The organism is Photorhabdus machadonis, assembly GCF_052657765.1.
Window position 1 is genome coordinate 3,460,292 of the sequence record NZ_CP199761.1, and the last position, 115,343, is coordinate 3,575,634.

Genomic DNA, 115,343 nt, shown 5'->3' on the forward strand with positions numbered 1-115,343 from the left:
ACCAAGCGCCGGATGTGAAGTGGCCGGAAGTGCCTAAATAAAGTGTTGACATATGTTTTTAAATATGGTTAACATTGATTTACTGCTGCACAAGTAGCTTAGAAATGCTGATTGTTAAAGAGCATGTACACTGCCGCACAGGCAGAACGAAGCCGGTTAATCCGGCTTCACAATCTCCCTCTCACCTCAGAACTTCCCGCCTAAAACCAATCGCTGCCTTCATAATTGAGTACCCTTTTTGTTTGTACATTTGTTTGTACATATTTTATTTTGTTGTGATTTTTATTTGTTTAATTTTTTGTTTTTATTGAATATTTTTATTTTTAGATTATTTGCTGCCGGGATATGCAGGAATGGCTCCTCCAATTGGTGGAACTCTTGAATGCAGGGTATAATACAACCGAGCAGCGCAATGTGGTGTTACGCTATATTTTACTGAATGGGCATACGCTGGATCTCTCACACTTTGTCCATCAACTGATTGAACAATCTCCGGAGCATGAAACGATGTTGATGACTATTGCAGAACAGCTTGAACAAAAAGGGCTTGAGCGAGGTATCAAGCAAGGTAGAGAGGAAGGTATTGAGCAAGGTATTGAGCAAGGCCGAGCGGAAGGTAAACTGGAAACGGCTCGTGCCTTATTACGGCATGGCGTCAGCCTGGATATTATTGTCACCAGTACCGGACTGAGTCGGGATAAAATTGAAGCGTTAAAGCATTAAATTAATCTTCTCTTTATACAGCAAAATACCGATATTCAAAATCGGCATTTTTGTTCTTATTTATAGGGAGCAAAATGACACCTTAAGAGCATGGGGAATGCGATTAGGTGAGTTGTTTACGGAAACAAAATGACTTGTTCTGTTTCGTCAAAACCTCAATGTTCATGCGCCTGATGTAACCGTTTATTATTGATTTGGGCATCCGAATAGAGTTCATATACCCTATGGATTTCAAGATGCATCACGACGGCAATTTTGAAATCCATAAGGTATATTCATAAAAAAGAAAATCATAGGCTCAACACGATCTTTTCCACTCACTCTTGTGATCATCAATTAATCAATGAAATAGAAAATAGTTATCCCTTCATAATTTTCCTATCCCTAAAACCAAATAAAACCGTGTCAATACCTAAAATGGTTAACCTCCACAATACCAATTAATAATTATCACGCACTACTAATTAATATTCCCTCAAAAGATTCATTACTTATAATCAAGCCTCTTTATTAAATGCGAAATAAATAATCGCGAAATAAATTTTTTCAGCATAAATAATAACCGTCACAAGACAGGTTGCTGCGGTAGCTATAGCCATAGCTCAGAGCTAATCAAAACCTCAGTGTTAATCAAAACAAGGCTATAACGCTTTGTTTATCTTTTAAACGTAAATAACCAATCAAGGAAAAATCATGTCTACAACTCCAGAACAAATCGCTGTTGAATATCCGATCCCTACTTATCGGTTTGTTGTCTCAATTGGTGATGAGAAAGTCCCTTTTAACAGTGTTTCCGGGCTCGATATTTCTCATGACGTCATCGAATATAAAGACGGCACCGGTAATTATTACAAAATGCCCGGCCAACGTCAGGCGATCAATATTACGCTGCGCAAAGGTGTCTTCTCCGGTGATACGAAACTGTTCGACTGGCTTAATTCCATTCAACTTAATCAGGTCGAGAAAAAAGATATTTCAATTAGTTTAACCAACGAAGCCGGTACTGAAATTTTAATGACCTGGAGCGTGGCAAATGCCTTCCCTACTTCATTAACCGCTCCTGCTTTTGATGCCACCAGCAATGAAGTTGCGGTTCAGGAAATTAGCCTGACAGCGGATCGAATCACCATTCAAGCTGCTTAACACTGTCTACTCAGAATATTGCACAATAATTGGAGGCAACATGCCAACAGAACCAACCTATCCCGGCGTTTATATTGAAGAGGACGCTTCACCCGCACTCTCCGTTCGTTCCAGTGCAACAGCAGTGCCGGTCTTTGCTGTTGCAAACAACAGTTCATTAATATCAGATCATATACAGGCTCTTAAGCAGTAACTGTATATTTTAGATAGAAAAAAGGCTTCATTTATGATCTGATAATCGTCGCCAAACTAATACCAAAACCACGGATGAAGCCTGTGACGATTATCGCTATAAAACACCAATTAATGCAATTCTTCAGTGACGTTTCTTTGCAAAAAATGGCGCTTCGCTGCGGGTTTATTCAGCGCGTGAGAAATATCGAGCCTCATACGCTTATTCTCAGTCTTATCACAGCGCTCAGTTCGGGGAAAGTGACGTCTATAGCTCAGCTACACCAAAAATTTAATGGCCTGTGCCCCGATGAAAAACAACACGTTAGCTACCGTCCTTTTTATAATCAGCTACGGAAAGCGGCTTTTGTTGAATTTGTCAAAATATTGGTCAGGTTTGCCATGGCACAATGGGCTGAAAAGCACCTCGTCCTGCCCAAAAAACTCGCCAAATTTCAAAATGTTATTTTACAGGATGGCAGTTCATTTAAAGTCCATTCGGCACTGGCTGATGTTTTTCCTTGTCGATTTCAGGCAACCGCAGCGGCAGTGGAATGTCACATGACCTTGTCATTATTAACCCAGTCTCCCGTGAAAATGGCTGTTACTGCAGATACCGCCTCTGAGCGGACTCACCTGCCTATTCCGGCAACATTGCATGACCAATTATTATTAGCGGATGCCGGTTATGTCGATTTTGAGTATTTTGAACAACTCTCACGCTCAGGCGGTTCGTTTATTGTGCGGGGCGGTAAATCGCTTAATCCCCAAATAATCAGGGCACGCAATGGTCAGGGAAAAATCTTATCGAAGCTGTCCGATAAGCCCCTGAAATCCGTGACACGCAGAACGAATCGTTCTGAGGTGTTGGAGCTGATTTGTCGGCGTAATGGCTATGAGTTTCGCCTGATCCGCCGTTGGTTTGCTGAAGAAAAACGTTTCTGTCTCTGGCTGACTAACTTATCAGTCGAGGAATTTACAGCCAATGACATCATGGATATTTATCGTTGCCGCTGGCAAATAGAACTGTTGTTTAAAGAACTCAAATCACACACGAACTGGCACCGGTTTACGACACGAAAAGAAACGTTGGTCACGGGGCTTATCTGGCTGAGCTTATTAGCGTTGTTGCTCAGACGCTCGCTGGCAAGGCGATTATTCCCAGCGGTTTCACTGCTTAAAGCGGCCCAAAATACGGAGATCTGGTTAAAACCCATAATAGAAAATCTCCTCCAAAGGGCATGGTCGGAAACGTGTTTTTGGCTGGAAAAAGCCAAAGCCTATTTATCCCAGAATGCATTCAAAACACCGCAAAGAAAGTCGTCTAAAAACAAAACATTGGATGCGTGTTTTGAACGACTTAATTCTTAAGATCCTGTATATGAAACAACGGGGAGAAACAGTATACGGTGCTCAATGGCCTTTTAAAGCCGATACTGTCAGTCAACAAGCCCATCAAAACATAGAAGCTAATTTAATAGAAAAGCTCAATAATGATTCTCAAATCCATTACGATAAAGGCAATAATAAAGATAAAAACTATGCCAAGGAGCTGACAATTCTGGATTACCTATTAGGCTATTTTGGTACTCATCGCGCAGCCAGGCCGTTAACACTAAACACACTAGATTTTCTGAACACCCAACGCGGCTATCTAGCTCAACAACCGGAACTGACCTATCAACGTAATAATATTCGGATTGATAAAGTGTCGGCGCTACAAAAAAGAATTGCCGCCCGCTTGGGTTTAGGCGGGGAATGTTTCAGTAAAACACCTAATCTGGATGGCCTGCCTTTTTATTTAATTGAACATCGTCAACTTTTGCCGATAAAACCCGACACGAAATTCGACAATAAACAAAAACCAGACGATCTAAAAATAATTGAAGAGAACTCAGGCTCTAAAAATCATCAACTCATCATCACACAGCAAGGTATTGCAGGTCGGTTATTACAAGGTCAGGTAATTAATCTAATTATTATTGAAGGTGATAGAGAGTTTATATTACGGAGCCAAATGATCACCGAAGTGACAGGAGATACCTTTTCCCTTAGTACCCGTAACAGCAGCGATTTGGAACGCAATCTGGACAGAATAAGACAAAAATTTAATGATGGTAATCTGCGCTGGCAAAATAGCCCAGTATGGCTGGAAGATATGGATTATCAATTGGTTTATGCCGATGAGACATATAAAAATGCTACCGAAGATCAACGTTGGATTACTTCCAGTGCTCAAAGCCCCTTCCCTGCTATGATTGAAGAAAATGATGAAATCACCCTGAAATATGTGATTACTCCCTCTGATCCAGACCTAAAAATATCACCTCTTACAGTTCTCGCTGAACCACCAGAATATGAACTCAAAGCACGGGTGGTTAAATTTGATCGTATTCAAGGTAAGATATTAATTAAACGCAACCAAAACTCACCGAATAAAAACTTTCCAAAAGAGGCCGAAGCATGGCGTTATCGCTGGTATTTCTCCAGCGAAAAATATGCCTTAGCCGATCGCTTTTCATTTGTGGTTAGCGTGGTAGTGAATCGTCAGTTAATTGAGAATGACAAAGTTGATCCTTATAAGTTGGAATCTTGGGTGAAAACAGAAATATTAGCTGAATTCCCCGCACATATTTCAATGATTATTCACTGGTTATCACCGGAACATTTTAAAGATTTTGCCAGCACCTATAAACGCTGGCAAAACAATGACGCCCCTTTAGGAGACGAGGCATACCATATTTTAGAAACCTTAACCTTGGGACGCCTACCTTCTGATGCAACCGGTATTGGTAATATGCGAATTGCTACTAAACAGCAACGTACCGAGGTCATTGGTGAGTCTGGCGATCAATGGAATGCAGCAGTCATAACAAGTAATCAATTATTATATGTGCCTTCTCCTAGGGAGCGAACTAAACCAAATTAAATTATTAATAAAAATAATGGCAAAAATACAAACCAATTTATCCAATATAAAAACAAATTAATATAGCATCACAAAAGACCTATTTTAAGATTAAATATCTTTTTATGCTTAATTATACATAAATATCTATAAGATATTTAAATCATAATAATTTAACCATCACATAGGATGATAAAAATGGAAAAAAAATCCAATCTACCTAATGCAAAATCCAATATGGAAAATATCAAATCAAATGGCCCATCAGCAGATGATTTAAAAAGGCGCTTTAAAGAAGGCAGTATTCCATTACAGACCGATTATGCCGATCTGATTAATATTGCTGATATAGGTCGTCGAGCGGTTAGTAAAGCGCCCGGTCAAACGGATAACCCAAATTCAGCCCTGAAACTGAATAATGACGGTGCACTAGCGGTAAAAATTAACGACAACGGTGGTTTAAAGGCAGATGAGAATGGATTAAGTGTAAAAATCAAGAATAAAAGCCTGTTAGCTGATAATAGCGGATTAGCAGTCAATACCGGCAGAGGATTGAGAATTAACAACGATAAGCTTGAAGTCGATAATCATCACGGTATTGAAATAGTTAATGAAGGGGTAAAAGTTAAAGCTGGTGAAGGTATTAAAGTAGACAGTAACGGTGTCAGTTTAAAAATGGGAAAACCTATCAATGTAGCCTATTCTCCATTAATATTAGAACCCAAAAATGATGTTTTATCTGTACAACTTGGTAATGGCCTGATTGATAGAGACAATGGAATATCAATTTGCCATGGTAATGGTATTGATGCAGGTTACGATTATGTGGCTGTCAAAGCAGGTAACGGTATCACCGTTAATTCAAACGGTGTCAGTATTGATCCCAATAAAGTACTCCCCAGAGGAATGATTGTGATGTTTTCTGGTGATAGCGCTCCTACAGGTTGGGCTTTTTGTGATGGTAGCAATGGAACCCCAGACTTAAGAAGTCGTTTTGTGATGTGTGGAAATAACTTTTATGATAAAGGAAACAGCTATAAAGCCAATGGTAATGGTAATGGAAAATACTTTTACAAAGATACAACATCAACTCAAGTTTCTGTCACTGTTAATGTGCAAAATACAGCATTAACAGAATCACAAATACCTAGCCATAAACATATTGGAGGTATGGGTTATTGGACTAGTAATGGAATGAAAAATGATGGCAGCTATTACAGCAATTATATTGATCATATACGTAATGATCTAAATAGCGTAATGGAATCAGCCAATGGCGCGTATTACGCATACACATCAGGCACAGGCGAAGGACAAGGACATAATCACCAGGCAACAGCATCATCCCCTTCACATCATCATAGCGTTGATGTAATTCCGCCTTATTACTTATTAGCCTTTATTATGAAACTTTAATTCTACTCTACAAATACAGACTTAAATTACCTATTATTTACGCATTACCAAGGAAATATTAATATGACTTCGGAGCCAAATCTGTTAAATCGGATTACCATTACTATTGCAGCTAATAATCAACAGGTAGCTAAGAAAATATTGCATGGCTCCGTGCTTAATCAGACCAATATAAATCAATTACTCAACTCATACTTTGATGAATATAAGATTCATAAGAACATCTCTTTAGAGATATTAACCCTAAATCTTGGTGAAATAAGTTTCAATGACTTTAATTCATTATTCCCTGCTCGCCTCAAGGTGGAGCTGAATAAAACACTTAGCCAATATCAGATAAATAACCATCATGAAGAAACTCTACTGAATAATCCAACATCTAATAAATTCACCGATAACTCTTCCGCATTTTGCGATAATAACTTAATTGATACGGAGGATTTTATTCACTCTTTATATCAACAAGATGCCCAACCCAATACACTGGAGACAATAACACATAATAAAAACATTAATAAACTTATTCACCAATTAACACAAATAGAGAGCAGATGGATATTGCTACTGGCAAAAAGCTGCCTGTCTGAACATGGTCTACAACGACTTTTAGCTATCAAACAACCCACTTTATTAATTGCCATTAACCGCAAATTAGCCGAAAAAACAAACAAACCACAACATCAGGAGGAGCTTGTCTCCTCCGGGCAACTAATACTCAATGCACTGGAATATCTACAGCGGCATAATATTCAGGAGATACCTAAACCCGATGCGAAAATCATTTCACGTATTACCACTGAACTTAATAACGGCGTACTTAATGCCACATCTTTTATTAAATTATTTCGCCAAGCTATGAACCACAATACGCCATTAAATAGTTGGCTAAAGCAACTCTGGCAAACCGTTTATGTTTCACGGCTTTGCCAAAAACATCTGTCGATTGAGGAATACCAATATCTATTGGCATGCTTTATGCCAAATCATATAGATAAAAATATACCCGATAAACAATCAGCCATAAATAACGTTAATTTTTCAGATGTTCAGCAACATCAACCTCTGGTAAATCAGAAAGTTATTACCGAAGATCAGAAAATACTATCAGCATCAAACTCTCCATGCCAAGTCAATAATGCCGGGATATTAATTCTCTGGCCGATGCTACCCGCATTGTTTAATCAACTTGGCCTACTTGAGGGGAAAAAATTTATCCATCGTCAAGCCCAATACCATGCTGTTAATTTCCTTGACTATCTAATTTGGGGAACAGAAGAAACACCGGCAGAATGTAAGAGGCTCAATAACGTCCTGTGCGGACTCATGATCAATGAAAATACCGAATCAATCTCTGTTGAACCAGAGAAGCAATTGATAACAGAGCAATGGCTGGATACCGTTATTACTCAACTTCCCGGTTGGAAAAAATTAAGCCGCAATGACGTCCGCCAATTGTTCTTACAACGACCGGGTGAATTATTGGCAAATGAGCAAGAAATCAAAATCACCATCCAGCCACAGCCATTTGATGCATTGCTGACTGAATGGCTGTGGCCATTAAATATCGCCAAACTTCCTTGGTTGGATCGCTCTTTATTAATCGACTGGAAAAATATTTAACAGGTTTATATGAACGCTTTACTTAAAAATAACCATGATATGGTGACAGAATTACACTGGATTTACCCCCATCTGGAACGTATTGATCTGCAATTACAACATTACTATTACCAAAATAGAGAAAAATATGATTATTTACCGGAGAGTTTTCTGCTTACCGAAGATGAATTAAACCAGCGGCTGGAAAAACCACAAGGCATTCCGCATTGGGTCACCAAACAGGATGATATTATTAATTTCCCTGAAATCGAAGAAACCCCCAATGCATTATCACAATTAGTTTCACGTTTTGATCTCACTGAATTTGAACGGGATGTTTTATTATTAGGTTTATTACCGCATTTCGATAACCGTTATCACGCGTTATTTGCTGCTCTGCACGGTAATAGTCAAAAACAGTGGCCTGATTTTGCCTTAGCCATTGAATTATTTAGCCAACGTCAAAGTGATCGGCAATTACGACAAAACAGCCTTCTACCGCAAACACCATTAATCAGTCATCAACTATTACGGCTTAATAACCACGAAGAATCTATTTGGTTACAAACCCAATTTCTAACTCACAGCGCTGTCTGGCATTTCTTATCAGGCCAACGGGTTATTTTACCTCCCTTGACAACTTGTGCTTATTGGCATGCTTCTGCCACACGCGGTTGGTATCCACAATCTCTTTACCGTTCACTTGAAAAGATATTATTAAATAAAACCGATGAAGTTCGCCCGCTGGTAATACTCAGAGGAAAACAAGATAGCGCTAGAGAATTAGCGGTAAGCAATATGATGGCGTTTCATGATATCAGTAGCTTAACGCTGGATTTAGCCCAACTGCCGGAGGAAAATAACCCTAATTTACTGATAGATGCAGTACGGGAAGTCCGGTTACATGATGCTTGCTTATTAATTCGCAATTTTTCTTTGCTTAAATATGAAAAGAAAATATTACACAAGGAATTCTCCACGTTATTGAACCAAGCAAAATTACGCGTGGTTTGTCTGGCAGAACCACAAGATTCATTAATGTGGATTAAACATTTACCAATAGTGCAAATTAATATGCCAGCCCTCACGCTGGCAGATAAAAAAACCATGCTGGAAGCCAGTTTACCAGATAAGATAATTCAGAAAATAAATATCCCTCAATTATGTCAACGTTTTTCATTTACCGCAGAAACATTACCGATAATTCTTAAAGAAGCACATCAATACCAAATACTCCGACAATCGGAAGGTCAATTGGAAGAAACCGATCTGCGTACAGCATTAAGTTTCCGCGCTCAACAGAATTTCGGTAAATTAGCGCAACGAATAACCCCCAAACGCAGCCTTAATGATTTGGTTATTTCAGACGCATTAGCGCAACAATTAAGAGAAATTATTGCCGCCATTCATTACCGTGACCAGATTCTGAGTACTGGCTTTCAGGAAAAAATCGGTTATGGTACCGGTATTAGTGCGCTATTTTATGGCGAATCCGGTACCGGCAAAACCATGGCCGCCGAAGTGATTGCTGATCATCTTGGCGTTGATCTGATTAAAGTCGATCTCTCTACCGTGGTGAATAAATATATTGGCGAAACGGAAAAAAATATCTCCCGTATTTTCGATCTGGCCGAAGCAGATTCCGGTGTACTGTTTTTCGATGAAGCGGATGCGCTATTTGGCAAGCGTAGTGAAACCAAAGATGCTCAAGACAGACATGCTAATATTGAAGTTTCTTACTTATTACAGCGATTAGAAAATTATCCGGGATTAGTGATTTTAGCCACCAATAATCGTAGCCATTTAGACAGCGCCTTTAATCGCCGTTTTACCTTTATTACCCGTTTTGCTTATCCCGACGAAATGTTACGTAAAAAAATGTGGCAAGTCATTTGGCCAGAACAAATTAAATTATCCGATACCATTGATTTTACCCATCTGGCTAAACGCGCTGATTTAACCGGGGCTAATATCAGAAATATTGCACTATTAGCCTCAATGTTAGCGAAAAATGACCATTGTGAACAAATCGAAAATAAACATATCAATCGAGCGGTTACACTCGAATTAAATAAAACTGGCCGATTGGTTTTTTAAATACTCAATAGGATAAACATAAATATGACAACCCTAATTGCTTCTAACAACGCGATTATTGAAGTAAATAATGCATTAAATACTGTTTTATCCCAGTATTTAAATACCAATGGCAATAAAATTGATATCCGTTTCGATCTGCCCGAAATTAATTCCATTCAAGCGGAACCGACGGTCAGTGTATTTCTTTATGACATCAATGAAGATTTACAATTACGTTCCGCCGAACCAAGACGTTATAACCCGGCAACCAGCACATTATTACCGGGATGGGTCAATATCAATTGTCACTATTTAATTACTTATTGGGACGCTAATAAACCCTCGAGTGATAGCTCCAGCCCGGATAGCCGCCCCAATAATCAAGCGGCACAAGTGATGACACGGATTTTAAATGCATTAATTAACAACCGTCAATTAACCGGCATTCCCGGTGCCTATACTCGAATTATTCCCCAACAGGAGAATTTAAATAGCTTGGGTAATTTCTGGCAAGCTCTCGGTAATCGCCCTCGCCTCTCTCTAATGTATTCAATTACCGTACCCATGAAACTGCAAAATATTAAAGACAATATTACCCCAATTCACCAAATTTCCGCGTCTGTAGATCAGAAACCCAACCTAAATAATTCACAAATCAATCAAGCTCTGGTAGATAAATTATGTGCCGATTTAGGTGGTACAGAAGATGCTCGTCTTGCTTTGGCTAAAGTTAATCTGGTAACAGAACCCGACACAGAAAATAACCAAAATCAAGAAAATAACAGCATTATTGTTGAAGTTTCCGGTATTACCAACACAGCTTATTTAACACAAATAAAAGATACACTTAAAAAATGGAAAAACAGTCAAGAGATTATCATTAAGATAAATGGTTTTGATATTATTGTTTCTAAAGAAAATTCTGACAGGTTAATTGGGGTTCAAAATAAAACCTATATTAATACAACAAATAATCACTCACCTAATAAATAATTATTTATTTTATTTTTCCACGTTAATAATCCATATATTATTTGTGATTCAAAATTCAAAGATAAATTCACATATATACAGGTGGTAATATCATGCCAATAAATAGCCTTATAAAAAAGTTCGAACTTAATACCCAAAAAGATCAAGCTATTGTTTCTCCTGCAAGATCAAACAGTAATAAACAAACTGAGCATCTTGAATTAAATACACCTAAAAATAGAGGAGATAGAAAAGACTTAAATGCACAAACCACCCCAAATCAACAGTACACCAGAAAGCCGGAAACTGAACTAAAGAATGATGATAATAAAAAGAAATTACAGGAACATACACCAGATTTGGAGGTAAAAAAAGAAAGTTCAGTAACACCGAATACCCGTAATAATCTAAATGAAAAAGTCAAAGCTGAAGATATTTTCAACCGATTTAAAAGTAAATTTGATCCTTATGACAGAGAATTACCCTTCGACATAATGAATAAAATAACCAATAATGAAATAAAATTTTCTTCTGAAAAAACGAAAGATGATTATTTAGCTAAAGTAAAAGACAAGAAATTCACACTGAGACATTATACTTCCGGAAATGGGCAAGAAAAACCTACATTTGATGAGATTAGCTCAAACTTTAATTTGGTAAATAAGGGAATAAAAACATTAAATCGTACTCAAGGAAGTAACACCAATGAAGATGATTGGAACCGTTTAGGAAATACGGCGTTTACTTTCTACTTGCTAGCAATAGATGGAGAAGTATCCAATAGAAAGTTCTTATCTAATACAACTCATTTTGCAGAAATTAATATAGAAGATTCAGAAGAACTTAAAGAACTTGGCTTAGATCAAGCTGAATTCTTTGCTTCTCCTGATTTACTGCACGAAAAAAATCTTTCACAAGCCCCTGCTGTAAAAGGAAAACTGTCTGATTTGAAATCATTATTATTAAAACGATCTGGCATAAGTTCAGTTCAATTAGGGCGTTTAGATGCGAAAGCAATTTTAAAAAGCATAGACAATGAATTTGGCAATAGTCTCGAAATCAAAATCCCAGGGAATGTTAAAGTGAACAAATGGAATAAAATTTAAAAGTAAATATATAATCACTAACATTGATATTACATTAATATTTTTATTATCAGAGGTGATAATATTCCGACAAATAAATACAGTAAAAATAAAAATCCAGAGGAAACCAAACAAATTGTAGGTCTTAATCCAAGTGATCCGGGGAAAAAACCATTCCAGAAGATTTCTTACAAATAATTAACAGGTAATAAAATAATATGCCAAACAACAAATACTGTGAAAAAGTTAATCACTCAGGAAATAGAGCAGAAGAATGCTCAATACATTCTAACCAATATAATACGATGAATAGCTGCACATTGGGATTAGGATTGGATTTACAGTTAAAGAAAAAACTAAGAACAGGGAATGAACGAAATATAAAAGGTGCACAATCTTTTATTCCATCCCCCTCGAAACAAAAACAATATAGCGCCAGTTCCATAGCAATGTCTGATATATTAAGTGAAAACGCACTGACTTCACAACCGATTATTACCGATTTAATTAATCCGCAAAAAATAGAAATGTCAGATGGAGTAAAAAAGATTTTGAATAACAAAGAAGGAGGCGGAGATTTGGTATTCAAGGCACTACAAATTAAACCATCGGATAAAACTCTGCCATTCAACGCATTAAAAGTTGTCGATACCTATCAAGAAGAAATGCCGGATAAAGACATGTCTATTTCAGCTTATTGGGCCCCACAAGGAGGATATGTTGATATCCCGGCCCAACCCGATCTCAGTCGCCATCGACAATATGTACTTACCCCAGGCTTCAGTGGATGTTCATTTGTGGTCGACAAAATGAATGAAGACACTCTCCGGGTTCGGCACGTACAAGGTGGTCAAGAAGACGTTGAATATAATAACCAGAATATTGATCACGGAATGGGTATGATTACGGCAATGGAATTCCGCGATTATGGATATCACGAGGCTGATGGCAAAGTTATAGAAAATATCTATGGTTTTGCATTCTTAAAATTTAACCAAGAGGAAAAACAGTGGCAACTTCACTATCAAAAAATAGCAGCAGCCCCTAATATCATAAATATAAAACCTAATCGATGGTTATTCAGTAGGCCTTCAATTGAAGCCGACACCTTTACCTCTAAAGATATGAAAGTTTCTGGGTATACTAAGAAAAACATCTAATAAAATGAGTCTTTCTGGATTTTCTTCTAAAATAAAGAGAGAAAAATTAATCTTGCTGCTCACAATCAGAGCCGGTACATAAACTTGTATCATCACCTGTTTTTGATATACCCGTTATCTTTCAAGTTGCCTCTTTGTTGGCTGCACTCGCTCACCCCGGTCACATAGTTCGCTATGCTCCCGGGGATTCACTCCCTTACCGTCGCGATGCATCTTGAAATCTACTGGGTATATATTTGATTTATCAACTAAAACAGGTGAAATGATGGACTAAAAATAGTTACAGTCTCTGGTTACCGAGCTGGCTAAAACCCTTAACGACCTCAATCAACTCACCAGGTTCCTTAAAAAACTGACCGCTTAAATCGCTACCTTTAAATAAAAAGACAATTACACAAATCGTAAACAGGATCCACAATCATTTCATCCTACCAAATCAGGGAAAATATCTTAGCCGTAGCAATGCTGAACCCTATTTTCCCATTCCCAATAATAATTTATCTTTGAAATCCACCTATTTTATTATTTTTCTGATTAGTCAGATTGTTATTGTGACAAAATGTTTACTAAAAAAATAAGACATATCTGAAAATGCATTTTAATTAAAATATCCAGTTTGTAATTCACCCATTAAATACAGGCAGTTAAATAAAAAAATGAAAATATACAGCATTGTGCTGTAGGGTAAGACTATTGAATTAAATATAGACTATTAATATAATTATTTACTCACAAATATCATTCTTGCTCAAAACAAATAGGTGACAATATGGAAAATGAATCTAACAAAGATGAAAAGCAAAAAGAAAGCTCATCACAAACTGATAATTTGGCTCCTACTAACCGTACATTGACAATAAGTGAACGTATAAAAGCATTGAATGCACAAGGATTATCCGACACCAAAAAATCGACTTCCCAATTTGCGATGCCCTCTTCATCAAGCAGCGCTTCTATAAATACTAATAAACCCGAACCAAAACCAAAACCAAAATCATTACAGGGAAAAAAACTTCCCGTTATTACAACTGCGGAAAGTTCAACATCAGCAACTAATCAATCAACGTCTTCCACTATAGATTCTGAGACATTATTAACATCAAGTTTTAATGACATAACATCTTCAACTTTATCCGTTGGCAAACATGAGTTAGAACTGACAGATCAAAAAGATGTCATTATTTTTAGAGGAGATAATCGGGATCCTGAAAAAATCGTAGCAGCAGGTGGATTTTATCCATGGTCAAAAAAGCATGTTACCGAGGTTAAGAATGCATTGACGGATGCATTTATTAGTGATGGACCATCAGCGCATATGGTAGGACATGTCAGGAGTCCAAATCAGAACTATGTATCCACAGGAATAAATACAGATTGTGGTGGATATGGCGGACACACTGCCTACCTATACAAGATGGAAATTCCCAGGCTAAGACCGCAGGAGATGAATCAAGAAACTATTGGCCAGAAAATTAGACAAGATAAAAGAGGAATTAATTATCCCGAATTTCTGATGAGCCACCAGACTCTTCAACAATCAGAATTCGTAGCAATGATACCCGCGTGTACAGAAGAACTGACATTTATTACCCCGATTCCCCTGAATTATATTACTTCATACAAAAAGAAAGGCACAAACACCTGGCATAAAATGCCTGGTGCAAAGGAATAAAACAGATTAATCCGTCTTGATATGTCGTATTTCGTATAATGTTTTTTTCGTATCAATAACACCTAACCAATGGGTGACCAATAACTAATACAACATCAAGCCAGACCAAATAATTTTTGCGCCACCTGTGGCGCACTCTCTTTTATTTTCTCTATCCATGTATATACCCAATAGTGAAGTACTAGGAAAAACAAAATAATAGACGTTTTTCTTCTATTTCAAATGTAAATAATAAAGGAAAAAACCATGGCTACAACTCCAGCACAAATCGTTGTTGACTATCCCATTCCTACTTATCGGTTTGTTGTCTCGGTTGGTGACGAACAAATCCCCTTTAACAACGTTTCCGGGCTAGATATTTCTCATGAAGTCATCGAATATAAAGATGGCACCGGTAATTACTACAAAATGCCGGGCCAACGTCAATCGATCAATCTTACCCTACGTAAAGGGGTCTTCTCTGGCAATACTAAGCTTTTTGACTGGATTAATTCTATTCAACTTAATCAAGTTGAGAAAAAAGATATTGCCATTAGCCTGACCAACGAAGCCGGTACCGAAATTCTGATGACCTAGAATGTAACAAATGCTTTCCCAACGTCATTCACCTCCCCCTCTTTTGATGCCGCCAGCAATGATATTGCCGTTCAAGAAATCGCACTGGTCGCAGATCGGGTTACCATTCAAGCACCTTAATAGATCCACAATAACAATCTATCCCGATGTTTATATTGCAGAAGATAATCATCTGACATAGCCAATTATCCATGTGCTAACACATGATGATCAATATTGGCATGGCTCATCACGGCCGAATTCATCATCCTACTGTTTGCGCAAAATATCGCACAATAATGGGAGGCAGCATGCCGACAACACCGACCTATCCCGGCGTCTATATTGAAGAAAATGCGTCATTATCGCTCTCTATCAGCCACGGGAACACCGCAATACCTGTTTTTATTGGCCGCTTCCAGCCTAAAAAAACCAGCTCACCCCTAAAAGCGATACGCGTTAGTAGCTGGCTGGATTTTACGAATCTGTTTAATGTCGGTTGTATTACGTCAATCGCCATCACATCGACTAAACCCACTCCGCCGCCGCCTCCCTCTCCTCCTTCCGCGAACGTTGAAAGTGATACAGCGACTGTTGCTACAACCGATATCGCTCTTAACGCGGGTGATACAGGCTCCGGTTACACTTACGCTGTGACTGTCGGTACCTACACAATAAGTAGTGATGCGGTAAAACTGTATTTTCAAAATGGCGGTGGACCTTGTTATATCCTGCCGGTTGCTAAACCATTCCTGCCAGCGCAGTGATGGCAGGCGTGTATTGTGCTACTGACGCCAGCCGTGGCATCTGGGAAGCCCCGGCGAATGTCGTACTAAGCGGAATTAGTGATGTCACTGAACGGCTCAATGACGATGAACAAGGCGCTATGAATCAACAGGGCATCAATGCCATCCGCTACTTCAACCATCGGGGATTTGTGGTGTGGGGCGCACGCACTCTGAAAAATGATGACAACTGGCGCTACATTCCGGTACGGCGTCTCTTTAATAGCGCAGAGCGAGATATCAAACAAACGATGCAATCCGTTGTCTTTGAACCCAATAACGCCATCACCTGGATGAAGTTTAAAGGCCAGACCTATAACTGGTTGCGCCAATTATGGTTAAACGGCGGGCTACGAGGCACCCAAGAAGATCAGGCGTTCAAAGTGTTATTGGGTGTGGGTGAATCAATGAGTGAAGCCGATATCCGGGCCGGAAAAATGATCATCAGAATCAGCCTCGCGGTCTTAATTCCCGCCGAATTTATTGAGCTAAACCTGACATTTGATACCCGTACCGGTACCCCCGCTAAGTTAAACAGAGGCAACATATGAGCAACCTCTACACCCCGGCAGTGTCACACCGTTTTATCGCCAGTTTTCTGTTTAACAACATTCCCAGTCCACTGGATATCGCCTTTCAACGGATATCGGGCCTGAGCCGTGAGTTACAAACGATCCAACACAGCCAAGGCGGGGAAAATGCCAGAAATACCTGGCTGGCCGAAAAAATCCAACATGGCAGTCTGATGTTGGAGCGTGGCGTGATGACGATGACACCACTCACGCTGGTGTTTGATCGTGTCCTGCGTGGCGAAAAAGCGGTCTATGCCGATGTCGTGATTATGTTACTGAATGAAAATTCGTTACCCGTGGCAAGTTGGACATTAAGCAACGCGCTACCGGTACGCTGGTCCACCGGCGACTTTGACGCCAATAGCAATACCGTTTTGGTGAACTCACTGGAGTTGCGTTATCAAGATATGCGCTGGTTAGGAGTAAAAGTATGACCATCGAAATTAAGGAGCTGATTATTCGAGCTAAAGTGACTGATGCCGAGAGTCATCCCATTACACCACAGACATTAGCCCAAGAGACGCTGGATAACGCCCGTCTGATCGAGATAGTCAAACGGGAAGTGTTAGAGGCGTTGCGTGAAACAGGAGGCTATTATGAGCTTAATTGAACGCAGCCTGTCCAAACTCACCCTGACCGCCTTTAAAGACCGGGAAGGAAAGATCTCGGTAGGCAGCTTACAGGCGATGTATAACCCCGATGGGATTCAGCTCAATTATCAAACCCACTACCAACAGGATGAAAGCGTTAATAGTGCCAGCCAAAGCAGCCGCTATGTGCTATCACAACCCGCCGGTTTGACATTAGTCCTGCTATTTGACGCGACTATGCCGGGCAACAACATCCCGGTAGAAACCCAACTAGCAACCTTGAAAGCTTTGTGTACGGTGGATGCCAGCACCAACGTGCCCCACTTCCTCAAAATCAAATGGGGCAAAATGCGTTGGGAAAACAAAGGTTATTTCGCCTGCCGGGCTAGTGATCTCACCATCAATTACACCCTATTTGACCGGGACGCTACGCCACTGCGAGCCCGCGCCACTTTATCGCTGATCGCGGACGAAAGCTTTGTTATTCAAGCCACTGAACAGCAGTTAAAATCACCGCCGATCACCGCAGTCAGCGTGACCGATATGCTCTCTCTGCCGTTAATCGCCTTAGGTGCCGGGGCTTCTCTGGCAGGCGGCATTGATTACCTCACCCTCGCTTGGCAAAACAATCTGGATAATCTTGATGATTTCACCCCGGGGCAAACACTACAGGCACGGGGGGATGCATGAAGATACCGGAGATAGACGTTAACATAGCGGGAAAAACCCTCAGCCAGTTTTCTGTGATGAGTCTGACCGTAAACCACCAAATCAACGGTATCCCCACAGCCAATATCACGCTTAGCGTAGCCGGTGACGCCAACGCGATTTTTGCCGCCAAAGCGCAAGCTGAACTCACAAGCTGTCGGCCCAATCAAGAACTGATCGTGAGACTGCAAAAAAAGGGGATCATTGTTCGGCAAGCGCTTAAGTTCAAAGGTCAGGACAGTCTGGTTACTCTAACGGCGAAACATCCACTGCAAAAACTCACTGACAATTTCCATTCACAGTTATTCAGTCAACAAAGTGATGAAACCATTATCAGAAAACTATTCAGTCAAGCAGGGATACCTGTCACGATAAAACAGGCGCCTCAGCTTAAAACTGAACATGAGCAGATGGTGCAGTTTCGCTGTCATGACTGGAAATTCTTAAAAAACCGGCTTGCCGCCACCAATATCTGGTTATTACCCGGTAACGAGACGGTCAAGCTGGCGACGCCAGAATCACTTAATCAATCAACCGTGCACACAATTAAACAACGAGCCAACGATCAAGACATTGTGCTGTTTGAGGCGGATCTGCAATGGGATAACCGGCACAATCCCAAAACGGTGAGCGTACAATCCTGGGATATCGCGCAACAAAAACTGTCTCAGGCCACTCAGGCAAAAAACAGTCGGCTTGGCAGTGGTCAACTCGCGCCCGACAGTTTGGCAACCTTATCCGATCAAACATGGCAATGGGTTTTTAGCTATCCGCAAGATAATAAACAAGCCAAATACCTTGCGCAAGGCATCCTGAATAACCTGCGAAGTGATAACGTCTCCGGCAATGTTGAAGTTGCGGGTGATAGCCGCTATCAACCAGGTGATCTGCTGGCACTAAACGGCTTTGGTCAAGGAATGGATGGCAAAGGCATTATCACCGGAGTCAATCAGATAATCCGTCAGCGACAAGGCTGGCGTACTCGGCTAACACTCGGCCTGTTGCCTGAAACGGAACAGGCTGTACCGCCAGTAAGAGAGCTACACATCGGCGTTGTGGAAAAATACCAACAGGATAAGCAGTCACTGGACCGCATTCCGGTCAAGATACCGGCGTTAAATTTAACCAACAGCGTACTTTTTGCCCGCTTGGTTAAACCTTATGCCAGTCATGAAAGCGGATTCTGTTTCTACCCGGAACCGGGGGATGAGGTGATTATCGGTTTCTTTGAATGCGATCCCCGCTTCCCGGTGATATTAGGCGCTATGCACAACCCAAAAAATAAAACACCAATAGAACCCAGTGAAAAAAATCCAATAAAAACCCTGATCATTAAGCAAGGGGATAATCAGCAAGCATTAGTGCTCAATCATCAAGATAAAATCGCCGCTCTTAATAGCGGAAAGCATTCGTTATCACTGCAACAGGATAAAGATATCACGCTAGATTCAGCGAAGAATCTCATCACCAAAGCTCAGGAAATTAACCTACAGGCTGAAAAATCCCTGTCAGCCGCTGGAAAATCCAGCGTCGATATTAAAGGTGCGAAAATTAACTTAACACAATAATAGGACCGCGAGATGACAGACAACATATTAGCCAATATTTATGGTCGGGGTTGGGCCTTTCCGCCACAGTTTTTTATCAAAGATAATACGCATCCAGAAATACCCCCCGGTGTCCAAATGGCAGCAGGGGCAGAGAATGTTCGCCAAAGCATGAAAATTCTTTTTCTCACTGAACCCGGCGAAAGAATTATGCGTGAAGATTACGGCTGTGGCCTGAATGATTATCTATTTGCCAATATCACTGATGCACTGATAGCAAAAATTCAAACTCGCATTGAAGAACGGGTATTGCGCTATGAACCACGCGCGGAAATTACCGAGATTCAGGTCAATCAGAGAGCGGACTTGCCCAATACCCTGCATGTTCAAGTGGCTTACTCCCTGAGAGGCAGCGAAATCAACCAACAAATTGATGGCATCCTTGAGGTCAGCGAAGGCCAGATATGGGTAAACCTATGAATAAACAGTTAGTGGTGGATGGTGACAATCTGCTATTTGAACCGTTATTCGGCAACCGGCAAGTCACGCCTCTGGGGCCAGCAACCATTAGAGGCAGCGGACACGCCCAGATCCAAGGCAAAAAGATCGCCATTGTGGGTGACGAAAAAAAGGTCCTATTTCAGGCGCAATATATTACCCCCAGCCAGCAGGTAAACTATAGATTCAAATAATAGGTGGTGTAAATATGGGACAGGCCGAGTTAGATAATAAACTCTCAGCTATCGTGCCAAATACTGCATTTAAACTTGATGAAAGAAGTACGCTGGATATTTTAAACTGGCTTAAAAAATACGCCGCAATTATTCCTTTCGATCAAGATAAAAAACAGTTCTGGGACAGTTTTTACTTTATTCAGAAAAATAATCCTCAACAATTAGCTGATATTTACCAAAATGTTAATCAAGCCAATGGCCTTTTACCGCCACATCAGGCGTTTATATTGGCTTTTTTAAAACTATTAGAAACCACCAAACGCTTATTAAACACCTTCCCGGCCCGACACCGTGATCTTTATTACCGGGAATTACTGGGACTGAACCCCAGAAACGCCCAAGTAGATAGTGTCGCCGTCAGCGTTACCCTGAATACAGATAACGCGGAATTTCTGGTAACACAAGGCACGCTGTTTGATGCCGGGCAAGATAGCGCCGGTAATTCGTTACAGTATGCGTCAGACGCGGATTTATTGGCGAATCAAGGGGCGCTGACCGACCTGCGTTGGTACCGCAAAGATAAGGATGGCTGGCAATCAGCGATACCCCTTAGCCTTTCGGATAACATGGCATTGCCTGAAAAGGGTATTCAACTTTTTAGCCCAACCGCTAATGATGTGTCGGTTCTATCCGGTTATCTGATTACCTCATCTCTATTTGCGATGTCCGCCGGAGAGCGCCATATCACATTGACGCTGGAAAACGATTGGGAAGGTCAAGCTGAACATCTCACCGCCAAAATTAGTGCAGAATATCACTGGTTATCGTTGTCGGTAAAACTTATCGACAAAAAGAACATTGAACTTGGATTATCATCCACGGCTGATCCTATCAACCCGCCAGATAACCTTGATGGCATGACATTCGACGTACCGGTCTTAAAATTAGGCACCACTCAGAAACCCATACTGCCTAAAATTACCGGTATTGAAATCAATATCAACGGCAACCGTAGTGTGCGCTATGCCTCCGATGGCGGAACTGAACAAACAGATAAAACCAGTTTCCCCTTTGGCCAATTTCCCTCGTTGGGTTCCGGCTTTAATCTGGTTGCCCCTGAATGGTATGGTTCTGAAAACGCGACGCTTACCCTGGCGCCGCAATGGGTTGGCTTGCCCACCAAGAGTTTTAAAGCGTGGTATAAAGGGTACACCCCTGAACCTGATAATAGCGCGTTTAAAGTTCAGGGCTATTTAGTCACGCCTCAGGAAAGAAAGCAGCTCACTGGCATCCCATCGTTATTTGGCGGAACCGATGCACCTCAAGGACAAAGCCTGAGTTTTACCTTACCTGCAATGGACTACGCTGTGACTGATAGTCCATCACCTAATGACTGGCCTGCATCAGTGCGTTGCAAATCACATTCCGCGCTAAAGTCAACACTGAGCGATACACCGTTTATCCCCTGACGCCCAAACCCAAACGCAGAACTCCCTTCATTCGCCAATGACGCACTCTATTTGGGTTTCACCAACGTATTACCGGGACAAACCTTATCCCTATACTGGCAACTGGTCGGTACTCAAGAACTTACGCTATCTTGGTCTTATTTGAATCAGCAAAACACCTGGCGGCCATTAAATCAACGGGTTCACGATCAAACTCACAATCTGTTTGACCGGGGGATATGGAGTACGTTATTGCCACAAGATGCGTCAAATCAAGCAGCCTTGATGCCGGCAGGACGATACTGGCTGAAAGCGGAGATAACTCGACAGACCGCCCCCAAGATTACCCAAGAATGCAAGGCCTACTGTATAACGCCACCACGGCCACGTTAATCAACTCAGAAGCCATTGAAAATGATCACTTTATCAATGGTTTGGTCGCCGATAGTATTAAACAGACCGCCAGCACATCCGCCGCCATTAGCCGTGTAACGCAACCTTGGGCGTCTTGGAATGGTTGGCCGAAAGAAACAGAATCCGCTTTTCTCACACGAATTCCACCCCGGTTGTCCCATCGTAGCCGTGCGTTAAGTTGGGATAACATTGTCACTTTATTAAAAGAACAATTTGTCAGCATATTTGATGTCAAATACCCTTCCGCCAATGAATTAACCAAAATCCCAGCCCCAGAAACGCAACAACTGATTGTCATCCCTGACAGCCGTTACAAAGATAACGATGATGCGCTGCGCCCGATCCTGAACCCGGCCCGACTGGCGGAAATGGCCGACTAGATAAGCCAACTCAGTAGCCCTTGGACCACCCTCAAAATCGACAATCCGACCTACGTTGACGTGCTGATCAGCTATCAACTGGTGTTTGTCGCAGGGATTAATCCCGACTACGGCCGTCATCAGTTACAGCAGGAGCTCAGTCGAAAATATATGCCTTGGGCGGAAGATAGCGCTATCGGCGTCACAACCGGCAACCGTATTGATTACTACCCGTTATTAGCCACCATTCAACAGTCACCTTTGGTTGAACGGGTCACCAGCTTAACGTTGAAAAAATCGTCCCAACCCGCAGGTGCAGTCGGTGACAGCATAGAAGCCGCTGATAATGAAGTACTGATTTTAGTTTGGTCAGAAAAGCGTTCCGCTAATAAAGGAGCAGACAGTGAATAATCAAGATGCCCTGTTTCCCATCGTTAAAGACGATATCGCCTTTGAGGCTTTACTCACTCAAGCCAAGACGGTAGCTGAGCAACAGTCTGGGCAACGCTGGAGCAATACAGAAGAAAACGATCCCGGTATTACCTTATTAGAAGCTTGTTGTTACGGTGCATCTTATCTGGTCTATCGTCATTCACTGCCACTCAGGGATCTGCTTACCCCGGAAAAACAAGAACAGACACCGGACGATGGCATTTTTCCACAGGAATTCGACCCACAACAAATGCTGACCTGTGGCCCAATTGCCGCGGAAGATTATCGCCGCGCCTTACTGGATTTGCATAGCAGCGATAACATTAACGACAAAAGCACGGGTTATTTCTTCTTTAACGATGTACAGCTAGTTCGTGAATCTGAAAGTGAACGTTATCAGTACTGGTATAACAAACAGAAACGTGAATACAGTTTCATTCAGACGCCAGACAGCCAACAGTTAACGCTGAGAGGCAATTACTGGCTTTATCTACTCCCTAGCCGGGAAACTGAGGCCGATAAGGTACTGGCACAGCAAAGTCTGGCGACTTTCTTAAAAAACAACCGTAATCTAGGGGAATCCGTCAGTAAAATTATCTGGCTACAACCCACGGATTTCCTATTACAGCTTAATATTGAGCTGGATGACGATGTGAAAGATATTACTGACATCTTTGCCAAAGTCTATATGACAACCGCACAGACGGTACTGGCAACACCGTTACGTTATACCACTCAAGCCATGAAAGAATTAGGCTACAGCAATGAAGAAATATTCGTATTGATAAAGTGTCAGCGCTGCAAAAACATTAGTTAATAGTGATTCTTCCGCCGACTATGAACTTAAAGCACAGGTAGTGAAGTTCGATCGTATTCAAGGCCGAATATTACTTAAAAAATATCAGGTCAACAATATGATTTCCCGAAATTAGAAGACGCATGGCGCTATCGTTGGTATTTTTCCAATGCAAAATACGCGTTGGCTGACCGTTTTTCATTTATAGTCAGTGTAGTGATTAATCGTCAGCTTATTGAGAATGATAAGGTCGATCCTTATAAACTGGAGGAGTGGGTAAAAACGGAGATCTTAGCCGAATTTCCCGCCCATCTTTCCATGATTTTCCACTGGCTATCACCAGAAAATTTCAAGAATTTTGCCAGTACTTATAAGCGTTGGCAGAACAATGGCGCTCCCTTGGGTGACGAAGCCTATAATATTTTAGAAACCTTAACGTTAGGGCGTTTACCTTCAACGGCAACCGGTACAGGTAATATGCGCATTGCCACCGAACAACAACGCAAAGAGGTTATTGGCGACTCTGGAACCGGATGGAACGAAAAGGTAATAGAAGATAATCAGTTATTATATGTACTAAAAATTTAAGTTAAACAATATCGATTTCAGAGTTAAATAAAATATTCTCTCTGATTGCCATTTCATTATACGGCAACATTGACAGAATATTTAAAACAAAATAATTCAATATTATATACAAGGTCATTAAAATGGAAAAAAAACATAATCTGTCTACTTTGCAATCCAATACAGAAAATACCAATCCTAAATCAATTACATCAGCACTTTCAGACCTAATTATCCCACCAGGAACAATTGTGCCATTTTATAGTAATGCTAGGCTGTGTCCCGCAATTCATTTGGACTGGCTGAAGGTGAAGAGAAAACGTCAATCTCGTTCATTTTTTGAACCATTAATCTGCATTTTTGCTATCAATCACCGAGAAAACTGCATGGTTTTCCACTGTGCAGACAATTGAGGGACACAGCCTAGTGACAGCTCCAACCCAGACAGCCAACCCAATAATAAATCTGCACAAGTAATGACACGAATTTTAAATGCATTAATCAATAATCGCCAATTAACCGGTATTCCCGGCGCTTATACCCGGGTTATTCCTCAACAGGAAAATTTAAATATCTTAGGTAATTTTTGGCAAGCCTTGGGTAATCGCCCTCGCCTCTCTTTACTCTATTCCATTTCTGCACCGATGAAACTGCAAGATATTAAAGACAATATGATACCAATTAGCCAAATATCCACTTCTGTGGTTCAAAAACCCAGTATGGATAATTCACAAATAAACCAAGCTCTGACAGATAAATTATGTTCGGAATTAGGCGGCACAGAAGATGTACGTCTTGCTCTGGCTAAAGTCAATCTGATAGCCGAACCCACAACAGATAATAATTATAATCAGGAAAATGAAAGTGTTATCCTTGAAGTCTCTGGCATTACTCGCTCAACCTATTTAGCTAAAATAGAAGATATTATTTCCATATGGGTAAATAGCCAAAAATCTGTGGTTAAAGTAAATGGAGTAGGTATTATTATCGCTAAAGAAAATTCCGACAGTTTAATATCAATATAAAATCATTAATAAAGATAAAATTATACAGATAATAGATCAAACTAATGACCAAGGATTTATAAATATGCCAAGATATTCTAATTCTCAGAGAATACCCACACAGAATAGTAAAAATAGCCGTAGAACATCTCCATCATCAATCCCCTCAGATGGACATCTTTCGCTGTCAGTTTTCGGGCAGCAGGTGAACCAACACTCAGAGCCTTAGGCAAAGGTGCCGCGGCCAAGGGGCATGACATTCTGGAGAAAACCATTAAACCCGGTTCAATTAACAAAGCTTATCCCAAAGACGAAGCTTCAGATGTCATAAAGAAAGTGCAGGAGGCGGATATTGAAGGCTATGTAGGTCACTGGAATAAAAAAACGGGACGTCTCGAAGGTATTTATATGAGCAGCGGTCACGGTTTATCAGATGAACAGGTCAATGGAAAAATTTATCCCATAGATTTAAACAATCTCGAAGCAAGTCTGGCTCCTTTAAAAGAGAAAAAGAACTGGGCCGCACTGCCTTTCACCGGTGATTATGATATGCATGACATGATTAGTTTCACCACTCAACCGCATTCAATACCATCTAATTCATCAGCAGAAAAGAAAATCATCGATCGCATTAACGAATATATCGCTAAATCTGATTCAAACCGACTATTTGAAGATACAGAGCATAATGTTATCAGGCATGGTCCTCAAGTAAGCTATCCTGCTTTTGCAATGGATAAAGAACAAGAAGAGATAAAGAAACACGGGGGAATTGTCAAAGCAGTTGCTGAACCCGGAGAATTTCCGGTTGCTATCGTCAGTAAAGGAAAATGGACAATTGCCAATAATATCGATGAACTGAATCAGTTTTATAATAGTATTGGCGCAAAAATGAAAGCAAGCTGGAAACCCGGCGCAGGAAATCCCGGATTCGTTTCCAATCCACAAAAGCCGGGCATGGCCAGATTTAGTCGGAAATCTCATTAATAATAATATCGGCAAGAAAGAAGTGACTAATCCGTATTAGCTCAGACTTATTAACACCGCAGAATGGTGTTCTTTCTATATCTTTAAGAAGCTCGTTAAGTAAATTAACGAGCTTCTTATCATTTTATTGTCAGTAAAGAGGCAACTTGAAAGATAACGGATATATTAATTTATCAGCAAAACGATAAACATAGAAATAAAACTAATCCATTTATCCTAATCAATAAAAATAACACTGTTAATTATCCCCGCCTTGTCATACTTAAAATTGAATAACCAGAGACATAAACATCAATTAACAATCTCTGTTATTAATTGATGTTGCTTCTAAAAATTTCATCGCTAATAATTATTCCGCCTCACTAAAATTGATCAAATAATCACCAAGCAAACCTTTAAATTTAAATAATAAACAAAAGGAAAAATCATGAATATAACTTGTTATCTATAAGAAAATAGAAATAAATATAGCACCACAAGAAACACCAACTTAATTATTACAAAACACCTATCTTATTGCCATTTAATTACCCAGCAATAGTTATAGGATATTTAGAACTTGTATACAAGGTGGATAAAAATGGAAAGAAAATATAACAGCTCTACTTTAGAATCCAACACCGAGAATATCAATATTGAATTAACAGGACCTGCTGAAAATGAATTAAAAGATCATTTTAAAGAAGACAATAGCCACATACCAACTGATTATACCAATTTAATTGATGTTGCTAATATGGATTACCATACAGTTGGTAAATCATATGAGCTAAAACCAGGTGATGATTATACACTGGCAACGAAGATTAATCCCAACGGCGGCTTAAAAGTAGATAACGATGGGTTAAGTTTAAAAATCAAAGCGGGTAACGGTATCAAGACAGACGATAGCGGAATCAGTATTGATCCCGATAATGTATTCCCAAAAGGAATGATTGTGATGTTCTCCGGTAAGGATGCTCCTACCGGCTGGGCTTTTTGTAACGGTAATAATGGAACCCCTGATTTAAGAAGCCGTTTTGTCATGTGCGGTGAAACTCTTTCTGAAACAGGAAAAAGCAATAGTAAAGCCAGTGGTAGTGGCACCGGAAAAAGCTTTTTCAAAAATACAACATCAACGACAGTTTCGGTAAATGTTACTGTGGGAAATACAACATTAACAGAAGCACAAATACCTAGTCATAAACATATTGGGGGTATGGCTTATTTTTCTAGTGATGGAATGAAATATGGTCATAATTACCCTGGCGGCACCGATATAAAACAAATACGTAATCATATAGATACAATAATGGCTACTATCAATACACCTCGTTACGCATATACATCAAACACAGGAGGTGGACAAGGACATAATCACCCGGCAGCAGCAGCATCCCCTGCACATAATCATAGTGTTGATATTATTCCACCTTATTATTTACTGGCTTTTATTATGAAACTTTAATTCCATTGCTCAAGGCGATTTAAATCATCTCTTATTTTCTAACTACAAAGGATAACAATGAATATATCTAGTTATTTCTTCCTGAATGAAGAAAACATTAAATTTAACAATCAATGTTTAAATGCATACATAGGTTACCCTCACCCCATCAGTAAAGATTGGCCTAACCTGCCTGCCGAGTTCCAAAGACATATTGACGATATTATTAATTTAAATGGTTTTTTATACTTTTTTAAAGGTTCACAATACCTTAAATTTGATATCGCAAAAGCAGAGGTCGTTGATGGGCCGAAGTTTATTGTCGATGGGTGGCCTAGCTTAAAAGGAACAGAATTTGAAAATGGAATAGATGCCGCTATAGAATTGACCACCAACACCGTTTGTTTTTTCAAAGGTAGATATTGTGTAGATTACACCATCGATTCACACACAATTAAGATGAATACTATTTCAGACCGGTGGGAAATGACAGAGGAATATAAAAAATTTAGTACCAACCTTGATGCTGCTATTTTATGGCCAACTATTGATGGAAATTTTATTTATTTTTTCAAAGATGATTCTTTTATTCGGTTCGACCAAAAATTGAATGTACTTGATGCTGGGCCTATCATCATCTCAAGTAATCATGCGGGTTGGAGAGGATTAGCCTTCAAAAATGTTCAATCAGCAGTATCGGTCGATACTGATTTATTAGGCAGCAACCGAGACAATAGTGGCGTCTGTAGTGGAACATATGGCACTAATGACACGGGTAAATATTGTTGCCAGTTACCTCAAAGTATTCGATTCGGCCTGATAGGCTACGCTAATACAAATATTTCACAAACTGTAAAAGTATATATTGACGATCTTCTGGTAGATACATTTACCGGTAAAGGGCAAAATAATCTAATGGCGACTCATATACAGGATCTTAAGAATTAAGTCGTTCAAAACACGCATCCAATGTTTTGTTTTTAGACGACTTTCTTTGCGGTGTTTTGAATGCATTCTGGGATAAATAGGCTTTGGCTTTTTCCAGCCAAAAACACGTTTCCGACCATGCCCTTTGGAGGAGATTTTCTATTATGGGTTTTAACCAGATCTCCGTATTTTGGGCCGCTTTAAGCAGTGAAACCGCTGGGAATAATCGCCTTGCCAGCGAGCGTCTGAGCAACAACGCTAATAAGCTCAGCCAGATAAGCCCCGTGACCAACGTTTCTTTTCGTGTCGTAAACCGGTGCCAGTTCGTGTGTGATTTGAGTTCTTTAAACAACAGTTCTATTTGCCAGCGGCAACGATAAATATCCATGATGTCATTGGCTGTAAATTCCTCGACTGATAAGTTAGTCAGCCAGAGACAGAAACGTTTTTCTTCAGCAAACCAACGGCGGATCAGGCGAAACTCATAGCCATTACGCCGACAAATCAGCTCCAACACCTCAGAACGATTCGTTCTGCGTGTCACGGATTTCAGGGGCTTATCGGACAGCTTCGATAAGATTTTTCCCTGACCATTGCGTGCCCTGATTATTTGGGGATTAAGCGATTTACCGCCCCGCACAATAAACGAACCGCCTGAGCGTGAGAGTTGTTCAAAATACTCAAAATCGACATAACCGGCATCCGCTAATAATAATTGGTCATGCAATGTTGCCGGAATAGGCAGGTGAGTCCGCTCAGAGGCGGTATCTGCAGTAACAGCCATTTTCACGGGAGACTGGGTTAATAATGACAAGGTCATGTGACATTCCACTGCCGCTGCGGTTGCCTGAAATCGACAAGGAAAAACATCAGCCAGTGCCGAATGGACTTTAAATGAACTGCCATCCTGTAAAATAACATTTTGAAATTTGGCGAGTTTTTTGGGCAGGACGAGGTGCTTTTCAGCCCATTGTGCCATGGCAAACCTGACCAATATTTTGACAAATTCAACAAAAGCCGCTTTCCGTAGCTGATTATAAAAAGGACGGTAGCTAACGTGTTGTTTTTCATCGGGGCACAGGCCATTAAATTTTTGGTGTAGCTGAGCTATAGACGTCACTTTCCCCGAACTGAGCGCTGTGATAAGACTGAGAATAAGCGTATGAGGCTCGATATTTCTCACGCGCTGAATAAACCCGCAGCGAAGCGCCATTTTTTGCAAAGAAACGTCACTGAAGAATTGCATTAATTGGTGTTTTATAGCGATAATCGTCACAGGCTTCATCCGTGGTTTTGGTATTAGTTTGGCGACGATTATCAGATCATAAATGAAGCCTTTTTTCTATCTAAAATATACAGTTACTGCTTAAGAGCCTGTATATGAATGGCGACTAAAGCCTACACATCAGGTACAGGCAAAATCTGTATTAAAATTGAGGGGGATGGCAAACCATGCAAGCTTCGTTATTTCGATAATATGTTTGATGGAAAACCGGGAACAGCTATTATCAGCGCTGAAAATGGTACCAATAGTCATTACAATGATAGCGTGGTGTTTTTAAATTGGCCTCTGACATAAACTAAAAACACTCGGTTTCGAATAATAATTGCGCCATTCTTGGCGCTTTTTCTTTATTAAAGCGTTTATTTATCTGACTCTCTTTCCTGCAAACTCCCACTACTTACCTGCTCTAATGATTTAAGTCAATGTTTCGCATTAGCGGATGAACGCAGTAAATAAGCAGTTTCTTCAAGGCTTGCATATTCTGCACTTGAAATGATAACGCAATCACCACCGTTTTGTCTGGTAATCAATATTGGTGCACAATCCTGAACAGCTTGATCCATGATTGAAGCAAGATTAGCTCTTGCCGCACCATATGTTGTATTACGCATAATATGCCCTTTTCACTGCAGTATAAATATCACACAAATATTGTACAAAAAAGTGGTACAACATCAAGCTAAACATCTCTATGTGCTATCCGTGGCGCAATCTCTTTATTCACACGATCTCTATCCGCCCATATGTAAAAGTTGATAGCTTTATCTGATTGCAAATCACCTTTGATTTGCACTATGGTACTTGACCAATTTTTGTTTAAAGAATAAATTAATGGTCAAGAAATAGGGGAATTTATGAACACTACAACCAAGCAACGTAATTTGAATGAGCTACAGGTGTTACTGCAAAAACGCTTTGACATAATATTCGGCTCGTTGATGCCTGAGTTTGCTGAAAAGGCGAAGGCCAGCGATGCTCTTGTTCTTCCGGACAGCGAACTTTTTGGGCTGCTGTACTCAACCATGCTTGAAAAGAGTGCCAGGACTCCCGATCGCGAACTCCGCAAACTAAAGCGTCGCGCAGAGAACCTGTCCAATTTTTATAAGGAAATTGAGCGCATGGGTGGCGTGATTAAAGCAGTGGATGTTGCTGATATTCTCGGTATCACACGTCAGGCCGTTAATTTGCGAGTGAAGGGAAATAAGCTGCTCGCTTTCAAGAAGAACAGCGATCATGTCTTCCCGCTCTTTCAATTCAAAGAGGGAGGACTGTTACCTCACTTTGAAAACGTCATGAAAGCAATGAGCAATGATATCGGGCCTGTTTCCAGAATATCGTTTTTGACTACACCCTTGAGCGACAAGAACGGTAAAGGGAAAACCCCTATCGAGATCATGAAAGAAGATAGCAGCATTGATGATGTTTCAAAAATGCTTCGTGCAGCGAAACAGATGAGTGAACAGATCGCCAGTTAAAAGCGTGTCCTTTCGAAAAGGACACGCTTGGTACAAACTTAAAGCGGGACAATCTTGAATCGAAGCACGTCTTCGAGCAGTTCTTCAGCCGTGATGCTGGAGTATTTCCAGTTCGATGGCATGTATTCTGAATCGTGGTATTCCGCGAGACTCTTCATTCCTACATCTTCAAACCTTTCTTCATCCGATTCCCAGACTGCATAGCAAAAATCAGTGGAAGGAAAATGCCTCGATAAGTAACAAACACCGTCAAACTTATCTCTGGCGAGCTTGTAGAGACACGCAATTACTCTCTGTGCCACGGTGTAATCGTCTCCGACTAAGACGTCTAACGTAATGTGCAGCATTCCCAGAAGTTTCCCCACATCGACAAAAACTAGTGGCCGGAGTGGGCGAATCAGACACATTCGTGAGTTTTTAATAACAGACTCCTCAACGAATTTCCGCCCATCTTTATGTATCAGGCGCCCAAAACTTTCAGCAAGCGCTGAAACAGCCTTGTCTGCCATGTAACAAACACCAAAAGTATCATCCGGAGCATTATATCGACCGTCACCAGTGGAGAAATTTATAGCCGATGGCCATTCTTTCCTCTGCCAGCGTTTTAAGTCCCCATTACCAGGTGAATGCGTCGGTAATGAATCATCTTCAAAGATTGCCGTAATTTCCTGCTCTAAATTTGGATAGTCAAACTTTGAAAGGGAAGTCTCCTTTGTTTGCATTGTGAGGTATCCCCATAAATAAGTTTCGCCATAGGCTTCTCCTTAAATGTTTTTTTGAAATGGTGCCGTGTGCTTGCCCACTGACACCGCTATACCGTGATTGGCATCACATTTATACGACGATCAAGGTGGTTTTAAATTGATTGATTTTTTGGGGTTTATTGCATTAAAACTTGATCACAATGCTAGTCACACATAATTGCGCATAAGGGTTGTAAAACGAAATTTCCGGCTTACAACCCCATTCAGGTGACTAAAATTAGTATGCCACTACACCTAGACGAAGTACGCCTAGTGAATAACTCGTATTTCTATTTGCAAAAGTGCCGTCAATTCAATCAAACACCGCTTGTAACACATTGTTTGGCCAATAAACATTATTTATGAGAGTAATATCTCGTTCAGATGAACAGGTATCTGCGGTCAATGGGGTAGTCTCAGAAAATGTCAATAGCCTTGGTCTTAGCTTAGAGGGAGTAGAAAAATCACAATATAGTGCCAATGCGAGTACTCCATATAATCTATTTCTATTTATAGAATTAACTATATCGTCAAAATAGCCCGCATTTGAACCTGCATTATTCGACATTTCATATGCATAACTGCTTAGGCTTGACCACCGGTTGGTTAATCTGACCAAACCTCCTCCTATCTGCACATTATTATCATAGTTGCTAGTTATAAACGAAGATATTCGGCTAAATCTAGCTGATTCAGCCACAGAGGTAATCAATGTCATAAGAGCTCTTGCTGCTAGAGGTTCTACTGTTCCTGAACCATTTTGCCTCCATAAAGTCGTAATGGCGTTATTGATGGTTTCATTGCTCACAATTGTTTCTTCTCTTGTACGGTTAGCCCGTCTAAATAAATCAATATAACTTGAAGAAATATTTAAATCTAAAAGATTTGTCTCCGGAACTGTTATGTTGGAAAATTCAGTATCATTGAATCTGTAGAATATCCCAGCAGAGACAAATCCCACCATATACAAATTAGTATTTGATAATATAAGATCAATAACATCCCCATTATTACTTATGAGGTGAACCGATGTATATGGTTCAGTGGGATTAAGGACAAGTAATCCGGGAACATTAGGTAGGGGACTCCCTACCATAGATCTAAGATTCTTAATGGATTTAATATAGTTTTGAGCATCTGAATAATCAAAATTGACGCTCTTAGAATATACTACGTTACTAAATAAAAAGAAAAATAAAATCAAGTACCTGTAAAAATTTTTCATTCCGCTCTCTTCTATGATTAAAACTTAACATTTCAATTAGTCTTAAAGTGTCAATTAAATGAAGAGCCCCGCCGCAAGCAGCGGGGGTATCTTAAAACATTGAAACAGTACTACCCATCCCATTTACATTAAATGGAAAAACTTCTGCGGAAAGGATTCCCCTAAGCCGCTGTTTACAACAATGCCCTTTATTCTGGTATAACTTATTCACGGTAAAGTGTAACAGCATATAAAGGTTTGTACTCACTACCATCACCTTCGATGGTTATGTCTACTTTTGTACCAATAATTTGAGCTGTCCTTAACAAATGCATCATCTCCTGATTGCAGTCATCTAAATAGAAGCCCTGTCCATATCCAATTGAATTTAAATATCCCCAGCAGTGTTTATCTGAATTAGCTTTAAGCCACTGAACATAGCCAGATATCGTGTACTGCCCCGAGAATGATGGTGCCGAAAATAAAGACAAGGCAATGAAAATAGCACTGATTTTTTTATTCATAAATATTCCATTAAAATAAAACTACTATAAGGTTAGTGAAAGGATATCGATTTACCCATCAGTCCAAAATTCTTCGCCCCAGAGTGTCCTTTTCATCTGAGGACAACGTTTGAATATTTCTCTTGCTGTCAAAATTTTTATCAGTGCGACAACCTTTGCCACGCTGTATATTGATATTATTATGGCTTCTATAAGATTTGGATAAAAATCATCCATCCGCTCTATTTCAATCCTTTTTAATGGCGTAATTTGTTATTCTATCGTCTATATACCCGTCATCTTTCAAGTTGCCTCTTTGTTGGCTGCACTCACTCACCCCGGTCACATCGTTATCTATGCTCCCGGGGATTCGCTCCCTTGCCGCCGCGATGCATCTTGAAATCCATAGGGTATATAAAATGGCAAATCCAGAACAAAGGCAATCCGTGCTTTCTGAACAGCATTATCATGAATTTCCACTTTTATATCATCCTTAGTTAGGATGTAGTTATACTGGCCTACTACAATTCCCACCTCTTTCACTTTAACAAACTTCCCGTTAATAGATTCGCAGTCACTACATCTGTTTGCTCAAGATTTATTTGCCAACAAGGAAAAGCAAATTAGACTAAAAAAAGAAAGTTTCGGAAGAGTCTTCATACAAAACCTCATCTCTGCTACATTTAATTTTAAAAAAAGAGTTTCGAAAGAAAATTATATAACACCTGTTTATGATATATTGAATATTAAAATTCAATATGTATATTTAACTACATTTTTCCTCGGTGTTTCTCTCATTGTACACTCAGGGCAAGATCGCGAATATTTTTAATCAAAAATAAATCCGAGTGTAGTGGTCAACTAATACCGAATCTAATAAGCGAAAAATAACGGTACAATCTCAGAATAAATATCTATTGCGCCATCCGTGGCGCACTCTCTTTATTTTCCCTACTTACAATTACCGTAAAGCATCCATTTGACTAAGCAGTAACATCTGAAATTAATTGAGTTGCCGGTGCATCCTGTCCAAATCCTCGCAGCCCAACTACATGAACATGTTCGTGGTTTTTAAACACCTTACGCACCAATTTATAAGTGGTCCCTTTTTCAGGACTGATATTTTCCGGGGCAGCGATAATCAACTGCATTTGCAAGCGTTCGCATAGCTCAAACAGCGTGGCAATGGATTTGGCATCCAGACGCGCCGCTTCATCAAGGAATAACAATCGACAAGGGGAAATATCTTTACCACGCAAACGGCGGGATTCTTCTTCCCAACTCTGTACCACCATCACCAGAATGGACATACCGGTACCAATCGCTTCACCGGTAGACAATGCCCCACTCTCGGCTTTTAACCAACCATCAGATCCACGGTTAACTTCAACGTCCAGTTCCAGGTAGTTACGATAATCCAGCAATTCTTCACCGACGGTTTGCGGCAAACGTTGCCCGATATCCACTTGCGGATTCAGGCGCTGATAAAGTTTTGCCATTGCTTCCGAGAAGGTTAATCGCTGGCTGTTAAACAGATCCTGATGCTGCTCTTGCTGTTCAGAAAGTACATCCAGCAATATTGCATGGCTTTCACGCACATTCACATTCAGCCGCACACCACGCACCTGACCAAAAGAGACCGCTTGTAATCCCTGATTCAGCATACGAATACGGTTCTGCTCACGCTGAATGGTTTTGCGGATAATATTCGCCACACTCTTCGAACTGATAGCAAGTTTTTGCTCGCGAGCAGTCAACTCTTCCGTCAGCCGGGCCAGCTCAATTTCCATCTGTTCAATCGCGTCAACCGGATCGTCAGTACGGATAATATCCTGACGAATACGCTCACGCAGATGCTGATAAACCGCAATAAAGAACTGTACCTTACGTTCAGGCCGTTTAGGATCTTCCGACAAACGCAGAGCATCACGCAGATGTTCGTTATCAACCACCGCCAGACGCAATGCCCCCAATGCTTTATCCGACATGGAACGTAACGCGCCACTGTCCATATACGCCAGTTCACGGCGATGCAAACGGCGTTCAACGCCATTGTCTTTCACCATGCGCATTACTGCGCACCAACCCGATTTAGCCGCAACTACCTGCTCACGGGTTTGATGGTAATCGCGTTCCAGTTTCCGCAGTTTTTTCTGCACGCTTTCCATCTCCGCTTCACAGAAGGCGATCTGCTTCTCAAGCTGATTGACTCTGGAACGGTTAACGCTGAGTGCTTCATGGAGTCGATCACGACGCTCGCGGGCACGAATTTCAGCATTCGCATCCGCCTGCACACCGATATCTTTCATCTCCTGTAGCAGCTCTTTCAGCATATCCTGTTTGGTTTCATAGGAACTTTTCAGGGATGCCAGCACCTGGTTAAACTGGGAATACTGCGCTTGCTGTTGACGCAGTTGTTCACGGGCGCGGCTGCGATCCGATTCCGCATGTTCCAGACGCTGACGCAGTTTGTCATTCAGATCCGCATTTTCACTGAGCATACCGGCAGAATCACTGTAGCTGAAATGCGCACGGCGCTGTACGATTTCCACCAGCGCAAAAGCCTGTTGTTTAGCCTGATGCTGACTGTGTTTGGCGGTTTCATAATCCTGCTGCAACTGTTCATGTTGTTGTGGATCACTTTGCAAAACTGCAACCATAGGTTCCAGTTTTGTCAGCGCTGAACCATGTTGTTGTAGGAAACGCGCCGCTTCCTGCGCTTCGTCCATCTCTTCGCGCACTTCTTCTACGCGATCAATTAAAGTTTCATCCAGTATCAGATTCACTTGAGGGATCAGGCGGTTTAATGTCGTCAGGCTTTCTTTCGCCTGTGCATATTGCTGGCGCTGCTGTTGAGTCTGCTCTTCAAACCGGGACACTTCACGTTCTAGTTCCGTATGGCGTTGTCTCAGTTCACGGATTTCGGCTTCCGGATCAGTATCAAATGCCACAGACAGGTGTTTACCGACAAACTGACTGAACGACTGATGAGCACGCTGAATTTTCTGTACATCAAAAGAGAGCGTGGCATAACGCTCCGCCAGAGTATCGCGCTCCAAATTCAAAACTTCTAAACGATTTTCTCTGGCAGCACGGCCAAACAGCGGCAATTCAGGGTAACGGGAATAACGCCATTGACGGTCGGAAGATTTAACCAGCACTGCATTAGTCTGCTCTTCGGCATTAAATACGCTGTCATCAAAGGATTGTGGATCCCCTTCAATTAAGTAGAGATCTTCCGGACAATCTTCCAGCGTTTCAAGATGTGAGCGCACCAGCGAAAGATCCGGCACCACAATGCCGTGGCGCGCTGGCCCATACAGGGCCGAGAAATACGGCGCGTCATCAATGGTGATATCATCATAAATTTCTGACAGCAAAACCCCACCGAAACGTTCTGCCAATGCAATCATCCGGCTGTCTTCCGCACCGCTTGGCTGACTGAGGCGCTCGATTTGCTTTTCCAGCTCACGTTTCTGGGCAGCAATTTCATCACGCTCTACCGTGGCTTCACGCTCACCCTCAAGCAATTGCTGCATATATTCAGTCACGTCATTACTGTCAACCAGTGTCTCACCATTCTGTTCACACAGTTGGTTCAGGGTATCCTGCGCAGCCAGCCAGACCGGGGCGCGAGCAGTCAGTGACTGAATTTTCTGTTTCAGTTGTTCAAGTTCCTGGCGCATCTCCATGCGGCGTTCACCGCTTTCATTGACGCTTAAGCTTAACGCTTCCTGCCGAGCTTCAAGTTCATTTTGTAATCCTTCCAGATCTTCAGCCTGATATTGCTGTCCCTGACGTTTACAAAATTCGCTTAATAAACGTTCCGCATTTTGTTGGTTGTTCAAACGCTGCTCCAGTTCAGCCAACTGCATACGTAACGGCTGAACGCGATCGGCCAGATGTCGCTGTGATGACCAATCACGCAACAATTCACGAGCACTCTGCCAGGCTTCACTACGACCGATTTCACCAACCATGCTTTTAACCAGTTGATACGCCTGTTCGAACTGATTATGCGCCGCGTCCGCAACACTTAATTTCTGTTCCAGTGCCAACAGGGCTTCTGTCGCCTGCTGCTCTTTAGCCTGAAAGGTTTCCAGCCACTCCTCTGCGTTATCAACGGAAAGATCCGGTAACCGGCAAAGCTCACGGGTGCGTTCCAGCGCTTGTAATGCCTGTTGATACTGAATAGCCCGGGTTTGCTGAACATCCAGTGCCTGTTGGTAATCCGCCAACTGGCTTTTCAGTTCATCCACTTCCTGTTCCGTCGCTTCCGCTCTGGCTTCATATTCAGCCTGAAGTTCTCCTGCTGCTTCGACAACTTCTGTCTGTTCCTCCAGACGGTAAGACAGCTCTTCCAGATCCACCTGATAACGGTCGATTTTTTCCTGCTGGCGCATGGCGGTCTGCACCAGATTCAAGTGGTCACTGGCAGCCTGATGATCAGTTTCTAAATCAGAAGAGGCACCGCTCTGTTCAGCCAGTTCACGGGCCATTTCGACATGACGATACTGCTCAGTTGCCAGTTGTTTATGGCTGCCAAACAGTTCACCACGCAATGCTAACGCTTCATCCAGATGAGTGCGGCGCTCATTGGCATGACGCATATAGTCAGCAGAAACGTAGGAAGTTGCTTCGGTGATCAAATGCTTGAACAGATCGCGATCAGATTGAGTGACCCGAATGGCTTCCAGCGTTATGCGATTTTCGCGCAATGCGGCTTCCATATCCTGAAACGCTTTCCGAACACCGCTGTTTTCCGGCAACAGGTAATCGCGCAAGGAGCGGGTAATCGCACTGGAGATACCACCGTACAGGGAAGCTTCGATCAGACGATAAAACTTGCTGCGATCACTGGCTGAACGCAGGCGTTTGGGGATCACGCCCAAATCAAACATCTGCGCATGATAATCCGTGATGGAGTTAAATTGTTTGAACTGCACGCCTTCCATTTCATCAAGGCGATCTTTTAGTTCATTTAACGGCAATACACGCGCCTGTCTTTCACCCACATTTTCAGTCAGTAACTGAGTGGGTTGGATAGCTGTCGGCAAGCCCTGAATCATAAAGGATTTGATATCAACTTTTCGGTCACGGCCCGCCACCTGTTGCAGTCTCACCCCAACCACCACCCGCTGATGGCGAGAGTTAATCACATCCAGGGTTGAGTAACAGACTCCCGCGCGTAACTTACCGTGTAACCCTTTATCACGGGAACCGGAAGTGGCGCCAGCTTCGGTGGTGTTACGGAAATGGAGCAGCGTCAAATCCGGGATCAGCGCGGTGACAAATGCCGCCATAGTGGTGGATTTACCCGCGCCATTACCGCCTGATAAGGTGGTCACCAGTTCATCAAGATCAAAAGTTCTGGCAAAAAAACCATTCCAGTTAACCAGCGTCAGCGAACGAAATTTACCGCGTTCAATCATGGTTGTTCATCTCCCGCACCCTCTGCTGAGTTATCCGGTGTTTCATCATTTTCACTGTCATCAAGCGACAAGCTGCTTTCAACCGGCATTGCCTCACCATCACGGATCATCCTCAGTTGTACTTCACGAAGATCGTCGCCACTGCGTACATCAGCACCAAAGCGGAATACCGCCTCAGTGATGGTAAATTTGCTGTTGTCATTCGGCAGGAAATAGACCATGCCCAAGCGACGCAGACGGTTGAGTGTCGTGCGCACTTTTTCCTGTAATTTCTGTTTATCCAGATCCGAACCGGAAGAACGCTGGTTGACAAACTTCATCAGTTTGCTCTCATCAACCAGTGAGATCAGCTCTTCATACAGTTCCTGAGACGTAAAAATCCCCTGATTAGCCAGGCGTTCCGGGCTGAGATAGAGATAACAGAGGATTTTGCCTACCATCATATCCAGCTCTGATAGTACCGAACGAGGGATCAACGTGGTCGAACGGGGCCGCAGATAGAAGAAGCCTTCCGGTGCACGGATCAACTCCACATTATAGCGGGCGTAAAATTCTTCCAATTGCTCCTGAAAATCCATCAGAAAAGCGTGATTATCAAGATCATCTATCCCGATATGACGACCCGCGCGAAGCTGGCTGTCCAGTTCCGGGAAAAGTGAATTGGCTAACGCCTGTGCCAGTTTAACCGGCATAAATTGTTCAATATGTGTCGATGACATGTGCCTGTACCTTGGCTCCGTAATCATTAATCGCTAACCATTCCGCTGGCAACCCAGAGAAATCCGCTCCTGCAACCCCCAACCGCACAGCCTGATCCACCAAAATACGCGCCACATCAAAGTGACGGGGAAGCGGATGTTGAGCAAGGTAGTCTCTTAACACCGCCCCCAGATCCAGCGGGCGTTGCTCCTGCTGATATACCAACAGGGCTTTTTCAATCATTGCCGCCAGTTGATCGTTTATTTCACTGAATTCTTCATATTCCAGTGCTAACGGCAGTTCGCCGGTCACTTCTTCATTACGTAATGCCAGTTCTTCATCACGCATATCCAGTAAACGCTCTGCGTTGGCAACGGTGAGTGTCCACGGGTTATCAAAATAGTGCTGCACGGATTGACGTAAGCGCTGGGAGAAAATACGGTTTTTATCCATATCAATCGCGGTACGGATAAATTTGTGAACGTGGCGGTCGTAGCCTATCCATAAGTCAATCGCCTGCTGCCCCCAACTGATAATACGGTCCAGTTTGCTTTGCAGATCAAATACCAGTTTATCAACCCGCTCTGATCCGCCACTGCCCATATTCGCATCCTGAATACGCAGCAAATTGGCCTGTAGTTTATCTCCGGCCGCTTCCAGTGTGTCTTGCAGCTCCCGCAATGTCCCTGATGTTTCTGATAACAACTGTTCACAGTTGGCAATCGCGGCTTGCCAATCTTGATTCAGCAACGCCGCGATATCTTCTTTAACGAAGTTTTGCTGTTCGTCCATCAGGCGTTGGGACATATCAATACTATCGAAGATTTCCGCAACAGAATATTTCAGCGGCGCAAAGACGTTGCGATGCCAATGAAATTCATCTCCCCCTTCTTCCGCCGCCTCTGCCGCCCGGTGCAGCTCATTCGCCACAATCGAAAGCTGCATAGAGAGGCGTAAGGTAGAAAATTCCCGCTGGCGAATGTAATAGTCACTGATACTGATACCAAGCGGTGTTAAGCGATAGATTGCGTTGCCATCGGCCAGTTCACTAGTGAAACGGTTAAGCAGTTTCTGACGCACCATGTCATTAATGGCATTGTTAGCCCGTACCGCAACGGATTCCGCTGTTTGCTCGAATCCCTTGCAAACTTCGCGAAAAGCATCAATCAGCTCCCCTTCGCTCATCTCACCATCAAGACGCTCGCTGTTTAATACCGCGATTGCCATCAGAAAAGCCAGCCTTTCCACTGGCAAGGAGATGGAAAAATCATTTTTCCGGGCCCAAGACACCAGTTCCGGGATAGTCTGGGAATATTCACTCATAATTCATCCTTTAACGCTGGCTTGCGTGCCATTACATGAATGTAACGCCCCAAACTGATATAAGGCTCCTGTCGGCAATAACGCTGCTCTAATTCCAATAACGCCGGAAAGTTTTCGCTCTGTAATTGGCGACTTTGCAAATAGTCGTGAAAAACACGCACACCGGTTTTACCGGTAATCACCACATTTAATTCATCAAGCCATTGATATACCTGTTCAGGTACCAACGGATTCTGAGGCGACAGTGAACGTTTTCTGCGACGCGGCATATTGGGTGTCGCCAAATGAAAATTGCCTAAAATAGCATTACGCATGACCAAACCATTGGCATTGTAAAACATTAAAGACAGAGCGCCGCCAGGATTAATGATATTCGTTAACACTTCTATTGCATATTTCTGATCGGTAATCCATTCCAGTACTGCATGAAACAATACCAGATCTACCGGCTGTTCTATATATTGGTTAATTTCCTGTACCGGGCTTTGTATAAATTGCATATTTTGGCTGACACCTTTTTCTTCAGCGGTCAGCTTTGCCCGTTGGATCATTTCTTCTGATAAATCGCAAAGTATCACCTGATGACCCAGTTCAGCTAATTGACATGCCATATTCCCTTCACCGCCACCCGCATCTAAAATACGCAGTGGACGTCGTGGTAATTGAGCCAGTAATTCGCTGATATCCTGCCAGATAACGGCTTGCCTGATTTTACCTTTGGTTGTGCCGTAAATATTACGAGAGAATTTGTCTGCAATATCATCGAAATTGCGATCCCGCATGAAAAACTGCCTCACTAATGGAATAGATCTGATTTATCTGTTGAGATTTCATTATGCCAACTGCTATTTTGGCACAGCATTCATTGACATAACCACTTTTGACTACAAATCGTGGGCCACATGGCTATAATTTAATCAAATTAAGGCAAGTAAATGCTATTTTTATTTAAAAAGTACCTTGGTGCGATGGTAATGCCTCTGCCATTAATATTACTGATTTCACTTGTTGCCTTATTCCTGTTGTGGTTTACCCGTTGGCAAAAAACAGGGAAAACAGTTCTGACGTTCAGTTGGCTTGCACTGCTTCTGCTCAGTCTGCAACCCGTTGCCGATAAGCTGCTGTTACCATTGGAATCGATTTACGCTAAAGCCTACCAACCTGATCCCAGTAATATCAATCCACCGGTTGATTATATCGTCGTTCTTGGTGGTGGCTTTACTTATAACCCAAATTGGGCACCCAGTTCAAACCTGTTCAACAACAGTTTGCCGCGGGTAACAGAAGGCATCCGTTTATATCGCCTGAACCCCGGCGCTAAAATGGTCTTTACCGGTGGTCAGGGAGAGAATGCTAAAAGCAACGCGGAAGTCGCCGCTATAGTAGCACAATCCCTAGGCGTACCCGCAGAAGATACTGTCGTACTGACAAAACCCGTGGATACTGAGCAAGAAGCGAATGAGATTGAAAAATTGATTGGCAAGCATTCTTTTATTTTGGTCACCTCCGCCAATCATATGCCGCGGGCGATAACTTTCTTTAAACAACGTGGATTGAACCCCATTCCTGGCCCGGCAAATCAATTAGCAATCACGTCCTCTTTACATCCTTGGGAAAAATACCTGCCCTCTGCTTATTTCCTGTCTCATTCAGAGCGGGTATGGTATGAAACTTTAGGTACTCTCTGGCAACGTATTAAACCGTCGAGAAGTTCAGAACCCCCACAAACATCAGAGCATGCCCAACCGGTAAATGATCCGCAAACCACGCCTTAAAATAATATGGAGAAACGAAAGCGCAAATAGTAATAACGCGCTTTCGTTAACCTAAGCCTTTATTAACCCAAGAATGAGTTCAAACAAATCATCAGATTTCAGCAAAAATTTCTCTGACTGTGGCTAAATCTTCTGGTGTATCAACCCCCGCTCCCGGCGCTTTCAGTGCAATACCGACATGGATCTTCTCGCCGTACCAAAGTACCCGCAATTGTTCCAGCATTTCAATTTGCTCTAACGGGCTTGGCTCCCATTGCACATAACGACGGATAAAACCCGCGCGGTAGGCATAAATACCAATATGACGCAGGAAATTATCACCAATCATTTCCCGTGATTGCATAAAACGGTCACGTTCCCAGGGGATCGTTGCTCTGGAGAAATAGAGTGCATAACCCTGTTTATCCATAATCACTTTCACCGCATTGGGGTTAAAGGCTTCTTCCGCGTCACGAATTTTCACCGCCAAAGTTGCCATTCCAGCTTTGCAAGCCGCCAGATTCTCTGCGACTTGTTTAATAATCTCTTCAGGAATTAATGGTTCATCACCCTGAACATTGACAATAATTTCATCATCGGAGAATTGATATTTCTCAATCACTTCCGCTAACCGCTCTGTACCAGAATGATGATTCTCGTTAGTCAGACAAGCCTCACCACCCGCAGCCACAACCGCATCAGCAACGTCGTGATTATCAGTTGCCACAATAATCCGTTCAGCACCAGAACGCATGGCGCGCTCCATAACCCGCACAATCATTGGCTTACCATGAATATCAGCTAATGGTTTACCAGGTAAACGTGTAGAAGCAAAGCGGGCAGGAATAATAACGGTGAACATGCCTTATTTTTCCTCATCCAGAGGTAATTCACGGGCTTCGTAGTCTAACAGAACGGGAATGCCATCACGTACAGGAAATGCAAGTCGATCCAACTGACAGATGAGTTCAAAATTCTCTTTATCGTAACTGAGCTTGCCGTTACACACAGGGCAAGCAATAATTTCGAGTAAACGGTGATCCATATACATCCTCCAGTTATGGAGCTTTCATTCGATGCAGCTCAGAATAACATAAGCCTGGTGTCACCGTTAACTCTTGTTATTTGATCTTTCGATCCTTTTCCCAATATCATTCACAAAAATCCAGATAGAGGAAATGAAGTCTTAAAATGCAATTACATCTGTTGCAGTTAAACTATAACCGTTGCGAGTAATTGAAAATTCTACATTTTGCCCTTCTGTGAGTGATTTGCTTTTTGTATTAGCAATCGCTTTTCTTCTGACCAATATGTCTTGCCCACCATCTTGTGGAGAAATAAAACCATATCCTTTACTCTCATCAAACCATTTCACTCGGCCCATCTTTAATCGTAATGTCATAATAATTCCCCCACTTGCTCATCTCACAATAATTCAATTTATTGTTTTTGATGTTTTTTTACCCTTGATTAAGCTTTCGAATAGAACCTCGTCTCAGTTTCAATACGTTAAAATACACTTAATTCGAGTAGCACATTTGTTTAAGTAATGGATACAAACAACAAGTATCCTGCCAACATTGCCGATGACTGAACCAAGTACAGACAACGGTTGTTCATCCACAATGCATCGTTTTAATATCATTTAACAATGATAAAAAATCAAATAGATCTGGAATAATTACTGAAATTTTATGAATTGGTAAGAAGAGAACGGCTTGATAAGGAAGCGGATAGAACAGCCTCCTTACCCACCATCAGCTCACATTGGGTTGTTTTAGTTCAACTGTGAAATTTACTTAAACTTTTTATTTTCTTCCAATAATGAAGCTATTCCATTCAACATTGCCTGCCCTTTTTCCTGTGGTAATTGGGCATCTACCGGTATATACCACCAGTTTGGCCGGGCAAATTTAAAGCACTTAACGGCATCTTTTTCCGTCATAAGTAAATTCTGGTTTGTATCAGCCAGATGACTCAACTGCTCTTCTGTGTACATTTGATGATCGGCAAATGCATACTCTTTTTGCAAGTCAGCCCCCAGCTGTTGCAAGGTAGCAAAGAACCGGGGTGGATGCCCGATGCCTGCCATAGCAATAGCATGAGGTATGAGGTTCACTGCTCGCTTTTCACCGCTAACCATATTCACCGCCAGCCTGCCAGCTAATGTCATTGATAATTCGCCTGATTGAGGAGTACCGCCGTTAGTAATCACGGCATTAACCCTATTCAACCGCCCGGATAACTCACGCATCGGCCCAGCAGGAAGCCACCAGCCATTACCAAAACGGCGTACGCCATCAATGACCACGATTTCAAAATCCCGTTGTAAAGCATAATGCTGTAGACCATCGTCAGTAACGATAATATCCAATGGCGTATCTGCTAGTAACGCTTTTACTGCTTCAACCCGCTTTGGCGCAACCGCCACAGGTGCACCAGTACGACGATGGATCAGTACAGGTTCATCACCTGCCTGAGCCGTCGTGATCTTGTCAGTCACCAACAAAGGATAATTTTCGGCTTTACCGCCATAGCCACGGGACACAACACCAACCCGGTAACCTTTTTTCTGCAACTGTTCCACCAGCCAGATAACAACCGGAGTCTTACCATTACCGCCAGCAGTCAGATTACCCACCACCACAATAGGTACAGGCGCTTTCCAGGATTGACTCAACCCCGCTTTATAACTCAATCGTCGTAAGCCACTTATCAGCCCGTAAAGGGCTGAAAAAGGTAATAACAGCAAATAAAACCATGAACGGCCTGACCATATGCGTTCAATCATTGCCCAAATTGCATCCGATGTAGTTGTGAGTAAACCCCATTGTTCTCCAACAGAGAGAGATGGTTACCTCGTTCAACAATATGTCCGTCTTCGATAACCAGAATTTCATCCGCTTTTTCAATGGTTGAAAGACGATGTGCGATAACCAGTGAAGTTCTGTTTTTCTGCAATTCATCCAATGCCGCCTGAATTGCCCGTTCAGATTCAGTATCCAATGCTGAAGTTGCCTCATCAAGAATCAGAATCGGAGAATCACGCAACAAGGCGCGCGCGATGGCAATACGCTGACGCTGCCCCCCCGAAAGCAGAACACCATTTTCACCGATCATGGTATCCAGACCGTTATCCAACTTCCTGATAAAGTCCATTGCATAAGCCATCTCAGCCGCCTTCTCAATCTCTTCGCGGCTGTATTGGTTTTCACTGGCATAAGCAATATTGTTCGCTACGGTGTCGTTAAATAAATGGACATTTTGCGACACCAGAGCCACCTGGCTACGCAAAGAAGAAAGCGTATATTCCCGTAAATCATGGCTATCAAGCAAAATATTACCTGCGCTGATATCATAAAAACGGGTCATCAAATTGGCTATTGTGGATTTACCAGAACCTGATCGCCCTACCAGCGCGATAGTTTTACCCGCCGGGATATGCATGGAAATATTTTGTAACGCCGGCAGTTCTTTGGTCGGGTAGCAGAAAGTGACGTTACGGAACTCAATATCCCCTTTCGCTTTTTTAAGTTCCAATTTGCCGTCGTCTTTTTCCTGTTCCGTATCCAGAATAGCAAACAGAGTCTGACAGGCAGCCATACCACGCTGGAATTGTGCGTTAACATTAGTCAAAGATTTCAATGGACGCATCAGCGCAATCATTGATGAAAATACGACGGTAATTTTACCGGCGGTCAGTGTGTCCATAATATCCGGAAAGCTTGCCGCGTATAGGACGAAAGCCAAAGCAAACGAAGCAATAAGCTGAATAATCGGATCAGAAATTGATGAAGCGGAAACCATCTTCATGCCTTGCTGACGCATACGGTTACTGACTGTATTAAAGCGTTCAGCTTCTACTTTCTGTCCGCCGAAAATCAGCACTTCTTTGTGCCCTTTCAGCATCTGCTCCGCACTGGCGGTGACTTGCCCCATGCTGTTCTGCATATTTTTACTGATACTGCGAAACCGACCCGATACGACACGAATAACTAATGACACTATCGGCGCAATCACAATCAGGATCATAGATAGCTGCCAGCTATAGTAGAACATCAAGATAAACAGGCCGATGATTGATGCCCCTTCCCTGACCACGGTAATCAGTGCACTGGAAGAGGAGGAGGCCACCTGTTCAGAATCATAAGTAATGCGGGAAAGCAGAGTCCCGGTAGATTGTTGATCAAAGAATGACACCGGCATCCCCATCATATGGCCGAACAGACGACGGCGCATCTGCATAACCACTTTACCGGAGACCCAGGAGATACAGTAACTTGATACAAACCCGGATAGCCCACGCATAATCATCAAAGCAATCACAACCAGTGGCATCCATTTCAGTACATCACTGCTTGCTTTGCCGAAGCCTTCATCAAGTAAAGGCTTAAGCAATGAAAGCATTAACGTATCACCGGCAGCATTAAGGATCAGTGCAACCGCAGCAACTATCAGCCCAATCTTAAAAGGAAAAATGATTGGCCATAGTCGGCGAAAGGTCTGCCAGGTAGAAAGGTCTTTATCATTCATTATTGAGTTACCAACACCAAAAGAAATAGCGGGTTATTCTACTCATGATCACCACGAATACCAAACCACTGATGATACCAGCGTGACATAATTTGTTGCCTGTAGCCCACAATTTCAACGTAATCGCCATAAAAACAACCCGTTATCTGCCCAGACACCGCAGTAGTACGCCATTCTGCGCCGGCCTTACGATAACGCCGCTGCACCTTGACTGAAGGGAGCCGCCACGGGCTATAGCGTGCAACAGAAGCCAATGCATATTGCGGTGCCACGGTATGAATAAACGCTGCCGTAGATGATGTGTTACTACCATGATGTGGAACTTGCAATATCGTCGATCTTAAATTCTCTTTTTCTATTCCCAGCAGCTTATATTCCCCCTGCTTTTCCAGATCCCCAGTTAAAAGCAGGCTGTGTTTGCCATCATCTACACGAATGACACAGGATTCATTGTTACCTGCGTGTAATGATCTTGCCGGCGGCCATAATACACGGAAGCTCAACCCCTGCCAGCGCCACTGTTCACCGCGTATACATGGAAGATGTTTACTGTTAATTAAAGGGCTTCTGACAGAAATATCAGGATATTTCCGTTGTAAGAATTCCAGCCCGCCCGTATGGTCAAGGTGATCATGACTGATAATAATCTGTTCTGGTGTTAATCTGTGCCAACGCAAATAAGGGATTATCACCCTCTCCGCCATACTGCCGGTTTCCCAACGATTACCGGTATCAAAAATCAGCGCCTTGCCCTCTTTTTCAATGATAACAGCCAGCCCATGCCCAACATCCAGCATAGAAAACCGCCATAGATATTCTTCGGTGCGCCTCAGATAACAGAGCATGACCCCTAAGGAAATGCCAATCAGCCATTTGTATGATTGCCACCAAGCGAATCGCCAGATAATGACAATAAACCAGGCAATAAATGTGATTAATAGAGGAAAACGGCCAGTTTCACGCCATGACTGTTGCAAAACTGGCAAAGGGATCAAAGAGAAGGTCACCGAGTAATCGACTAATTGCCATAATAAAGCGTGAATAATCGGACAAAAAGTGCTGATTAATGCCAGCATAATCAACGGAACAGTAATAAAAGAGATGATTGGCACTGCCCAGAAATTAGCAAATAAAGCGGCAAAATTAACACCATGAAATAATAACAGCTGGAGGGGAACAAGCATCAGCATCATGCCCATTTGCATATATAACCCACGCAGCCATAACCACTTCCAGCCATAACGAAATGGCTCAGTCAACGGTGCCCAATAGAACCAGAACATCAGAGCCATCACAGCAAAGAAGGAGAGCCAGAAGCTATCAGAAAGCACGGTCAGGGGATCAAATAAGAGAATAATGGTGGCTGTCCACAATGCCCACTGCCAAGGAAAACACAGAATATTTCTGTAGCGCAAATAGAGCCAAAGAGTTAAACCAAGTAATGCGCGAATAGCCGGAATTCCCCAACCAGATAACCAGACATAATTCATTGCCACTATCCAGCCGGTAATCAGTGGGAATTTATGCCCTATCCAGCGTACAGGAAAGAAGATCTGTAATAACCTTGCCATTCCCCAGCCAAACATGCTGGCAACGGTAATATGCAACCCAGAAATTGCCATAAGGTGGGCTGTACCTGTCTGTTGTAATAATAAATTATCCTCCTTACTTAACCATTGACGCTCACCGAATGCTAATGCCATTGCAATGCCACTGTGTTTTAACTCACGCATAGCCGGAGCAATATGACTGACCAGTTGCTGGCGTAAGCTACATTTCCCGTCAATTAATTCAGCGTGAATGACTTTTCCAGTTAGAGGTTGGCGGATAGCCAATGCTCTGCGCTGGCTATCATAACCGGCTTGATTTAGCTGACTATGCACTGGCCGTAATTTCATTTTTAATTGCCATTTCTGACCAGCACACAGAGATTCAAGCGAAATATTCCAATAAACAGAGATATACAGTGGTGGGAAAATAATTTTATTTTCATCTGCAATAATACGCAGAAAAACCCTGTTTTTTCCTTCATTGACTTCATCACCTAATGACAAACTCTCAACAATTCCCTGAGATAAGTGCTCTTTCTCACTAAGATAGATTATTTGTTCGAGCAGATGATTTCCCTGCCAGCATCCGATAAGAAATGCCAGCAACGAAATTGATCCCATCCGGCAAAGATAGGATGGCAAAAACAAACAGAATAAAGCCAATAATATCAATGCAATAACCTGCTTTTTTTGCGGTAATTCAGGCAGAAAAAGCAAGGGTATAATACCGGCAATAATAGCTACCGCAGCCTGATTCACACTGATTACCGGAACAGGCTGTTTCCAGTTTGTCGTTATCCTGTTTATCAAGACTAAAAGCCACATCCTTGTTTACCTTATCCTTACCCCTTTATTTTACTCAACAAAGTATTTCTTATTATTTAAAAGGCAGCCAGAGGTATCAGAAGAATTATCAAACACCTTCGCAGATTAGTTTTAGGCTAAGAATAATTTCATATAAAAATGTGAGCAGCTTCGCAAACAGTCAGGATCTGGTATATTATTTTTGATTTTTTCTCTTTATATTCAGCACAGGCATCGAATAAAACACACCGCGAGTTCATGCTTGTACTACAGACACAAACGCGCAATCTAAGCTACCAAGAAGTTATATTATCTACTTATAATTACCATTAAATTTGTTGTTTTTGAAATCATTAGTAAAAGCTGTAAAACAATAAGATAATAATATGTATACCCTATGGATTTCAAGATGCATCGCGACGGCAAGGGAGCGAATCCCCGGGAGCATAGATAACGATGTGACCGGGGTGAGCGAGTGCAACCAACAAAGAGGCAACTTGAAAGATGACGGGTATAAAATAAAAAATCATTACCATCAGGTATTATCTCTATTATTGAATACTAATTTGGCAAAATTACATAAATCACTATCTGATTTTTGTGATTAATATCGCATTGATTAAATATGAATAAGATTAGATTACTATTTCCACTCTATTTTTATGTGAAAAATCATCAGAAATCATGTTAAATACAAACAAGGTGGTTTTTATGAAAAATGAAATAATTCTATCTGATTCTTTACAAGAGAATGATCTCACTAGACTATTTAATGATGACGCGTTAGCAATTCATGTAAAAAAATATGTCAATAGTCATATTTCAGATAAGCTCTCAGATTTTTTCCTCACTCATGAGAATCTAGAACTTCACGCTCATGATTTAAAAAAAGGAGACAAAACTATTTTTGTGGATTATGGCGTTGATAGAGTTGGTATATCCTACAACACGACCTTTGGGAAACCCAAAGATAGCGATAGTTATAAAAAATATTTTGAGGACGCGTTATCCGCAATAAGAAATGTCAGAAATTTCTGTGCCCCAATGTTGGCGCCTTTCGATAAATTGCGTTTAGAGTTGGATGAGGTCTGGTCCGCAGGCGCCAGTATTGCAAATTTTGAAGGTAAAAAGATGCATGTAGGCATCGCCAGGGTTATGAAAAGGCCCGAACTCTCTTTCATGGTTGAAAAACAACCTCATTTTGATGGACTTCAACAGCAATCTGTCAATTTGTTAGGGCAATTCTCGGTAAATATATATATAAAAATGCCGGTAAATGGAGGGGAGCTAGAACTGTGGGATGTCCCTGCAATTCCTATCACCGAGTTAATCGAAGATAATGCAGAAAATAATTGGCGAGGCACTCTTCCGCCTTCCATCCTTATTAAACCAGAACAAGGAGATTTGATCATCATAAATACCAGGAAACCCCATGCCATTCGTAGTTTCTCCGATGGGTGTAGAATATCATTACAAAGCTTCATTGGATTATCACTAAATAAACATCTTATGCTATGGAATTAATTATATGGTTGATGTAATCAGTACATTAGGAACGTTTTTTCTTTTAGGATTGGGAGCTGCGGCTCCCGTTGGCCCTATAAATATAGAAATTATGCGCAGACACTTGAATATTAGTTGTCTTCACGCCGTGGTTTTCGGTTTAGGTGCTTGCTTTGCCGATATAATTTATTTATTACTTTTAGGTGCAGGAGTATTACAATTATTCTCTAATACTGTTTTTATGCCTATTCTGGGTTTTTTAGGTGCATTAATCGTCATTTGGTTTGGTATTACCAGTTTTCTAAATAAGAAAAACGAAGAAAATAGAAATATCATACGAAAGCCCTATCACCGGCAATTTTTTGATGGTGTATTGTTAACACTCTTAAATCCGTACAATGTTATTTTCTGGTTGTCTGTAAGTGCTCAACTGAACAATATTACATCAGATAAAGATAGTTTATTTATTGGTGCATTAGGGACAATTATTGGTGTTATATTTTGGGTAGCATTGATTAATGCTGTTATATTTTTCTCCAGGAAAATGCTCAGTCATCGTGTTATTAAATTTATTAATTATACCAGTGGCGTCATTCTGATTATGCTTGGAATCTATTTCTTTTCATATTCAATAACATTATTCAATCTGCATTTTTCTTAAGCAGGAAACACGGCGACTGAGGAATGAATAAAATTCTTGACCAAACTAAATTGCAGATAATAGCCTTTTACCATCCTATTGACTTCTCCATTGGTTTACAGTACGAAGAGTGGGTCTAACTAAAATCGTCATCATATTCTTACCACTTATAGGTTGATTGATGATCAATAGTGCAACGAATTTCACTTAAAAATATATAGGAGTACTCTGAAAATTTTAGAAATGAGGTTGATTGATGCTGGTACTTCCTCATGTTTCGTAACAAGTTAGACACAATTTTTCATCAAAGTTGGGTATCGCGAATGAATTCAAAATCAATGGCAACATCGGTTTTATGTACCAAATGATTTTTTGGGAAAGTCATGCCAGATTGACAAGATTATGGAGGCAGGTTTTCTTAACATAATAATCAGCTCTTTTTATATGAGCCTTTATTAGATCAAAAGTGCTGACCAAAAGGTCAGCACTTTGTTATTAATGTAAAACAGCACCCAAAGATGCTGTTTAGAATAAGCAATAACTTGTTATCTTCAAACTTATTCGTAGATATTCACGCGATCACGTAACTCTTTGCCAGGTTTAAAGTGGGGAACATATTTACCTTCCAGTTCCACTTTATCACCCGTTTTAGGGTTACGACCTACACGCGCGGCACGGTAGTGAAGAGAAAAACTGCCGAATCCGCGCACTTCTATACGCTCACCATCTGCCAATGTTATTGCCATATGGTCAAGCATTTCTTTCACTGCATCTTCAACGGTTTTGGCCGAAATATGAGATTGCTGGCCAGCAAGTCTTTCGATTAATTCAGACTTGGTCATTAGTACCTCCCTAAACTACCGTACTTGGATAACACTCATGTGATGTGTTATCCACCGTTATTCACTTTAATTACTCGCCTTTAGCTGCTTTGAAAGCTTCAGCCATCGCGTTGTTAGCAAAGTTTGTGTCTTCTTGTTTATTCACAGAAGCAATAGCGTCTTTTTCATCAGCTTCGTCTTTAGCGCGAACAGACAGATTGATTACACGGTTTTTGCGATCAACACCAGTATACTTAGCTTCAACTGCATCACCAACGTTCAGAACCAGAGTTGCATCTTCAACACGGTCACGAGAAGCTTCTGATGCACGCAGGTAACCTTCAACGCCGTCAGCCAGTTCTACTGTAGCGCCTTTAGCATCAACTGCGGTGACTTTACCAGTAACAATAACACCTTTCTTGTTTACAGACAGGTAGTTATTGAATGGATCTTCTGCCAGTTGCTTGATGCCCAAGGAGATACGCTCACGCTCTGCGTCAACTTGCAGCACAACAGCGGCAATTTCGTCGCCTTTTTTGTATTCACGAACTGCTTCTTCACCGGTAACGTTCCAGGAGATGTCAGACAGGTGAACCAGGCCGTCGATGCCGCCATCCAGACCAATGAAGATACCGAAGTCAGTGATAGACTTGATTTTACCTTCAACACGGTCATTTTTGTTGTGAGTTTCAGCAAACAGCTGCCATGGGTTAGCTTTACACTGTTTCAGACCCAAGGAGATACGACGGCGTTCTTCGTCGATATCCAGAACCATAACTTCCACAACGTCACCAACATTAACAACTTTGGATGGGTGGATGTTTTTGTTAGTCCAGTCCATTTCTGAAACGTGTACCAGACCTTCAACGCCTTCTTCGATTTCTACGAAGCAGCCGTAATCAGTCAGGTTAGTCACGCGACCCGTCAGTTTAGTCCCTTCTGGGTAACGTTTAGCAATTGCCACCCATGGATCTTCGCCCAGTTGTTTCAGGCCCAGAGATACACGAGTACGTTCACGGTCGAATTTCAGTACTTTAACTGCGATTTCATCGCCCACATTGACGATTTCACTTGGATGTTTAACACGTTTCCAAGCCATATCAGTAATGTGCAGCAAGCCATCAACGCCGCCCAGATCAACAAAGGCACCGTAGTCAGTCAGGTTCTTAACGATACCTTTAACTTCCATACCTTCTTGCAGGTTTTCCAACAGTTGATCACGTTCTGCGCTGTTTTCAGATTCGATAACAGCACGACGAGAAACAACTACGTTGTTGCGTTTCTGATCCAGCTTGATGACTTTAAACTCAAGCTCTTTGCCTTCCAGGTGAGTCGTGTCACGAACTGGGCGAACATCAACCAGAGAACCAGGCAGGAATGCACGAATACCGTTCAGTTCGACAGTAAAGCCGCCCTTCACTTTGCCGTTGATGATGCCAGTAACAGTTTCTGCTTCTTCGTAAGCTTTTTCCAGCATCAGCCATGCTTCATGGCGTTTTGCTTTCTCACGGGACAGAACAGTTTCACCGAAACCATCTTCAACAGCGTCTAGCGCAACATCAATTTCATCACCGACCTGGATTTCCAGCTCACCCTGAGCATTTTTGAACTGTTCTACAGGAATAGCAGATTCTGATTTCAGACCTGCATCAACTAATACAACGTCTTTATCGATAGCAACAACGATGCCGCGAACGATAGCACCTGGACGAGTTTCAATAGATAGCAGGGATTCTTCAAAGAGTTGAGCAAAAGATTCTGTCATGTTAATGATCTTCAAGATTTCAATTTAACGTCCATTTAGCTTCCCGCCGAATGGGGTTGTTTTACATGCCCTGTCACTATTCCCTGTGACAAGGTTGTTTGGTTTGTGGGAAAACTTTATTAACCCACGTACCTAATTTTCAGTACATCACCATCAATTATAAGCTAAAAACTTAAAATTGCTTAGGTAATGAAAGCGTTTTTTTCACATAATTTAGCGCCTTATCGATAACTTCTTCGATAGACATACTGGTTGAGTCCAATATTAATGCGTCTTCAGCGGGCGCTAACGGTGCAACTGTCCGGTTACGGTCGCGATAATCGCGTTCCTGTATCTCGGATAAAAGACGTTCAAAGTTAACACTAAAGCCCTTTTCCTGCAACTGTAGCATACGTCTGCGCGCTCGTTCTTCTGCGCTGGCATCAAGGAATATTTTCACCGGTGCATCAGAAAACACCACCGTTCCCATATCCCGACCATCAGCAATCAAACCCGGAGCAATGCGAAAAGCACGCTGACGCCGTAACAATGCTTCACGCACCCGAGGGAAAGCGGCTGCCTGTGAAGCGGTATTTCCCACCGTTTCGGTACGGATTTCATTGCTGACATCTTCACCCTCAAGTATCACACTTAGCGCCCCTTTTTTCGGGACAAAACGGACATCAAGATTAGCCGCCAAAGGAACTAACGCGTCTTCGGACCGGATATCCACCTGATGATGAATCGCCGCCAGTACCAATACTCGATAAATAGCACCTGAATCAAGCAATTGCCAGCCTAAAGCTTCCGCCAGTGCCTGACATAAAGTGCCTTTACCCGCGCCACTTGGCCCATCAACAGTTACTACAGGGGCTATCGCCACCATTATTGCTCTCCTTTCGCATGGCGAATTCATTCTTCGCCGGATGCTGAATATTTACTCAATAAAACCATCAATATCTGTAGTTTATTATACGCCCTCAAAGGGGAAGCGTAATAAGCGGATTCTACGGTAAGTAGGTTTTGATCAAAGAAATACGCTTTATTGAGTCATAATCGTCGCCAGTTATGACTTCCGCTGGCTTAATCTTTCCAATTGATTGAAATAATCCGGGAAGGTTTTTGCTGTACAACCTGGATCAAGGATAGTAACCGGTGTATCAGACAGGGCCACCAGCGAGAAGCACATTGCCATTCGGTGATCATTATAGGTGCCAATTTCAGCCGGTAATAATCTTTGTGGTGGTGTAATCCGGATGTAATCTTCCCCTTCTTCCACCTCCGCACCCACTTTACGCAATTCAGTTGCCATTGCATGGATCCGATCTGTCTCTTTTACCCGCCAATTGTATATATTGCGAATAACTGTCTCCCCTTCCGCAAACAGCGCAGTTGTCGCGATTGTCATCGCAGCATCAGGGATCGCATTCATATCCATATCAATGCCAATCAGGGTACCACGTTCACATTCAACGAAGTCATCACCCCAGCGAATTTTCGCGCCCATTTTTTCCAGGACATTGGCAAATTTGGTATCCCCCTGAAGGCTGTTTTTACCCATTCCAGTCACACGCACGCTGCCACCTTTGATTGCCGCCGCCGCCAGAAAGTAGGAGGCAGAAGACGCATCACCTTCAACCAGATAGTGGCCGGGAGAGTGGTATTTCTGCCGGCCTTTAATATGGAAAATCTGATATTGATCGTGACTTACGGTAATTCCGAAACTTTTCATTAGTGCCAGAGTGATATCAATATAAGGTTTGGAAACCAATTCACCCTGAATATGAATTTCAGAATCATTTTCTGCTAATGGTGCAGTCATTAGCAACGCGGTTAGAAACTGGCTGGAAACACGGCCATCCACGGTCACTTTACCACCAACAAAGCCGCCTTTAATGTGTAACGGTGGATAATTTTCCTGCTCCAGATACTCAATTTCTGCGCCCCCCTGACGCAAAGCATCCACAAGATGACCAATCGGGCGCTCTTTCATCCGAGGTTCGCCAGTGAGAATGACATCATTTTTGCCAAGGCATAAAGCAGCAGCTAATGGACGCATTGCCGTACCGGCATTGCCAAGGAACAGTTCCACCGGCCCTTTGCCGGTAATCACCCCACCCATACCATCAACTTCACAACAGGTACGATCATCAGACAGACGATAGTTGACCCCCAATGCCGTCAAGGCATTGAGCATATGGCGGATATCATCACTGTCCAGCAAGTTAGTCAGGCAAGTTGTACCTTTGGCGAAAGCCGCCAGTAATAGTGCACGGTTGGAAACGCTTTTTGATCCTGGCAGGTTAATAGTTCCATTAATGGAGAAAATAGGTTGTAGCGTCAGGGATTGCATAAATAACAGGATCTCCGATTCTCAATTAAATTATTTTTAAGTATAAGTGAGTTATCTTTACGTTTGAGGAAATATTTCCTTAACCCTGAATATTCCGGGAACATTTGTTCCCGGTCATGGTTGGCAAGTTAGCCGTTACGGCGCTCAAAATCAGCCATAAAATCAACCAAAGCCTGAACGCCGCCTATTGGCATAGCATTATAAATAGAAGCACGCATACCACCGGAAACACGGTGTCCTTTCAGTGCCTGCAATCCTTGTGCCTCCGCTTCTGCCAGAAATTTGCTATCCAGTGAAGCATCCACCATCTGAAACGGTATATTCATCAAGGAACGATTTTTAGAGGCAATCTGGTTACGATAGAAGTCGCTATTATCAATGGCACTATAAAGCAGCCCGGCTTTAGCCTGGTTACGTTTTGCCATCTCTTGTACCCCACCTTGCTCTTTTAACCACTTGAAAACCAAGCCAGAAAGATACCAGGCAAAAGTTGGCGGTGTGTTGAACATGGAGTCATATTCCGCCAGAACGGTATAGTCAAAAATAGACGGTGTTTCTTTACGAACTTTACCTAATAGATCTTCACGAACAATAACCAGTGTGAGCCCCGCCGGACCAATATTTTTCTGCGCTCCTGCATAAATCATACCATAATGGCTGACATCCAACGGCCCGGAAAGAATAGAGGAAGAGTAATCCGCAATAATAACTTTATTATCATTAAAATCTGGATCTTCATGAATGGCGATACCATCAATGGTTTCATTCGGGCAATAATGGACATAAGCCGCATCATTGCTTAATGACCATTCACTCATTGGCTTAACGCCTTTAAAACCATTAATTTCGGTTTTGATATTAATCACATTGGGCGTGCAATATTTTTTTGCTTCTTTGACTGCACATTCCGCCCAGTAACCGCCATCAATATAATCAGCTTTAACATTGTCACCCAGCAGGTTCATTGGGATAGCAGCAAATTGACCGCGGGCACCACCATGACAAAACAACACCTTATAATTTTCAGGCACTGATAATAAATCCCGCAGATCATGTTCTGCTTCCTTTGCTACAGTAATAAATTCTTTACTGCGGTGACTGATTTCCATAATCGAAGTCCCGATACCATGCCAATTACAAAGTTCTTGTTCTGCTCTGCGCAATACTTCAACTGGTAACATGGCTGGGCCTGCACTGAAATTATATACCTGACTCATTTACTTCACTCCATCTGACGAAATGATAATAATAACAATAAGAATCTGATATATCGGTTGTATCATTCCCCTTTCATTGCTGCAATGGTTATTGGATGGCGGAACAAAGATAAACGAAAAATAACGTGTATTGATGACGTAATGATAATTTGGCGGGAAAAACAGCACATCCAAGGCGCTGTATTTTACAGCGCCCACACTTAACTTTTTATCGCCCCAAACAATCAGGGAACGCTAACTCAATATTTAACAAACATCTCGTGAATTTTTACCGGATCATGAGTTTTAGTCAGGGCTAATTGCAAAAGCACTCTGGCCTTTTGCGGATTCAGGCGTTCAGACGCGACAAAACCATATTTGCTATCATCCACTTCCGCATTCTGAGTCACGTAACCCACCGGTACACGGCTTGCTCTCACGACCACAACCCCATCTTTAGCCGCTTTAGCCAAGGTATCGAAAATCGTTTTGTACATATTACCGTTACCCACCCCTGCGCTGACAATCCCTTGATAGCCATCACTCAGTAATGCTTTCGCTGGCAGATCAGAAGCATTCGCATAGTTATAAACGATCCCAACTTTTGGCAACTTATCCAATTTACTGATATCGAAAATAGCCTTGTCCGCTCTCGGCTTTGCTTCAGCGTAATAATTGACTTTGCCATTATGAATAAAACCTTCAGCACCCGCATTCATTGGCTGGAACGCCTGAACTTCAGTCGTACTCATTTTCACCACGGTACTTCCGCTGATAACCGCATCATTCATTGCCATCAGCACACCACGGTTGGCTGATTCTTTATCACCCGCCACCACCACAGCGTTATACAGATTTAATGGACCATCAGCACCAAGCGCCGTAGATGGGCGCATTGCGCCAACCATAACAATCGGTTTCTGGCATTGGGTCGTCAGATCGAGGAAGTAAGCCGTTTCTTCCATCGTGTCTGTACCGTGTGTGATAACAAAACCATCGGTCTTATCACAATCTGCGTTGATTTTTTTCGCCAGTGTCAGCCACACCTGATCATTCATATCTTGTGAACCAATACTAAACACCTGTTCACCTTTCAGGTTGGCGATATCTTTGATGCCAGGAACAGCATTGACTAATACATCAATACCCACTTTTCCAGCAACATAATTGGATTCTGTTGCAGATTTGCCCCCACCTGCAATCGTTCCTCCTGTTGCTAAAAGCGTAATATTTGGCAAAGCAACAGCAGAACCGCTGATTAATGCCAATAAACTAGCTAAAGCTGTGTGTTTCATCTTTTTCATACTGCTTTCCTTAATAAAAAATATCCCATTTGATTATGAATGATGATATCAGTAAATCTGCGATGCATACCAGACTTTAGCTACTGAAAAAAAACTCGTATGATGAGCGTCTTGTAATGAGCTCTCATAAGTGAATATCATGACGCAAACCTTCATTCCCGGCAAAGACGCCGCACTGGAAGATTCGATCAATAGCTTTCAGCAAAAACTGCAACATCTTGGTTTCAATATCGAAGAAGCCTCCTGGCTGAATCCGGTTCCTCATGTCTGGTCAGTGCATATCCGTGACCATGATTGCCCTTTATGTTTTACCAATGGTAAAGGCGCAAGTAAAAAAGCCGCTTTAGCTTCTGCTTTAGGAGAATATTTTGAACGTCTGTCAACCAACTATTTTTTTGCTGATTTCTATTTAGGACAGGCTATCGCCAATGGCGATTTTGTCCATTATCCCAATGAGAAATGGTTTGCTTTACCGGAAGATGATTCCCTGCCGGAAGGCATTCTGGATACCCGGTTACGTCAGTTTTACGATCCTGAGAATGATTTATGTGCAAGTCAGTTAGTTGATTTGCAATCAGGTAATGCAGCGCGCGGAATCTGCTCACTGCCGTTTACCCGTCAATCTGATAGCCATACTGTCTATATTCCAATGAATATTATTGGCAATCTTTATGTTTCCAATGGTATGTCAGCAGGCAACACAGTTAATGAAGCCCGAGTTCAGGGGTTATCAGAAGTTTTTGAACGCTATGTAAAAAACCAGATTATCGCAGAAGGCATCAGCCTGCCAGAAATTCCCCAGGAAGTGATGAATCGTTATCCTGGGGTTGTTGAAGCGGTTAACAAATTACAGGATGAAAACTTCCCGCTCTATTGTTACGACGCTTCTCTCGGTGGGCAATTCCCCGTCATTTGCGTGGTTCTGTTTAATCCCAACAATGGTACCTGTTTTGCCTCTTTTGGTGCTCATCCTGAATTTGGTGTGGCACTGGAACGTACCGTTACCGAACTGCTACAGGGTCGTAGTCTGAAAGATCTGGATGTGTTCAATGCCCCCACTTTCGATAATGAAGAAGTTGCGGAACATACCAATCTGGAAACCCACTTTATTGATTCGAGCGGATTAATCAGTTGGGATCTATTCAAGCAAAATGCTGATTATGCATTCGCTGACTGGAATTTTAGCGGCACCACAGAAGAAGAATTTGCCACCTTGATGGCTATCTTCAAACAACTGGATGCGGAAGTTTATATTGCTGACTACGAGCACCTTAGTGTTTATGCCTGCCGTATTCTGGTACCGGGTATGTCTGATATTTATCCCGTGGAAGATTTGCATATTGCCAATAACACCATGGGGATTCATCTGCGGGAAACTTTATTCACGCTACCGGATAGTCAATGGCAACCGGAAGAATATCTGGCACTGCTTGAACAATTAGATGAAGAAGGTCTGGACGATTTTACCCGTGTTCGTGAACTGCTTGGCATTGCTGTTGGTAAAGACAATGGCTGGAGCAATTTACGTATTGGTGAACTGAAATCCATGTTGGCGCTGGCGGGTGGTGATCTGGACCAAGCACTGATTTGGGTAGAGTGGACTCAAGATTTTAACGCCTCAATCTTTACAGCTGAACGGGCTAACTATTATCGCTGTCTGCAAACATTGCTTTTACTTGCTTTGGAAGCGGATAAAGATCCTACGCAATATTACCCGGCATTCATAAAAATGTACGGACAGAATGCTATTGAAGCAGCGTCAGCGGCTGTTGCGGGTGAAACGTGTTTTTATGGTCTGTGGTCAATTGATTCAGATTTAAAATCACTGTCTGCTCATCAAGCTTTATTAGCCGCTTATGAGAAGCTGCAAAAAGCAAAATATCATTTCTGGAATGCCAAATAATATTCAATTTGGCTGACAGGATAATTTATTATTAAAAGTAAAATTCAGGTTAAATTAAGTTTATTTAAAACAACAAATAAACAACAAATTAACCTGTAATTTTACTTATTGAATTGCCTTTCAATAAGTAAATAAAAAAATACAATAAAATTTAAAAAAAATTTAATTCACGTAACTCAATAAATTAATTAGTATTTTATCCATTCAACCCCATCAAAACAGTGTTTACTCTCTGAGGATCATGATCTATATCAAATTTACCTCCACAAGCCTTTGTTACTATCACTACGTACAATAACTAATGAATAATAAAGAGAATGTTAGTATGCGAGCTGACAGCCCTTTTGACTTATTGCCACCTGCTGTAATGACACAAATCGCCGATGATATGGGTGTTTATAAAACCACCAAGCATCCTGCAATAACCTCTATATCAGCCATCACTGCCGGAATTTTTATTTCTATTGCATTTGTCTTTTATATTACCGCCACCACAGGAACCGCCTCTGTCCCTTATGGGCTTGCAAAATTAGTTGGCGGAATCTGTTTCTCTCTCGGATTAATGTTAGTTGTCGTTTGTGGGGCAGACTTATTTACTTCCACGGTGCTCACGATTATTTCTAAAGCAACCGGGCGGATAACCTGGAACCAAATGTTCAAAAACTGGATTAACGTTTATTTGGGTAATCTGATGGGCGCACTATTTTTCGTCGCGGTGATATGGTTTGCCGGTCAATATAATGTTGCAAACGGATTATGGGGTCTGAACGTACTGCAAACGGCCGATCATAAAATACACCACACATTTATTGAAGCTCTGTTTTTAGGCATTCTTGCCAATCTGATGGTCTGCCTCGCCGTTTGGATGAGTTATGCCGGACGGAGTTTAATGGACAAAATATTTGTCATGATTTTGCCTGTAAGCATGTTTGTTGCCAGCGGTTTTGAGCACAGTATCGCTAACATGTTTTTAATTCCGCTTGGTATTGTTATTAAGAATTTCGCCCCAACTGAATTCTGGATCAATGTGGGAGCAACACCTGAACAATTTTCTCAACTCACCATTTCACACTTTATTACTGACAATTTAATTCCGGTCACTATCGGTAACATTATCGGTGGCGCAATTTTGGTGAGTTTAACTTACTGGTTAATTTATCTGCGTAGCGAGCAAAAACATTAATTAGCTCCCTCGCTGGGTTTCTCAAAAGTTCGATTATTAAAAGGCAGAAGTATCATGACTGAATTAAATGGAAAATTCTCTGTAGCATGGCAAGGTTTTCATCAGGGTGACTGGCAGAACGAAGTTAACGTTCGCGACTTCATCCAAAAAAACTATACCCCCTATAAGGGTGATGAATCTTTCCTGGCAGGTTCGACCAAAGCAACTGATGCTCTGTGGGAAAAAGTCATGGAAGGTATCAAAATCGAAAACCGGACTCACGCGCCGGTTGATTTTGATACTGATGTTGCTGCTACCATTACCTCCCATGATGCGGGTTACATCGAAAAAGATCTGGAAACTATCGTTGGCCTGCAAACTGAAGCCCCACTGAAACGCGCCCTGATCCCATTTGGCGGCATCAAAATGGTGGAAGGATCATGTAAAGTTTATGGTCGTGAACTCGATCCTAAACTGAAACAGATTTTCACTGAATATCGCAAGACACATAACCAGGGTGTATTCGATGTTTACACGCCAGATATTCTAAAATGCCGGAAATCCGGTGTGCTGACAGGTCTGCCCGATGCCTATGGCCGTGGTCGTATCATTGGTGACTATCGCCGGGTTGCGGTATACGGTATCGACTATCTGCGTGATGATAAATTCGCCCAATTCAATTCGTTGCAGGAAAAACTGGAAAACGGCGAGGATCTGGCGATGACCATTCAGTTACGCGAAGAGATTGCCGAACAGCATCGTGCTCTGAGTCAGATTAAAGAGATGGCCGCGAAATATGGCTATGATATTTCTGGTCCCGCAACTAACGCGAAAGAAGCGGTACAGTGGACTTACTTCGCTTATCTGGCGGCGGTTAAATCTCAGAATGGTGCTGCGATGTCCTTCGGGCGCGTGTCCAGTTTCCTGGATATCTACATCGAACGCGACCTGAAAACCGGGAAACTGACAGAAATCGAAGCTCAGGAATTGATCGACCATTTGGTCATGAAACTGCGCATGGTTCGTTTCCTGCGTACCCCTGAATATGATGAACTGTTTTCCGGTGACCCAATCTGGGCAACAGAATCTCTGGCCGGCATGGGGGTGGATGGTCGTCCTCTGGTGACGAAAAATAGTTTCCGTTTCCTGAACACCCTATACACCATGGGCCCATCACCCGAACCCAACATGACTATCCTGTGGTCTGAAAAACTGCCTGTAAGTTTCAAAAAGTTCGCCACAAAAGTTTCCATCGACACCTCATCTTTACAGTATGAGAACGATGATCTGATGCGTCCTGATTTCAATAACGATGACTACGCTATCGCCTGTTGTGTCAGCCCGATGATTGTGGGTAAACAAATGCAATTCTTCGGTGCCCGCGCAAACCTGGCGAAAACCATGCTGTACGCAATCAACGGCGGCGTGGATGAAAATCTGAAAATACAGGTTGGCCCGAAAGAAGCGCCAATGAAAGATGACGTGCTGGACTATAACAAAGTAATGGCCCGTATGGATCATTTTATGGATTGGCTGGCAAAACAGTATGTTACCGCACTGAATATCATCCACTATATGCATGATAAATACAGCTATGAAGCGGCGCTGATGGCGCTGCATGATCGTGATGTTTACCGTACTATGGCCTGTGGTATCGCCGGTCTGTCTGTCGCTGCTGACTCGTTGTCTGCAATCAAATATGCCAAAGTCTCTCCAATCCGCGACGAAGAGGGTTTAGCTATTGATTTCAACATTGAAGGTGAATACCCACAATTCGGTAACAACGATCCCCGCGTTGATGATATCGCCTGTGATCTGGTTGAACGTTTCATGAAAAAAATCCAGAAACTGAATACTTATCGTAACTCGGTACCGACACAATCCGTTCTGACCATCACTTCTAACGTGGTATATGGTAAGAAAACCGGCAACACGCCTGATGGACGTCGCGCTGGCGCCCCATTTGGGCCGGGCGCTAACCCAATGCACGGCCGTGATCAGAAAGGGGCCGTCGCTTCTCTGACCTCTGTTGCTAAACTGCCATTCGCCTATGCAAAAGATGGTATCTCTTATACTTTCTCTATCGTGCCGAATGCGTTAGGTAAAGATGATGAAGCGCGTAAAACTAACCTGGCAGGTTTGATGGATGGCTATTTCCACCACGAAGCAGCAATTGAAGGTGGTCAACATCTGAACGTCAACGTAATGAACCGAGACATGTTGCTGGATGCAATGGAAGACCCTGAAAAATATCCTCAATTAACCATCCGGGTATCGGGTTATGCTGTGCGTTTCAACTCATTAACAAAAGAACAGCAGCGGGATGTGATCACCCGTACTTTCACGCAATCTATGTAATCATGTGTTGCCAAAAGGCCCTGAATGCTGGGGCCTTTATTCATTTATCCCGTCAGTTTTGGAGCAATCCTGTTATGTCCGTACTTGGCCGTATCCACTCTTCCGAATCCTGTGGCACTGTTGATGGCCCAGGCATCCGGTTTATCGTCTTTTTTCAGGGCTGTCTGATGCGTTGCCTCTATTGCCATAATCGCGATACATGGGATACCCACGGTGGTAAAGCAGTCACTGTCGAAGAGTTGATGAAAGAGGCAACAACCTATCGTCATTTTATGAACGCCTCTGGCGGCGGCGTTACCGCCTCGGGTGGTGAAGCCATTCTTCAAGCTGAATTTGTACGTGACTGGTTTAGAGCCTGCCATGCCGAAGGTATTCATACCTGTCTTGATACCAATGGATTTGTCCGCCGCTATGATCCGATTATTGATGAACTGATGGACGCGACTGATCTTGTTATGCTTGATTTGAAACAGATCAATGATGAAATCCACCAACAGCTGGTTGGGGTTTCAAATCACCGCACTTTGGAGTTTGCCCACTATCTGGCTAAACGTAATCAAAAAACCTGGATTCGTTATGTTGTTGTTCCAAGTTGGTCTGATGATGATGAATCCGCTCATATGCTGGGTGAATTTACCAGAAATATGAAAAATATTGAGAAAATTGAGCTTCTGCCTTATCACGAACTGGGTAAGCATAAATGGATTACCCTGGGTGAGGAATATAAGCTGGAAGGTGTTAAACCTCCTGCCAAAGAGGTAATGGACAGAGTTAAAGGTATTTTGGAAAGTTATGGGCATAAAGCTGTGTATTGAATTTCTTACCCCCATTCCTGAAATGAAATGTGAAGTACAGTAAAACTGAAAATCGGATTAGTCCGGTTTTCAAGATTAAAATAAAAAAGAAACATCTATCAATTCAAGCATAATTTCTTCGAAAGACAAAAATGCATTCAGGAAATAACCAAAGAACTGCTATTGTTATTAATATACTAACACTCCTGCGTCTAAAACACGCTTAAGAAAATATCCTTAATAGGCAAAAATAAATATTGACTTATGATTTATATTGTATATTTTTAGCACATCGCACTATATTAATTTAAGCTTCAAAGAAACAGGTTGTCTGTTATGGATACTTTAGATGAATTCTACGAAAGAAACCCTTGGGCCAGAGGGTACTTTGATAATAGTACCAATAAAGAAAGGAAACTTCTGAAAATTCAGATGGATAAACAAAATGAGTTGATGGTGCTCATGGATAGAGTTGCCAACAAATATATGAAATGGAGCTTGGCTAAAGACCATTTTATTCATGAAGTTATTGCTTATTCTGAAGATATCACCGCAAAGATAAATACCGGGGAGCTTTCGATCTCTGAGGCAATAGCGTCATTAGATGAAGAGATGCGATCGTTAGAAAAACAGGATGCCATGCTTTCTCAAAAGAGAGTAAGGCAAGTTATCGTTGTAAAGAAAAAAGCGCCAGATGAGAATACTAAAAGCAGGAAAGATGAAGTAGTCAATTTAACTATTGCATGGATTGGATTTGTGTCTGGAACTATACAATTCATTGGTGGATTTATTGCTATTGATACCGGTATTGGAGCAGTGCCTGGAGCATTATTGATGGCTCATGGCTTTAATAACATTATTGAAAGTGGACATTATATCCTTTATCGTGAGAGCTATACTGGACCGGTTAAATTTGTCTATGAAGGGGTTGGAGAAAAAGCTTTTGGGATGGATAAGCGTGATGCGGATGTGGTGTATACATCAGTTGATGTTGGTATGTCTATTAATGGGTTTCTTGGCTATAAACTCGAACCAGATAGTCAAAGATTATATCGGTATATAAATGCTGACCTGCTTGTTGGTTTAAAGCGACAAGGGATAGAAACGATGAATTATAAAGAGATAGCTTTAGAAATCACAGGTGACCTGAATACCGTTTATGGGCAATATAGATCGTATTGAAGGAAGGATAGAATGGTAGATTATTTATACATTATTTTTTCTTTACTTGCATTTTATCCTCTATACATTGCTTTTAAAAAACTCTTAACCCCTGATGATGTCTACATTAATTTTTTAGCTGTATTGCTTATGGCAGCATCTAATCTTTTCCATATACATGTTTTCTATACTAGTCGGATTCCATTTTTGGGTGTGTCCATATCAGATAATGACTTCATGTTTTACAGTCCTTTTGTACTATCTTGGTTGTGTACCATTACCTGCATAATCGCACATGGCAGACATTATAGAAAAAACAAATGGTGATTTTATAAATTAATAAATTAATGATCAACAATCAGCTATACTAAGGATATAAGCAATGATCTATCTCTACATTTTATTTTCTTTGATTATGATGATTCCTTTGTATTTTTTTAAAGTGGCTTCTATAAGCCAATAATTATTACTGCAATTTTTCCGCTGGGATTAGTTGTACTTGTCTATATAACATTCCATATGTACGTTTTTAATTTTTACCGCGTTACAATTATCAATATAGATATTAATGATCCATTGTAATTTGCATCCTTAATCCTTGCCCTACTTTGCTGTATTCCATATTGGGTTACACATAAGAGATTTTATAGGAAAAATAGATAATTTTTGCAGGTAAAATAAAACTATATTACCTGCAAATAAATTAATAAATGCGATCATCCCAAATACTATAAGCACTAGTCCCTGCTATATGATGAGTCCATGTGATACTCTTATATCGCAAAGAGATCGTTTCTTGCGGCTGTGAACCTGCATGCGTTATCGAATGAGGATGATAAACAGCTAAATCAGTTATCGTCGCCCCAATCACTTTTATAGTGTAATACAACTCCTGAATCCCGGAGTGATTCGTTCTACAAACATCAAAGAACGCATCTAATATTTCATTATCTGAAATCGCCACCCCCAAAAGCGGTGATGACTTATCAATAGGTTTTTTAAATGTTATAGGATGATGATTGACATTCTGCTCTCTGGTTAGAGAGTGAGAAAGACTATAAATAAGTTTCCAAAATAGTGCTACATCTTATACCACTTATAATTCTATGTATAACAATGGGTTGAGAAAGTCCATGTGTAGCAGAATTATGAAGAGTTATTTATACGAGTATCTGGTCTATATGACCCAATTGACCTTTATTTCCTATTGAATCTATAGACGAACAACCTGCCGATATCAACCCCTGCTTTTGACCCTTCAAGGTTAAATAGATTAAGTCTGACATATACACTCCTTCTTAGTGTTAAAATACCAACGACTCATTATTGATACGAGATTTCATTCTACATAAAAAAATCCAAAATAGAATTAAAATTTATGATTTCAGGGATATATTTCAATTAAACTCAGCCATTAAAATACATTGAAACACTTTGTTACAATTATTTGCAATTTGATACAATTAGAAACACACAGCAACACATTGAACTTAAATTGACCAGCATTTCTGGCTTGTTCATTATAATTATCACTTGTCGATTAACGAATTTAATATAATATGTACATCAGATTTCTCAAATAGTGATATCTTCTCAAATGAAGACAGGAAAAGACTATTTAGCATATTGTTAACTAACAGATAAACTGGAAAAGTTCATGAATAATCAAGATCTAAATTCTAATCCCAATACTATACCTGACAATAAAGAAGTATTTATTCCTGGTGGCCTGTCCGTTAGTAGCGGAAATGGGATAACCTGGATTAGTCAGGCATGGAGTCTCGTCAAAGACAAATTAGGCATGTGGGTACTGCTTAATATTATCTATCTGGTTATTATAATGGGTCTCCAGATTATTCCTCTTCTTGGATTGTTCGCTGGAGCTTTAGGCCCAATATTTATTGGTGGTATTATTGCTGTGTGTGAAAAACAGAGAACTACCGGACAATTTGAGCTAGGGCTGTTATTCAATGGATTTCAGAAAAATTTTACATCACTGCTTTGCGTTGGTGCTTTATCAGTTGGTATTATAATACTTGGCATAATCGCAGCACTCATCGTCGGCGGCAGCACAATGATTCATATCTTATTATCCAGCCAACAAGGGGACATTTCAGCCGAAATGCTCCAACATAGCCTATCTACGCTATTTCTCAGTACCTTTGTTATATTCATCTTCTTCATCGTTGCCCTCGCTTTGACCTGGTTTGCACCCGCATTAATCATTATTCATAATTTGAAATTCGGTGCTGCTGTATCAATGAGCCTGGAAGCCGTGAAAAAGAATTTGTTACCAGGTTTCCTATTCTTCGTGACTATTGGCATAATTTACATGATCTCCGCAATTCCCTTAGGTTTAGGCCTTTTAATCTCTATGCCGCTATTTTTAGTCAGTTATTATTCATCTTACCGTAACATTTTTATCGGAAGAGAAAACCATCCATTTTGATTAGCTAAAATGCATACCCAATATTCACTGAATCCAGTAACTTGATTCTCAGAAAATGAGTCAATAATGAAGGAATAGAAAAGCGTCAAACGGGCGCTTTTTTATTAACACAATAATCAGCTGATATATTCTAAGCTGCCCACATATAGACGTAATACTTTAGGTATTTCAATATAAACATCGGCTAGAAACACACTTGCATATGGCAAGCAGGATTACCAATTAAACGTTGACAGTGAACATAAGCATCCGTTCCCAAATAAAGGCCGGATAAATACCCTAAATAAAGATCACCATTTAGAGTCGTTGATGTAGAAAAGACAAACTGAGACCTCTTAAGATTTTAGCGCTCCGATAAAAAGAGTAATTTATAGCCAAACTGTCTGATATTCAAAGTAAATGTGAATAATATCACTAATATAATGAGTGCAGTAAAATTCACATTTATACCCTTCATCTTTATACAGCCTATAAATTGAAATTTTTTCTTCTTAAAAATACCTTGTTTAGTGTTAAAACACTGATTAATTACTATTAACATTAATCTTCATTCTAAAAAAAAAGCCCAACGGAATTAAGAATGTTCTGATTTTAGAAAATATGTATCAACCAGAATTACCTCTTCACATTACACACCATAACCGGTTTTTTAAAGCCAACAAAATAATAATTGTGTGATTTTTAACTCACTAAAATATAAACAATAATTTAACTATAACATAGAGAAACGGAAATATATTATAGAGTTAATTCAGACATTAAATGGTTCTGAAACACTTTGTTACAATTATTTTCAATTTAATACAATTAGAAATACTTAGCAACATATTAAATGGATTTTTACCCATACTTTCAGCTTATGACTTGTGTTTTATACTTGTTGATTGTTAAAGTTAATATATGGTGCTTGCCTGCTTTCTCAAGCTAGTTTGTATCTTTTGAGATGAAGTCAGAAACAAGCGATCAAATAGACCAACAGATAAATTGGGAAAGTACATGGATAATCAAAACTTGAACTTTAATTCCGACGTTATACCCGACAATCAAGAGGTATTTATTCCTGGCGGTCAGTCCCTCCATGGAGTAGAAGGCGTGAATTGGATTAGTCAGGCATGGGAGCTTGTCAAAAGCAAATTGGGTATGTGGATACTACTCAGTATTACCTACCTTACCATTATAGCCATTCCACAGTTTATTCCTTTTCTTTCGATATTTGCTGTCATTTTACGCCCGGTATTTCTTGGCGGTATTATTGCCGTGTGCGAAAAACAAAGAACTACCGGAAAATTCAAACTAAGCTTGCTATTTAATGGATTTCATAAAAATTTTGCCTCGCTGCTTGGCGTTGGTATTTTATCATTGGGTATCATGCTCCTTAGCGCTATTGCAATGCTTATTATCAGTGGTAATGCAATGATTCATATCCTGTTAGCCACCCAACACGGTGAACTTTCAGCTGAAATGCTCGAACATAATCTATCTGCATTACTTCTGGGTGCCTTTACTGTGATAATCTTCTCCTTCATTACTACCGCGTTAACCTGGTTTGCACCCGCATTAATCATTATCCATAATTTGAAATTCGGTACTGCTGTATCGATGAGCCTGGGAGCCGTGAAAAAGAATTTATTACCTGGCTTCTTGTTCTTTAATATCATCGGGGTAATTTTCACAATGTCCACCATTACTTTGGGTTTAGGTTTTTTAATCGCTATACCAATATTTTTGGTTAGCAATCACTCCTCATATCGCAGCATTTTTATCGGTAAGGAAAAATCGTCCAACTTGTTCATATAATACTCCATCCTGATCGAGAAAAATTTTCCATTTCATAGACTGTTGTTCTGCACCCAGAATCTGAAACCAGCCTCAGTGAGCAGAAACAACAAGTCTTACCACCTTGAAATCCCTTATTCCTTTATACCGTATATTCATTGCGGCATTAATATTCCGGCTATGCTCTGTCCTACATTATAGGCATTTCCAATAACAAAAAAGTTATATCGGTATACGCAGGTTGCATAGCACTAACTTAAGCATGAAGAGAGCATTCAATTAAGAGATCAACTAAACAACTAATTTAGTTTACGTCCACTTTGAACATTTCAACACAATTAACGAGTTTGAATTAAATCAGAAAAATAATATTTTTATTATCTGAAATTATCTAAAATATAAGCATTAAATAGATTATATAAAAGACAGCAATATATCATAGAGATAACTTAGCTATTTAGGTTACTTTGGAATATTTTTATAAAATTAAAAAGATTCAGCTGTACATTGCATAGAAATCCACCAGTATTTTTGACTTATTACTCCTATTTAGTACTTGTTGATTAATAAAATTAATATAATATACCTACCGGCTTTCTCCAGCTGACTGGAACTCTTGAAGTACAGACAGAAAAAGCTATTTAATATAAATCAACAACTAAATTGGAAAAATACATGGATAATAAAAACCTAAGTTTTAATTCCCAAGCAACATCTGACAATCAAGAGGTATTTATTCCTGGTGGTCAATCTCTCAGCGGGGAAAATGGGGTAAAATGGATTGGTCAAGCATGGAGTCTCGTCAAAAGTAAGTTGGGTATGTGGATACTGCTTAACATTGTTTATTTAACTATTGTGTCTGTTCTCCAGCTTATTCCTCTCATTGGGATATTTGCCGGGATTCTGAATCCAGTATTTCTTGGCGGTATTATTGTTCTGTGTGAGAAGCAAAGAACTACCGGAAAATTTGAGCTAGGGCTGTTGTTCAATGGATTCCAGAAAAATTTTGCCACGCTACTTGGCATTGGTGCTTTGTCATTTGGTATTATGATCCTTGGCATTATCGCAATGCTTATTGTCGGCGGTAGTGGAATGATAAATATTCTATTAGCCAGCCAATATGGTGAGCCTTCAGTTGATATGCTCCAAAACATGTCTTCGTTATTTCTTGGGGCCGTTGTTTTGATAATCTTCTGCATCATTGCCGCTGCTTTAACCTGGTTTGCACCCGCATTAATCGTTCTCCATAATTTGAAGTTCGGCGCTGCCGTATCAATGAGTCTAGAAGCAGTGAAAAAGAATTTACTGCCTGGTTTCTTATTCCTTATTGTTATAACGATAATATTCATAACCTCTATAATTCCTTTCGGCTTAGGTCTTTTAATCTCAATGCCGTTAATTTTGGCTAGCTATTATTCATCTTACCGCAGCATTTTTATCGGTAAAGAGAAATCATCCATTTTAATTAGCTAAAAGATACATCTATTCTTCACCAAATCCAGCAATTTGATTTTCAGTAAATGAGTCAATAATAGAAATGTAGAAGAACATCTCTTAGAAGGTAATGCTGTTCGGTTAAGATACCTTGAACAATTCCGCATCGTTGAAATAATTCAGAGAATCGCCTCTTCTCTGGATTATTTTATGCTCCAGCAGGATATTAAACTGGTCATTGGGGTAATCGGCTCTCCTTTTTCCGACACGAAATTGATCCTTTGTTGAAATGGACATAACTATACGACATCCAAAAATCAGTGGTTATATCCATTATTACTAGCCCGTTATCATAAACGGGCTGATAGTTGTCATTAATCAAATTGATGCTGATTCAAAGCATGTTGGGCATGAGCAGCTTGAAGATAGTTGTGGATCATTTCAATGAATTTTTCATCAGATATTTTTTTACCATTGACCATCAGTGTTCCCCCAAAGCTATAAAAGAGACGGCGTTTTTTCTTCTTCAATTTTCCTCCGCCTAATCGCTTTTTAGGCGTCATCTCTGGCAAAATAACATTGTCAGCCAACTCAAGTGTTAATGCACTGACTTTGAAGAAAAAAGACCCAAACGTCATGTAATTGAAATCAATAATATTATGCAGAGGATAAGGTGTCTGAAAATCAGGGCCACTGATTTTTTTTGGCTCCAAAATTATCATGCTGTTTTTACAACGTTTATAGATGATAATTGCGAATAACAAACAAAGTAAGTTCACTAAGGCAATAGCAGTGGAGGTTAAAAGTATTCCCAATATATTCCCTGAATGAGTTCCTTCCATAATGAAAGACAAAAGGAATCCACTTCCCACTATAACCATGAGGGTAATGGTCAGAATAAACATAAGATTACGTTTACTGGATACGGTCAATGTGGTGGCCTCAGATGACACCGCCGCCTGCTCCTCCCAAATTTGCTTCTGTTCTTGATAATACTCGTCAATTTCTCCTGACAGATTTTGCGTCAGTTCCACCGAAAGCGCTTTAGCATCGGCAAATAGGTCATCAATATTATCGTAATGTCCTGCTTCAACCGGACGCGAAGCATAATCCAGCAACTCCTGATCTATGGGTTGCTCTAGTGCTTCAATCCGTGATTTGGTTGTTGGATGGGTATCCGTTGGGTGAGTGAACTCATTTTCCAAGAACTGACCCGCCTCAGGAATGCCGTTTTCCCGCAGGTTATCAATAATGACAGGCAACAGATCATCGGCTTTCGATTTACCTTCAAACAACGCTGACAATTGTTTGTTAACGGCCTCGCTCACCGCAGAAATACGTAGTAGAGAGCTAGAAATAGCTTGAGTACTGCTCAATCTGGCACCCACAGCATCGGCGGCATATTCACGGATACGGCTCCAATGATTAACCGCAAAATCAAACTGTTGAATGAAGAAAATACCCAAATAAATGGAAGGACTCATAACCAGACGGCTATAGTAATCTTCTCCATCCTTGACGTTACTGATCATCACATCAATGCTGCGGCTCATGCCTGCATAGATCGGTGAAAAATGGAGACTGTAGGTGGTATCTTCACCAGTAAAATGCCCTAATTCATGGCCGATCACCGCTGCGGATTCTTCACGGCTCAACAATGCCCCGTAGATTAGCGGGAAGTATAAGGTACGACCTTCAAGTACCTGTTCATTATTGATGCAGACAGGATAGGAAGTTACAAAGAAACATTCCGTCAAACCAACAACAATATTGTCTGGTGGTTTTGTACCGACTTGTTCAGCTAACTCATTGATCCATTGCCATAGGCCGGGTGCTTCCTCTGGTGTCACGGGTTTTCCCATCAAATGAGAAGCTGAAGGGGAAAACATAGCAAAACAGTGTTTGAGTTTCGCAATACCTTTAATAATGCACCACAGGATTGCCAATGCTGCCATACCTGCAATGGCAACAATTTTTACCCCACCACCTCTCATTTCAAAATTATTGATAAACCAAAGCATTTCATAACTGATCAGGGAAAAAATACTGAGACCAATCAATGTCATCTGTCCAACAAGAATAAAAGGTAATAACCGACGACAGCGATCAAATACCTTCAATAATTCATCACGGGATTTGCGGGCCACAATACCACTGCGCATACACAGTAAGATCGCCGTTCCACCTAACAACAGTGATAATACACCACCGCCAATCGTCCCTAGATCCAGAATTGACTGAAACTCATTGAATGTGGCTTCTTCGCTGCTAAGTATCTCATTTGTTTTATTAAAGATTTGATTGGCGGTAAAAGAAGTGCCGTTGATTTCCATTGTAATTTTGGGATCGGTTTTCAACAGTTGCGTCGCTTCGGTATGTAATAATTTGATATTATTAAAGGCTTCAGTCAGTTCACTGGTTCGGTAATATTGCCAGCCACCATAACAACTTAATACTAATGGCAGAACAAGCAGCCAAAGAAAGAGTTTATTACGCATTGAATATATCCTGTTTATATTCCTATTGGGTCGATTCACATAAGTACAACAGCGTTAAATTGAATTCTGTTGAATGATATGGGATACGGCTCTTAATTCAGAAATGAGATATGATTAAAAGTCGCAATATTGTATTCCTAAATATCCCAAGTTGTCATTCTATTTTAAATGGTAATTTATTATTAAAATAAAGGCTAAGTTTATTTCCTTACTGTTTACTGTTAATGAGTATCTGAAATGGGGATAATCTACTATCCCCAATATCATAAAACTAATGGCCCGTCATTATCCATTTCTTTGATAACCAAGAGAAAATCAGCCCAGATATCGCGCCAAAAATATGTCCTTCCGTTGAAATATCTTCTTGCCACGGTAACAGGCCAAATACGATCCCACCGTAGTACACAAACACGAGAATCGCAAAGAAGAAATCTTTTGCCCTTCTCAGGAAAAAGGCATTAGCCAGCAGTAATCCCCATAAACCAAAAATCCATCCACTGGCACCAATATGAATGGCAGTCCGGCCAAATAACCAGACTAATGTTCCTTCCACAAAGATAATAAACAGGCTGGCTAGCACATAATAACGAATGGAGTGTGTCATCAGTAACGCACTCAGTACTAATAATGCGGGAAGATTGCTGAACAAATGCGCCCAGTCACCATGTAAGAACGGAGATAATGGAATACCCATTAATCCTTGAGCGTATCGGGGAATGATACCGAAATTGCTTAGTGCGCCACCGGTTAAAGTATCAAGCAATTGAGTTACGATCAGTATTACTGCTAATCCTATTAGAATATGAAAGTGTTGTTTTAGCCGTATTTTCACTGGATTGTTGCCTTATCATTTATTGGAAATAAAAACGAACGTTGGTTTCAAATAAAGGTGCCATGATCAGAGTTGACACGACCGCTACCCTATCCTGAAAGTTTGGCATTTAACAATTTTGATGTACTAGGGTAATACCTCCTTAGGAGGTGGTTTAAGGCTGACAATAAAAAAGCGCCAAACTGGCGCTTTTCATTCACACAATAATAATCAGCCGATATATTCTAAACCACCCATATATGGACGTAATACTTCTGGAATTTCAATGCGGCCATCTGCCTGCTGATAATTTTCCATAACAGCAACCAAAGTACGGCCAACAGCCAAACCAGAACCATTCAGGGTATGAAGCAGTTGAGTCTTCTTATCATCTTTACCACGGAAACGCGCCTGCATACGGCGAGCCTGGAAATCCCACATGTTAGAACAGGAAGAGATTTCACGGTAAGTGTTCTGCGCCGGTAACCACACTTCCAGATCGTAAGTTTTGCATGCACCAAAGCCCATATCACCCGTACACAATAAGACCTTACGATAGGGGAGGTTCAGTAATTGCAATACTTTCTCTGCATGGTTCGTTAACTCTTCAAGCGTATTCATTGATTCGTCAGGATGAACAATCTGGACCAATTCAACCTTATCAAACTGGTGCATCCGGATCAGGCCACGGGTATCACGGCCATAAGAACCCGCTTCTGAACGGAAGCAAGGTGTATGCGCTGTCATTTTCAGTGGTAATTCGCTTTCATCCAGAATTTCACCACGAACCAAGTTGGTTACCGGCACTTCAGCCGTCGGGATCAGTGCGTAATGGTTTGCTGTTTCCTCTTCCAAGGGCTTGGTGTGGAAAAGATCTTCACCAAATTTTGGCAACTGTCCCGTACCATATAAGGTGTCATGGTTAACCAGATAAGGAACGTAAGTTTCCAGATAACCATGCTGCTCGGTGTGAAGGTTCAGCATAAATTGCGCCAAGGCACGATGCAGACGGGCAATCTGCCCCTTCATCACCACAAAACGCGAGCCAGTAAGCTTAACGGCAGCGGCAAAATCCAGACCATTCGCCAGTTCACCTAATGAAACATGATCTTTGATTTCAAAATCATATTTACGTGGTTCACCCCAGCGACTCACTTCCAGATTATCATTCTCATCTTTACCTATTGGTGCAGAATCATCTGGCATGTTAGGAATACTTAACACCAAATCGCGGATTTCAGCCTGAAGTTTTTCCAGTTCGGATTTCGCTGTATCCAACTTCTCACCTAACTGGTTCACTTCCTGACGTAATGGATCAATATCTTCACCACGGGCTTTTGCCGCACCAATAGCTTTCGATCGGGAATTACGTTCTGCTTGCAGGGTTTCAGTTTCAACTTGTAAAACTTTGCGGCGCTCTTCTTGTTTGCGCAGCGTATCCACGTTAAGGGTATAGCCCCTGCGAGCCAGTTTTTCGGCGACTGCGTCTAGCTCATTACGCAGTATGTTTGGATCGAGCATGCTTGTCCTGTGCTTGTCGTTATTAAGTTAGATGATGTGAATAGACCCACAAGTTTATGTGGCTATAAGATATTTTTACCCGTCAACCTTACCGCAACAGCAACATCAGCGATAGCGTTTTATCAGGCTATTTTGATCCTGTTCAGCAAGCCAGGTGAGTTTATCGCCTATTTTGCCTTCTAAGCCTCTATTAGCCGGGTGATAATAGCGGGTTTCCCGCATTTCAGGCGGAAAATAAACTTCACCGGCAGCGTAGGCGTTAGGTTCGTCATGAGCATAGCGATATTCTTCACCAAGCCCCATCTCTTTCATCAATTTTGTCGGTGCATTGCGCAAATGTGCAGGAACATCATAGTCAGGTTTTTCCCTTGCATCGGCCAATGCTGCTTTAAACGCGGTATAAACAGCATTGCTTTTCGGTGCACAGGCAAGATAAACAATCGCCTGAGCAATTGCCCTTTCACCTTCCGCTGGCCCAACCCGGGTAAAACAATCCCATGCAGCAATGGCGACCTGCATTGCCCTAGGATCCGCATTGCCAACATCTTCCGAAGCAATAGCCAGTAAACGACGGGCAACATATAGCGGATCGCCACCCGCAGTAATAATCCGGGCATACCAGTAAAGCGCAGCGTCAGGCGCAGAACCACGCACAGATTTATGTAATGCTGAAATTAAATCGTAATAACGATCGCCTTTATTATCAAAACGAGCACTACGCTCCCCGCTAACTTCATTCAATAACTCCGGGGTCAAAACCCGTTGCCCCTGAGCATTGGTTTCTGCCATATCCGCCATCATTTCCAGCAGATTCAGTGAACGACGGGCATCACCAGAAACCAGCTCTGCAACCATGTGACGAGTGTTTTCCGGTAAAACAATATCCTGACCATGATATCCACGCTCTTTATCCTTCATGGCTTGATTCAGCACCAGCTCAATCTCTTCTATCGTCAATGACTTAAGCAGATAAACACGCGCCCGTGAGAGTAATGCGGAATTCAGCTCAAAAGAGGGGTTTTCTGTCGTAGCACCAATAAAGGTAATCGTGCCATCTTCAATATGTGGCAGAAAAGCATCCTGTTGGCTTTTGTTAAAACGATGTACTTCATCAACAAATAAAATCGTTCTACGCCCTGCATTCCGGTTTTGACGCGCTTTTTCAATAGATTCACGTATTTCTTTAATACCGGAAGTGACCGCAGATATTCGCTCAATATCTGCCTGCGCATAATGTCCAATAATTTCAGCTAAGGTTGTTTTCCCCGTTCCAGGCGGCCCCCATAAAATCATGGAGTGCAGTTGCCCCGCCCGAATAGCCCTTGGCAATGGTTTACCTTCAGCCAGTAGATGCTGCTGGCCAATATATTGCTCTAATGTCACCGGCCGCATACGCGCGGCCAGTGGCTGAAATTCATTTTGTGAAAAATCGAGTGACAGGTTGCTCACTTAAAACCTCACTGACGCTGATCATCCAGCGTGACGCCTTTCGGGAGCGTAAAACTGAACTTTGCCGCATCCACATGGGTATTTTGTTGCCCTTTTAATTGATAGATACTTTTTTGTCCATCTTGCTCAACAGCCGAAAATTTCTGAATAGTGCCATCAGTCGTTACAGTAATAAAAAAGCGTTTCAAATTGCCATTGATATTATTCGGCGTCAGCTCAAAATCATTACCTTTTTGGTTGATTTTATATTGAGACCAATCTTTAACATCGTTACGGGTAATAAGCATAAACGGTGTGTTGCCGGTGGCATCTTTCAGCCAGTTGGCCGTTACCTGCTCAACAAACGGATTATAGAACCACAACGTTTTACCATCCGATACCAAAACACTTTCATCAGGTGATGTCATATGCCAGTTAAACAAGTTTGGGCGTTTAACCCACAATTGCCCTTCACCTTCCTGAATTGTTGCACCATCATCACTGGTTACTGTCTGAGTAAAGCTGGCATGAAAACTATTTACTTTGCCCAAACGTTCCTGCAAATCCTGACTGGCATTTGCCCATGCTGAATTGATACTCATGCCAGCCATCAAACAACCCATCAATATTAGCTTCTTCATGTAAGAGATACCTTTACTCAGCGTTATTACTCAGTGTATTTGTTATCGGAATTGTCCGCATTTAAAATTAATTATCCGCGCTCATGTGGCGGTGGTGCCAATACTTCACGATTGCCATTATGGCCTGGAGCACTGACAATCTGCTGTGCTTCCATCTGCTCTACAATCCGCGCAGCACGGTTATAACCAATACGAAACTGGCGCTGTACACCAGAAATCGAAACCCGCCGTTTTTCAATCACGAATTCAACTGCCTGATCGAACAGGGCATCCAACTCTTCGCCGCTATCAAGACCCAGACCACCCTCTGCATCATCACCACCACTGAGGATACTGTCAACGTACTCAGGACGACCACGGGCTTTCCAGTCATTAACTACTTCATGAACTTCCTGATCCCGGACAAATGCACCGTGAACACGTACCGGAATAGAGGAGTTTGGTGCTAAATAAAGCATGTCCCCCATTCCCAAAAGAGATTCAGCACCACCCTGATCAAGGATCGTACGAGAATCTATCTTACTGGAAACTGTAAAGGCGACACGGGTTGGAATATTCGCTTTAATCAGGCCAGTAATAATATCGACAGATGGACGTTGGGTCGCCAGAACTAAATGAATACCGGCAGCCCGGGCTTTCTGCGCCAAGCGGGCAATCAGTTCTTCTACTTTTTTGCCAACTGTCATCATCAGGTCAGCAAATTCATCTACCATGACAACGATATACGGCTCTTTTTTCAGCACAGGATGGGTGATATCCATGCTGTCCCCAGGTTTCCAGAATGGATGAGGAATTGGACGGCCCATCTCTTCCGCCTGTTTAACCTTTTCGTTATAACCGGCCAGATTACGTACACCCAACGCAGACATCAGTTTATAACGGCGTTCCATTTCACTAACACACCAGCGCAGCGCATTCGCCGCATCTTTCATATCAGTAACAACTTCAGTCAACAGATGTGGAATGCCTTCATAAACCGATAATTCCAGCATTTTCGGATCTATCATGATAAAGCGGACATCCTCTGGTTTTGCTTTATAGAGGATGCTGAGGATCATCGCGTTAACACCAACAGATTTACCCGAGCCGGTTGTACCCGCCACCAGCAAGTGAGGCATTTTACCTAAATCAGCGACAACCGGCTGACCACCAATATCTTTACCTAGCACAATTGTCAGTGGCGATGGATTATCGCGAAATTTTTCGCAATCCAATACTTCACGCAAATACACTGTCTGACGTTTTCTATTCGGCAACTCCAGACCGACATAGGGCTTACCGGGAATAACTTCAACAATACGTACTGCTACCGCAGACAAAGAACGCGCTAAGTCTCTTGATAAGTTGGAAATACGTGATGCTTTAACACCTGGGGCCAGATCCAATTCAAATCGGGTAATCACCGGGCCTGGCGAAAAACCAACCACATCAGCTTTAACCCGATAATCATTCAAACGCGCTTCAATCAAACGGGAAGTTTGCTCAAGGGCAAACATATCAACTGGCTCCTCTTCTGCCAGAGGGCTGGCTAACAGATCAAGCGAAGGCATCGGTGTCGTTGGTTTTGGTAATGACTGATCATGACGAACCAGAAATGGATGGAACAGGCTATTTTGCTGCGGTTGCTGCGGTTGCTGCGGTTGCTGCGGTTGCTGCGGTTGCTGCGGTTGCTGCACAACATTGTGTACCGGCGCGGGTATAAAAGCAATTTCTGTGGGCTGTTCTGACTGACTTTCCGGTACCAATTGAACAGAAGGTGTAAATAGCGGCTCTGCCCGTTCCTTTTCAACTAAATCTTCAACTAGTGAGAAGTTATTCAAGATAGATAAACTTTCCAGAGTAGAACGCCCAATTTCCTGCGGGTCATTCTGCCCTTGATAACGCTCAGGTTGTTGCGGTGCAACGGCCTGTTCAACAATCTCAGTCTGAACCCGTTCTTCCACTGAAAACGAATTCTCCGATTCAGGTTGGTTCTGTACTCTTTGAGACTGGGTTGGTGCCTCTCCTTCGGCATCCGTAGGAATACGGTAACGCTCACACTGTTGTTCAAGAAACTGCTGGCGCAATAACTCTTCCTGCTGTTTATCAAACTCAGTATCATCACAGCCATCTATCTGTTGTCTGGCCTCTTCTTCACGCTGTTGCTGTTCTGCAAGACGCTGTGAAGGAACTTTGATGCCATACAGTTCACGACGGGTTGGCAGACGGACAGGGTTAGGACGGGGCAACTCTGGCCCGATCCCTCGTTTAACCTGAGAGTTGCCTGTTATAACCGTTGCCGAAGTTGCTGCTACTGCAATATCTTTTGGATCTGTTTCAGGCGTGAAAGTGTCACGACTATTCTGCCTGTTGCCAACCGGCTCAAATGTTGGAACCGTGTTAACAGCAAGTTTAGATTCAAGTTTAAAATTATGCTCAGAAGGGATTTCAAACGTGTAACGAACAGGCTCGTCACTGTTTTTTTCATGTTCTTCTGTTAATGACTGAGACCATACGGCGTCATCAGATATACTGATCTGAATTTCAGGTTCAGCATCAATATCAGCCATACCAATGATTGGGATATTAACTTGCTGTTTTTCTTCAACTTCTGCTTTCACTGATCCGGGTTCATCCCGTTCAGCTTTTGCCAATTCCGCAGCTGAAGGTGCTGTAAACAGCACATCATCATCATGATCAATATCAACCGCTGTATATTCGGGTTCTGTTTTACCATAGGCGACACTCTCCGGCTCAATAACCGTTTCATCACCATATGGGGTATATTCTTGCTCATGACGGCTGCGATTGGTAATAAATCCTATCGCGCCAAGAATTATTGCCCCAGTTTTTTCAGCAATCGTCAACCATGACCAGCCAGTAAATAGCGTAAACCCAATTGCCCAAACACACAGTAAGGCCAGCGTCGCACCCAATTCATTAAACCAGGGCAACATCGCACCGCTAAACAGGCTGCCAATAATGCCGCCAGAAGCAAAGTAATGGAGATCGTCAACATTCAGCGCGGCTAATCCACATGAAGTCAACACGATTGCCAATGCACCAATAACGCGCAAAGCAAGCACAAAAAAATCGACATATTCTCTGTCATCATGTTGTCTGAAAGCAGTCCAGCAACCCAGTATCATTAGCGGCGGGATGACATAAGCCAGTATACCGAATGCAGAAAACAGCGTATCGGCCAACCATGCACCAACACCACCACCCAAATTATGGACCGGCTCATGCCACGCAGTCTGAGACCAACTGGGATCAGAAGGGTTAAAACTGACAAGTGCGACCATCAGATAAGCCGCTAGGATAACAATGACAAGCAACACAGCTTCTAACAGCCTGCGCCCACTACTCAGTCTCTTCAACCTAATATTTTTATCTTCTGTATATTCCTGGCTCAAGAAAGGCTCTCCAGGTTTCCTGTTGATTTAACGGAACAACGCCGAGATAGCTCAGCGTTGAAACTGTATGCATAAACAGGAGTGTACCTAAGTTCTTCCAGTTTTGCACCTGTACATTTTTTTGGGCGAGATTTCAGCGAGTCTTAATGACCAAGCGGTTACTCTGCTTCACTTCTTCCATCACAACATATGTGCGGGTGTCGTTAACACCTGGCAAACGTAACAAAGTTTCGCCCAGTAACTTACGATACGCTGACATATCTGGTACGCGGGTTTTCAATAAATAATCGAAATCACCGGAAACCAAATGACATTCCTGAATCTCTTCCAATTTCTGCACAGCAGCATTGAATTGTTCAAAAACATCTGGTGCACCACGGTTTAGGGTGATTTCAACAAACACCAGCAACGACGCATCCAGGTAATGAGGATTCAACAATGCGGTGTAGCCAATAATAAACCCTTGACGCTCCAGGCGACGCACACGCTCCAAACAAGGAGTTGGCGACAATCCTACCCGTTTAGACAGTTCTACGTTAGAAATTCGACCATCTTTTTGCAATTCATTGAGGATATTACGATCTATACGATCAAGATCTTTTCCCGGACGTTTTTTATTATCTATCATCTTTTGATCTCTCTTTATTTTCCTACACCCATAACATTTTCCCCTATCTCTCTTGAGTCTGAGCTGGAAAAGATGTCTTTTAAAGTTAAAGCCTCGCTCTATCAGAGTAAAGCAGCTCACAGGCCATTTTTCTTCGTGCTGCACAGAGAAGATTATCCGCATATCGATTTGTCGATTTTTATAGAAACGAATTTAGCGAGGTGGATAATTATCTCTTACAGTGATGTTTTCGCAAATGCACAGCCGATTGTCAAAGTAAATGAACAAAAATCAGAACAACCTGTGGAACAAATTTTCAGTTAATCGTTTCGATAGCTTACCATTGATTAAAAATGAGCAAATGAAAGCCAAACAGTACTAAAAGAACACTTTTCTCAGGTTAAAGTCGTTGCTAGTTAATATCTATCGGTAAAATCGTTAGTAACATGAGTCTTTTAGCTTTTTTTACCCTCCTATTTCTCCTACAATCGCTCAATATACGATATGCGATAAATGGAAATGAGGTATTCATGAGCACCGCCAAACACCATAAACTCATTATTCTTGGTTCCGGTCCGGCAGGCTATACAGCCGCAGTTTACGCTGCCCGGGCAAATTTAAATCCGGTGCTGATTACCGGAGTTGAAAAAGGGGGTCAGTTGACTACAACCACTGAAGTCGAAAACTGGCCCGGTGATCCTGAAGGTCTGACCGGCCCAGGGTTAATGGAACGTATGCATCAACATGCTGAAAAATTCCAGACCGACATCATTTTTGATCATATTCAAAAAGTTGACCTGCAAAACCGTCCTTTCCGTCTTTATGGTGATGAACAAGAATATACCTGTGACGCACTGATTATCGCAACAGGCGCTTCTGCACGTTATTTAGGTCTGCCTTCCGAAGAGGCGTTCAAAGGCCGGGGTATTTCAGCCTGTGCAACCTGCGATGGCTTCTTTTATCGTAACCAGAAAGTTGCCGTGGTCGGCGGCGGTAATACCGCAGTAGAAGAAGCTTTATATCTGGCAAATATTGCAGCAGAAGTTCACCTGATTCATCGCCGTGATACATTCCGTTCAGAAAAAATCCTGATTGGTCGTCTGATGGATAAAGTTAAAAACGGCAATATCATTCTGCACACTAATCGTACTCTGGATGAAGTGCTCGGTGATGAGATGGGCGTTACGGGTGTCCGTCTGCGTGATACCCACAGCGGTACAACAGAAGAATTAGCTGTTACCGGCACATTCATTGCTATCGGCCATACTCCTAACACCGCTATCTTTGCAGGACAATTGGAACTAAATAATGGTTACATCCAAGTTCAGTCCGGTTTACAAGGTAACGCTACCCAGACCTCAATTCCCGGTGTATTCGCCGCCGGTGACGTAATGGACCATACCTACCGCCAGGCAATTACATCCGCCGGTACAGGTTGTATGGCAGCCCTTGATGCAGAACGTTTCTTGGATGGGCTGGCAGCGAAATAAACTCTTTTTCTTTCAAGGCGCTATTTCAGTAGCGCCTTTTCGCATGTAACATATCGGCAGGATGCTGACACTCGTCCAGCCTTTTTGATAATCAGAATTTTTCCTATGGACAAAACAAGACAGTATGAATTGGTTCGCTGGTTGAAGCAGCAAAGTGCTCCGGCCCGGCACTGGCTGCGCCTGTCCATGCTATTTGGCTTAATCAGTGGATTGTTGATCATCACTCAAGCCTGGCTATTGGCCTCAATCCTGCAAGCTTTAATCATGGATAACATTCCCCGCGAGCACATCATGGATAAATTCTGGATGCTGGCGACAACCTTCGCTCTGCGAGCAGTAATCAGTGTTATTCGGGAACGGATCGGTTTTATTTGTGGCAAAATCGTGCGCCAGAAAATCCGCGCGATGGTATTGGATAAGCTTGAACAACTTGGCCCAGTATGGGTTAAAGGCAAACCGGCAGGTAGCTGGGCAACGATTATTCTTGAGCAGATAGAGGATATGCAGGATTACTACTCTCGCTATCTGCCACAGATGTATCTCGCAGTGATGATCCCTATTCTTATCCTGATCACTCTATTTCCGGTTAACTGGGCTGCCGGGCTGATTTTGTTCGCGACGGCTCCGCTTATTCCCCTGTTTATGGCACTGGTTGGTTTAGGTGCCGCAGATGCCAACCGGCGAAACTTTGTCGCGTTGGGGCGGTTAAGCGGTAATTTTCTTGATCGTCTGCGCGGGCTGGAAACGTTGCGCCTGTTTTATCGTGGCAAAGCCGAAGTACAACAAATCAGCGAATCCACTGAGGATTTCCGCCGCAAGACAATGGAAGTTCTGAGAATGGCATTCCTCTCTTCAGCGGTACTGGAATTCTTTGCAGCTGTTTCTATTGCCGTCGTTGCCGTCTATTTTGGTTTCTCCTATCTGGGTGAGCTTAATTTTGGCAGTTACGGTATGGGTGTGACTCTGTTTGCTGGTTTTCTGGTATTAATCCTCGCCCCGGAATTTTTCCAGCCACTGCGTGATCTTGGTACTTATTATCACGCCAAAGCACAGGCTGTTGGCGCAGCCGAATCATTGGTGACGTTGCTAAACAGTGATGGTGAACATGCGCCTGCGAATGGCGATAAAACGCTAAGTAGCCAAAGTTCGCTGACGATAATCGCTAATAATCTGGAAATGCTGGCTCACGATGGCAACTTACTTGCCGGCCCGCTGAATTTTGCTATAGAGAAAAATCAACGAGTAGCATTAGTTGGACAAAGCGGAGCGGGTAAAAGCTCGCTCTTGAATTTATTGTTAGGGTTCCTGCCCTATCGTGGTTCAATACAAATCAATGGTACTGAGCTACGTGAGTTAGATCCACAGAAATGGCGTGATCAACTGAGCTGGGTTGGGCAAAATCCACACCTGCCTGAGCAAATTTTACTTGATAATCTTCGCCTGAACCAACCGGATACAAATCAACAACAAATCCATCAGGTTATGGAACAGGCATACGTCACCGAATTTGTTAATGATTTACCTGATGGGCTGAATACCCTTATTGGTGATAATGCAGCACGACTATCCGTTGGTCAGGCCCAGCGTATCGCTGTTGCCCGTGCCTTATTGAAACCTTGCCAATTATTATTACTGGATGAGCCTGCCGCCAGCCTCGATGCTCATAGCGAACAACGAGTTATGCAAACACTGAATCAGGCATCTCATCATCAGACGACCCTGTTAGTTACCCATCAATTGGAAGAAACGCTGGAATATGATCAGATCTGGGTTATGGAAAAAGGGTTAATCATTGAACAGGGAGATTACCAAACACTGAGCCAATCTCAGGGAGCATTCGCCCGCCTGTTATCTCATCGGAGTGAGGAGCTTTAGTTATGCGGGTATTGCTTCCCTTTCTGGCGCTCTATCGCCGCCATGGGTTTCTTATCAGTTTAGGTATGGTTCTGGCGATTGTTACGTTACTCGCCAGCATAGGCTTACTGACGCTGTCTGGTTGGTTCCTTGCCGGAACCGCGCTGGCAGGTTTTGCCGGACTTAATACATTCAACTATATGCTACCAGCCGCAGGTGTCCGTGGCGCCGCTATTCTTCGTACTGCCGGACGCTATGCTGAACGACTGGTCAGCCATGATGCAACTTTTCGTGTACTGGCACATTTGCGGGTATTTGCCTTTCAGAAAATTTTGCCACTTTCACCGGGAGGAATCGCCCGTTTTCGCCAGGGTGAATTACTCAACCGGCTAGTTGCTGATGTTGAAACATTGGACCACCTCTATTTGCGGGTAATTTCACCGATATTCGCAGCCATTGTCGTTATCATCATCCTCACTTTCAGCCTCGGTTTTCTGGATCTCACATTGGCCTATACCCTTGGCAGTATTATGCTGACGCTGCTGATCCTGCTGCCATTTGTATTTTATCACGCAGGTAAACCCATCGGCCGCGATTTGACCATTCTGCGGGGTCAATACCGTACCCAACTCACGGTGATATTGCAGGGGCAAGCCGAATTGATGGTATTCGGCGCTCTTGGACGATTCCGGGAGTCGATGGCGGGTGTTGAATTACGTTGGCTAAAGCGTCAGCAACAGCAAGCTAATCTGACCGGCTTATCACAAGCAATCATGATTTTTGCCACCGGCATGACCGTCACATTAATCCTGTGGATAGCCGCTAATGGTATAGGGGGAAACAATCAGCCAGGTGCCTTGATTGCACTATTTGTCTTCTGCTCGCTTGCTGCTTTTGAAACCCTGGGTCCTGTCGCTGTTGCATTCCAACATCTGGGACAAGTCATTACCTCGGCAACCCACGTTTCCCAATTGATGCAACAAAAACCGGAAGTGACTTTCCCGGCGTCAGGGCCGGAAAGTTCAGAGCAACTCAATGTTAACATTAAAAATCTCAGTTTTACTTACCCCGGCCAGCCATTACCTGTCCTGAAAAATATTTCTCTCTGTTTGAAAGCAGGAGAACATATCGCTCTGTTAGGCAAAACAGGTTGTGGTAAATCTACGTTGCTACAGTTACTAACCCGTGCCTGGGATGCTGATTCAGGTACTATCTGTCTAAACCAGCATCCTATTACTGTTTATGACGAACCGGTTCTGCGCAGTATGATATCGGTTGTTCCACAACGTGTTCATGTATTCAGCCATACGTTGCGTGAAAATTTATTACTGGCAAAACCAAACGCCGCCGATAATGAGCTGAAAACTGTGCTGAAACAGGTAGGTTTAAGCCATCTGCTGGAAACGGATGAAGGGCTGAACTGCTGGATGGGCGAAGGTGGCCGTCAGTTATCCGGCGGTGAACAACGCCGTCTGGGCATTGCCAGAGCGTTACTGCACTCAGCGCCACTCATGTTACTGGATGAACCAACGGAAGGGCTTGATGCGGATACTGAACAGCAAATTCTGTCCCTGCTGCGCCAACATTGCCAACATAAGACATTGATTATTGTTACCCACCGTCTATACGGTCTTGACCATATGGACCGTATTTATGTCATGGATGGAGGTGCCATTATTGAACAAGGACAGCATAATGAGTTACTGGCTCGACAAGGCTGCTATTATCAGTTTTATCAGCGACAATATCCAATTCATCCTGAATTGGAGCTGTAATACACCATGCCAATAATTCAACTGGATGATGATTCATATGACTTCCCTCACCCAGCAGAGGCATTAATGGAGCCGAACGGCCTGCTGGCAGTGGGCGGAGATTTATCCCCTGAGCGGTTGAGCGCAGCTTATCATCAAGGAATTTTCCCCTGGTTTTTGCCAAGTGAAATACCGCTTTGGTGGTCCCCTGATCCACGTGCGATAATCATGCTGGGTGAATTGCATATTGGCCGGACATTACGCCGGTTTCTGCGCAATCATCCATACCGCATTACGGTGAATCACGCGTTTGAACAGGTGATTCATTACTGCGCTCAACGGCAGGAAGGAACCTGGATAAGCAAGGATATCCAACAAGGTTATCAGGAGTTACACCAGATAGGAAAGGCGCATTCGGTAGAGGTCTGGTATGGTGAACATATTGTCGGCGGCCTGTATGGCGTCAGCGTTGGCACTTTATTTTGCGGTGAATCTATGTTCAGCCGAATGGAGAATGCATCCAAATGCGCTTTCGTTGCTTTCTATCACCATTTTCTGCGATATGGTGGTGAACTGCTTGATTGCCAGGTGCTAAATCATCACACTGCTTCACTGGGAGCAAAGGAAATCTCCCGGGAAGAATTTATTCAGTATCTTTATCAATTCAGAAACCGGTCATTAAAACCTGGCTGCTGGTTGCAACAAGTACTGGAATTATAATCAACATTTTACCCACCAATGTTGATTATGGCGGGAATGCAACCATGAGTTATTTGCAAATATAGTGGTTTAAAAGACAACATTCCTTTACATAATGAGGGTTTTTCGGCATTATCTTGCCGGTTAAAAACGATGGTTATTAAACTTAGAGGATTAGATGGCCAAAGAAGACAATATTGAAATGCAAGGTACCGTGCTGGACACGCTGCCAAATACTATGTTCCGCGTTGAATTAGAAAACGGACACGTAGTCACTGCTCACATCTCCGGTAAAATGCGTAAAAATTACATCCGCATCCTGACAGGCGACAAGGTTACAGTCGAGCTGACCCCATATGACCTGAGCAAAGGCCGTATCGTCTTCCGTAGCCGCTGATTCATTACCGTTTCAGGTATTACACCACAGGTAATAGCAATTTTGTATTCACCTGTGGTGTGACCCTATCAGTGCACTACGTCTTCCGGTTTCTGCTTATAAGCATTGCTGAAATCGTAAGTCAGTACCCGTTTTGCCTTATCCAGATCAATACGAACCGAACCGCCGTGGACTAATGAACCAAACAATAGTTCATTGGCCAACGGTTTCTTCAGACTATCCTGAATAACCCGGGCCATTGGGCGAGCACCCATCGCTCTATCATAGCCTTTATCACATAACCATTGACGGGCATCCGCACTGACCTCCAGTGAAACGCCTTTTTCATCCAATTGTGCTTGCAGTGCGACAATGAACTTATCGACGACCTGTTGAATAACTTCAATAGAAAGCGCATTAAACCAGATAATACCATCAAGGCGGTTACGGAATTCCGGTGTAAACACCTTCTTAATCTCTTCCATCGCATCAGAGCTGTTATCCTGCTGCTTAAATCCAATGGATGTGCGCTGAGTTTCACGTACGCCAGCATTCGTTGTCATAACGACAATAACGTTACGGAAATCCGCTTTACGGCCGTTATTATCGGTCAGAGTACCGTTATCCATGACTTGCAATAACAGGTTAAATACATCTGGATGTGCTTTTTCAATCTCATCAAGCAGCAATACTGAATGAGGATGTTTAATCACCGCATCCGTGAGCAATCCTCCCTGATCAAAACCAACATATCCCGGTGGTGCGCCAATCAAACGACTGACTGTGTGGCGCTCCATATATTCCGACATATCAAAACGCAATAACTTGATATTCAGTGCTCTGGCAAGCTGTACAGTGACTTCTGTTTTACCCACCCCTGTCGGGCCAGCAAGCAGGAAAGAACCCACCGGTTTATTATCCTGCCCTAATCCCGCACGACTCATCTTGATCGCTTCGGTTAATGCTGAAATCGCTGTATCCTGACCAAATACCAGCATTTTTAGCCTATCATCCAGCGTCTTCAATACATCCTTATCACTGGCCGAAACTGTTTTTTCAGGAATACGTGCAATGCGTGCAACGATAAATTCAATATCCGACACATTGATCGTTTTCTTACGCCGGCTGACCGGCACCAGACGAGTACGCGCCCCCGCCTCATCAATGACATCAATGGCCTTATCTGGTAGGTGACGATCAGTAATATATTTCACTGATAAATCAACCGCAGCGCGGATAGCTTTCGTGGTATAGCGTACATCATGGTGCGCCTCATATTTTGGCCGCAACCCTTTAATAATCTGTACCGTCTCTTCTGGTGAAGGCTCAACAATATCAATCTTCTGAAAACGACGAGCCAGCGCCCGGTCTTTTTCAAAAATATTACTGAACTCATGATATGTCGTAGAACCAATCACCCTGATACGCCCACTGGATAACAGAGGCTTGATCAGATTAGCCGCATCAACCTGCCCCCCTGACGCCGCACCAGCACCGATAATGGTGTGGATCTCATCGATGAATAGAATACTTTTTCTATCCTGCTCAAGGTTTTTTAGCAAAGCTTTAAAGCGTTTCTCAAAATCACCGCGATATTTAGTTCCTGCCAGCAATGAACCAATATCCAGTGAATAAATCGTACAGTTAGCCATCACTTCCGGTACATCTTTTTGTACAATCCGCCATGCCAATCCTTCTGCAATAGCAGTTTTACCTACCCCCGATTCCCCCACCAATAGCGGGTTGTTTTTCCGGCGACGGCACAGTACCTGGATCGTTCTTTCCAGCTCATCCTGGCGGCCAATCAATGGATCGATCAGCCCTCTTTGAGCAAGTTGATTAAGATTGGTTGTAAAATTCTCCAACCGATCTTCGCCCGCAGACTGTTCTTCCGCAGATTGAGCGCCACCTATCCCTTGATGATCCGATTCACTGTCTTCTTTCTGCGTTCCATGAGAAATGAAATTAACCACATCCAAACGACTGACATCATGTTTACGCAGCAAATAAGCAGCCTGAGACTCCTGTTCGCTGAAGATAGCCACCAGCACATTAGCACCGGAAACTTCTGAGCGTCCAGAGGACTGGACATGAAATACTGCGCGCTGAAGAACTCGTTGGAAGCTCAAGGTTGGCTGAGTTTCCCGCTCATCATTCTCAGGCAGCAACGGTGTTGTTTGTGAAATAAAATTCTCCAGCTCCTTACGCAATTGAGCTAGATCGACCTTGCACGCTTCCAATGCTTCACGCGCTGATGAATTGCTTAACAATGCCAGCAATAGGTGCTCCACGGTCATAAACTCGTGTCTGTTATCCCGCGCTTTAGCAAAGGCAATATTAAGACTAAGTTCAAGCTCTTGATTGAGCATAGGCACCTCCCCCTAAAATCAGTATACCTGGTCAGATTTTTTCCAGCGTACAAAGTAATGGATGCCCGCGCTCCCTGGCATACATATTTACCTGAGCCGCTTTAGTTTCTGCCACCTCTGCGGTATAAACCCCACAAATAGCTTTACCCTGATAATGGACATCCAACATTAATTGCGTTGCCCGTTCAACATCATAAGAAAAGAACTTTCGTAATACGTCAACTACAAACTCCATCGGAGTGTAATCATCATTGTTAAGAATGACCTGATACATTGATGGCGGTTGCAATTTTTGCTGTTGCTCATCCTTAATCAATTCTTTAATTTTCAAACTGTTATGATACTCGCTCATTGTTTTTCCAACAGGATTAATCGCTAATACCAGCCACTGCCAGCAAATAAATTATGTTCCCACTTATCTTATCATTATCTGGACAACTCCGTTTACCACAGGTTATTCCCCTATAAAAACCCGGTATAAAAGTGAATGAACGAAACTCATAGCGTTATCTATATCAAACTTTAGTCATTCAAAACAACCAGACATTTGTTCTGTGCTTGACGAGAATTTGTTTTTTATTACAGTATGTTTTGTGAACAAACATAGATAATGTAACTGGTTACATGTGATTGTTTACGAATGTTATATTAATGACTCATCTCAACCGAAATAATTAAACGAGGGATGTAAAAGTATGGAGACAGGTACTGTTAAGTGGTTCAATAACGCTAAGGGCTTTGGGTTTATTTGTCCGGCAAGCGGCGGAGAAGATATATTTGTTCATTACTCAACCATTCAGATGGATGGTTACCGGACGCTAAAAGCAGGCCAGAAAGTGCATTTCAGCGTTCATCAAGGCCCAAAGGGAAATCACGCCAGCATTATTGTTCCTCTTGAAAACGATCCCAAAGGCCAGATAACCTGACCTATGGGTAATAACCAGGTATTACCTTTACACACCGCTGGCAATTTTGCCAGCGGTGTGACATGGCTTCTACTTTCTATTCTCTCGCCAGAGCGTCTATCGGATCAAGACGGGCAGCATTACGGGCCGGCAAAAATCCAAATATCACACCAATTGTGGTAGAACAGGCGAAAGCACTCAGTAAAGCAACTGGCTGGAAAACAAAACTCCAGCCTGGCAGTGCCAGTTGAGCAATAAAAGCTATCGTATAAGACAGTGCAATTCCCAAAATACCACCTACCAGACAAACCAAAATAGCTTCTATCAGAAACTGCTGCATAACATCACTGGTTCTGGCCCCTACGGCCATACGAATGCCAATCTCTCTCGTGCGTTCAGTCACCGAAACCAACATAATATTCATGACCCCAATACCACCAACAATCAGCGAGATTACCGCCACCATTGTCAAAAACAGCTGTAAAGTATGGGTCGTTTTTTCCACCGTTTTTATCAGCATATCCGTGTTATAGGTGAAAATATCCTTTTTCCCATGGCGTAAAGTCAACAATCGAACAATCTTCTGTTCTACTTCCTTAGAACTGTGACCATCCTTGATTCTGACAACAACTGAATCCAGATAATTCCGGTTTAGCAGGCGACTGGTCATCGTGCTATAAGGTAACCAGACATGTAATGAGCTATCACTGCCTAATACCGATTTTCTTTCAGCTATCACCCCGACAATAGTGGCTGGCATATTACCCATTAGAATGACTTCACCAATCACATTTTTTTGGTGAGGAAATAATTTACGCTGGGTATTTCTATCAATAACTACAACTTGCCCCTGACGGCGTACCATATCCGATGTAAAACTCATTCCCTGAGCAAAGTACAAAGCATAAACCTGAAAATATTCATCACCAATGCCGGAGACTCTCGCAGCAACATCAACATTTCCTTTACGAAGGCGCGTCCCTCCCTCAATCACTGGTGAAACCGCCAGAATATAGGGTTGTGCTCTGATAGCGTCTACATCCGCGATTTTCAGCGCTTGCTTACTAGCCGGATCGTCACTGCCAAAATCTTCACCCGGATAAATACTGATAGTATTCGTTGCAATCTCTTTAATATTGGATAATACCAATGCCTTCGCGGCATCCCCAATAACCAAAATAGTCACGACAGACGCGATACCAATAATAATCCCTAACATCGTCAACAAGGTCCGCATCTTATTGACGATCATCGCCCGCCATGCCATCAATAAAGCTTCATTAAACCGGCCAAAAATCTGGCGTATTGATGATATTTTTGATGTTATTGATGAAGCTTCCGTCACGGTTTTACTCAGTTGCGAGCCAGAGTCATTCATAATGTGGCCGTCTTTGATCTCAATAATCCGCTGTGCCTGCGCCGCGATTTTTGGATCATGCGTGACAATAATAACGGTATGCCCCTGTTCACACAGTTGTTTGAGGATAGCCATCACCTCTTCACCAGAATGGCTATCCAGCGCCCCCGTTGGCTCATCAGCCAAAATAACCTGCCCCCCATTCATCAACGCCCTGGCGATACTGACCCTCTGCTGCTGTCCACCAGAAAGCTGCCCTGGCCGATAGTTGACTCTCTCGTCCAGCCCCAGACGACCAAGCAACTCTATTGCTCTCTGTCTGCGTATAGTTTTAGCCGCCCCGGCGTAAATAGCAGGAATTTCTACATTCTGTTCAGCGGTCAGATGGTTCAGCAAATGATAACGCTGAAAAATAAACCCAAAATGCTCCCGTCTCAGTGCCGCCAGTTCATCATTATTCAGTTCAGCAACATTCTGTCCCGCAACCCGGTATTCACCGCAACTGGGTTTATCAAGACAGCCAAGGATATTCATCAGTGTCGATTTACCAGACCCGGAAGCACCGATAATCGCAACCATCTCACCGGAGTGAATAGACAAGGTGACATCATCAAGTACTTTTATCTGTTGCTCACCAGCAGAATAGCTGCGCTCTATGCCTCTCAGCTCAAGTAACGCATTCATTACTCATCCCCTGTTTCACCACGACCGGTAATCACCTGCTCATGCTCTTTCAAACCGGACAAAATCTGTACATTCACATCATTACGCACACCAATAGCTACTTCCTGTTTCTCTTCTTTCCCTCCCCTCAGGATATCCACTTCATAGCGGGTTGAGGTAATCTGTTTACCCAGAGCAGAAAGTGGGATCATTAACACGCCACGATAGGAATCGAGCTGGACTTTTACTTGAGCCGTCATTTGTAAACGCAAAAGTTGCTTAGGGTTAGGCACCTCAAAACGGGCATAAAAGAAAATTGCATCATTAATCTTTTCTGGCGTCGGTAAGATATCTTTCAACACACCCGTAAAATTTTTATCAGGGGCGCCTAATACGGTAAAAGAGGCTTTCTGACCGGGTTTCAGATCAATAACATCCGCCTCTGAAACTTCTGCTTTTACCAGCATCGTGCCAAGATCAGCCAATGTCAGGATAGTCGGGGCTTCCTGTGCGGCGATGACCGTTTGCCCCTGAAGTGTTTTGATATTGACAACAATGCCATCCATCGGTGCGGTAATACGAGTGTATTGTAAATTAGCCTGGGCAGTATCAAGGCTGGCCTGATTTTTACTGATTTGCGCCAGCAAAGTTTCTACCCTCGCTTTTTTCACTTCAACATCTGTTTTAACCTGATCCAATTCCTGGTGAGAGATTGCCTGCACTTTTGCCAGATTGTTCTGACGTTGTAATGTAAGCTGCGCCAGTTTCAATTGTGCCCTGGCTTCCATCAGATTAGCGTTTAATTCTTTAATCGTCGCTTCAACTTCTTTTACTTGGTTTTGAGCAGGTTTTGGATCGATCAATGCCAGTAATTGGCCTTTTGTCACCTTATCACCCACTTCAACATACAAGTTCTGCAACTGACCACTAACCTGCGCCCCTACATCTACTTTTCTGACAGCATCCAGCTTCCCTGTGGCCAAGACATTTTTCTCCAAATCGCCTTTAATAACGGATACAGTCTGATATTTAACCGTTTCTGACCCATGTAAAAGATACCCCAGAAGCAATGCGATAACGGCCAAAATAGCTAACAACGCCACCCATCGACGTTTCGAACGAATAAAATTCATTTAAATATCACCATCTTAAACATTGGATAAAAGGAATGGTAAAAAAACAATGTTTCCTGTAATGCCACGAATAACCAGAAATTTCCACTCAATCCCAGAAAATGAAGTCCTCATTCGATTTTTATACCCACGGAAAGTTCACCTACCTTAAGAATAAAAAATTCTTTGAGCAACAACATACTTCACTCTATCCTGGCTATTTTCTTAATGTAAAAAAATTGTTATCTTTATTTTCGTAGCCTTTAAGGCTGATTTTTATACGAAACTTGGATAAAAAGACGTTAACCGTTTTAAAGGATGTTAATTATGTATTCTGGGCTGCTGATCATTCTTTTACCGTTAACTCTGGGCTATCTTATCCATTTGAATAATAAAACAGGGTTAAATGTTGTTCATCGTCTCCTTAATGCGATGGTCTATGTCATTCTGTTTTTCATGGGGATACGTTTAGCTTTACTGGAAGATTTAAGCCATAACCTTTTCTCTATCTTTCAATATGCCACTGTATTTTTCTTGTGTATTTTTTCCTCCAATATGCTGGCATTATTCCTGTTTGAAAAACACAATCCCTGGATTGTCAGCCCGCATAAACAGGAAAAACCCCCTTCCCGTTTACATATGATTTTTGAATCACTGAAATTATGTAGTGTGCTGATTTTAGGTTTTCTACTTGGGTTAACTGATTGGTCATGGTTGCATTTCGCCAATCATGCCAGTGAAATTGCGCTGGTTGTTTTACTGTTGCTGGTAGGTATTCAATTACGTAACAGCGGCATGAACCTCAAACAGATATTGCTAAACCGCCGTGGTACAGTTATTGCGATTATCGTCGCTGTCAGCGCACTTGCTGGCGGGGCAATTGCTGCACTTATTCTTGGACTGCCGATCAAAACAGGTTTAGCATTTGCTTCCGGTTATGGCTGGTATTCCCTTTCCGGCATCTTACTTTCTGACGCTTACGGGCCCGTCATCGGCAGTGCCGCATTCTTTAATGACCTGGTGCGTGAACTTGCAGCAATTATGCTTATTCCCGTTCTAGTCAATCGGTATCGGTCAAGCGCAATAGGGCTAAGCGGTGCGACTTCTATGGATTTCACTCTGCCGATATTACAACGATGTGGTGGAGTCAGTATTGTTCCAGCAGCCATTGTTCACGGTTTTTTGTTGAGCTTACTGGCCCCTTTACTGATCGCATTCTTTACTTAATCAGAATTTCAGCCACAATGATGTTTGATGTTATCGATGAGAATCTGAGCGCCTAATTGCTAAGAAGTAAGCCATAATTATTCATCTTCCGCCGGATAGAAACAGAATAAGTAAGCTTTTGTTAACGAACTGTACAAAGTGCAGGTAGTACAGGTTAATCAGACATGTAATTGAAATATCAATTAATAATATTCTATGCGTAAGATATTGCATAATTATGCCAACGGGTTTAGCATCGGGATAAATCACTGACTATTCAGAATTAAAGCATGAGTATTCAATTAAAAAGCATTGATTGCTATTACGGTGCACATCAGGCACTGTTTGACATTAATCTTACGTGTTCTTTAGGGGAAACGATGGTTTTGCTGGGGCCCAGTGGCGCAGGTAAAAGCACGTTGTTGCGGGTATTAAACCTGCTGGAAATACCGCGATCCGGCCAGTTGACTGTTGCTAATCATCAATTCGATTTTGCACAAGCGCCAGGAATAAAGGAGATTCGTTCTCTACGCCAGAATGTCGGTATGGTTTTTCAGCAATATAACTTGTGGCCACACCTTACTGTTATGGATAACCTGATCGAAGCGCCTTGTCGTGTGCTCGGTTTATCCAAACAGCAAGCTCAGGAAAAGGCGGATAAGCTACTTTCCCGTTTGCGCCTGGAGGATTTTGCTGGTCGCTTTCCTCAACATTTATCCGGTGGGCAACAGCAGCGGGTCGCTATTGCACGGGCATTGATGATGGAGCCGCAGGTTTTATTATTTGATGAACCAACGGCAGCACTGGACCCGGAAATCACCGCACAAGTAGTGAATATTATCCATGAATTGTCCGCAACAGGTATTACACAGATTATCGTTACCCATGAAGTAGAAATCGCCCGTAAAGCCGCTAGCCGTGTCGTTTATATGGAAAACGGCCGCATTATAGAACAAGGTGATATCAGCCATTTTACTCAACCACAAACCAAAGCCTTTGCTAATTATCTGTCACACTAACTACTATAGGATATAGCGATGAAAAAATTATTTCTTGCCGCCCTCTTGGGTACCGTTACTTTATCTGCAACCGCCACAGAAAAACAGACCCTTCGTTTTGCCACGGAAGCCACTTATCCTCCATTTGAATTTATTGATGCAAATAATAAAATTCAGGGTTTTGATATCGATCTGGCCAATGCCATCTGTGAACAAATTAATGCGACATGTACTTTCACCAACCAATCATTTGACAGCCTGATCCCAAGTCTGAAATTCCGTCGCTTCGACGCCTTAGCGGCAGGTATAGATATCACGCCTGAACGCCAGAAACAGGTTGATTTTACTGACACTTATTATGATAACTCAGCGGTATTTATCACAGTTAAAGGCAAAATCTCCAGCATCACAGACCTGAAAGGCAAACAAGTGGGTATCCAGAATGGTACAACTCATCAGAAATACTTGATGGAACAACGCAAAGAGATTAAAACCGTACCTTATGACAGCTATCAAAATGCCATTCTGGATCTGAAAAATGGCCGTCTGGACGCCGTCTTCGGTGACACTGCCGTTGTCAACGAATGGCTGAAAAAAAATGAAAACTTAAGTACTGTGGGTAATAAGGTCACTGACAAAAATTACTTTGGTATCGGTTTAGGGATTGCAGTGCGTAAAGGCAACAAAGAGCTACAGGATAAACTGAACAAAGCACTGGCTGATATCAAACGAGATGGCACTTATGACATCATCTATAAAAAATGGTTTGAATAATAACTGAATCTCAATGAATGAATTTCAATCTCTAGCAAGCGCCGCCGGCATCACCGTCGGCCTTGCCGTTTCTGCATTAGTGCTTGGTCTAATTTTAGCAATGCTATTTGCTGCCTGGGAATCAGCACACTGGAAACCCTTTGCCATGCTTGGCACCTGCTGGGTCACCCTGTTCCGGGGATTGCCGGAAATTTTAGTAGTACTGTTCGTCTACTTCGGCGCATCACAACTGCTGATGACACTGGCGGATGGCTTTGATGTTTATCTTATCTTCTGGCATCCCAGAATTCAGATAGATATTCAGGATTTTTATGTCAGCCCATTCCTTTGTGGTGTCATTGCACTTTCCCTACTCTACTCTGCCTATGCATCCCAGACACTTCGTGGCGCGATAAAAGCCATTCCTGCCGGCCAATGGGAAGCTGGTCAGGCATTAGGCCTCGGCCGCACTGAAATATTTTTCCGCCTGATCATGCCTCAGATGTGGCGACATGCTCTGCCAGGGCTCGGTAACCAATGGCTGGTTTTACTGAAAGACACCGCATTAGTATCGCTTATCAGTGTTAATGATTTGATGCTGCAAACTAAAAGTATTGCGACACGGACTCAGGAACCCTTTACCTGGTATATGATTGTGGCGCTGATCTATCTGGCTATCACCCTGATCAGTCAGTTTATTCTGAAGAAAATTGAGATGCATACCACACGCTTTGATCGGAGTGCTTCCTGATGCTTGAGTATATTCAACAAATTCTGTCAGGGCTGCAAACCAGCCTGAGTCTGACCGTTGCAGCGCTTTTTACCGCATTCATGATGTCCGTACTGTTCACTATGGTTCTGACCATGAAATTGCCGGTACTGACACAGCTGGTAAAAACCTACATTACTCTGTTCACCGGTACGCCTTTACTGGTGCAATTCTTTCTGATTTATTACGGCCCTGGGCAGTTTCCATCCCTAAAAGAGTATCCGTGGCTTTGGCATTTACTGTCTCAACCCTGGCTGTGTGCAATGGTAACACTGGCGCTTAACAGCGCGGCATATTCTACCCTGCTATTCTATGGCGCAGTCAAGGCCATTCCCGTGGGTCAGTGGCAATCTTGCCAAGCGTTGGGAATGTCTAAAGCGCAATCTATGCGGATCCTGCTGCCATATGCCTTCAAACGGGCGTTGTCGTCCTATTCCAACGAAGTTATATTGATTTTCAAGAGTACTTCTCTTGCAAGTACGATAACTTTGCTGGAGGTAATGGGATACAGTCAGCTTCTGTTTGGCCGTAATTATGATGTGATGGTTTTTGTTGCCGCAGGTGTGATTTATCTGTGTATTAACGGTATCCTGACTTTGCTGATGCGGATGATTGAACGCCGCGCACTGGCTTTTGAGCATCGTAATTAAACGGGCGTCATTAAAAGGGATAGTGCGTTCCTACCGGAACCCCATCCCAGGCATGACTATTATTCAGCTTTGATTTAACACCAATAACGTCAAAACTTCGTAATGCTCAGTATGAGGGAACATATCAAACAACTGCGTTTTTTCTACACGGTACTTAACCAACGCAGTGATATCTTTCGCCATTGTCTGAGCATTACAACTCGAATAAAGAATATAATCCGGCGCCATTCTACCGAGATAATCACACAACTCTTTACCCATTCCCCGACGAGGTGGATTGACCAGAACCAATTGAGGAATGTGATCTTTTGCTACAGCAAAGTGCGTTGAATCCAAAGCCTGGAACTCAATGTTTTCCAAACCCAATGTTTTGGCCGAATCAGCGGCACAAGCAATCGCTTCAGCGCTGATTTCAATGCCAGTTAAACGGGTATTTTTATCCGCACAATGAAGACCAAAACCACCAACGCCACAGAACAGATCCCACATACTGCTGATTTTCAGTTCACGAACCCAACGCCCTGCTGTCGCATACAACTCAGCAGCAATTTCCGGGTTAGTCTGAAAAAAACTGCGTGGACGAATATAAAGAGGAACAGCATTAAATTCTTCTTTTAATGCTGTTTGCTCAGTAAACAGAATCTCCTTTTCACCTTCCAAGATAGCCATATGGATTGGCTGAATATTGGCAGAGATCACCGTAAGCTGTGGCAATTGCTCCCGCAACTGGGGCAAAGCACGTTCCAGTTGCGCAATTTTCGTTTCAGAACGCAGTACAAAACGCAGCATCATTTCACCACTATGACGGCTTTCTGTCAGTAACAGGTATTTCAACTCACCCCGTTTACGAGCAACGTTATATGGTGCCAAGCCAGCGCAAGCAATGAAAGATTTAACGACATCAAATACAGGCTGAAAATGCGCCGGATAGAGAGGACAATGACACAGATCAACGGCAACCCCATCGCGATGTAACATGCCCAGCAATGGACGCTCTACACTGCCACTGACGACCATTTTAGCTTTATTACGAAAGGCACTTTGTTGACTGGCAATCGGAGGCAACCATTGATTCACGATAGTTTGACATAATAACTGTTTTAAATTCCGCTGCTTATCTTCTAACTGCTGAAAATAGGGTTTTTCGAGCCACTGACAGGAGTGACAATGCCCCGCGGAATACTGCGCACATTGCATTGTTGAATGACCGTGTTGGAAATATTAGTGCAAAGTAAAAGTCGGTGCTTTAACGGAAGACTGTGACTCTTCTTCCTCTTCAATATCACCCTCGATTTCGATATCACGGTTAATATACAACAAGTTATTACTGTGAATTTCAAAAATTACACTCCCAATCTGCTCTTCGCTCTGCTGCAAAAAATGAGAAAATTGGGAAAAAGTTAGCCCGGCAGAAACAAGGAAAGATTGGCATACCACTAATTTCGGTAAGTTTTCATCCTGAATATCAAGAAAAGCCTTAATCGTCAGCGAACTCGAGTTAATCTGACTTAGATTAGCCATCAGAGGAATAATTGCTGTTGGCTTCACCTCAGCCAAAGCAGAGAACAAGATTACATTGTCCAACAGATCAATTTTAGCATCGAATAAACCATCAATATTCTGCATATGAGGTAGATGCAATGCCTGGCACGAATCGCACTCAAAGTAGGAAATTTTGAGCTGATCCAACCACTCACGCAATACTGATAAGTCAGGAATGACAAGTGAACCCATCTAACAACCCCATACAACGGAAAATGAAAAAGCGCTATAGCTTACGAAATAATTCTTTATCGCGCTATCACCAATAACTGATAAATTATTTTTCTTTACCGTTATTGTTCCCTTTTGCCTTATTTTTGCTCTCTTTTTTATCATCAATTCCCAGAAAAGAGAGGCCGTATACTGCACGCCAGACAATGTTGCCCGCGGCAGGAACCAAACAACCAATACCAGCGAAAATCATAACAATATGCGCTTCTGGCGTCATTAGTCGATCCGTTAAGATGACAATATCATTAATAGTCAAATATGCCAGTACCAGCCACCCGATGCCGATAATTTCCAGCAGGATAACCTGTTTTGGCATATCTGCCAACGAACTCATACTGTCTTTATAGCCCTTCATTGCACCCTCACTATTAACAGTGTCTGCATTATACTACCGAAAGCCCGCGGCCAAAATTGGTATGATTAATTAAAACAAAAGGCAATTCCTGCTTTTTTTTGCCGATCTATACAGGCATAGTAGCGATAAATGAACCTGAGCAATACAGCAAACAGTACTATTTTAAGATAACCAAGAGGAGTTTATATGTTTACTGTGATTTTCGGCCGTCCTGGCTGCCCGTACTGTGTCCGGGCGAAAGAGTTGGCTGAACGACTGAAAGAACAACGTGATAACTTTGACTTCCGTTATGTTGATATTCATGCAGAAGGCATCACTAAAGCTGATCTGGAAAAAACAGTTGGCAAGCCCGTAGAAACTGTTCCGCAGATTTTCGTTGATGAACACCATATCGGTGGCTGCACAGATTTTGAAGCGTATGTAAAAGAGCACCAACTGTTGCAATAAACTAACTTCACGCTCTACTTTGTTGCTGTAAAAATAGCGGATGGTTATTAATAACCGTTGACCAAGTTGACTTGTGCAAAAAATGTTATTTTCATCAAACCGAAAAAAATCTGTATTTTTTTCTTAATCACGAAGAACTTTTTTGCCAAATCGTAGTCTGACTTAATGCCACTGCTTTTCTTTGATATCCCCATATTGAGGAACCCGATAGTTCATCCACTTTGGTTAAAGACTATCGGGTTTTTTTATTGCCTGGAGAATATGAATTTCATCAACACATCACCGATTCTACTGATGCTCAAGCTATCAGGCATGAGTACCATCATAGATCTAAACCAGAAGATATTATTTTATATATCAATAGATTATTCATTTTTTATCATTATTACCACCTGATATTTTTTTGATGGAAATATAAACCAAAAATAAATAACACACATAATCACGACAATTATTCTTTACTCACAAGCCAAGCAATTTTAATCTCTTGCATCCAACTGGCGTGATGTACATCAATAAATCACTATATGTGAGTGTGAGGCCCAATTTGTTAGAACAAATGAACCATAATCTGTTTACTTTTTTCAATGCTACGCCTGAATCATCATCGGTCATGATTGCAATGGCTATTTTCATTGCGAAATACCTGGTTCTTATTTTCCCTCTAACATTGGCTGGTTTCTGGTTTTGGGGTTCAGAGCGCGCACTTCCCCGTCATCGGGTTGTTGTCAGTAAAACCACCCTAGCTCTCTGTTTTGCTATGCTAGCCTCATTCTGTATCGGTTTACTCTGCCCTCATGACCGCCCTTTCGCCGAAGGATTTGGTTACAATTTTCTTCCCCACGCGCCAACAGCCTCCTTCCCCAGTGATCATGGGACAATTGCCTTCACTTTCGCTTTATCCTTTCTATTCTGGTACCGAATCTTACCTGGCTTGTGTCTGATGGCAACCGCATTGGCTATCGCATGGGCAAGAGTCTATTTAGGCGTTCATTGGCCGATGGATATGGTCGGGGCATTTCTTATCAGCCTGATGGGGTGCGCTTTTACACAAATGGTATGGACTCTGTTCGGCGAAAATTTGCAAAAAAGATTACACAACCTGTATCAGCGCTGCTGCTCTTTTCCTATCCGGAAAGGTTGGATAAAAAGCTAGCAACACACAGCCAATAATCCGGACTCACAAAAGTACGGGTATTTATGCCAGCACAGTGTTTTCAACAGACAATATACATGCAACTTAACCATCCCAGATAAGCAAACTCCGTCTTAATCAAGATCTTTTTATTAGAAATTGTTGGCTAATCTTTCATTCAAAGATGAACATTAGTTAAACAACAGGATAATATCCCACATCTTATTTAACATTTATTTGCCTCTAAACTCAGCTCAACTCTTTTCATAAATCAAGAAAACCTGTACAAATCACTATGCAAATAAATATATAACGAAAGAGATTATTAAAATTTGATCAAAGAATGGTTAGTACATATTTCATGCATATTATTGATGTTATCAATCTGTTATTCTGGTTTTATATATATCTTTCACAAAGATACAAGCATGGCACAGGATATACATATTTTTCATACCTGGTAACAAATTGATATTTATCAATTTATCAACTCTTACTTCTATTTGTCGTTTCCATTCATTAATATGTAAACAAAAGAAAGGAAATAGCGAAAACATAAGAGAATAATGAGAGTTGAGTAATAGAGAAATTGAGGTTATAATTTGACCTCATTAAAATTGGTAATACTCAAGTAACAATTACACTAAATATCGTAACATGATGACTTTTCGGGATATATTATGCATTTGGGATGATGATCACGGTACTATTCACTAAAAATCGCTATCTTGCCGCTATCAAAAGTCTGGCTTTAAAATTTCCAGACTTTCTTTCAAAAGAGAAAAGTAAAGCGAAAATTTTGGCTGACTCATTTAAAGTCTGATTTTCAACCAAGATGATAATAAAAACGTTTAAATAGAAACCAGAGATATTTAAAGAATTTATATTTATAAAGAAAGAGTTAGGCCGCATGCATTTACATGCCTGCGGCGTTGTAATTTTGTTTTTTAATTTACCGCGTTATTCTCGGAGATACCTATGGATATGACTCAAACAGGTACAATCGCCTCCCCGGCTACCAGCCCAAGCGATTATAAAACCTGGCGTAAATCAGATACAGTATGGATGCTTGGCTTATATGGTACCGCAATTGGTGCCGGTGTGCTGTTTCTACCCATCAACGCAGGTATTGGCGGTCTGCTGCCCCTGTTAGTGATGGCACTACTGGCTTTCCCAATGACATTCTTTGCTCACCGCGGAATGTGTCGTTTCGTTCTGTCCGGCAAGAATCCAGGTGAAGATATTACCGAAGTGGTAGAAGAACACTTCGGCAATCTGGCAGGTAAATTGATCACCCTGCTCTACTTCTTTGCTATCTATCCGATTCTGCTGGTTTACAGTGTTGCGATTACCAACACTGTGGACAGTTTTATTGTTCATCAATTACATCTGCCTTCTCCTCCTCGTGCCCTGCTGGCTCTGATCTTGATTGTCGGTATAATGAGCATCGTTCGTTTCGGTGAACAAGCTATCGTTAAGGCAATGAGCGTACTGGTATTCCCATTTGTTGCAGTTTTGATGCTACTGGCGTTTTACTTAATTCCTAACTGGAACACCGCTATCTTAGAAAACATCACTGTTTCTACTGCGGGTGCAAGCCATGGGCTGCTGATTACCCTGTGGCTGGCGATTCCAGTCATGGTGTTCTCCTTCAATCACTCGCCAATCATCTCGGCGTTCGCGGTAGCAAAACGTGAAGAGTATGGCGAAAACGCTGAGAAAAAATGCTCCCGCATTCTGGCATACGCACACATCATGATGGTTGCGACCGTCATATTCTTCGTATTCAGTTGCGTATTAAGTTTGTCTTCAGAGAACCTGGCAGAAGCTAAAGCACAAAATATTTCTATTCTGTCTTATCTGGCTAACCACTTTAATACACCCGTGATCGCCTACATTGCTCCGTTTATTGCATTCATCGCAATTACCAAGTCTTTCCTTGGTCATTATCTAGGGGCTCGTGAAGGTTTTAACGGTATGGTTGTTAAGACACTGCGCGACCAAGGCAAAACCATTGAGCCTAAAAAGCTGAATCGTATCACGTCCATTTTCATGTTAGTGACCACATGGATAGTGGCTACCCTGAACCCAAGTATATTGGAAATGATCGAAAGATTAGGTGGCCCGATTATCGCAATGCTGCTGTTCATTATGCCAATGTATGCCATCCGTAAAGTACCTGCTATGCGCAAATATAGCGGCAAACTGAGTAACGTATTTATCGTCTTCATGGGGCTGGTTGCTATCTCCGCCGTCCTTTACTCACTATTTGCATAATAAACACCCGGTTGCTGCTCTCTTCTGCGGGCAGCAACCGAATAATGACATGAACCTCTGACTCTCAATATCAGAACACCTGAATCAGCTAACGAAGAAATTTAAACTACACCTCCCACTTCACCCAATCTCCTTTTGGTTCGTCGTATTGCCACAGGTCATCTTCGTCTAAATGTCCGCGCTCTTCTATCGGTACCTCTTGCTGCTGCTCCTCTTCCCATTGTTGCCGCAACTTATCTGTTAAAATATAAAGTGTCTTAGTGACAATTTCTCCAGTGAAAGGAAATCTATTTCCGGTTTCCTCCAAGCGGATAAACTTGGCACCAGTAGGAATGGCCCCATTGGATAACCTTGGTAAAAATAACGATTCTGAACTGAATAACTACCCGTCAATACATATGCTATATAAAAATAGTAACTAACCAGATCTATTTCTTCTGTTCTGAATGTACCGAATATTGAATGCAAAGGAAACGTTCCCATGCCACCAAGGAGACCAAGAACCTCAAACTGTTCATCGTGACCATACTGATCAATATATTTTCCCGTCTTAATTTTCGATACCTGCATATCCGTCAAAATATTGTCGCGTCCATTACTTGCATTGAATCTATATCGACCGTAAAGAAAGTGCAGGCTATCCTCATAAATGTAAGTAAATTGCTCTTGGTTAAGAGCACGGAGAGGATCAGATTTATCTGTCCAACGCTTATCAGCGCCCAAATTATTGCGATTTCCGAAACGGATAGAGAGATCTAGCGGATCAAGATATGACATATAACCACTTTTTCATCACAGAATAGTGGGCACATACGGCCATTAAAAAAACGATAACTATTTTGTTAACAAAAATTTAACCACATATTGTCATTTAAATTTACAACCTCCTGATCTATATTATTATTACCCCAGAATGCATTACTCCAAAAGTATTAACTAAATGTATCAATTCTCTCCCAGAAGCAAGCAACTCACTGTTCTATCCAAAAAATAATAAATTATAATTATTTCATTTTTAAGAATATCAATTATCTGATAAATATAAAAATCACCTGGCATCGTTTAGACTCAATATTCAAATAATTAATCACATCTCTATTTTATACGCTAATAAATTTTTTTAAGAATAGACGAATGATTCACAAAAAAAAGTATTTTTTGTAAAAAAACACACAACACCTCATTTATATTAAAATTTACATAAATTTCAAACAAATAAATCAACCATATTTGTTTGCAATAATTAAAAATATAATCTATACCCGTCATCTTTCAAGTTGCCTCTTTGTTGGCTGCACTCACTCACCCCGGTCACATCGTTATCTATGCTCCTGGGGATTCGCTCCCTTGCCGCCGCGACGCATCTTGAAATCCATAGGGTATATATTTTTAATTGTCAAACTAATCATTCAACATAAATACATTTCCAATAATATTTTAATTTAATCTAATTATACACAATATAGAAAATCACAATTATTTTATATTTTCCTCATTGACAATCTATTCTCTAACCTTTTAAGAAGATAACTCTGCATATCAATTAATTACATTATTTTTTGAAATTTATTTGACAACATCTAAATGGCACCTATAGTTATATGTGTTAGACAAAATGTTATATGCCAATTAAAACCATTAACTGTCCTATATTTTTAGTGCTAAAAAATTTCTTATGTAGATTACTTTTATAGTAGAAGTACCAACCACCTTATATCTATCAAGAGAACACTTTCCCGTTCTTTACCTTGAGACAATATAAGTTAATTTATCAATTAGATTATATTTTGGAGTTTATATTATGATTAACGACATGCATCCTTCTTTAATCAAAGATAAAGATATGGTAGACGATATGCTCTTACGCAGCTGTAAAATCATTTGCATGAGGGTTATGCCAGACAAAGCTATGCAAGTTATGGTGACAGTATTACTCCATGATGGCGTATCTGAAGAAATGCTGTTGAAATGGAATCTTATGGATAATAGAGGCATGGCTATTTACAAAGTTCTGATGGAAGCTCTTTGTACTAAGAAAGATGTGAAGATAGGAACTGTAGGAAAAGTCGGACCTCTCGGCTGCGATTACATTAATTGCGTAGAAATCTCTATGTAAAATAATCGTTTGTTGTTAAATGCTTGGGCTAAATAATAATTCCTAATAGAAAATCGATCTGATTTAAGCGGTTTAATGAATAGCAAAATACAATACTGTTGTAATAGAATATTTAGCACAACATTTTACAGGTAGAATGACACCAATTTTACAAATGCTTATTCTATCAAATTTAAGGCAGAGCGTCATATTAACGCTCTGCCTGCTATTATTATATTTTACGCTATTTAATAGCGAAACAAAAATTTATCAAAAAATTAAGATCAACTTACCTGATTATATATTTCACGAATAGAACATTAAAAAATCACTCAAAATTAACTCTTTTTAATTTTAAAAAAAATAATATACATGAAAAATCACCTGAAAAATAACATTTTCCTTTTTATTCTCCGTTAATATTTCATTACAAAATATAATTATTTAAACAATATTTTTATATTGTAATTATTAACATAAAATCATATGCGATAATACTATTGAAATTAAAATAGATTTTTACGAATTAATTTCAGATTTTACAATTATATATTCACCAGACTACTTTCCGCACACAGGATTTATTAACAATAATACCCTGCACCAACAACACCTATTGAAATAAATTGTTAGATTTACCCTTTCAAAAAGACAGAAATAAATATCTACCCAATAGATTTCAAGTTGCAGCGCGGCGGCAAGTGAACGCATCCCCAGACGCATAGATAACGATGTGACTGGGGTAAGTGAAAACCGCCAACCAAGCAGCAACTTGAAAGATGAAGGGTATCAATGTTATTTTTTGATTATCGTTATACCTTTGATTATTATAACTCTAACCCTTTAGAGGAAATATATTATCGGTAGCTTTTTAACAGCATCAATAATTATATAACACGGATAAACTTTTAATATAGATTACAATTACCAATTACCTTATATTTCTTCGGCGGCAAAATTATTGGTCTGCACATTTAAGTAATAATAATTTATTTTTCAACTACATTAAACTATAGGATTAATACAATGAACTTTGCACATCCTTCTGCAACTGGTGAAGTAACAACAGAAAATAAAACTGATCAAGCTCCTAATTACTATTTCGCTGTTGGTACCGTAACTTCAGTTCAAGCGGCACCTGATCAAAACCAATTGCAGGTTACTGTGACTATGCAATTCCCTAACGGTAAATTTAACTACATCTTATGGTGGAATGCTCAAGATTACAGAGGCGAAGCACTGTACCATCTTCTTCTGAACGCTTGCAGCAATAACAAACGTGTAAATATAACCTCTTCATCAGTTGTTTCTCCTGGTGGTTACAATTATATCTACAACGCAACATTACTGGCTTAATATAAAGTTATAAGCCAATAAGTAACTGCGCCAAATACCACACTGTTACAATAATATTTGGCGCATTATTTCTCTGGCAGAATAAGCTTTATATTTATTTAAAACCAAAAAAATTTGTCACCAGATACTCCTTTCTCCAGGCAGAACCGAGAGATCAAAGTCCTGCCTGTTCTGGCATTATTTATTAAAATTCATCGCAATCAATAATCATTTACATTCAATAATGCCAATTTTAATTTATTAGTTCAACATTCACTTAATTTAAATATTATGCAAGATAAAAACAATAACAGATCACAAACTAATTCCAATATATTTATTCACTCTATATTTAATAACGATAACAACAGTATATTACTGTAATTTCATTATATCTATTTTACAATTCAGATGTTTTAATTTATTAATAATTGATTTCACATCTAACACTATCTATAAAAGAATAAAGAAATTCAAAGCTACTTTCTTGACAAATACCAACAACACTTACTACTATTTTTAGTGCATGAGTATCTATTTTCCTTTTATTTATTACCCTTTATGATAATAGGTGATTACATGTCAACGGAAAATCAACGCATTAAAAAACCATCTTCAGGTTATGCAACAGATCATTTCTATGATGGAGCATGGCACAGAGCCATCAAATTCATCGAGGGCAGTGTTAAATTTTTTGATGTTTACGACGTCATTTTTGAAGGAATTACTCACCAATCCCCACCGATATTAGTTTCTGAAAATATTATTATTGTTCCCTTAGAAAAAGATGAAGTCGCATGGAACAGTAAAATAGAAATATATGGTGCTATTGGCGCCGGAGAAAGTGAGAAAATTTTTTCTGATGGTGATGCCATCCGACCTTTTGCTGGTGAACTTGATACTTCAAATCCTCATGAACCACTGGTCATTTTCGCAGGAGGCAATGTTAGTCGTTTTTCCAATTACACAGCCAGTGTCAATGGAGTTGAATATGGCGGCTTGATTATAGATCCAGAGAGAAATTCAATATCACTATTGCGCCCTCTTGAGGCCGGGAAATTGCACATATTTGGTAAAACAGAAACTGGCAAAAGTGCCACAGTCTTTGAAAAAGATACTGAAAGCGAAAATCAACCGCTTAATGGATGGGTAGAGCTCCATGATGTAGCGACATGTATTCTATTCAGAAGTGGCGATTTGACTAAATTTGCTGATAGCTATGAACTCAGATATGAAGGAACATCAACCCACGATTATCGCGGTTTATCACCTACGCATATCCGATATCAGAATATTGGCCATCATGTTAAAACTAAAGTTGAATTATGGGCTTACTGGAAAGATAAGCCTAATGGCGTTTTATTATTCAAAGGCCGGTATAACGGTTCTTTTGTAAAAAGTAGCGAGCATTGCTCTCTGGAAAAAGATAAATAAATGTAAAACGTGCGCGGCAAAAATGCCGCGCCCTGAACTCACTAGGAAGGATATATTTGCTACATGTTGACGATCGAATTCATCTTCCCACATAAATCACATATTTAAGTTAAATCAACCAAAAATAGCATTAAACCAACCGCTAACTTTCATGACAATCAAATCCCAAATACGACTGAAAAAACCCCCTTTCTCAACAGCATCTTTAACAACTAAGGGTCGCTGCTCAATGACTTTATCGCCTAATTGGAAATTAATAACACCGACAACCTGGTTTTTTGTCAAAGGCGCTTCCAATGGTGTTTGATTCAACGTGTAACTGGCTTTCAGATTTTTCAACTGACCACGAGGAATCGTGATTGCTGCGTCTTTTTCCACCCCAAGGGCAACATCTGAACGATCGCCATACCAAACCTTTTCTGAAACAAACGGTTCACTGGCTTTAATTGGTGTCACCGTTTCATAAAAACGGAATCCCCATAAGAGTAATTTTTCGCTTTCAGCGAAACGAATCCGATCACTTGGCGCACCCAGCACAACGGAAATAAGCCGCATTGGCCCTTCTGTCGCTGAAGCAACCAAATTATGACCAGCGCCGCTGGTATAGCCTGTTTTCACGCCATCCACATTCATATTCTTATTCCACAGCAACCGATTACGGTTAGGCTGTCGGATGTTATTAAAGGTGAACTCTTTCTCTTTATGAAGCGCGTACTCATCAGGAACATCACGGATCATGGCTTGACTCAACATCGCCATATCATGAGCAGTACTGAATTGACCTTCAGCATCCAATCCATGAACAGTACGAAAATGGGTATTAGTCAACCCAAGTGCCTTTGCATAATTATTCATCAGGCTGACAAATGCATCCTGACTACCTGCCACATGATCAGCTAAAGCAATGCTGGCATCATTACCAGACTGAATAACAACACCCCGATTCAGGTCGATCACTTTTACCCTATCACCGGGTTTAAGAAACATCAGAGAAGAACCTTTCAGTATCGGATTACCCGTCGCCCAGGCATCCTTTCCTACCGTAACCAAATCTTCTGGCATGATTTTTCCGGCTTTTATCGCCTGACCGACCACATAGCTGGTCATAATTTTTGTCAGACTGGCTGGATCAAGCCGCTCATCAGGATCACCAGAAGCCAGAATTTTACCGCTAGCATAATCCATCAACACATAAGCTTTAGCCTCCACCGGAGGAACAACAGGCTCATCCGATGCATAAGCACTGGTATTTACAGCTAATATAGCTGACAATATCGCAGTAACACATTTCATCGCCATAAATAAACTGTTCTTCATCACCCTTCTCCCTTTTATTTACAAGAAAAATGTCAGATTTCTATTAATATAAGATGTTGTATGACAAGAAACCAATGTAATAGTGCAAAGATTATTCTGACCATTGGTTTTAATGTAATGCCTAATCACCCAATGTAAGGAGAAACCCATGCTGACCGTTTGGGGCCGTAAAAACTCTTCCAATGTAAAAAAAGTGCTCTGGTGCCTGAAAGAGCTGAATGTACCGTACAACCAGATAGACGTTGGCGGTAAATTTAGCAAACTGGATGACCCGCAATATCTGAAAATGAACCCAAATGGACAAATTCCCTGTTTACAAGAAGATGATTTTATCCTGTGGGAATCTAATGCAATTGTCCGTTATCTTGCGGCTAAATTTGGTGAACAGGTACTTTATCCACAAGATCTGCAAGAAAGAGCAAATGCAGATAAATGGATGGATTGGGTCGGTTCACATTTATTTCCCTGTATCAAACAGCTAGTATTAGGTTTTATTCGCACACCTGAAGCCGAACGGGATCAAAAACAGATAGAACAAACACTGACTGACATCGCAAGACTGATGAAAGTGGTAGATAACACCTTGGCAGAACAGGAATTTCTTTCCGGAGACAAATTTGGCATAGCTGATATTGCATTCGGACCCATGATTTATCCTTGGCTTAACATTCCCATCCAACGTCCATCTCGGCCAAATATTGAACGCTGGTACCAACTGATGGCAGTAAGACCCGCGTTCAAAGAGATCGTCATGATTGAATTAAGTTGAGAAAAATCAGCTCATGGGCATCCATCTGGGATCTGGATATTGATACTCAAATCCTAACTGCTTACAAATACGGCTGCCATCAACAATCCTACTCACCACCTGAGTTCCCTCTCCAGCAAATTCAGGTGGAATTAAATCAAGCTGATTGCTGGCCTTAGGGTAAAACTCAGCTTTGGTTGGATGACCAGGCGCACATAAATTATAAATATGTCCACCCTTAGTCCGCTGAATTAACAGATTAATGGCTGAAATAACATCGTCCTGATGAACCAGATTTACCGGCTGATCCCCTCCTTTTACTGCCTTTTTCCCCGCCAGAAAACGCCCGGCATGACGACCACTCCCCACCAGCCCAGCCAAACGTAAAATATCAACGGAAATATTTGGCAGTTTATGCAACCAATTCTCTAATTCAACCAATGCCTGAGCCGAAAGTGTTTCAGGGCAAAAAGGTGCATCTTCATTCAGGTTACCGGCAACAAAACCATAAACGGAAGTAGAACTGGTGAAAATAATCCTTGGTACAGAATATGATAGAGCAGTATCGACAATTAACTGAACTGCCTTAACATAGTTATGACTACCACCCGCCGTGTGGCTTGCCGGTAAAGTGATAATCAGCACATCAGCGACCATCAACTGTTCCAAATCATCAAGCGCACAATTAATTTGGGGTTCCAGTTGTAACAAATAACATTCGATACCAGACATACGCGCTGCTTCTACACCATCTGACGTCGTTTTACTGCCAACAACCTGCATACCGCTACGGCTCAATGCTTTAGCTAATGGCATTCCCAACCAACCCAGACCGATAATGGAAATTTTTTTCATCATCACCCCTTCTTATGCCTGATATTACTTTGATTATGCTGACAATCTGAACATTAAGCCACTGTTATTATTAATCCTGTATTTTTCTTATGGAAAACAATATCTCAAGTAAAAACAAGATTTTATTACAATAAAAATTTATCACTAAAAAAATTGATTGCTTTTAGCCTGCCAAATCGGATAGGTTGAATAGCAAGCAGAAAATTTAATCACTGCGGGTTAGCCAATCAAAGCAACCAGCAGCAAATGGTAAATACTAGAAATAATCAATGTAAAAAAGAGAAGCCCATTATGATCCGCATTCAATTCAACCATCATCATCACCATCATCATCCTGATTAGTCTTTCAGGCTGCTGTGTGCTGGAAGACGTTTAGCGAGTCTTCCGGTGGCATGAATGCAATACAAAACCCTCGGAAGAATTCTTCCGGGGGTTTTTTTTATGTTTCCGATTTTAAATAGGGATAAAAATGTTAGATAAATCACGTTTACGTATAGCGATGCAAAAATCAGGCCGATTAAGCGAAGATTCACGAGAATTACTGGCTCGCTGTGGGATCAAAATCAATCTGCAACAACAACGCCTGATTGCATTCGCGGAAAATATGCCAATTGATATCCTACGGGTACGTGATGACGATATCCCAGGGCTGGTTATGGATGGCGTCGTTGATCTGGGCATTATTGGTGAAAATGTGCTGGAAGAAGAGCTGTTAAACCGTCGTGCCCAGGGAGAAGATCCACGTTATTTCACTTTACGCCGTCTTGATTTTGGCACTTGTCGTCTTTCACTGGCAGCACCTCTGGATTATAACTATACCGGTATTGAATGTCTGCAAGATGCCCGTATCGCGACCTCTTACCCTCACCTGCTAAAACGTTATCTTGATCAGAAGAAAATCCACTTTAAATCCTGTCTGCTAAATGGCTCAGTAGAAGTTGCTCCCCGGGCCGGTTTGGCAGATGCCATCTGCGATCTGGTTTCAACTGGTGCAACTCTGGAAGCAAATGGCCTGCGGGAAGTGGAGGTTATCTACCGTTCAAAAGCCTGTCTGATCCAACGTGATGGCGAAATGCCCGCCGAAAAACAGCAAC

The 115,343-nt window shown here is 41.8% G+C and carries 99 protein-coding genes, 8 pseudogenes and 1 other annotated feature (2 of these 108 running past the window's edge); of the genes and pseudogenes, 64 read left to right on the forward strand and 43 right to left on the reverse strand.

Going from position 1 to position 115,343, the window contains the following annotated elements; all coding sequences use genetic code 11:
* The 27 genes and pseudogenes from ACUN2T_RS16400 to ACUN2T_RS16530 all read left to right on the forward strand — a co-directional run.
* Nucleotides 1–41, forward strand: the end of a protein-coding gene (locus tag ACUN2T_RS16400) for a tail fiber assembly protein (RefSeq protein WP_445494062.1). 586 nt of this gene lie to the left of the window's left edge; the window shows 41 of its 627 coding nt (coding positions 587–627); the start codon falls outside the window, past its left edge; the stop codon is at nucleotides 39–41.
* A gap of 289 nt (nucleotides 42–330) precedes the next feature.
* Nucleotides 331–723, forward strand: a pseudogene (locus ACUN2T_RS16405) (Rpn family recombination-promoting nuclease/putative transposase); the annotation flags it as partial.
* A gap of 693 nt (nucleotides 724–1,416) precedes the next feature.
* Complete coding sequence (locus tag ACUN2T_RS16410) at nucleotides 1,417–1,866, forward strand: phage tail protein (RefSeq protein WP_445494063.1); 450 nt, start codon at nucleotides 1,417–1,419, stop codon at nucleotides 1,864–1,866.
* A 40-nt stretch (nucleotides 1,867–1,906) separates the two neighbouring features.
* Nucleotides 1,907–2,035 (forward strand): annotated as a pseudogene (locus ACUN2T_RS16415) (phage tail sheath family protein); the annotation flags it as partial.
* Nucleotides 2,036–2,142: 107 nt separating this feature from the next.
* The gene (locus tag ACUN2T_RS16420) at nucleotides 2,143–3,408 is read left to right on the forward strand and encodes an IS4 family transposase (RefSeq protein WP_445497818.1); all 1,266 of its coding nucleotides are present in this window, start codon (nucleotides 2,143–2,145) and stop codon (nucleotides 3,406–3,408) included.
* On the forward strand, nucleotides 3,389–4,966 hold the full coding sequence (locus ACUN2T_RS16425; protein ID WP_445494064.1) for a hypothetical protein: 1,578 nt from the start codon (nucleotides 3,389–3,391) through the stop codon (nucleotides 4,964–4,966). Before ACUN2T_RS16420 ends, ACUN2T_RS16425 begins: the two co-directional genes overlap by 20 nt.
* A 177-nt stretch (nucleotides 4,967–5,143) precedes the next feature.
* The gene (locus tag ACUN2T_RS16430) at nucleotides 5,144–6,361 is read left to right on the forward strand and encodes a tail fiber protein (RefSeq protein WP_445494065.1); all 1,218 of its coding nucleotides are present in this window, start codon (nucleotides 5,144–5,146) and stop codon (nucleotides 6,359–6,361) included.
* A gap of 63 nt (nucleotides 6,362–6,424) precedes the next feature.
* Nucleotides 6,425–7,981 carry a contractile injection system tape measure protein gene (locus tag ACUN2T_RS16435; protein WP_445494067.1) on the forward strand — a complete coding sequence of 519 codons (1,557 nt, stop codon included), beginning with the start codon at nucleotides 6,425–6,427 and terminating at the stop codon, nucleotides 7,979–7,981.
* A gap of 9 nt (nucleotides 7,982–7,990) precedes the next feature.
* Nucleotides 7,991–10,057 carry an ATP-binding protein gene (locus ACUN2T_RS16440; RefSeq protein WP_445494069.1) on the forward strand — a complete coding sequence of 689 codons (2,067 nt, stop codon included), beginning with the start codon at nucleotides 7,991–7,993 and terminating at the stop codon, nucleotides 10,055–10,057.
* A 24-nt stretch (nucleotides 10,058–10,081) separates the two neighbouring features.
* Nucleotides 10,082–11,032: a DUF4255 domain-containing protein gene (locus tag ACUN2T_RS16445; RefSeq protein ID WP_445494070.1), complete on the forward strand. Its 951-nt coding sequence runs from the start codon at nucleotides 10,082–10,084 to the stop codon at nucleotides 11,030–11,032.
* A gap of 92 nt (nucleotides 11,033–11,124) precedes the next feature.
* Nucleotides 11,125–12,117, forward strand: coding sequence for a hypothetical protein (locus tag ACUN2T_RS16450; RefSeq protein WP_445494071.1), 993 nt, complete (start codon nucleotides 11,125–11,127; stop codon nucleotides 12,115–12,117).
* Nucleotides 12,118–12,314: 197 nt separating this feature from the next.
* A complete protein-coding gene (locus ACUN2T_RS16455; RefSeq protein ID WP_445494072.1) occupies nucleotides 12,315–13,256 on the forward strand; it encodes a hypothetical protein in 942 nt (313 codons plus the stop codon).
* A 769-nt stretch (nucleotides 13,257–14,025) separates the two neighbouring features.
* Entirely contained in the window at nucleotides 14,026–14,928 is a 903-nt protein-coding gene (locus tag ACUN2T_RS16460) for a hypothetical protein (RefSeq protein ID WP_445494073.1), read from the forward strand.
* Nucleotides 14,929–15,174: 246 nt separating this feature from the next.
* A pseudogene (locus ACUN2T_RS16465) lies at nucleotides 15,175–15,624 on the forward strand (phage tail protein).
* A gap of 83 nt (nucleotides 15,625–15,707) precedes the next feature.
* Nucleotides 15,708–16,250, forward strand: coding sequence for a hypothetical protein (locus tag ACUN2T_RS16470; protein ID WP_445494074.1), 543 nt, complete (start codon nucleotides 15,708–15,710; stop codon nucleotides 16,248–16,250).
* On the forward strand, nucleotides 16,250–16,819 hold the full coding sequence (locus tag ACUN2T_RS16475; RefSeq protein WP_445494075.1) for a phage tail sheath family protein: 570 nt from the start codon (nucleotides 16,250–16,252) through the stop codon (nucleotides 16,817–16,819). The genes ACUN2T_RS16470 and ACUN2T_RS16475 overlap by 1 nt, the downstream gene beginning before the upstream one ends.
* Nucleotides 16,816–17,274, forward strand: a complete 459-nt coding sequence (locus ACUN2T_RS16480; protein ID WP_445494077.1) for a phage tail protein — start codon at nucleotides 16,816–16,818, stop codon at nucleotides 17,272–17,274. Before ACUN2T_RS16475 ends, ACUN2T_RS16480 begins: the two co-directional genes overlap by 4 nt.
* Complete coding sequence (locus ACUN2T_RS16485; protein ID WP_445494078.1) at nucleotides 17,271–17,450, forward strand: DUF5908 family protein; 180 nt, start codon at nucleotides 17,271–17,273, stop codon at nucleotides 17,448–17,450. The genes ACUN2T_RS16480 and ACUN2T_RS16485 overlap by 4 nt, the downstream gene beginning before the upstream one ends.
* Entirely contained in the window at nucleotides 17,437–18,120 is a 684-nt protein-coding gene (locus tag ACUN2T_RS16490) for a CIS tube protein (RefSeq protein ID WP_445494080.1), read from the forward strand. The genes ACUN2T_RS16485 and ACUN2T_RS16490 overlap by 14 nt, the downstream gene beginning before the upstream one ends.
* A complete protein-coding gene (locus ACUN2T_RS16495; RefSeq protein WP_445494081.1) occupies nucleotides 18,117–19,706 on the forward strand; it encodes a phage baseplate assembly protein V in 1,590 nt (529 codons plus the stop codon). Before ACUN2T_RS16490 ends, ACUN2T_RS16495 begins: the two co-directional genes overlap by 4 nt.
* A 12-nt stretch (nucleotides 19,707–19,718) precedes the next feature.
* On the forward strand, nucleotides 19,719–20,165 hold the full coding sequence (locus ACUN2T_RS16500) for a GPW/gp25 family protein (RefSeq protein ID WP_445494083.1): 447 nt from the start codon (nucleotides 19,719–19,721) through the stop codon (nucleotides 20,163–20,165).
* A pseudogene (locus ACUN2T_RS16505) lies at nucleotides 20,162–20,359 on the forward strand (hypothetical protein); the annotation flags it as partial. The gene ACUN2T_RS16500 and the pseudogene ACUN2T_RS16505, both read left to right, overlap by 4 nt.
* A 32-nt stretch (nucleotides 20,360–20,391) precedes the next feature.
* A pseudogene (locus ACUN2T_RS16510) lies at nucleotides 20,392–22,991 on the forward strand (hypothetical protein).
* Nucleotides 22,984–23,829, forward strand: a complete 846-nt coding sequence (locus ACUN2T_RS16515) for a hypothetical protein (protein ID WP_445494084.1) — start codon at nucleotides 22,984–22,986, stop codon at nucleotides 23,827–23,829. The pseudogene ACUN2T_RS16510 and the gene ACUN2T_RS16515 overlap by 8 nt, the downstream one beginning before the upstream one ends.
* Before the next feature lie 162 nt (nucleotides 23,830–23,991).
* Nucleotides 23,992–24,396 (forward strand): hypothetical protein, encoded by a 405-nt coding sequence (locus tag ACUN2T_RS16520; RefSeq protein ID WP_445494085.1) that lies wholly within the window; start codon nucleotides 23,992–23,994, stop codon nucleotides 24,394–24,396.
* Nucleotides 24,397–24,518: 122 nt separating this feature from the next.
* Nucleotides 24,519–24,788, forward strand: a complete 270-nt coding sequence (locus ACUN2T_RS16525; protein ID WP_445494086.1) for a hypothetical protein — start codon at nucleotides 24,519–24,521, stop codon at nucleotides 24,786–24,788.
* A 63-nt stretch (nucleotides 24,789–24,851) separates the two neighbouring features.
* Nucleotides 24,852–25,400 carry a Pvc16 family protein gene (locus tag ACUN2T_RS16530; RefSeq protein ID WP_445494087.1) on the forward strand — a complete coding sequence of 183 codons (549 nt, stop codon included), beginning with the start codon at nucleotides 24,852–24,854 and terminating at the stop codon, nucleotides 25,398–25,400.
* A 77-nt stretch (nucleotides 25,401–25,477) separates the two neighbouring features.
* On the opposite strand, the gene ACUN2T_RS16535 is transcribed toward ACUN2T_RS16530, so the two are convergent.
* The gene (locus ACUN2T_RS16535; protein ID WP_445494089.1) at nucleotides 25,478–25,675 is read right to left on the reverse strand and encodes a hypothetical protein; all 198 of its coding nucleotides are present in this window, start codon (nucleotides 25,673–25,675) and stop codon (nucleotides 25,478–25,480) included.
* A gap of 40 nt (nucleotides 25,676–25,715) precedes the next feature.
* Between ACUN2T_RS16535 and ACUN2T_RS16540 the strand changes: the two genes are divergently transcribed.
* From ACUN2T_RS16540 to ACUN2T_RS16550, 3 genes are all read left to right on the forward strand, one after another.
* Entirely contained in the window at nucleotides 25,716–26,366 is a 651-nt protein-coding gene (locus ACUN2T_RS16540; RefSeq protein ID WP_445494090.1) for an Insecticial toxin, read from the forward strand.
* A gap of 580 nt (nucleotides 26,367–26,946) precedes the next feature.
* Nucleotides 26,947–27,813, forward strand: a complete 867-nt coding sequence (locus ACUN2T_RS16545; RefSeq protein WP_445494091.1) for a hypothetical protein — start codon at nucleotides 26,947–26,949, stop codon at nucleotides 27,811–27,813.
* A gap of 57 nt (nucleotides 27,814–27,870) precedes the next feature.
* Nucleotides 27,871–28,740 (forward strand): hemopexin repeat-containing protein, encoded by an 870-nt coding sequence (locus ACUN2T_RS16550; RefSeq protein WP_445494092.1) that lies wholly within the window; start codon nucleotides 27,871–27,873, stop codon nucleotides 28,738–28,740.
* Here the strand turns inward: ACUN2T_RS16550 and ACUN2T_RS16555 are convergent.
* Nucleotides 28,730–29,995 carry an IS4 family transposase gene (locus ACUN2T_RS16555; protein ID WP_445497818.1) on the reverse strand — a complete coding sequence of 422 codons (1,266 nt, stop codon included), beginning with the start codon at nucleotides 29,993–29,995 and terminating at the stop codon, nucleotides 28,730–28,732. The genes ACUN2T_RS16550 and ACUN2T_RS16555 overlap by 11 nt on opposite strands.
* 114 nt (nucleotides 29,996–30,109) lie before the next feature.
* Here ACUN2T_RS16555 and ACUN2T_RS16560 point away from each other — a divergent pair.
* Nucleotides 30,110–30,298, forward strand: a pseudogene (locus tag ACUN2T_RS16560) (fucose-binding lectin II); the annotation flags it as partial.
* Nucleotides 30,299–30,423: 125 nt separating this feature from the next.
* On the opposite strand, the gene ACUN2T_RS16565 reads toward ACUN2T_RS16560, so the two are convergent.
* A complete protein-coding gene (locus ACUN2T_RS16565) occupies nucleotides 30,424–30,615 on the reverse strand; it encodes a type II toxin-antitoxin system prevent-host-death family antitoxin (protein WP_445494093.1) in 192 nt (63 codons plus the stop codon).
* A 243-nt stretch (nucleotides 30,616–30,858) separates the two neighbouring features.
* Here ACUN2T_RS16565 and ACUN2T_RS16570 point away from each other — a divergent pair, with 243 nt between their 5' ends.
* Nucleotides 30,859–31,479: a DNA-binding protein gene (locus ACUN2T_RS16570; RefSeq protein ID WP_445494094.1), complete on the forward strand. Its 621-nt coding sequence runs from the start codon at nucleotides 30,859–30,861 to the stop codon at nucleotides 31,477–31,479.
* A 38-nt stretch (nucleotides 31,480–31,517) separates the two neighbouring features.
* On the opposite strand, the gene ACUN2T_RS16575 is transcribed toward ACUN2T_RS16570, so the two are convergent.
* From ACUN2T_RS16575 to cmoM, 8 genes are all read right to left on the reverse strand, one after another.
* Nucleotides 31,518–32,201: an RES family NAD+ phosphorylase gene (locus tag ACUN2T_RS16575; RefSeq protein ID WP_445494095.1), complete on the reverse strand. Its 684-nt coding sequence runs from the start codon at nucleotides 32,199–32,201 to the stop codon at nucleotides 31,518–31,520.
* Nucleotides 32,202–32,535: 334 nt separating this feature from the next.
* Nucleotides 32,536–33,447, reverse strand: a complete 912-nt coding sequence (locus ACUN2T_RS16580; protein WP_445494096.1) for a ribosome-inactivating family protein — start codon at nucleotides 33,445–33,447, stop codon at nucleotides 32,536–32,538.
* Between the two features lie 203 nt (nucleotides 33,448–33,650).
* The gene (locus tag ACUN2T_RS16585; RefSeq protein WP_113024944.1) at nucleotides 33,651–33,950 is read right to left on the reverse strand and encodes a hypothetical protein; all 300 of its coding nucleotides are present in this window, start codon (nucleotides 33,948–33,950) and stop codon (nucleotides 33,651–33,653) included.
* A gap of 51 nt (nucleotides 33,951–34,001) precedes the next feature.
* A complete protein-coding gene (locus ACUN2T_RS16590; RefSeq protein ID WP_445494097.1) occupies nucleotides 34,002–34,166 on the reverse strand; it encodes a transposase in 165 nt (54 codons plus the stop codon).
* A 746-nt stretch (nucleotides 34,167–34,912) separates the two neighbouring features.
* Nucleotides 34,913–39,361 (reverse strand): chromosome partition protein MukB, encoded by a 4,449-nt coding sequence (gene mukB / locus ACUN2T_RS16595; RefSeq protein ID WP_445494099.1) that lies wholly within the window; start codon nucleotides 39,359–39,361, stop codon nucleotides 34,913–34,915.
* Nucleotides 39,358–40,080 (reverse strand): chromosome partition protein MukE, encoded by a 723-nt coding sequence (mukE, locus tag ACUN2T_RS16600; protein ID WP_445494100.1) that lies wholly within the window; start codon nucleotides 40,078–40,080, stop codon nucleotides 39,358–39,360. The genes mukB and mukE overlap by 4 nt, the downstream gene beginning before the upstream one ends.
* On the reverse strand, nucleotides 40,061–41,383 hold the full coding sequence (mukF, locus tag ACUN2T_RS16605) for a chromosome partition protein MukF (RefSeq protein ID WP_445494101.1): 1,323 nt from the start codon (nucleotides 41,381–41,383) through the stop codon (nucleotides 40,061–40,063). The genes mukE and mukF overlap by 20 nt, the downstream gene beginning before the upstream one ends.
* Nucleotides 41,380–42,165: a tRNA uridine 5-oxyacetic acid(34) methyltransferase CmoM gene (gene cmoM / locus ACUN2T_RS16610; protein WP_445494102.1), complete on the reverse strand. Its 786-nt coding sequence runs from the start codon at nucleotides 42,163–42,165 to the stop codon at nucleotides 41,380–41,382. Before cmoM ends, mukF begins: the two co-directional genes overlap by 4 nt.
* A gap of 153 nt (nucleotides 42,166–42,318) precedes the next feature.
* On the opposite strand from cmoM, the gene elyC reads away from it, so the two are divergent.
* Nucleotides 42,319–43,158 carry an envelope biogenesis factor ElyC gene (gene elyC, locus ACUN2T_RS16615; protein WP_445494103.1) on the forward strand — a complete coding sequence of 280 codons (840 nt, stop codon included), beginning with the start codon at nucleotides 42,319–42,321 and terminating at the stop codon, nucleotides 43,156–43,158.
* Nucleotides 43,159–43,249: 91 nt separating this feature from the next.
* Here elyC and kdsB read toward each other — a convergent pair whose 3' ends face one another.
* The 6 genes from kdsB to ACUN2T_RS16645 all read right to left on the reverse strand — a co-directional run bounded on the left by kdsB (nucleotide 43,250) and on the right by ACUN2T_RS16645 (nucleotide 50,045).
* Nucleotides 43,250–43,999 (reverse strand): 3-deoxy-manno-octulosonate cytidylyltransferase, encoded by a 750-nt coding sequence (kdsB, locus tag ACUN2T_RS16620; protein WP_445494104.1) that lies wholly within the window; start codon nucleotides 43,997–43,999, stop codon nucleotides 43,250–43,252.
* 3 nt (nucleotides 44,000–44,002) lie between these two features.
* Nucleotides 44,003–44,182: a Trm112 family protein gene (locus tag ACUN2T_RS16625; protein ID WP_445494105.1), complete on the reverse strand. Its 180-nt coding sequence runs from the start codon at nucleotides 44,180–44,182 to the stop codon at nucleotides 44,003–44,005.
* Nucleotides 44,183–44,323: 141 nt separating this feature from the next.
* On the reverse strand, nucleotides 44,324–44,539 hold the full coding sequence (locus ACUN2T_RS16630; RefSeq protein WP_445494106.1) for a cold-shock protein: 216 nt from the start codon (nucleotides 44,537–44,539) through the stop codon (nucleotides 44,324–44,326).
* Nucleotides 44,540–44,932: 393 nt separating this feature from the next.
* Complete coding sequence (lpxK, locus tag ACUN2T_RS16635) at nucleotides 44,933–45,928, reverse strand: tetraacyldisaccharide 4'-kinase (protein WP_445494107.1); 996 nt, start codon at nucleotides 45,926–45,928, stop codon at nucleotides 44,933–44,935.
* Entirely contained in the window at nucleotides 45,925–47,673 is a 1,749-nt protein-coding gene (gene msbA, locus ACUN2T_RS16640; protein WP_445497900.1) for a lipid A ABC transporter ATP-binding protein/permease MsbA, read from the reverse strand. Before msbA ends, lpxK begins: the two co-directional genes overlap by 4 nt.
* Before the next feature lie 35 nt (nucleotides 47,674–47,708).
* Nucleotides 47,709–50,045, reverse strand: coding sequence for a ComEC family protein (locus ACUN2T_RS16645; RefSeq protein ID WP_445494108.1), 2,337 nt, complete (start codon nucleotides 50,043–50,045; stop codon nucleotides 47,709–47,711).
* A 690-nt stretch (nucleotides 50,046–50,735) separates the two neighbouring features.
* Between ACUN2T_RS16645 and ACUN2T_RS16650 the strand changes: the two genes are divergently transcribed.
* Together ACUN2T_RS16650 and ACUN2T_RS16655 are read left to right on the forward strand one after the other, a co-directional pair.
* Entirely contained in the window at nucleotides 50,736–51,548 is an 813-nt protein-coding gene (locus ACUN2T_RS16650) for a 2OG-Fe(II) oxygenase (RefSeq protein WP_445494109.1), read from the forward strand.
* A 4-nt stretch (nucleotides 51,549–51,552) separates the two neighbouring features.
* Nucleotides 51,553–52,188: a LysE family translocator gene (locus ACUN2T_RS16655; protein WP_445494110.1), complete on the forward strand. Its 636-nt coding sequence runs from the start codon at nucleotides 51,553–51,555 to the stop codon at nucleotides 52,186–52,188.
* A 536-nt stretch (nucleotides 52,189–52,724) separates the two neighbouring features.
* On the opposite strand, the gene ihfB is transcribed toward ACUN2T_RS16655, so the two are convergent.
* The 6 genes from ihfB to ansB all read right to left on the reverse strand — a co-directional run bounded on the left by ihfB (nucleotide 52,725) and on the right by ansB (nucleotide 59,585).
* Nucleotides 52,725–53,009, reverse strand: coding sequence for an integration host factor subunit beta (gene ihfB / locus ACUN2T_RS16660; RefSeq protein WP_445494111.1), 285 nt, complete (start codon nucleotides 53,007–53,009; stop codon nucleotides 52,725–52,727).
* Between the two features lie 70 nt (nucleotides 53,010–53,079).
* Entirely contained in the window at nucleotides 53,080–54,753 is a 1,674-nt protein-coding gene (gene rpsA / locus ACUN2T_RS16665) for a 30S ribosomal protein S1 (protein WP_445494112.1), read from the reverse strand.
* A gap of 172 nt (nucleotides 54,754–54,925) precedes the next feature.
* Nucleotides 54,926–55,618, reverse strand: coding sequence for a (d)CMP kinase (gene cmk, locus ACUN2T_RS16670; protein WP_445494113.1), 693 nt, complete (start codon nucleotides 55,616–55,618; stop codon nucleotides 54,926–54,928).
* Nucleotides 55,619–55,798: 180 nt separating this feature from the next.
* Nucleotides 55,799–57,085, reverse strand: coding sequence for a 3-phosphoshikimate 1-carboxyvinyltransferase (gene aroA, locus ACUN2T_RS16675; protein ID WP_445494114.1), 1,287 nt, complete (start codon nucleotides 57,083–57,085; stop codon nucleotides 55,799–55,801).
* Nucleotides 57,086–57,213: 128 nt separating this feature from the next.
* On the reverse strand, nucleotides 57,214–58,302 hold the full coding sequence (serC, locus tag ACUN2T_RS16680; protein WP_445494115.1) for a 3-phosphoserine/phosphohydroxythreonine transaminase: 1,089 nt from the start codon (nucleotides 58,300–58,302) through the stop codon (nucleotides 57,214–57,216).
* A gap of 239 nt (nucleotides 58,303–58,541) precedes the next feature.
* Nucleotides 58,542–59,585 carry an L-asparaginase 2 gene (gene ansB / locus ACUN2T_RS16685; RefSeq protein ID WP_445494116.1) on the reverse strand — a complete coding sequence of 348 codons (1,044 nt, stop codon included), beginning with the start codon at nucleotides 59,583–59,585 and terminating at the stop codon, nucleotides 58,542–58,544.
* A 139-nt stretch (nucleotides 59,586–59,724) separates the two neighbouring features.
* Here ansB and ycaO point away from each other — a divergent pair, with 139 nt between their 5' ends.
* The 5 genes from ycaO to ACUN2T_RS16710 all read left to right on the forward strand — a co-directional run bounded on the left by ycaO (nucleotide 59,725) and on the right by ACUN2T_RS16710 (nucleotide 66,984).
* Complete coding sequence (gene ycaO / locus ACUN2T_RS16690; protein ID WP_445494117.1) at nucleotides 59,725–61,488, forward strand: 30S ribosomal protein S12 methylthiotransferase accessory factor YcaO; 1,764 nt, start codon at nucleotides 59,725–59,727, stop codon at nucleotides 61,486–61,488.
* 325 nt (nucleotides 61,489–61,813) lie between these two features.
* Nucleotides 61,814–62,671 (forward strand): formate transporter FocA, encoded by an 858-nt coding sequence (gene focA / locus ACUN2T_RS16695; RefSeq protein WP_445494118.1) that lies wholly within the window; start codon nucleotides 61,814–61,816, stop codon nucleotides 62,669–62,671.
* 54 nt (nucleotides 62,672–62,725) lie between these two features.
* Entirely contained in the window at nucleotides 62,726–65,008 is a 2,283-nt protein-coding gene (gene pflB / locus ACUN2T_RS16700) for a formate C-acetyltransferase (protein ID WP_445494119.1), read from the forward strand.
* Between the two features lie 74 nt (nucleotides 65,009–65,082).
* Nucleotides 65,083–65,823 (forward strand): pyruvate formate lyase 1-activating protein, encoded by a 741-nt coding sequence (gene pflA, locus ACUN2T_RS16705; protein WP_445494120.1) that lies wholly within the window; start codon nucleotides 65,083–65,085, stop codon nucleotides 65,821–65,823.
* A gap of 315 nt (nucleotides 65,824–66,138) precedes the next feature.
* The gene (locus ACUN2T_RS16710) at nucleotides 66,139–66,984 is read left to right on the forward strand and encodes a DUF4225 domain-containing protein (protein ID WP_445494121.1); all 846 of its coding nucleotides are present in this window, start codon (nucleotides 66,139–66,141) and stop codon (nucleotides 66,982–66,984) included.
* Between the two features lie 682 nt (nucleotides 66,985–67,666).
* On the opposite strand, the pseudogene tssD reads toward ACUN2T_RS16710, so the two are convergent.
* Nucleotides 67,667–68,020: pseudogene (gene tssD / locus ACUN2T_RS16715) on the reverse strand (type VI secretion system tube protein TssD); the annotation flags it as partial.
* 106 nt (nucleotides 68,021–68,126) lie between these two features.
* Nucleotides 68,127–68,249: pseudogene (locus ACUN2T_RS16720) on the reverse strand (type VI secretion system tube protein Hcp); the annotation flags it as partial.
* Nucleotides 68,250–68,620: 371 nt separating this feature from the next.
* On the opposite strand from ACUN2T_RS16720, the gene ACUN2T_RS16725 reads away from it, so the two are divergent.
* The 3 genes from ACUN2T_RS16725 to ACUN2T_RS16735 all read left to right on the forward strand — a co-directional run bounded on the left by ACUN2T_RS16725 (nucleotide 68,621) and on the right by ACUN2T_RS16735 (nucleotide 72,661).
* Nucleotides 68,621–69,412: a BPSS1780 family membrane protein gene (locus tag ACUN2T_RS16725; RefSeq protein WP_445494122.1), complete on the forward strand. Its 792-nt coding sequence runs from the start codon at nucleotides 68,621–68,623 to the stop codon at nucleotides 69,410–69,412.
* 996 nt (nucleotides 69,413–70,408) lie between these two features.
* Nucleotides 70,409–71,209, forward strand: coding sequence for a BPSS1780 family membrane protein (locus ACUN2T_RS16730; protein ID WP_445494123.1), 801 nt, complete (start codon nucleotides 70,409–70,411; stop codon nucleotides 71,207–71,209).
* 654 nt (nucleotides 71,210–71,863) lie between these two features.
* Nucleotides 71,864–72,661 (forward strand): BPSS1780 family membrane protein, encoded by a 798-nt coding sequence (locus ACUN2T_RS16735; RefSeq protein ID WP_445494124.1) that lies wholly within the window; start codon nucleotides 71,864–71,866, stop codon nucleotides 72,659–72,661.
* A 335-nt stretch (nucleotides 72,662–72,996) separates the two neighbouring features.
* Here the strand turns inward: ACUN2T_RS16735 and ACUN2T_RS16740 are convergent, their stop codons facing one another.
* The 7 genes from ACUN2T_RS16740 to lrp form a co-directional block, all read right to left on the reverse strand.
* Entirely contained in the window at nucleotides 72,997–75,120 is a 2,124-nt protein-coding gene (locus ACUN2T_RS16740) for a M48 family metallopeptidase (RefSeq protein ID WP_445494125.1), read from the reverse strand.
* Between the two features lie 271 nt (nucleotides 75,121–75,391).
* On the reverse strand, nucleotides 75,392–75,952 hold the full coding sequence (locus ACUN2T_RS16745) for a rhomboid family intramembrane serine protease (RefSeq protein ID WP_445494126.1): 561 nt from the start codon (nucleotides 75,950–75,952) through the stop codon (nucleotides 75,392–75,394).
* A 210-nt stretch (nucleotides 75,953–76,162) separates the two neighbouring features.
* Nucleotides 76,163–77,452: a serine--tRNA ligase gene (gene serS / locus ACUN2T_RS16750; protein WP_445494127.1), complete on the reverse strand. Its 1,290-nt coding sequence runs from the start codon at nucleotides 77,450–77,452 to the stop codon at nucleotides 76,163–76,165.
* A 105-nt stretch (nucleotides 77,453–77,557) separates the two neighbouring features.
* The gene (locus ACUN2T_RS16755; RefSeq protein WP_445494128.1) at nucleotides 77,558–78,901 is read right to left on the reverse strand and encodes a replication-associated recombination protein A; all 1,344 of its coding nucleotides are present in this window, start codon (nucleotides 78,899–78,901) and stop codon (nucleotides 77,558–77,560) included.
* 8 nt (nucleotides 78,902–78,909) lie between these two features.
* Complete coding sequence (gene lolA, locus ACUN2T_RS16760) at nucleotides 78,910–79,521, reverse strand: outer membrane lipoprotein chaperone LolA (protein WP_445494129.1); 612 nt, start codon at nucleotides 79,519–79,521, stop codon at nucleotides 78,910–78,912.
* 71 nt (nucleotides 79,522–79,592) lie between these two features.
* Nucleotides 79,593–82,916: a DNA translocase FtsK 4TM domain-containing protein gene (locus tag ACUN2T_RS16765; protein WP_445494130.1), complete on the reverse strand. Its 3,324-nt coding sequence runs from the start codon at nucleotides 82,914–82,916 to the stop codon at nucleotides 79,593–79,595.
* 133 nt (nucleotides 82,917–83,049) lie between these two features.
* Nucleotides 83,050–83,544, reverse strand: a complete 495-nt coding sequence (lrp, locus tag ACUN2T_RS16770) for a leucine-responsive transcriptional regulator Lrp (protein WP_023044766.1) — start codon at nucleotides 83,542–83,544, stop codon at nucleotides 83,050–83,052.
* Nucleotides 83,545–83,616: 72 nt separating this feature from the next.
* Between lrp and ACUN2T_RS16775 the strand changes: the two genes are divergently transcribed.
* The 6 genes from ACUN2T_RS16775 to infA all read left to right on the forward strand — a co-directional run bounded on the left by ACUN2T_RS16775 (nucleotide 83,617) and on the right by infA (nucleotide 89,717).
* Nucleotides 83,617–83,847, forward strand: a complete 231-nt coding sequence (locus tag ACUN2T_RS16775) for a hypothetical protein (RefSeq protein ID WP_445494131.1) — start codon at nucleotides 83,617–83,619, stop codon at nucleotides 83,845–83,847.
* Nucleotides 83,848–84,053: 206 nt separating this feature from the next.
* Nucleotides 84,054–85,013 carry a thioredoxin-disulfide reductase gene (gene trxB, locus ACUN2T_RS16780; RefSeq protein WP_445494132.1) on the forward strand — a complete coding sequence of 320 codons (960 nt, stop codon included), beginning with the start codon at nucleotides 84,054–84,056 and terminating at the stop codon, nucleotides 85,011–85,013.
* A gap of 105 nt (nucleotides 85,014–85,118) precedes the next feature.
* Nucleotides 85,119–86,888 (forward strand): heme ABC transporter permease/ATP-binding protein CydD, encoded by a 1,770-nt coding sequence (gene cydD, locus ACUN2T_RS16785; protein ID WP_445494133.1) that lies wholly within the window; start codon nucleotides 85,119–85,121, stop codon nucleotides 86,886–86,888.
* Between the two features lie 2 nt (nucleotides 86,889–86,890).
* Nucleotides 86,891–88,642, forward strand: a complete 1,752-nt coding sequence (gene cydC / locus ACUN2T_RS16790) for a heme ABC transporter ATP-binding protein/permease CydC (protein WP_445494134.1) — start codon at nucleotides 86,891–86,893, stop codon at nucleotides 88,640–88,642.
* Nucleotides 88,643–88,648: 6 nt separating this feature from the next.
* Nucleotides 88,649–89,341: a leucyl/phenylalanyl-tRNA--protein transferase gene (gene aat / locus ACUN2T_RS16795; RefSeq protein WP_445494135.1), complete on the forward strand. Its 693-nt coding sequence runs from the start codon at nucleotides 88,649–88,651 to the stop codon at nucleotides 89,339–89,341.
* A 157-nt stretch (nucleotides 89,342–89,498) separates the two neighbouring features.
* A complete protein-coding gene (gene infA / locus ACUN2T_RS16800) occupies nucleotides 89,499–89,717 on the forward strand; it encodes a translation initiation factor IF-1 (RefSeq protein ID WP_002211347.1) in 219 nt (72 codons plus the stop codon).
* Between the two features lie 68 nt (nucleotides 89,718–89,785).
* On the opposite strand, the gene clpA is transcribed toward infA, so the two are convergent.
* Nucleotides 89,786–92,065, reverse strand: coding sequence for an ATP-dependent Clp protease ATP-binding subunit ClpA (gene clpA, locus ACUN2T_RS16805; RefSeq protein ID WP_445494136.1), 2,280 nt, complete (start codon nucleotides 92,063–92,065; stop codon nucleotides 89,786–89,788).
* A 31-nt stretch (nucleotides 92,066–92,096) separates the two neighbouring features.
* Entirely contained in the window at nucleotides 92,097–92,417 is a 321-nt protein-coding gene (gene clpS, locus ACUN2T_RS16810) for an ATP-dependent Clp protease adapter ClpS (RefSeq protein ID WP_445494137.1), read from the reverse strand.
* Nucleotides 92,418–92,760: 343 nt separating this feature from the next.
* Here clpS and cspD point away from each other — a divergent pair, with 343 nt between their 5' ends.
* A complete protein-coding gene (gene cspD / locus ACUN2T_RS16815) occupies nucleotides 92,761–92,991 on the forward strand; it encodes a cold shock-like protein CspD (RefSeq protein WP_445494138.1) in 231 nt (76 codons plus the stop codon).
* A gap of 76 nt (nucleotides 92,992–93,067) precedes the next feature.
* On the opposite strand, the gene macB is transcribed toward cspD, so the two are convergent.
* The gene (gene macB, locus ACUN2T_RS16820; protein WP_445494139.1) at nucleotides 93,068–95,011 is read right to left on the reverse strand and encodes a macrolide ABC transporter ATP-binding protein/permease MacB; all 1,944 of its coding nucleotides are present in this window, start codon (nucleotides 95,009–95,011) and stop codon (nucleotides 93,068–93,070) included.
* Nucleotides 95,011–96,123, reverse strand: a complete 1,113-nt coding sequence (gene macA / locus ACUN2T_RS16825; RefSeq protein WP_445494140.1) for a macrolide transporter subunit MacA — start codon at nucleotides 96,121–96,123, stop codon at nucleotides 95,011–95,013. The genes macB and macA overlap by 1 nt, the downstream gene beginning before the upstream one ends.
* 306 nt (nucleotides 96,124–96,429) lie before the next feature.
* Here macA and ACUN2T_RS16830 point away from each other — a divergent pair, with 306 nt between their 5' ends.
* The 5 genes from ACUN2T_RS16830 to artM all read left to right on the forward strand — a co-directional run bounded on the left by ACUN2T_RS16830 (nucleotide 96,430) and on the right by artM (nucleotide 100,478).
* Nucleotides 96,430–97,329, forward strand: coding sequence for a lysine exporter LysO family protein (locus ACUN2T_RS16830; RefSeq protein WP_445494141.1), 900 nt, complete (start codon nucleotides 96,430–96,432; stop codon nucleotides 97,327–97,329).
* A 269-nt stretch (nucleotides 97,330–97,598) separates the two neighbouring features.
* Nucleotides 97,599–98,327, forward strand: coding sequence for an arginine ABC transporter ATP-binding protein ArtP (gene artP / locus ACUN2T_RS16835; protein ID WP_445494142.1), 729 nt, complete (start codon nucleotides 97,599–97,601; stop codon nucleotides 98,325–98,327).
* Nucleotides 98,328–98,345: 18 nt separating this feature from the next.
* On the forward strand, nucleotides 98,346–99,080 hold the full coding sequence (gene artJ / locus ACUN2T_RS16840; RefSeq protein ID WP_445494143.1) for an arginine ABC transporter substrate-binding protein: 735 nt from the start codon (nucleotides 98,346–98,348) through the stop codon (nucleotides 99,078–99,080).
* Between the two features lie 13 nt (nucleotides 99,081–99,093).
* A complete protein-coding gene (gene artQ, locus ACUN2T_RS16845; RefSeq protein WP_445494144.1) occupies nucleotides 99,094–99,810 on the forward strand; it encodes an arginine ABC transporter permease ArtQ in 717 nt (238 codons plus the stop codon).
* Complete coding sequence (gene artM, locus ACUN2T_RS16850; RefSeq protein WP_445494145.1) at nucleotides 99,810–100,478, forward strand: arginine ABC transporter permease ArtM; 669 nt, start codon at nucleotides 99,810–99,812, stop codon at nucleotides 100,476–100,478. Before artQ ends, artM begins: the two co-directional genes overlap by 1 nt.
* A gap of 63 nt (nucleotides 100,479–100,541) precedes the next feature.
* Here artM and rlmC read toward each other — a convergent pair whose 3' ends face one another.
* From rlmC to ACUN2T_RS16865, 3 genes are all read right to left on the reverse strand, one after another.
* The gene (gene rlmC / locus ACUN2T_RS16855; RefSeq protein WP_445494146.1) at nucleotides 100,542–101,675 is read right to left on the reverse strand and encodes a 23S rRNA (uracil(747)-C(5))-methyltransferase RlmC; all 1,134 of its coding nucleotides are present in this window, start codon (nucleotides 101,673–101,675) and stop codon (nucleotides 100,542–100,544) included.
* Between the two features lie 24 nt (nucleotides 101,676–101,699).
* Complete coding sequence (locus ACUN2T_RS16860; protein ID WP_445494147.1) at nucleotides 101,700–102,212, reverse strand: YbjN domain-containing protein; 513 nt, start codon at nucleotides 102,210–102,212, stop codon at nucleotides 101,700–101,702.
* A gap of 85 nt (nucleotides 102,213–102,297) precedes the next feature.
* Nucleotides 102,298–102,606: a YbjC family protein gene (locus tag ACUN2T_RS16865; RefSeq protein WP_445494148.1), complete on the reverse strand. Its 309-nt coding sequence runs from the start codon at nucleotides 102,604–102,606 to the stop codon at nucleotides 102,298–102,300.
* Between the two features lie 186 nt (nucleotides 102,607–102,792).
* Between ACUN2T_RS16865 and ACUN2T_RS16870 the strand changes: the two genes are divergently transcribed.
* The 3 genes from ACUN2T_RS16870 to ACUN2T_RS16880 all read left to right on the forward strand — a co-directional run bounded on the left by ACUN2T_RS16870 (nucleotide 102,793) and on the right by ACUN2T_RS16880 (nucleotide 106,465).
* The gene (locus ACUN2T_RS16870; protein ID WP_445494149.1) at nucleotides 102,793–103,053 is read left to right on the forward strand and encodes a GrxA family glutaredoxin; all 261 of its coding nucleotides are present in this window, start codon (nucleotides 102,793–102,795) and stop codon (nucleotides 103,051–103,053) included.
* 505 nt (nucleotides 103,054–103,558) lie between these two features.
* Nucleotides 103,559–104,209 carry an undecaprenyl-diphosphate phosphatase gene (gene ybjG / locus ACUN2T_RS16875; RefSeq protein WP_445494150.1) on the forward strand — a complete coding sequence of 217 codons (651 nt, stop codon included), beginning with the start codon at nucleotides 103,559–103,561 and terminating at the stop codon, nucleotides 104,207–104,209.
* A gap of 957 nt (nucleotides 104,210–105,166) precedes the next feature.
* Nucleotides 105,167–106,465 carry an HAAAP family serine/threonine permease gene (locus ACUN2T_RS16880; protein ID WP_445494151.1) on the forward strand — a complete coding sequence of 433 codons (1,299 nt, stop codon included), beginning with the start codon at nucleotides 105,167–105,169 and terminating at the stop codon, nucleotides 106,463–106,465.
* Nucleotides 106,466–106,571: 106 nt separating this feature from the next.
* Here the strand turns inward: ACUN2T_RS16880 and ACUN2T_RS16885 are convergent, their stop codons facing one another.
* Nucleotides 106,572–106,697, reverse strand: coding sequence for a hypothetical protein (locus ACUN2T_RS16885; RefSeq protein ID WP_445494153.1), 126 nt, complete (start codon nucleotides 106,695–106,697; stop codon nucleotides 106,572–106,574).
* 8 nt (nucleotides 106,698–106,705) lie between these two features.
* Entirely contained in the window at nucleotides 106,706–107,242 is a 537-nt protein-coding gene (locus ACUN2T_RS16890; RefSeq protein WP_445494154.1) for a hypothetical protein, read from the reverse strand.
* Between the two features lie 1,024 nt (nucleotides 107,243–108,266).
* Between ACUN2T_RS16890 and ACUN2T_RS16895 the strand changes: the two genes are divergently transcribed.
* The 3 genes from ACUN2T_RS16895 to ACUN2T_RS16905 all read left to right on the forward strand — a co-directional run bounded on the left by ACUN2T_RS16895 (nucleotide 108,267) and on the right by ACUN2T_RS16905 (nucleotide 111,329).
* On the forward strand, nucleotides 108,267–108,581 hold the full coding sequence (locus tag ACUN2T_RS16895; protein WP_445494155.1) for a Cro/Cl family transcriptional regulator: 315 nt from the start codon (nucleotides 108,267–108,269) through the stop codon (nucleotides 108,579–108,581).
* Between the two features lie 1,005 nt (nucleotides 108,582–109,586).
* Nucleotides 109,587–109,916 (forward strand): hypothetical protein, encoded by a 330-nt coding sequence (locus ACUN2T_RS16900; RefSeq protein WP_445494156.1) that lies wholly within the window; start codon nucleotides 109,587–109,589, stop codon nucleotides 109,914–109,916.
* Nucleotides 109,917–110,474: 558 nt separating this feature from the next.
* Nucleotides 110,475–111,329: a hypothetical protein gene (locus ACUN2T_RS16905; RefSeq protein WP_445494157.1), complete on the forward strand. Its 855-nt coding sequence runs from the start codon at nucleotides 110,475–110,477 to the stop codon at nucleotides 111,327–111,329.
* Between the two features lie 114 nt (nucleotides 111,330–111,443).
* On the opposite strand, the gene ACUN2T_RS16910 is transcribed toward ACUN2T_RS16905, so the two are convergent.
* Nucleotides 111,444–112,646: a serine hydrolase gene (locus tag ACUN2T_RS16910; RefSeq protein WP_445494158.1), complete on the reverse strand. Its 1,203-nt coding sequence runs from the start codon at nucleotides 112,644–112,646 to the stop codon at nucleotides 111,444–111,446.
* Nucleotides 112,647–112,794: 148 nt separating this feature from the next.
* Here ACUN2T_RS16910 and ACUN2T_RS16915 point away from each other — a divergent pair, with 148 nt between their 5' ends.
* Complete coding sequence (locus tag ACUN2T_RS16915; RefSeq protein ID WP_445494159.1) at nucleotides 112,795–113,415, forward strand: glutathione S-transferase family protein; 621 nt, start codon at nucleotides 112,795–112,797, stop codon at nucleotides 113,413–113,415.
* 6 nt (nucleotides 113,416–113,421) lie between these two features.
* On the opposite strand, the gene ACUN2T_RS16920 is transcribed toward ACUN2T_RS16915, so the two are convergent.
* Nucleotides 113,422–114,249: an SDR family oxidoreductase gene (locus ACUN2T_RS16920; RefSeq protein WP_445497901.1), complete on the reverse strand. Its 828-nt coding sequence runs from the start codon at nucleotides 114,247–114,249 to the stop codon at nucleotides 113,422–113,424.
* A 291-nt stretch (nucleotides 114,250–114,540) separates the two neighbouring features.
* On the opposite strand from ACUN2T_RS16920, the gene hisL reads away from it, so the two are divergent.
* Both hisL and hisG read left to right on the forward strand, forming a co-directional pair.
* Nucleotides 114,541–114,591 (forward strand): his operon leader peptide, encoded by a 51-nt coding sequence (gene hisL / locus ACUN2T_RS16925; protein ID WP_445497902.1) that lies wholly within the window; start codon nucleotides 114,541–114,543, stop codon nucleotides 114,589–114,591.
* Nucleotides 114,567–114,691, forward strand: a sequence feature (His leader region). Its footprint overlaps the gene before it by 25 nt.
* A gap of 27 nt (nucleotides 114,692–114,718) precedes the next feature.
* Nucleotides 114,719–115,343, forward strand: the 5' portion of a protein-coding gene (hisG, locus tag ACUN2T_RS16930; RefSeq protein ID WP_445494160.1) for an ATP phosphoribosyltransferase. The gene runs 275 nt beyond the window's last position; 625 of the gene's 900 nt are visible here — the first part of the coding sequence; it begins with the start codon at nucleotides 114,719–114,721; its stop codon lies off the right edge, out of view.

Coding starts and splice junctions, on each gene's coding strand:
- infA (WP_002211347.1), top strand. CDS start 89,499: ATGGCCAAAGAAGACAATATTGAAATGCAAGGTACCGTGCTGGACACG.
- ACUN2T_RS16590 (WP_445494097.1), bottom strand. CDS start 34,166: ATGGATGATTTTTATCCAAATCTTATAGAAGCCATAATAATATCAATA.
- ACUN2T_RS16625 (WP_445494105.1), bottom strand. CDS start 44,182: ATGGATCACCGTTTACTCGAAATTATTGCTTGCCCTGTGTGTAACGGC.
- ACUN2T_RS16495 (WP_445494081.1), top strand. CDS start 18,117: ATGAAGATACCGGAGATAGACGTTAACATAGCGGGAAAAACCCTCAGC.
- cydD (WP_445494133.1), top strand. CDS start 85,119: ATGGACAAAACAAGACAGTATGAATTGGTTCGCTGGTTGAAGCAGCAA.
- clpS (WP_445494137.1), bottom strand. CDS start 92,417: ATGAGCGAGTATCATAACAGTTTGAAAATTAAAGAATTGATTAAGGAT.
- ACUN2T_RS16485 (WP_445494078.1), top strand. CDS start 17,271: ATGACCATCGAAATTAAGGAGCTGATTATTCGAGCTAAAGTGACTGAT.
- ACUN2T_RS16580 (WP_445494096.1), bottom strand. CDS start 33,447: ATGAAAAATTTTTACAGGTACTTGATTTTATTTTTCTTTTTATTTAGT.
- ACUN2T_RS16585 (WP_113024944.1), bottom strand. CDS start 33,950: ATGAATAAAAAAATCAGTGCTATTTTCATTGCCTTGTCTTTATTTTCG.
- ACUN2T_RS16460 (WP_445494073.1), top strand. CDS start 14,026: ATGGAAAATGAATCTAACAAAGATGAAAAGCAAAAAGAAAGCTCATCA.
- ACUN2T_RS16630 (WP_445494106.1), bottom strand. CDS start 44,539: ATGACATTACGATTAAAGATGGGCCGAGTGAAATGGTTTGATGAGAGT.
- ACUN2T_RS16870 (WP_445494149.1), top strand. CDS start 102,793: ATGTTTACTGTGATTTTCGGCCGTCCTGGCTGCCCGTACTGTGTCCGG.
- focA (WP_445494118.1), top strand. CDS start 61,814: ATGCGAGCTGACAGCCCTTTTGACTTATTGCCACCTGCTGTAATGACA.
- ACUN2T_RS16550 (WP_445494092.1), top strand. CDS start 27,871: ATGAATATATCTAGTTATTTCTTCCTGAATGAAGAAAACATTAAATTT.
- ACUN2T_RS16410 (WP_445494063.1), top strand. CDS start 1,417: ATGTCTACAACTCCAGAACAAATCGCTGTTGAATATCCGATCCCTACT.
- macA (WP_445494140.1), bottom strand. CDS start 96,123: ATGAATTTTATTCGTTCGAAACGTCGATGGGTGGCGTTGTTAGCTATT.
- ACUN2T_RS16545 (WP_445494091.1), top strand. CDS start 26,947: ATGGAAAGAAAATATAACAGCTCTACTTTAGAATCCAACACCGAGAAT.
- ACUN2T_RS16900 (WP_445494156.1), top strand. CDS start 109,587: ATGAACTTTGCACATCCTTCTGCAACTGGTGAAGTAACAACAGAAAAT.
- ACUN2T_RS16445 (WP_445494070.1), top strand. CDS start 10,082: ATGACAACCCTAATTGCTTCTAACAACGCGATTATTGAAGTAAATAAT.
- pflA (WP_445494120.1), top strand. CDS start 65,083: ATGTCCGTACTTGGCCGTATCCACTCTTCCGAATCCTGTGGCACTGTT.
- artP (WP_445494142.1), top strand. CDS start 97,599: ATGAGTATTCAATTAAAAAGCATTGATTGCTATTACGGTGCACATCAG.
- ACUN2T_RS16895 (WP_445494155.1), top strand. CDS start 108,267: ATGATTAACGACATGCATCCTTCTTTAATCAAAGATAAAGATATGGTA.
- ycaO (WP_445494117.1), top strand. CDS start 59,725: ATGACGCAAACCTTCATTCCCGGCAAAGACGCCGCACTGGAAGATTCG.
- ACUN2T_RS16905 (WP_445494157.1), top strand. CDS start 110,475: ATGTCAACGGAAAATCAACGCATTAAAAAACCATCTTCAGGTTATGCA.
- elyC (WP_445494103.1), top strand. CDS start 42,319: ATGCTATTTTTATTTAAAAAGTACCTTGGTGCGATGGTAATGCCTCTG.
- ybjG (WP_445494150.1), top strand. CDS start 103,559: ATGTACATCAATAAATCACTATATGTGAGTGTGAGGCCCAATTTGTTA.
- mukF (WP_445494101.1), bottom strand. CDS start 41,383: ATGAGTGAATATTCCCAGACTATCCCGGAACTGGTGTCTTGGGCCCGG.
- ACUN2T_RS16525 (WP_445494086.1), top strand. CDS start 24,519: ATGGAAAAAAAACATAATCTGTCTACTTTGCAATCCAATACAGAAAAT.
- artM (WP_445494145.1), top strand. CDS start 99,810: ATGCTTGAGTATATTCAACAAATTCTGTCAGGGCTGCAAACCAGCCTG.
- ACUN2T_RS16570 (WP_445494094.1), top strand. CDS start 30,859: ATGAACACTACAACCAAGCAACGTAATTTGAATGAGCTACAGGTGTTA.
- ACUN2T_RS16435 (WP_445494067.1), top strand. CDS start 6,425: ATGACTTCGGAGCCAAATCTGTTAAATCGGATTACCATTACTATTGCA.
- cmk (WP_445494113.1), bottom strand. CDS start 55,618: ATGGTGGCGATAGCCCCTGTAGTAACTGTTGATGGGCCAAGTGGCGCG.
- ihfB (WP_445494111.1), bottom strand. CDS start 53,009: ATGACCAAGTCTGAATTAATCGAAAGACTTGCTGGCCAGCAATCTCAT.
- ACUN2T_RS16880 (WP_445494151.1), top strand. CDS start 105,167: ATGGATATGACTCAAACAGGTACAATCGCCTCCCCGGCTACCAGCCCA.
- artJ (WP_445494143.1), top strand. CDS start 98,346: ATGAAAAAATTATTTCTTGCCGCCCTCTTGGGTACCGTTACTTTATCT.
- ansB (WP_445494116.1), bottom strand. CDS start 59,585: ATGAAAAAGATGAAACACACAGCTTTAGCTAGTTTATTGGCATTAATC.
- ACUN2T_RS16440 (WP_445494069.1), top strand. CDS start 7,991: ATGAACGCTTTACTTAAAAATAACCATGATATGGTGACAGAATTACAC.
- ACUN2T_RS16740 (WP_445494125.1), bottom strand. CDS start 75,120: ATGCGTAATAAACTCTTTCTTTGGCTGCTTGTTCTGCCATTAGTATTA.
- ACUN2T_RS16500 (WP_445494083.1), top strand. CDS start 19,719: ATGACAGACAACATATTAGCCAATATTTATGGTCGGGGTTGGGCCTTT.
- ACUN2T_RS16730 (WP_445494123.1), top strand. CDS start 70,409: ATGGATAATCAAAACTTGAACTTTAATTCCGACGTTATACCCGACAAT.
- ACUN2T_RS16650 (WP_445494109.1), top strand. CDS start 50,736: ATGAAAAATGAAATAATTCTATCTGATTCTTTACAAGAGAATGATCTC.
- cydC (WP_445494134.1), top strand. CDS start 86,891: ATGCGGGTATTGCTTCCCTTTCTGGCGCTCTATCGCCGCCATGGGTTT.
- ACUN2T_RS16470 (WP_445494074.1), top strand. CDS start 15,708: ATGATGATCAATATTGGCATGGCTCATCACGGCCGAATTCATCATCCT.
- ACUN2T_RS16915 (WP_445494159.1), top strand. CDS start 112,795: ATGCTGACCGTTTGGGGCCGTAAAAACTCTTCCAATGTAAAAAAAGTG.
- ACUN2T_RS16490 (WP_445494080.1), top strand. CDS start 17,437: ATGAGCTTAATTGAACGCAGCCTGTCCAAACTCACCCTGACCGCCTTT.
- ACUN2T_RS16775 (WP_445494131.1), top strand. CDS start 83,617: ATGTCTTTTAAAGTTAAAGCCTCGCTCTATCAGAGTAAAGCAGCTCAC.
- rpsA (WP_445494112.1), bottom strand. CDS start 54,753: ATGACAGAATCTTTTGCTCAACTCTTTGAAGAATCCCTGCTATCTATT.
- ACUN2T_RS16725 (WP_445494122.1), top strand. CDS start 68,621: ATGAATAATCAAGATCTAAATTCTAATCCCAATACTATACCTGACAAT.
- mukB (WP_445494099.1), bottom strand. CDS start 39,361: ATGATTGAACGCGGTAAATTTCGTTCGCTGACGCTGGTTAACTGGAAT.
- lrp (WP_023044766.1), bottom strand. CDS start 83,544: ATGATAGATAATAAAAAACGTCCGGGAAAAGATCTTGATCGTATAGAT.
- ACUN2T_RS16475 (WP_445494075.1), top strand. CDS start 16,250: ATGGCAGGCGTGTATTGTGCTACTGACGCCAGCCGTGGCATCTGGGAA.
- ACUN2T_RS16860 (WP_445494147.1), bottom strand. CDS start 102,212: ATGGGTTCACTTGTCATTCCTGACTTATCAGTATTGCGTGAGTGGTTG.
- artQ (WP_445494144.1), top strand. CDS start 99,094: ATGAATGAATTTCAATCTCTAGCAAGCGCCGCCGGCATCACCGTCGGC.
- cspD (WP_445494138.1), top strand. CDS start 92,761: ATGGAGACAGGTACTGTTAAGTGGTTCAATAACGCTAAGGGCTTTGGG.
- aroA (WP_445494114.1), bottom strand. CDS start 57,085: ATGCAATCCCTGACGCTACAACCTATTTTCTCCATTAATGGAACTATT.
- kdsB (WP_445494104.1), bottom strand. CDS start 43,999: ATGTTCACCGTTATTATTCCTGCCCGCTTTGCTTCTACACGTTTACCT.
- ACUN2T_RS16735 (WP_445494124.1), top strand. CDS start 71,864: ATGGATAATAAAAACCTAAGTTTTAATTCCCAAGCAACATCTGACAAT.
- aat (WP_445494135.1), top strand. CDS start 88,649: ATGCCAATAATTCAACTGGATGATGATTCATATGACTTCCCTCACCCA.
- pflB (WP_445494119.1), top strand. CDS start 62,726: ATGACTGAATTAAATGGAAAATTCTCTGTAGCATGGCAAGGTTTTCAT.
- ACUN2T_RS16920 (WP_445497901.1), bottom strand. CDS start 114,249: ATGAAAAAAATTTCCATTATCGGTCTGGGTTGGTTGGGAATGCCATTA.
- ACUN2T_RS16645 (WP_445494108.1), bottom strand. CDS start 50,045: ATGTGGCTTTTAGTCTTGATAAACAGGATAACGACAAACTGGAAACAG.
- serC (WP_445494115.1), bottom strand. CDS start 58,302: ATGAGTCAGGTATATAATTTCAGTGCAGGCCCAGCCATGTTACCAGTT.
- ACUN2T_RS16575 (WP_445494095.1), bottom strand. CDS start 32,201: ATGCAAACAAAGGAGACTTCCCTTTCAAAGTTTGACTATCCAAATTTA.
- ACUN2T_RS16450 (WP_445494071.1), top strand. CDS start 11,125: ATGCCAATAAATAGCCTTATAAAAAAGTTCGAACTTAATACCCAAAAA.
- clpA (WP_445494136.1), bottom strand. CDS start 92,065: ATGCTCAATCAAGAGCTTGAACTTAGTCTTAATATTGCCTTTGCTAAA.
- trxB (WP_445494132.1), top strand. CDS start 84,054: ATGAGCACCGCCAAACACCATAAACTCATTATTCTTGGTTCCGGTCCG.
- lpxK (WP_445494107.1), bottom strand. CDS start 45,928: ATGATTGAACGCATATGGTCAGGCCGTTCATGGTTTTATTTGCTGTTA.
- ACUN2T_RS16830 (WP_445494141.1), top strand. CDS start 96,430: ATGTATTCTGGGCTGCTGATCATTCTTTTACCGTTAACTCTGGGCTAT.
- cmoM (WP_445494102.1), bottom strand. CDS start 42,165: ATGCGGGATCGCAATTTCGATGATATTGCAGACAAATTCTCTCGTAAT.
- ACUN2T_RS16530 (WP_445494087.1), top strand. CDS start 24,852: ATGACACGAATTTTAAATGCATTAATCAATAATCGCCAATTAACCGGT.
- ACUN2T_RS16455 (WP_445494072.1), top strand. CDS start 12,315: ATGCCAAACAACAAATACTGTGAAAAAGTTAATCACTCAGGAAATAGA.
- ACUN2T_RS16565 (WP_445494093.1), bottom strand. CDS start 30,615: ATGCGTAATACAACATATGGTGCGGCAAGAGCTAATCTTGCTTCAATC.
- ACUN2T_RS16480 (WP_445494077.1), top strand. CDS start 16,816: ATGAGCAACCTCTACACCCCGGCAGTGTCACACCGTTTTATCGCCAGT.
- ACUN2T_RS16655 (WP_445494110.1), top strand. CDS start 51,553: ATGGTTGATGTAATCAGTACATTAGGAACGTTTTTTCTTTTAGGATTG.
- ACUN2T_RS16865 (WP_445494148.1), bottom strand. CDS start 102,606: ATGAAGGGCTATAAAGACAGTATGAGTTCGTTGGCAGATATGCCAAAA.
- ACUN2T_RS16430 (WP_445494065.1), top strand. CDS start 5,144: ATGGAAAAAAAATCCAATCTACCTAATGCAAAATCCAATATGGAAAAT.
- ACUN2T_RS16910 (WP_445494158.1), bottom strand. CDS start 112,646: ATGAAGAACAGTTTATTTATGGCGATGAAATGTGTTACTGCGATATTG.
- serS (WP_445494127.1), bottom strand. CDS start 77,452: ATGCTCGATCCAAACATACTGCGTAATGAGCTAGACGCAGTCGCCGAA.
- mukE (WP_445494100.1), bottom strand. CDS start 40,080: ATGTCATCGACACATATTGAACAATTTATGCCGGTTAAACTGGCACAG.
- ACUN2T_RS16710 (WP_445494121.1), top strand. CDS start 66,139: ATGGATACTTTAGATGAATTCTACGAAAGAAACCCTTGGGCCAGAGGG.
- macB (WP_445494139.1), bottom strand. CDS start 95,011: ATGAATGCGTTACTTGAGCTGAGAGGCATAGAGCGCAGCTATTCTGCT.
- lolA (WP_445494129.1), bottom strand. CDS start 79,521: ATGAAGAAGCTAATATTGATGGGTTGTTTGATGGCTGGCATGAGTATC.
- rlmC (WP_445494146.1), bottom strand. CDS start 101,675: ATGCAATGTGCGCAGTATTCCGCGGGGCATTGTCACTCCTGTCAGTGG.
- ACUN2T_RS16890 (WP_445494154.1), bottom strand. CDS start 107,242: ATGTCATATCTTGATCCGCTAGATCTCTCTATCCGTTTCGGAAATCGC.